Annotated in this window: 98 protein-coding genes, 2 pseudogenes and 3 riboswitches (2 of these 103 cut by a window edge); of the genes and pseudogenes, 27 read left to right on the top strand and 73 right to left on the bottom strand. The window is 66.9% G+C overall.

The genetic code is table 11. The annotated features are described in order from the left end of the window. The 8 genes and pseudogenes from BST28156_RS06455 to BST28156_RS06420 form a co-directional block, all read right to left on the bottom strand. A protein-coding gene (locus BST28156_RS06455) for a MutS-related protein (RefSeq protein WP_174901745.1) crosses the window boundary here: on the bottom strand, positions 1 to 1,184 show its 5' portion. 352 nt of this gene lie to the left of the window's left edge; only the first 1,184 of its 1,536 coding nucleotides appear in the window; it begins with the start codon at positions 1,182 to 1,184; the stop codon falls past the left edge of the window. A 148-nt stretch (positions 1,185 to 1,332) separates the two neighbouring features. Then, a riboswitch (Fluoride riboswitch) is annotated at positions 1,333 to 1,397 on the bottom strand. 37 nt (positions 1,398 to 1,434) lie between these two features. Next, the gene (locus tag BST28156_RS06450; protein ID WP_174901744.1) at positions 1,435 to 1,989 is read right to left on the bottom strand and encodes an NUDIX hydrolase; all 555 of its coding nucleotides are present in this window, start codon (positions 1,987 to 1,989) and stop codon (positions 1,435 to 1,437) included. Between the two features lie 34 nt (positions 1,990 to 2,023). Then, complete coding sequence (eno, locus tag BST28156_RS06445; protein ID WP_174901743.1) at positions 2,024 to 3,328, bottom strand: phosphopyruvate hydratase; 1,305 nt, start codon at positions 3,326 to 3,328, stop codon at positions 2,024 to 2,026. Positions 3,329 to 3,370: 42 nt separating this feature from the next. Then, entirely contained in the window at positions 3,371 to 3,928 is a 558-nt protein-coding gene (gene ppa / locus BST28156_RS06440; RefSeq protein ID WP_060175025.1) for an inorganic diphosphatase, read from the bottom strand. Positions 3,929 to 3,938: 10 nt separating this feature from the next. Continuing rightward, positions 3,939 to 4,259, bottom strand: a complete 321-nt coding sequence (locus BST28156_RS06435; protein WP_060175024.1) for a DUF190 domain-containing protein — start codon at positions 4,257 to 4,259, stop codon at positions 3,939 to 3,941. Positions 4,260 to 4,465: 206 nt separating this feature from the next. Continuing rightward, a riboswitch (Fluoride riboswitch) is annotated at positions 4,466 to 4,531 on the bottom strand. A gap of 31 nt (positions 4,532 to 4,562) precedes the next feature. Next, positions 4,563 to 4,991 carry a hypothetical protein gene (locus BST28156_RS06430; RefSeq protein WP_174901742.1) on the bottom strand — a complete coding sequence of 143 codons (429 nt, stop codon included), beginning with the start codon at positions 4,989 to 4,991 and terminating at the stop codon, positions 4,563 to 4,565. A 132-nt stretch (positions 4,992 to 5,123) separates the two neighbouring features. Continuing rightward, entirely contained in the window at positions 5,124 to 6,458 is a 1,335-nt protein-coding gene (eno, locus tag BST28156_RS06425; RefSeq protein WP_174901741.1) for a phosphopyruvate hydratase, read from the bottom strand. A 206-nt stretch (positions 6,459 to 6,664) separates the two neighbouring features. Continuing rightward, a riboswitch (Fluoride riboswitch) is annotated at positions 6,665 to 6,733 on the bottom strand. A gap of 182 nt (positions 6,734 to 6,915) precedes the next feature. Then, positions 6,916 to 7,620: pseudogene (locus BST28156_RS06420) on the bottom strand (SDR family NAD(P)-dependent oxidoreductase); the annotation flags it as partial. A 288-nt stretch (positions 7,621 to 7,908) separates the two neighbouring features. Here BST28156_RS06420 and BST28156_RS06415 point away from each other — a divergent pair. After that, entirely contained in the window at positions 7,909 to 8,046 is a 138-nt protein-coding gene (locus BST28156_RS06415) for a hypothetical protein (protein ID WP_009689013.1), read from the top strand. A 49-nt stretch (positions 8,047 to 8,095) separates the two neighbouring features. Here the strand turns inward: BST28156_RS06415 and BST28156_RS06410 are convergent, their stop codons facing one another. The 3 genes from BST28156_RS06410 to BST28156_RS06400 all read right to left on the bottom strand — a co-directional run bounded on the left by BST28156_RS06410 (position 8,096) and on the right by BST28156_RS06400 (position 9,599). After that, complete coding sequence (locus tag BST28156_RS06410; RefSeq protein WP_174901740.1) at positions 8,096 to 8,365, bottom strand: DUF2934 domain-containing protein; 270 nt, start codon at positions 8,363 to 8,365, stop codon at positions 8,096 to 8,098. Between the two features lie 26 nt (positions 8,366 to 8,391). After that, a complete protein-coding gene (locus tag BST28156_RS06405; RefSeq protein ID WP_060240505.1) occupies positions 8,392 to 8,817 on the bottom strand; it encodes a CBS domain-containing protein in 426 nt (141 codons plus the stop codon). A 71-nt stretch (positions 8,818 to 8,888) separates the two neighbouring features. Next, the gene (locus BST28156_RS06400; RefSeq protein WP_174901739.1) at positions 8,889 to 9,599 is read right to left on the bottom strand and encodes an MgtC/SapB family protein; all 711 of its coding nucleotides are present in this window, start codon (positions 9,597 to 9,599) and stop codon (positions 8,889 to 8,891) included. Positions 9,600 to 10,014: 415 nt separating this feature from the next. On the opposite strand from BST28156_RS06400, the gene hmpA reads away from it, so the two are divergent. Together hmpA and BST28156_RS06390 are read left to right on the top strand one after the other, a co-directional pair. Next, positions 10,015 to 11,226: an NO-inducible flavohemoprotein gene (gene hmpA, locus BST28156_RS06395; protein ID WP_174901738.1), complete on the top strand. Its 1,212-nt coding sequence runs from the start codon at positions 10,015 to 10,017 to the stop codon at positions 11,224 to 11,226. A gap of 139 nt (positions 11,227 to 11,365) precedes the next feature. Next, positions 11,366 to 12,304, top strand: a complete 939-nt coding sequence (locus BST28156_RS06390; protein WP_060240499.1) for a LysR family transcriptional regulator — start codon at positions 11,366 to 11,368, stop codon at positions 12,302 to 12,304. Between the two features lie 39 nt (positions 12,305 to 12,343). Here the strand turns inward: BST28156_RS06390 and BST28156_RS06385 are convergent, their stop codons facing one another. From BST28156_RS06385 to BST28156_RS06330, 12 genes are all read right to left on the bottom strand, one after another. Beyond that, positions 12,344 to 13,690 (bottom strand): MFS transporter, encoded by a 1,347-nt coding sequence (locus BST28156_RS06385; protein WP_174901737.1) that lies wholly within the window; start codon positions 13,688 to 13,690, stop codon positions 12,344 to 12,346. 49 nt (positions 13,691 to 13,739) lie between these two features. Further along, the gene (locus BST28156_RS06380; protein WP_174901736.1) at positions 13,740 to 14,138 is read right to left on the bottom strand and encodes a RidA family protein; all 399 of its coding nucleotides are present in this window, start codon (positions 14,136 to 14,138) and stop codon (positions 13,740 to 13,742) included. 107 nt (positions 14,139 to 14,245) lie between these two features. Beyond that, entirely contained in the window at positions 14,246 to 15,022 is a 777-nt protein-coding gene (benD, locus tag BST28156_RS06375; protein ID WP_174901735.1) for a benzoate diol dehydrogenase BenD, read from the bottom strand. Further along, positions 15,019 to 16,047, bottom strand: coding sequence for a benzoate 1,2-dioxygenase electron transfer component BenC (gene benC, locus BST28156_RS06370; RefSeq protein WP_060240487.1), 1,029 nt, complete (start codon positions 16,045 to 16,047; stop codon positions 15,019 to 15,021). Before benC ends, benD begins: the two co-directional genes overlap by 4 nt. 41 nt (positions 16,048 to 16,088) lie before the next feature. After that, positions 16,089 to 16,577 (bottom strand): benzoate 1,2-dioxygenase small subunit, encoded by a 489-nt coding sequence (gene benB / locus BST28156_RS06365; protein WP_009689002.1) that lies wholly within the window; start codon positions 16,575 to 16,577, stop codon positions 16,089 to 16,091. Next, positions 16,574 to 17,932: a Rieske 2Fe-2S domain-containing protein gene (locus BST28156_RS06360; RefSeq protein ID WP_174901734.1), complete on the bottom strand. Its 1,359-nt coding sequence runs from the start codon at positions 17,930 to 17,932 to the stop codon at positions 16,574 to 16,576. The genes benB and BST28156_RS06360 overlap by 4 nt, the downstream gene beginning before the upstream one ends. A gap of 113 nt (positions 17,933 to 18,045) precedes the next feature. Further along, entirely contained in the window at positions 18,046 to 18,981 is a 936-nt protein-coding gene (catA, locus tag BST28156_RS06355) for a catechol 1,2-dioxygenase (protein WP_060240480.1), read from the bottom strand. 70 nt (positions 18,982 to 19,051) lie between these two features. After that, positions 19,052 to 19,342, bottom strand: coding sequence for a muconolactone Delta-isomerase (catC, locus tag BST28156_RS06350; protein WP_174901733.1), 291 nt, complete (start codon positions 19,340 to 19,342; stop codon positions 19,052 to 19,054). A 35-nt stretch (positions 19,343 to 19,377) separates the two neighbouring features. Then, entirely contained in the window at positions 19,378 to 20,514 is a 1,137-nt protein-coding gene (locus BST28156_RS06345; protein WP_060240475.1) for a muconate/chloromuconate family cycloisomerase, read from the bottom strand. Positions 20,515 to 21,117: 603 nt separating this feature from the next. Beyond that, positions 21,118 to 22,605: an alanine/glycine:cation symporter family protein gene (locus tag BST28156_RS06340; protein WP_060240472.1), complete on the bottom strand. Its 1,488-nt coding sequence runs from the start codon at positions 22,603 to 22,605 to the stop codon at positions 21,118 to 21,120. Between the two features lie 513 nt (positions 22,606 to 23,118). Beyond that, entirely contained in the window at positions 23,119 to 23,547 is a 429-nt protein-coding gene (locus BST28156_RS06335; RefSeq protein WP_174901732.1) for a PRC-barrel domain-containing protein, read from the bottom strand. 233 nt (positions 23,548 to 23,780) lie between these two features. Further along, complete coding sequence (locus BST28156_RS06330; RefSeq protein WP_254596351.1) at positions 23,781 to 24,911, bottom strand: 3-deoxy-7-phosphoheptulonate synthase; 1,131 nt, start codon at positions 24,909 to 24,911, stop codon at positions 23,781 to 23,783. A 251-nt stretch (positions 24,912 to 25,162) separates the two neighbouring features. Between BST28156_RS06330 and BST28156_RS06325 the strand changes: the two genes are divergently transcribed. Then, entirely contained in the window at positions 25,163 to 25,717 is a 555-nt protein-coding gene (locus BST28156_RS06325; RefSeq protein ID WP_174901731.1) for a hypothetical protein, read from the top strand. A gap of 99 nt (positions 25,718 to 25,816) precedes the next feature. Here the strand turns inward: BST28156_RS06325 and BST28156_RS06320 are convergent, their stop codons facing one another. Next, entirely contained in the window at positions 25,817 to 26,527 is a 711-nt protein-coding gene (locus BST28156_RS06320) for a YceH family protein (RefSeq protein ID WP_060240463.1), read from the bottom strand. 342 nt (positions 26,528 to 26,869) lie between these two features. Here BST28156_RS06320 and BST28156_RS06315 point away from each other — a divergent pair, with 342 nt between their 5' ends. Both BST28156_RS06315 and hutC read left to right on the top strand, forming a co-directional pair. Next, on the top strand, positions 26,870 to 27,634 hold the full coding sequence (locus BST28156_RS06315) for an SDR family oxidoreductase (RefSeq protein WP_174901730.1): 765 nt from the start codon (positions 26,870 to 26,872) through the stop codon (positions 27,632 to 27,634). Between the two features lie 46 nt (positions 27,635 to 27,680). Then, the gene (gene hutC / locus BST28156_RS06310) at positions 27,681 to 28,418 is read left to right on the top strand and encodes a histidine utilization transcriptional repressor HutC (protein ID WP_060240458.1); all 738 of its coding nucleotides are present in this window, start codon (positions 27,681 to 27,683) and stop codon (positions 28,416 to 28,418) included. Between the two features lie 97 nt (positions 28,419 to 28,515). Here the strand turns inward: hutC and BST28156_RS06305 are convergent, their stop codons facing one another. Both BST28156_RS06305 and BST28156_RS06300 read right to left on the bottom strand, forming a co-directional pair. Continuing rightward, complete coding sequence (locus BST28156_RS06305; protein WP_060240456.1) at positions 28,516 to 29,367, bottom strand: phytanoyl-CoA dioxygenase family protein; 852 nt, start codon at positions 29,365 to 29,367, stop codon at positions 28,516 to 28,518. A 53-nt stretch (positions 29,368 to 29,420) separates the two neighbouring features. After that, positions 29,421 to 30,206: an ABC transporter substrate-binding protein gene (locus BST28156_RS06300; protein ID WP_060240454.1), complete on the bottom strand. Its 786-nt coding sequence runs from the start codon at positions 30,204 to 30,206 to the stop codon at positions 29,421 to 29,423. A 530-nt stretch (positions 30,207 to 30,736) separates the two neighbouring features. Here BST28156_RS06300 and BST28156_RS06295 point away from each other — a divergent pair. Beyond that, a complete protein-coding gene (locus BST28156_RS06295; protein WP_254596350.1) occupies positions 30,737 to 30,940 on the top strand; it encodes a hypothetical protein in 204 nt (67 codons plus the stop codon). A gap of 413 nt (positions 30,941 to 31,353) precedes the next feature. Further along, positions 31,354 to 32,214, top strand: coding sequence for a LysR substrate-binding domain-containing protein (locus tag BST28156_RS06290; RefSeq protein WP_060240450.1), 861 nt, complete (start codon positions 31,354 to 31,356; stop codon positions 32,212 to 32,214). A gap of 75 nt (positions 32,215 to 32,289) precedes the next feature. Here the strand turns inward: BST28156_RS06290 and BST28156_RS06285 are convergent, their stop codons facing one another. The 3 genes from BST28156_RS06285 to BST28156_RS06275 all read right to left on the bottom strand — a co-directional run bounded on the left by BST28156_RS06285 (position 32,290) and on the right by BST28156_RS06275 (position 35,290). Continuing rightward, a complete protein-coding gene (locus BST28156_RS06285) occupies positions 32,290 to 32,769 on the bottom strand; it encodes a nuclear transport factor 2 family protein (protein ID WP_174901729.1) in 480 nt (159 codons plus the stop codon). Between the two features lie 63 nt (positions 32,770 to 32,832). Then, positions 32,833 to 34,020, bottom strand: a complete 1,188-nt coding sequence (locus BST28156_RS06280; protein WP_174901728.1) for an amidohydrolase family protein — start codon at positions 34,018 to 34,020, stop codon at positions 32,833 to 32,835. 70 nt (positions 34,021 to 34,090) lie between these two features. Continuing rightward, positions 34,091 to 35,290, bottom strand: a complete 1,200-nt coding sequence (locus BST28156_RS06275) for an amidohydrolase family protein (protein WP_174901727.1) — start codon at positions 35,288 to 35,290, stop codon at positions 34,091 to 34,093. A 526-nt stretch (positions 35,291 to 35,816) separates the two neighbouring features. Between BST28156_RS06275 and BST28156_RS06270 the strand changes: the two genes are divergently transcribed. From BST28156_RS06270 to BST28156_RS06255, 4 genes are all read left to right on the top strand, one after another. Beyond that, complete coding sequence (locus BST28156_RS06270; RefSeq protein ID WP_059513019.1) at positions 35,817 to 36,464, top strand: outer membrane lipoprotein; 648 nt, start codon at positions 35,817 to 35,819, stop codon at positions 36,462 to 36,464. 330 nt (positions 36,465 to 36,794) lie between these two features. Then, complete coding sequence (locus BST28156_RS34655; protein WP_009694509.1) at positions 36,795 to 37,007, top strand: hypothetical protein; 213 nt, start codon at positions 36,795 to 36,797, stop codon at positions 37,005 to 37,007. Positions 37,008 to 37,245: 238 nt separating this feature from the next. Continuing rightward, positions 37,246 to 37,752 carry a GNAT family N-acetyltransferase gene (locus tag BST28156_RS06260; RefSeq protein WP_009694510.1) on the top strand — a complete coding sequence of 169 codons (507 nt, stop codon included), beginning with the start codon at positions 37,246 to 37,248 and terminating at the stop codon, positions 37,750 to 37,752. 338 nt (positions 37,753 to 38,090) lie between these two features. Beyond that, the gene (locus BST28156_RS06255; RefSeq protein WP_174901726.1) at positions 38,091 to 39,449 is read left to right on the top strand and encodes an aspartate aminotransferase family protein; all 1,359 of its coding nucleotides are present in this window, start codon (positions 38,091 to 38,093) and stop codon (positions 39,447 to 39,449) included. Positions 39,450 to 39,516: 67 nt separating this feature from the next. Here the strand turns inward: BST28156_RS06255 and BST28156_RS06250 are convergent, their stop codons facing one another. From BST28156_RS06250 to BST28156_RS06230, 5 genes are all read right to left on the bottom strand, one after another. Continuing rightward, positions 39,517 to 40,719 carry a serine hydrolase domain-containing protein gene (locus BST28156_RS06250; RefSeq protein ID WP_174901763.1) on the bottom strand — a complete coding sequence of 401 codons (1,203 nt, stop codon included), beginning with the start codon at positions 40,717 to 40,719 and terminating at the stop codon, positions 39,517 to 39,519. An 83-nt stretch (positions 40,720 to 40,802) separates the two neighbouring features. Further along, on the bottom strand, positions 40,803 to 42,005 hold the full coding sequence (locus BST28156_RS06245; RefSeq protein ID WP_174901725.1) for a serine hydrolase domain-containing protein: 1,203 nt from the start codon (positions 42,003 to 42,005) through the stop codon (positions 40,803 to 40,805). 50 nt (positions 42,006 to 42,055) lie between these two features. After that, positions 42,056 to 43,471 carry a dihydropyrimidinase gene (hydA, locus tag BST28156_RS06240; protein ID WP_174901724.1) on the bottom strand — a complete coding sequence of 472 codons (1,416 nt, stop codon included), beginning with the start codon at positions 43,469 to 43,471 and terminating at the stop codon, positions 42,056 to 42,058. Positions 43,472 to 43,479: 8 nt separating this feature from the next. After that, the gene (locus tag BST28156_RS06235; RefSeq protein ID WP_174901723.1) at positions 43,480 to 44,208 is read right to left on the bottom strand and encodes a maleate cis-trans isomerase family protein; all 729 of its coding nucleotides are present in this window, start codon (positions 44,206 to 44,208) and stop codon (positions 43,480 to 43,482) included. A gap of 30 nt (positions 44,209 to 44,238) precedes the next feature. Further along, positions 44,239 to 45,537: an MFS transporter gene (locus tag BST28156_RS06230; protein ID WP_060240413.1), complete on the bottom strand. Its 1,299-nt coding sequence runs from the start codon at positions 45,535 to 45,537 to the stop codon at positions 44,239 to 44,241. Positions 45,538 to 45,708: 171 nt separating this feature from the next. Here BST28156_RS06230 and BST28156_RS06225 point away from each other — a divergent pair, with 171 nt between their 5' ends. Then, entirely contained in the window at positions 45,709 to 46,425 is a 717-nt protein-coding gene (locus BST28156_RS06225; protein ID WP_060240411.1) for a GntR family transcriptional regulator, read from the top strand. A gap of 42 nt (positions 46,426 to 46,467) precedes the next feature. Here the strand turns inward: BST28156_RS06225 and BST28156_RS06220 are convergent, their stop codons facing one another. Together BST28156_RS06220 and BST28156_RS06215 are read right to left on the bottom strand one after the other, a co-directional pair. Continuing rightward, on the bottom strand, positions 46,468 to 47,667 hold the full coding sequence (locus BST28156_RS06220; RefSeq protein ID WP_254596348.1) for a M20 aminoacylase family protein: 1,200 nt from the start codon (positions 47,665 to 47,667) through the stop codon (positions 46,468 to 46,470). 14 nt (positions 47,668 to 47,681) lie between these two features. After that, positions 47,682 to 48,917: a diaminopropionate ammonia-lyase gene (locus tag BST28156_RS06215; RefSeq protein WP_174901722.1), complete on the bottom strand. Its 1,236-nt coding sequence runs from the start codon at positions 48,915 to 48,917 to the stop codon at positions 47,682 to 47,684. Between the two features lie 182 nt (positions 48,918 to 49,099). Here BST28156_RS06215 and BST28156_RS06210 point away from each other — a divergent pair, with 182 nt between their 5' ends. Continuing rightward, positions 49,100 to 49,576, top strand: coding sequence for an Lrp/AsnC family transcriptional regulator (locus BST28156_RS06210; RefSeq protein WP_174901721.1), 477 nt, complete (start codon positions 49,100 to 49,102; stop codon positions 49,574 to 49,576). Positions 49,577 to 49,643: 67 nt separating this feature from the next. Here BST28156_RS06210 and BST28156_RS06205 read toward each other — a convergent pair whose 3' ends face one another. The 16 genes from BST28156_RS06205 to BST28156_RS06130 form a co-directional block, all read right to left on the bottom strand. Beyond that, on the bottom strand, positions 49,644 to 51,365 hold the full coding sequence (locus BST28156_RS06205) for a tannase/feruloyl esterase family alpha/beta hydrolase (RefSeq protein WP_174901720.1): 1,722 nt from the start codon (positions 51,363 to 51,365) through the stop codon (positions 49,644 to 49,646). A 28-nt stretch (positions 51,366 to 51,393) separates the two neighbouring features. Beyond that, the gene (locus BST28156_RS06200) at positions 51,394 to 52,533 is read right to left on the bottom strand and encodes a porin (RefSeq protein ID WP_040130782.1); all 1,140 of its coding nucleotides are present in this window, start codon (positions 52,531 to 52,533) and stop codon (positions 51,394 to 51,396) included. 66 nt (positions 52,534 to 52,599) lie between these two features. Next, complete coding sequence (mhpT, locus tag BST28156_RS06195) at positions 52,600 to 53,805, bottom strand: 3-(3-hydroxy-phenyl)propionate transporter MhpT (protein WP_174901719.1); 1,206 nt, start codon at positions 53,803 to 53,805, stop codon at positions 52,600 to 52,602. A gap of 286 nt (positions 53,806 to 54,091) precedes the next feature. Continuing rightward, the gene (locus BST28156_RS06190; RefSeq protein WP_060240399.1) at positions 54,092 to 54,586 is read right to left on the bottom strand and encodes a MarR family winged helix-turn-helix transcriptional regulator; all 495 of its coding nucleotides are present in this window, start codon (positions 54,584 to 54,586) and stop codon (positions 54,092 to 54,094) included. 225 nt (positions 54,587 to 54,811) lie between these two features. Beyond that, positions 54,812 to 56,572: an acyl-CoA dehydrogenase family protein gene (locus BST28156_RS06185; RefSeq protein ID WP_174901718.1), complete on the bottom strand. Its 1,761-nt coding sequence runs from the start codon at positions 56,570 to 56,572 to the stop codon at positions 54,812 to 54,814. An 8-nt stretch (positions 56,573 to 56,580) separates the two neighbouring features. Further along, on the bottom strand, positions 56,581 to 58,482 hold the full coding sequence (locus tag BST28156_RS06180) for a feruloyl-CoA synthase (protein ID WP_174901717.1): 1,902 nt from the start codon (positions 58,480 to 58,482) through the stop codon (positions 56,581 to 56,583). A 98-nt stretch (positions 58,483 to 58,580) separates the two neighbouring features. Next, positions 58,581 to 60,032 (bottom strand): aldehyde dehydrogenase, encoded by a 1,452-nt coding sequence (locus tag BST28156_RS06175; protein ID WP_174901716.1) that lies wholly within the window; start codon positions 60,030 to 60,032, stop codon positions 58,581 to 58,583. A 42-nt stretch (positions 60,033 to 60,074) separates the two neighbouring features. Continuing rightward, positions 60,075 to 60,902 (bottom strand): p-hydroxycinnamoyl CoA hydratase/lyase, encoded by an 828-nt coding sequence (locus BST28156_RS06170; protein WP_060240391.1) that lies wholly within the window; start codon positions 60,900 to 60,902, stop codon positions 60,075 to 60,077. A gap of 283 nt (positions 60,903 to 61,185) precedes the next feature. Then, complete coding sequence (locus BST28156_RS06165; RefSeq protein ID WP_174901715.1) at positions 61,186 to 62,088, bottom strand: SMP-30/gluconolactonase/LRE family protein; 903 nt, start codon at positions 62,086 to 62,088, stop codon at positions 61,186 to 61,188. A 45-nt stretch (positions 62,089 to 62,133) separates the two neighbouring features. Then, positions 62,134 to 63,153: an L-arabinose ABC transporter permease AraH gene (gene araH / locus BST28156_RS06160; RefSeq protein WP_174901714.1), complete on the bottom strand. Its 1,020-nt coding sequence runs from the start codon at positions 63,151 to 63,153 to the stop codon at positions 62,134 to 62,136. Between the two features lie 30 nt (positions 63,154 to 63,183). Next, entirely contained in the window at positions 63,184 to 64,746 is a 1,563-nt protein-coding gene (araG, locus tag BST28156_RS06155) for an L-arabinose ABC transporter ATP-binding protein AraG (protein WP_174901713.1), read from the bottom strand. Positions 64,747 to 64,766: 20 nt separating this feature from the next. Continuing rightward, entirely contained in the window at positions 64,767 to 65,771 is a 1,005-nt protein-coding gene (locus tag BST28156_RS06150) for an arabinose ABC transporter substrate-binding protein (RefSeq protein ID WP_009688561.1), read from the bottom strand. 67 nt (positions 65,772 to 65,838) lie between these two features. Further along, positions 65,839 to 66,768, bottom strand: coding sequence for a Gfo/Idh/MocA family protein (locus tag BST28156_RS06145; RefSeq protein ID WP_174901712.1), 930 nt, complete (start codon positions 66,766 to 66,768; stop codon positions 65,839 to 65,841). Between the two features lie 31 nt (positions 66,769 to 66,799). Continuing rightward, entirely contained in the window at positions 66,800 to 67,729 is a 930-nt protein-coding gene (locus BST28156_RS06140) for a dihydrodipicolinate synthase family protein (RefSeq protein ID WP_174901711.1), read from the bottom strand. Between the two features lie 36 nt (positions 67,730 to 67,765). Continuing rightward, positions 67,766 to 69,124 carry an MFS transporter gene (locus BST28156_RS06135; protein WP_174901710.1) on the bottom strand — a complete coding sequence of 453 codons (1,359 nt, stop codon included), beginning with the start codon at positions 69,122 to 69,124 and terminating at the stop codon, positions 67,766 to 67,768. Between the two features lie 84 nt (positions 69,125 to 69,208). After that, on the bottom strand, positions 69,209 to 70,960 hold the full coding sequence (locus BST28156_RS06130) for an IlvD/Edd family dehydratase (protein ID WP_040130771.1): 1,752 nt from the start codon (positions 70,958 to 70,960) through the stop codon (positions 69,209 to 69,211). Positions 70,961 to 71,074: 114 nt separating this feature from the next. Here BST28156_RS06130 and BST28156_RS06125 point away from each other — a divergent pair, with 114 nt between their 5' ends. Next, positions 71,075 to 72,025, top strand: coding sequence for a LysR substrate-binding domain-containing protein (locus BST28156_RS06125; protein WP_174901709.1), 951 nt, complete (start codon positions 71,075 to 71,077; stop codon positions 72,023 to 72,025). Positions 72,026 to 72,035: 10 nt separating this feature from the next. On the opposite strand, the gene BST28156_RS06120 is transcribed toward BST28156_RS06125, so the two are convergent. Beyond that, entirely contained in the window at positions 72,036 to 72,512 is a 477-nt protein-coding gene (locus BST28156_RS06120; protein ID WP_174901708.1) for an OsmC family protein, read from the bottom strand. 94 nt (positions 72,513 to 72,606) lie between these two features. Between BST28156_RS06120 and BST28156_RS06115 the strand changes: the two genes are divergently transcribed. Then, positions 72,607 to 73,248: a GntR family transcriptional regulator gene (locus tag BST28156_RS06115; protein ID WP_174901707.1), complete on the top strand. Its 642-nt coding sequence runs from the start codon at positions 72,607 to 72,609 to the stop codon at positions 73,246 to 73,248. A 22-nt stretch (positions 73,249 to 73,270) separates the two neighbouring features. On the opposite strand, the pseudogene BST28156_RS06110 reads toward BST28156_RS06115, so the two are convergent. Continuing rightward, positions 73,271 to 73,717, bottom strand: a pseudogene (locus BST28156_RS06110) (DUF6306 domain-containing protein); the annotation flags it as partial. A gap of 304 nt (positions 73,718 to 74,021) precedes the next feature. Beyond that, on the bottom strand, positions 74,022 to 74,792 hold the full coding sequence (gene glcC, locus BST28156_RS06105; protein ID WP_060240376.1) for a transcriptional regulator GlcC: 771 nt from the start codon (positions 74,790 to 74,792) through the stop codon (positions 74,022 to 74,024). Between the two features lie 223 nt (positions 74,793 to 75,015). Between glcC and glcD the strand changes: the two genes are divergently transcribed. From glcD to BST28156_RS06065, 8 genes are all read left to right on the top strand, one after another. Further along, positions 75,016 to 76,515: a glycolate oxidase subunit GlcD gene (glcD, locus tag BST28156_RS06100; RefSeq protein ID WP_060240374.1), complete on the top strand. Its 1,500-nt coding sequence runs from the start codon at positions 75,016 to 75,018 to the stop codon at positions 76,513 to 76,515. After that, positions 76,515 to 77,591, top strand: coding sequence for a glycolate oxidase subunit GlcE (gene glcE / locus BST28156_RS06095; protein ID WP_174901705.1), 1,077 nt, complete (start codon positions 76,515 to 76,517; stop codon positions 77,589 to 77,591). Before glcD ends, glcE begins: the two co-directional genes overlap by 1 nt. A 25-nt stretch (positions 77,592 to 77,616) precedes the next feature. Continuing rightward, entirely contained in the window at positions 77,617 to 78,837 is a 1,221-nt protein-coding gene (glcF, locus tag BST28156_RS06090; protein WP_174901704.1) for a glycolate oxidase subunit GlcF, read from the top strand. 22 nt (positions 78,838 to 78,859) lie between these two features. Then, complete coding sequence (locus BST28156_RS06085; RefSeq protein ID WP_174901761.1) at positions 78,860 to 79,264, top strand: GlcG/HbpS family heme-binding protein; 405 nt, start codon at positions 78,860 to 78,862, stop codon at positions 79,262 to 79,264. Positions 79,265 to 79,301: 37 nt separating this feature from the next. After that, entirely contained in the window at positions 79,302 to 81,476 is a 2,175-nt protein-coding gene (locus BST28156_RS06080) for a malate synthase G (protein WP_174901703.1), read from the top strand. Positions 81,477 to 82,098: 622 nt separating this feature from the next. After that, positions 82,099 to 83,664 (top strand): sensor domain-containing diguanylate cyclase, encoded by a 1,566-nt coding sequence (locus BST28156_RS06075; protein ID WP_060240368.1) that lies wholly within the window; start codon positions 82,099 to 82,101, stop codon positions 83,662 to 83,664. Positions 83,665 to 83,863: 199 nt separating this feature from the next. Next, positions 83,864 to 85,246: a cache domain-containing protein gene (locus tag BST28156_RS06070; RefSeq protein ID WP_060240686.1), complete on the top strand. Its 1,383-nt coding sequence runs from the start codon at positions 83,864 to 83,866 to the stop codon at positions 85,244 to 85,246. 31 nt (positions 85,247 to 85,277) lie between these two features. Next, on the top strand, positions 85,278 to 85,922 hold the full coding sequence (locus BST28156_RS06065; protein WP_060240366.1) for a response regulator: 645 nt from the start codon (positions 85,278 to 85,280) through the stop codon (positions 85,920 to 85,922). A gap of 66 nt (positions 85,923 to 85,988) precedes the next feature. Here BST28156_RS06065 and BST28156_RS06060 read toward each other — a convergent pair whose 3' ends face one another. Continuing rightward, a complete protein-coding gene (locus tag BST28156_RS06060) occupies positions 85,989 to 87,512 on the bottom strand; it encodes an MFS transporter (protein ID WP_174901702.1) in 1,524 nt (507 codons plus the stop codon). A 143-nt stretch (positions 87,513 to 87,655) separates the two neighbouring features. Between BST28156_RS06060 and BST28156_RS06055 the strand changes: the two genes are divergently transcribed. Next, on the top strand, positions 87,656 to 88,303 hold the full coding sequence (locus tag BST28156_RS06055; protein ID WP_060240362.1) for a TetR/AcrR family transcriptional regulator: 648 nt from the start codon (positions 87,656 to 87,658) through the stop codon (positions 88,301 to 88,303). 81 nt (positions 88,304 to 88,384) lie between these two features. On the opposite strand, the gene BST28156_RS06050 is transcribed toward BST28156_RS06055, so the two are convergent. Further along, positions 88,385 to 88,981, bottom strand: coding sequence for an MlaC/ttg2D family ABC transporter substrate-binding protein (locus tag BST28156_RS06050; protein ID WP_060240360.1), 597 nt, complete (start codon positions 88,979 to 88,981; stop codon positions 88,385 to 88,387). A gap of 316 nt (positions 88,982 to 89,297) precedes the next feature. Here BST28156_RS06050 and hpnN point away from each other — a divergent pair, with 316 nt between their 5' ends. Then, a complete protein-coding gene (gene hpnN / locus BST28156_RS06045; protein WP_174901701.1) occupies positions 89,298 to 91,931 on the top strand; it encodes a hopanoid transporter HpnN in 2,634 nt (877 codons plus the stop codon). Beyond that, on the top strand, positions 91,924 to 92,925 hold the full coding sequence (locus BST28156_RS06040; protein WP_174901700.1) for an MlaA family lipoprotein: 1,002 nt from the start codon (positions 91,924 to 91,926) through the stop codon (positions 92,923 to 92,925). Before hpnN ends, BST28156_RS06040 begins: the two co-directional genes overlap by 8 nt. Before the next feature lie 29 nt (positions 92,926 to 92,954). Here the strand turns inward: BST28156_RS06040 and tssM are convergent, their stop codons facing one another. The 16 genes from tssM to hpnD all read right to left on the bottom strand — a co-directional run. Continuing rightward, positions 92,955 to 96,908 (bottom strand): type VI secretion system membrane subunit TssM, encoded by a 3,954-nt coding sequence (tssM, locus tag BST28156_RS06035; RefSeq protein WP_174901699.1) that lies wholly within the window; start codon positions 96,906 to 96,908, stop codon positions 92,955 to 92,957. A gap of 28 nt (positions 96,909 to 96,936) precedes the next feature. Continuing rightward, the gene (icmH, locus tag BST28156_RS06030; RefSeq protein ID WP_174901698.1) at positions 96,937 to 97,878 is read right to left on the bottom strand and encodes a type IVB secretion system protein IcmH/DotU; all 942 of its coding nucleotides are present in this window, start codon (positions 97,876 to 97,878) and stop codon (positions 96,937 to 96,939) included. Positions 97,879 to 97,888: 10 nt separating this feature from the next. Further along, positions 97,889 to 98,143, bottom strand: a complete 255-nt coding sequence (locus BST28156_RS06025) for a PAAR domain-containing protein (protein WP_174901697.1) — start codon at positions 98,141 to 98,143, stop codon at positions 97,889 to 97,891. Between the two features lie 546 nt (positions 98,144 to 98,689). Then, a complete protein-coding gene (locus tag BST28156_RS06020; RefSeq protein WP_155640281.1) occupies positions 98,690 to 99,247 on the bottom strand; it encodes a hypothetical protein in 558 nt (185 codons plus the stop codon). Then, on the bottom strand, positions 99,244 to 99,804 hold the full coding sequence (locus BST28156_RS06015) for a tetratricopeptide repeat protein (protein WP_174901696.1): 561 nt from the start codon (positions 99,802 to 99,804) through the stop codon (positions 99,244 to 99,246). Before BST28156_RS06015 ends, BST28156_RS06020 begins: the two co-directional genes overlap by 4 nt. Positions 99,805 to 99,867: 63 nt before the next feature. Then, positions 99,868 to 100,203 (bottom strand): Imm58 family immunity protein, encoded by a 336-nt coding sequence (locus BST28156_RS06010; RefSeq protein ID WP_174901695.1) that lies wholly within the window; start codon positions 100,201 to 100,203, stop codon positions 99,868 to 99,870. A gap of 693 nt (positions 100,204 to 100,896) precedes the next feature. Continuing rightward, positions 100,897 to 101,253 carry a DUF1493 family protein gene (locus BST28156_RS06005; protein ID WP_174901694.1) on the bottom strand — a complete coding sequence of 119 codons (357 nt, stop codon included), beginning with the start codon at positions 101,251 to 101,253 and terminating at the stop codon, positions 100,897 to 100,899. A gap of 331 nt (positions 101,254 to 101,584) precedes the next feature. Next, positions 101,585 to 101,839 (bottom strand): hypothetical protein, encoded by a 255-nt coding sequence (locus BST28156_RS06000; RefSeq protein WP_174901693.1) that lies wholly within the window; start codon positions 101,837 to 101,839, stop codon positions 101,585 to 101,587. 74 nt (positions 101,840 to 101,913) lie between these two features. Continuing rightward, on the bottom strand, positions 101,914 to 102,216 hold the full coding sequence (locus BST28156_RS05995; protein ID WP_174901692.1) for a hypothetical protein: 303 nt from the start codon (positions 102,214 to 102,216) through the stop codon (positions 101,914 to 101,916). Positions 102,217 to 102,621: 405 nt separating this feature from the next. Beyond that, positions 102,622 to 103,128: a hypothetical protein gene (locus BST28156_RS05990; RefSeq protein WP_174901691.1), complete on the bottom strand. Its 507-nt coding sequence runs from the start codon at positions 103,126 to 103,128 to the stop codon at positions 102,622 to 102,624. A 54-nt stretch (positions 103,129 to 103,182) separates the two neighbouring features. After that, positions 103,183 to 109,092, bottom strand: a complete 5,910-nt coding sequence (gene tssI, locus BST28156_RS05985) for a type VI secretion system tip protein TssI/VgrG (protein ID WP_217451807.1) — start codon at positions 109,090 to 109,092, stop codon at positions 103,183 to 103,185. Between the two features lie 70 nt (positions 109,093 to 109,162). Next, the gene (tssF, locus tag BST28156_RS05980) at positions 109,163 to 111,040 is read right to left on the bottom strand and encodes a type VI secretion system baseplate subunit TssF (RefSeq protein WP_174901690.1); all 1,878 of its coding nucleotides are present in this window, start codon (positions 111,038 to 111,040) and stop codon (positions 109,163 to 109,165) included. A gap of 345 nt (positions 111,041 to 111,385) precedes the next feature. Further along, positions 111,386 to 112,090, bottom strand: a complete 705-nt coding sequence (locus tag BST28156_RS05975; protein WP_174901689.1) for a phosphorylase — start codon at positions 112,088 to 112,090, stop codon at positions 111,386 to 111,388. A 5-nt stretch (positions 112,091 to 112,095) separates the two neighbouring features. Beyond that, on the bottom strand, positions 112,096 to 114,069 hold the full coding sequence (shc, locus tag BST28156_RS05970) for a squalene--hopene cyclase (RefSeq protein WP_174901688.1): 1,974 nt from the start codon (positions 114,067 to 114,069) through the stop codon (positions 112,096 to 112,098). 11 nt (positions 114,070 to 114,080) lie between these two features. Continuing rightward, positions 114,081 to 115,334: a hydroxysqualene dehydroxylase HpnE gene (gene hpnE, locus BST28156_RS05965; protein ID WP_174901687.1), complete on the bottom strand. Its 1,254-nt coding sequence runs from the start codon at positions 115,332 to 115,334 to the stop codon at positions 114,081 to 114,083. Between the two features lie 4 nt (positions 115,335 to 115,338). After that, positions 115,339 to 115,343, bottom strand: the 3' end of a protein-coding gene (gene hpnD, locus BST28156_RS05960) for a presqualene diphosphate synthase HpnD (RefSeq protein ID WP_174901686.1). It continues 844 nt past the right edge of the window; 5 of the gene's 849 nt are visible here — the last part of the coding sequence; its start codon lies off the right edge, out of view; its stop codon occupies positions 115,339 to 115,341.

The following is a 115,343-nucleotide window of genomic DNA, read 5'->3' as shown; positions in this document are numbered from 1 at the left end:
TCCTGAAGCTTGCCGCGCAGATCCAGCGTATTCTCCTCGCGCTCGAAATGCGTGAAGATCCTGTCGCACAGAAACAACTGAGCTTGCTTGCCGGGCACGGGAAGCCCCAGCTTCGCGAGATAGTGCAACTGCCCGAACGTCCGCGCGAACGTCGTCTTCCCGCCGTTGTTCGGCCCTGACACGACGAAGATGCGTTCCGGCCCGTCGAGCCGCAGGTCGTTGCAGACAACACCGATCTTGTCGGCACTGAGCTTGTGGGCCAGCACGATGTCATACGTGCTCTCGCAACGAATCGTCTTGCTGGTCGCGGATACCGACGGATAGCTGAATGGCAAACCCGCCTCTCGGCACGGCTGAATGTATCTGCGGAACGCGAGATAGAACTCGATCTCCCGGTCGAATGCCGCGATCGTCCCGTCGAGAAAGTGTTCGTGACATGTTCGAAATGCGGTCAAGCGTGCAAACGGATCAGGCTGCAGCTCTGCGACGCAGTCCAGTACCTGAGCCTCGACGTGGTTCATCTCGGGCCAATCGCGGAATTCGACGCCGTGATCCTTGACGGCGCCCTGCTTGAACCGATCGAAAATCTCGAGGATATAGGCGCCGTAGTCGCTTTCGCCGTCGAAGTTGAACACGGTGACGGCATTGCCATGCACACGGTAGCAGTAGCGGACCGATTCCAGCGCCGTGCGAACGGTATCGACATCCCGCTCGAGTGTCGAGAACGCATCGGATGCGACGTAGTCGGCAAGCCACGCGCCGAAGGTCGTCAACCCGCTCGAGTGCGGATGCCCGTCCAGCAGCGCCACGGAAAACACCTTCACAGCCCGGCAGTAGGCCGAGGTGGCCGCGTGAAACCACCATTGCTTCTGCCGGACGTAGTAGAGCCGCTCCGCTTCGCCGACGCACGCACGCACCTTGCGCATGGCAGCGGCGAATGCCTGAACGCTGAGCAGCAAGTCGTCGTCGTCGAGATCGCGCATGACCGCCTGACGATAAGCGACCGCGCTCTCGCGATTCAGCTCGACGTAAAAGAACGGTCCGAGATCGTACTCGTCGAATCCTGTCGTCGCGTCCTTGACGAACTGATTCAGGTTCAGGTCTTGAAAGAATTCCGGTTCGCCCGGCTGGACTGGTGGCGGTCCGTCCTCGGTGGTCTCGAAGAGGATGCTGTGAAAAACCATGGTCGTTCCTCCCGCTCATCGCTCGCGGCCGCGGAAAATCCTGCGCGATCGCATTGCAACTGGATAACGAACCGGGAAGCGCCACGAGCGTGGCCAAACACATGTAAGGCGCGCGGGATCCGTGCGCCCGCCCACAGTGCCCGTTCCCAGGCCTGTAGGCATCATTAGCCCCGAAGGGCGGTTGTCGGGAGGAATGCCATCTCCTGGGTTCAAGTCTAGGCCGGTGGCTCCTGCGTGGCAAGTCGATGCATCATTCGACGAACGACATCGACAGGCTGGTCGAATGGACCCTGAATTGGCCGGATGCGATGCAACCGGCTTCCCGATCCGCAAAGAATCGTTTCAGCGTATACGTCACTGCCGGGAAAGCAATTTCGTCCCATGGCACCTCGGATGCGGATACGATCCGCGCTTCGAGACTCTCGATACCGGGCACCAGCTGGCTCGATTGCGCAACGCCTAGATAGAACAGATATACGTGATGGACATGGACGACGTTCACGACCGAAAACAACTCACCGACCTGCACTTCCACCCCTGCTTCCTCGCGCGTCTCGCGCGCCGCGCCCTCCTCAGTCGTCTCGCCGGTCTCAAGGAAGCCGGCGGGCAGCGTCCAGTAGCCGCGCCGCGGAGCGATGGCCCGACGGCACAGGATGATGCAGTCGCCCAGTTGCGGCACGGTGCCGACGACGCTGCGTGGATTTTCGTAATGAATGAATCCGCAACCCTCGCAGACATCGCGCGCGCGACCATCGCCGTCCGGTATCCGGCGGCTCATGGGCTGCCCGCATTTCACGCAGTACATCGCATCATTTCCCCATTCCGGCACCGCCAGACGATCAGCACTGCCACTTGATCGTGCGGGAAAAGGCGTGCTTGCCCGCGAATCGCGCCTTGGATCCGAGCGCCTTCTCGATCTGCAACAGACGGTTGTATTTCGCTACGCGCTCGCCGCGCACCGGTGCGCCGGACTTGATCTGTCCGCAGCCAAGTGCCACCGCGAGATCGGCAATGCTTGTGTCGAGCGTCTCGCCCGACCGGTGCGACACCAGGCACGTATAGCCGGCGGACGAGGCCAACTTCGCAGTTGCCAGCGTCTCGCTGATCGTCCCGACCTGATTCGGCTTGATCAGGATGCTATTGCAGCATCCTTCGTCGATACCCCGCTGCAGGAACTTGACGTTGGTGACGAAGATATCGTCGCCGACGATCTGGACGTCGGCGCCCAGCTTGGCGGTCAACGATGCGAAACCCGCCCAGTCGCTGTCGGCCAGCGGGTCTTCCAGCGAGACGATCGGGTAGGCGCTCAACCAGGATTCCCAATAGGCGATCATCTCGTCGCTCGACAGGCTCAGGCCGTCGCGGGCGAGCACATAGCGGCCGTCGACGTAGAACGACGTCGCCGCCGGATCCAGCCCTATCGCGATCTGCTCGCCCGGCCGATATCCGGCGCGCTCGATCGCGGCCATGATCGCATCCATCGCGGCCGCATTGGACGGCAGGCTCGGCGCAAATCCACCCTCGTCGCCGACGTTCGTCGACGCGCTCATTTCGGAGAGCACCTCCCGCAGCGCGTGATAGGTCTCGACGCCATATCGCAGCGCCTCCCGAAACGACGGAGCCCCGAACGGCACGAGCTTGAACTCCTGGATATCGGGCCCGTCCGCCGCATGCTTTCCGCCGTTCAACACATTGAACATCGGCACCGGCAACAGGCACGCGTCCGTACCGCCTAGATACTGGAACAGCGGGACGTCCCGCGACTCAGCAGCCGCTCTCGCGCATCCAAGCGACGCACCTAATATGGCATTGGCGCCAAGGCGACTCTTGAACTCGGTCCCGTCCAGTTCGATCAGCGTGCGGTCAATGCCTTGTTGATCGAACGCGTGGTGCCCGGAGAGCGCGGACGCGATAACCGTATTAACGTGATGCACCGCACGAAGAACGCCTTTTCCGCCATACCTCTCGGAGTCGCCGTCACGCAGTTCGACCGCCTCATACTCGCCAGTCGACGCACCCGACGGCACAGCCGTCTCCCCAATACTGCCATCGGTCAACGTAACTCGGACAGCGATGGTCGGATTACCGCGTGAATCCAGGATTTCATCGGCGGCGACGGCCGCGATTCGGACAGATTCCGTCATGACGACTCCCTCGATTGATGAGCCGGTGGATGAAGGCGAACTTCACTTGCCGTTCTGGAGAGGCTCGCCATCATGACCGGCATACGCCAGAATGGCCGCTTCGATCGCGCGCTCGGCATCCTTGACGTCCCCCCATCCTTCGAACTTCACCCACTTCCCGGGTTCGAGCAGCTTGTAGTGCTCGAAAAAGAACTGAAGCTGGTTCAGCAGATACGCTCCAACATCGTCGAGGCGACGAATATGCGACGTCGCCGGGCACACACTGTCGATAGGTACCGCTATGACTTTCTCGTCGGGCCCGGCCTGGTCGGTCATGTTGAGCAGCCCAACCGGTCTGCAAGCGATCAGAGCCAGGCGTTCAAGCTCGAATGGCGCAATCACGATGATGTCGAGCGGGTCGCCGTCTCGCGCAAGCGTTTGCGGAATGAAGCCATAGTTCTGCGGATACCGAAGTCCGGCACTCATGATCCTGTCGACTCGAAGCAACCCAAGCTTCTTGTCGGCTTCATATTTCACCGGCGAGCTCTGCGCGGGAATCTCGATGATCGCATTGACTTCTTTCGGCGGTTCGGCGCCGGCCGGGATCAAATTGAAGTCCATGACATTCTCCTCACTTGTCGCCCAGCACATCGTATTCGACAGGGCACCGGGTATAGAACAAGCGAACCCCCGATCGCCGCAAGCTCTCGAGCAACGCATCGATCTTGTCGTCCTCGGCCGCGACAGTCACCGCTATCGGTTGGTCGACCAGTTCGAAGAAGCGCGCGGCGTGGTATCGACCGTGTGCATCGACGCTCTCGCTGACTTCCGTCACCGTCGCGCCGTGGATACCGGCTGTTTCGATCTCGTCAAGCAACCATTCGACGATCGTTTTGTGTTCGTACCGGTGACTCTGGTTGGCCGCATACACCGTTAGCTGACTGCCTTTCATAGATGCTCCCGTTTAGCGAGTACGACGACGGCGACAATCCGCGCAACATATCCCGGACGCGGATGGTCACCGCGACGCAAGCTGTGGCAACGCCGTTCGATCGATCTTGATGTAAGGAATGAAGCATGAAAACCGCAGATTCGAACGTATTTCAAATCCGGGCAGCAGGACGCTTGGGAGAATGAACCCACGGCTTCCCGCACCAGGAATCCGTAGGCATCATCAGCCGGAGATACCGGCGGTTTTGGAGGAATGCCATCTCCGTTCCGATCAGTCTAGCACGCACGATGTCGATTCGACCAGTCAGCCATGAGCGAGCAAGTCTCGTTGCATTTCGGCGACAAGTGCTTTGCAGTCTGCTACCAGACGGACGTAGTCGCGTCGCACCTCGCCTGCCACTACCCCATAACCGGCAAGCCGATCCGGCGTCATCTCATCCAGTGCGATATCGAAAAACTGCAGTTCCACGACCAACGCTTTCGACAGCAAGACTTCTCGCTCATGGGGGCCGAGACTCCAGCGTCTGTCGAATCTATCAAGCCGATCTCGACATCGTCGGACACCGTCGAGCGTCATTTCCAACTTCTCATGTGGAACATCTTCGCCGTAGAGCGTGTACTGCCGAGTACCGTTCGGCGTTTTGCAGAGCATAGCGATCCGCTCGAGCAGGTCATCGAGGTAAAGGACATGGGACGCGACGGCACGCGCCACACTCGCCGAAATGGAATCCATGATCGTTGCATCGTCCTATCATCAACACTGCATACCCGCAGTTAGCCGGGGTCAACATAGCGACGAATTTGCATCGGTGCTCGCCGAGTCGGCGATGACGTCGCCCCCATCGACCTCCGACCGAGTAAAAATCTAGGCAGTACCCGCTACGCCATCCTCCGCATGCCGCTCCCCGTCGCGAAGACGGGGAAATGCATCGCTACCCATGTAGCGCGCACGGGCGCCGAGTGTTCGCTCGATCTGCAGTAGACGGTTGTATTTCGCGACGCGCTCGCCACGAGCCGGTGCTCCAGCTTTGATCTGCCCACAATTCAGCGCCACCGCCAAATCGGCAATGCTCGTGTCCTCGGTTTCTCCCGAGCGATGTGATACGGGCGCTGCATAGCCGGCCATGATCGCCATTCTCGCGGTATCTAACGTCTCGGTTACCGTTCCGACCTGGTTGGGTTTGATCAACACACCATTGCAGCAATGCTCTCTCATCCCACGAACCAGAAAGGCGCGATTGCTGACGAATAGATCGTCTCCGACGATTTGGACGCGATGGCCCAATCGAGCCGTGAGGGCCTGATAGCCGTGCCAATCATCGTCCGCGAGTGGATCCTCGATCGAGACAATCGGGTAACGATCCAGCAACCGGCTGCAATAGTCGATCATTTCGGTCGCCGAGAGTACGAGACCGTCCAGCGGCAAGTAATATGCGCCATCCCGGTGAAGCGCACTGGCGGCAAAATCGAGTGCTAGGGAAATGTCGTTCCCAGGTCTGTATCCTGCCCGCTCGATAGCCATCATGATTGCGTCAAACGCGATGTCATTGGACGCAAACCGCGGCACGTATCCGCCTTCGTCACCCAGGTTTGTTGATGCATTCCAGTCGGTCAGAACCATGCGCAGTGCGTGGTAGGTCTCGACTGCTGCCCGTAGGGCTTCCTTGAATGTCGGTGCCCCGTGCGGCACGATCATGAGTTCTTGAATATCAGGCCCGCCCTGAGCGTGCATCCCACCGTTCAGGACATTCAGCATGGGTACCGGCAAGACGTGCGCACTCTCGCCTCCGAGGTAGCGAAAGAGCGGCAGGCCGCATGACTGCGCCGCCACTCTGGCGCATGCGATCGATACCCCGAGCAATGCATTTGCTCCGAGGTTGGATTTGAACTCCGTTCCGTCCAGACCTGTCAGCATGGCGTCGATGCGCCATTGATCGTCGGCGACTATCCCGCGCAATATTTTGGCAATCGGCCCGCAGATTTTGCCAACCACCCGTTGCACGCCTTTTCCGCTGTATCGCGATGTTTCGCCATCACGAAGCTCCCGCGCCTCGGACTGCCCCGTCGACGCACCGGAAGGAACGGTAGCGCTGGCGCGAGATCCGTCACTCAGAATCACGGTTGCCTCGACAGTGGGGTTGCCGCGCGAATCCAGGACTTCGTCGGCCGTCACATGAGCGATAGAGACTTGGGCTTCCATATGAGAGGTGCTCCGTCTGCCGGATCAACGGATACATAGCAATTATCGGCCGTACGAGCGTACAGTCGCGACGCCTGCATTTCGGCAGGTAGTCGGCAACGCACGTAGACGTCGATCTTAAAAGCGGATGTCATGACCCAGATCCGGAAAAGCTTCAAACCTGGGGAGCAGAACGCTCGAAGGAGCCTACGACGCCCTGAACCCAGGATCACGTAGGCATCATTAGCCGGCTTGGGCGGCGGTTTGGTGGGAGGAATGCCATCTCCTTGTGGGAGAGTCTAGCATGTAATCCTGCGTTCGACGGACGTCATCCGCTATCCGGCTCGCAGTCAAAGCAAGTCCCGGCTAATGCACATGAGTTGCCAGATCCTCTGGCATAGCTGGCGCAAACCACCTACGCCGCGCGGAGTACTCCCACGGTTCAATCTCAACCGCGTTTCCGCGCTCAGCGACGGTGGCTCGCCGACGGCTCGTACGCATTGACCGAAGTCGTGTTGACGACGGCCGAACCGGGCGGCAGGTGCGGAATGGCAGCCCGCGTGATCCAGAACATCGCGTACAGGTTGGTGCGCAGCGTCCAGTCGAACTGCTCCGTGCTGATGTCGAGGATCGAGTCGTGACTCTGCTGGCGGCCCGCGTTGTTCACGAGAATGTCGAGCCCGCCGAGCCCGGCGACAGCACGCTCGACCAGCCCGTTGCACGCGCCTTCGCTGCGAATGTCGACGGCCAGCGGCACGGCCTTGCGCCCCGCGCTGCGAATCATTTCCACGACTTCGCGCGCATCGGGTTCCTCGTCGGGCAGATAGACGATCGCGACGTCCGCGCCTTCCCTCGCAAACGCGATCGCCACCGCGCGGCCGATGCCCGAGTCGCCGCCCGTGATCAGCGCCTTGCGGCCGTCGAGCCGCCCGCTGCCGCGATAGCTGCGCTCGCCGTGATCGGGACGCGGCGTCATGCGGCCCGCGAGACCCGGCCATGGCTGCTGCTGCTGCGGAAACGGCGCATGCGGATAGAGCGGGCGCGGATCGCGCGGCGCCGTGTCGCCCGCGTCGGGCGGGCCGCCTGTCTGCGCGATCGTCGGCAGCGCGACGCTGGCGACCAGTCCGGCCGTCGTGCCTTGCATCCACTTGCGACGGGATTCGGAAACTTCGTCTGACGACATGATGGACTCCGGTACGTGTACGGGGGAATGAAAACGGGACGCGACGATGCGGCCGACGATCCCGCCGCAGCAAGCGATATGCCGCCGTCGGGATGCTCCGCCGGAACGCCGGCCGACGCATCCGCTCCACAAATTACAAGCGGCGCGTCATCCGGCACACCCGCGTCCATGCGCGTCGCAACGCCGCCGGGCGCGCCGCGCGTGGAGCGCGGAGCGCGGCACGCGCAATGCTCGACAACTGCATGCCGGCTGCGCGCCGGCGCCCTTTCGACACCGAGGAGGACGATCATGAGCGCGACTCACCCGACACCGAACGACGACGACACGACCGCCACGCCGGACCTGCCGTCGCCGGAACGCGACGACACGCGTCACGACGAGTTGCCCGACCTGCCGGATCCCGTCGAGGTGGGCGAGGACGGTTAGCCGGTCGCGCACGCGCGCATCCGTTTACCGGCTCGTCACTCGCCGCGGTTCACCGCGTGCGCCGCTTCTCGCGCGCAGCCTCGCTGGCCGGCACGGCATCGATGTCCTGCAGCGGCTCGCCCGGGATGCGGCGCTTCGCGGACTGATCGGAGGGCACTTCCGCCGCCGGTTCGGCGAGGGCGTCCGCGCCGTCGCCCTGCGCATCGAGCTGCCGTTCGGCGCGCGGCCAGTATTCGTCGGCCCTGCCGTCCGGCTCGCCGTCCGCCTGCCACAGCCGGTACGCACGCTCGCGGATCTGCGTTTCCCTGTCTTCGTTCATGGGGTTCTCCTTGTTTGCCATAACGATCAGCGATCCGGTCGCGACGGCGCGGACACCGCGCCGAGCGTCGACGACATCCCGCCGTCCGCGGCAGTGGCGAGGTCGCCCAGCGCGACGATGCCGACCAGCCGCTTCTGCCGGTCGACCACCGGGACGCGGCGAATCTGCGCGTCCTCCATCTTCTTTTGTACCGCCGAAATGTCGTCGTCCTCGTAGCACCAGTTCGCGGGTCCGCTGACGACGCCCTCGATCGCCTCGTCGGGCGGCACGCCCATCGACACCGCGCGCACGACGATGTCCCGGTCCGTCAGCATGCCGATCAGCCGCGTGCCGTCGCATACGGGCAGCGCACCGACGTTCAGCTCGCTCATCAGCCTGGCCGCCTCGCGCAGGCTCTGCGTCGGGCCGATGGTCGCGGCATCGCGCGTCATCACTTCCGATACACATGTCATGTTTCGCTCCTTGGTCAGCCGCCCATCGCGGCCTGCTGCACGAGCATCGCGCGTTCCGGCCGCCGCGCGGGTCAGTTCTCCTCGGAGCAGCGGACCGATGTCAGGCCGGCCGATTCGACGACCCGCATCAACTGCTTCAGCTTCGCGTCGGTGCGGGCCGCTTCGCGCCACTGCACGAGCAGTTCTTCCTCGCGCACCGCGCGTGCGGCCGTTTCGCAAAAGCCCCGCGTCCGGCACGTAAAACCCGCGTCGCGCAGCTTCGCGGCCAGTTGTTCGCGCGCCGCCGAGCCGAGCGGAAACTCGACCGTGACGAGCGCCGTCCTGACGCGCCGCAGGCGCTGCTCGATCCATCGCAGCGGCCAGACGACCAGCAGCGCGAGCACCAGCCCGAGCGCGCCGAGCCACAACTGGCCGCCGCCGATGCACAGTCCGATCACCGTCACGAACCACAGCGTCGCGGCCGTCGTGACGCCGGACACCAGGCCGTCGCGATGCAGGATCGCGCCGCCGCCGATGAAGCCCATCCCGGTCAGGATGCCGAGCGGCAGACGCATCAGGTCGAGCACCGAGAACGCGCCCTCCGGCTTGCCCGCCTGCAGCAGCAGCGCATTGACCTGGAGCATCGACAGGCACGCGGCGAGACAGACGAGGATCGTCGTGCGCAGTCCGGCCGTCTTGCCGGACTCGCTGCGATCGAGGCCGACCAACCCGCCCGCGACGAGCGCCAGCACGATCCTGGCGAAAACATCGTGCCACTGCAGGACGACCGGCATCAGTTCCATACGCGCCTCCCGTGCAAATCGTCGTCTGTCGGGGCGCGAGCGCCGCCCGACGACGCTTGCCCGACGCAAGGATCGGGCCTGCTGTTCTTGTACGGCGACGCGGGCGCGCGCATCGTGTAGCGGCTCGGGCGGAATTGTAGAAAGGGGGCGTTCCGAGATGCGCGCGCATGCGTCGGCGGCGTTCCGGCGTGCGCGCCGACAGTACGGGCGAATGGGGCCGGATACCGGCGCCGGGTATGGCCGATGCGCGGCGAGCGGTCGCTCGGCCGATACCCGACCACGCCATCCGACGACCATTCCGGGACGCCAGCCGGAATGCCGTGCCCGGCGCCAGCCGATCGTCATGCCGACGCCGCCGCGACGACAAGCCCGCGCTCGTCCCGCTCGATACGCCCCCTTACGAAGGAGTTCGACCATGCTCACGCAAAGAACGAAAGACATCGTCAAGGCCACGGCCCCCGTCCTCGCGCAACACGGTTACGACATCATCAAATGCTTCTACGCGCGCCTGTTCGCCGCGCATCCGGAACTGAAGAACGTGTTCAACATCGCGCATCAGGAACAGGGACAACAGCAGCAGGCGCTCGCGCGCGCCGTCTACGCGTATGCGGAAAACATCGAGGATCCGGGCAGTCTCGCGGCCGTGCTGAAGAACATCGCGAACAAGCACGCGAGCCTCGGCGTGCGTCCCGAGCACTATCCGATCGTCGGCGAACACCTGCTCGCCGCGATCAAGGAGACGCTCGGCGACGCAGCCAGCGACGACATCATCTCCGCGTGGGCGCAGGCCTACGGCAATCTCGCCGACGTGCTGATGGGCATGGAAAGCGGGCTGTACGAACGCTCGTCCGCGCAGCTCGGCGGCTGGACCGGCTGGCGCACCTTCGTCGTGCGCGAGAAGCGGCCCGAAAGCAGCGTGATCACGTCGTTCGTCCTGGCGCCGGCCGACGGCCAGCCGGTCGCGAATTTCGAACCGGGCCAGTACATCGGCGTCGCGGTTGACGTGCCGCAGCTCGGCCTGCAGCAGATTCGCCAGTACAGCTTGTCGGACATGCCGAACGGACACACGTACCGGATCTCGGTGAAGCGCGAAAGCGGCGGCGCCTATCCGCCCGGCTATGTGTCGTGCCTGCTGCACGACCACGTGAACGTCGGCGACGAGATCAAGGTGGCCGCGCCGTACGGCAGCTTCCATATCGACGTCGACGCGACAACGCCGATCGTGCTGATCAGCGGCGGCGTCGGGCTGACGCCGATGATCAGCATGCTCAAGCGCGCGATCCAGGATCCGCAGCGGCAGGTGGTGTTCGTGCACGGCGCGCGCAACAGCGGCGTGCATGCAATGCGCGACCGGCTGCGCGAGACCGCGAACACCTATGCGAATTTCAGTCTCGTCGTGTTCTACGACGATCCGCTGCCGAAGGATATCGAAGGCACGGATTACGACCTGAAGGGCCTGGTCGACGTGAACGCGATCAAGGGCGCGATTCTGTTGCCCGACGCCGATTACTACATCTGCGGCCCGGTGCCGTTCATGCGGATGCAGCACGATGCGCTGAAGCACCTCGGGATTCACGAAGCGCGGATTCACTACGAAGTGTTCGGGCCGGACCTGTTCGCGGAATGAGCGTGCGCCGCCGCGACGATCGCGCTCGCACATCGACGTCAGCCGCCGCAAAAGCTTCGCAGTACAGTAAAATACGCGCTCACTCGACGCATCGCCCCACAGCGGCTTCGCTGCAGCCCACTCTTCGACGGCAGGAAACATGGAGTTACGCCATCTGCGCTATTTCGTGGCTGTCGCCGAGGAGCGCAGCTTCACCCGCGCCGCGCAGCGGCTGCATATCGCGCAACCGCCGCTGAGCCGCCAGATCCAGCAGCTCGAGCAGATGCTCGACGTCCAGCTGTTCGAACGCAACTCGCGCCCGCTGAAGCTCACCGAAACCGGGCGCTTCTTCTATCAGCATGCGGCGCAGCTGCTCGCGCAGACGGCCGAGCTCGAATCGATGACGCGCCGCGTCGGCAAGATCGAACGCAGCCTGTCGGTCGGCTTCGTCGGCTCGACGCTGTACGGGATGCTGCCGAAGATCATTCGCCGGTATCGCCAGAAGTATGCGGAAGTCGAGCTGAGCCTGCACGAGATGTCGACGATGGATCAGATCAAGGCGCTGAAGGAAGGTCGCATCGACGTCGGCTTCGGCCGCATCCGTCTCGAAGACCCGAGCATTCGGCGCGTGGTGTTGCGCGAGGAGCAGCTGATCGCCGCGCTGCCGCTTGGCCATCCGCTGTGCGCGGCGAAAGCGGTCGTGTCGCTGCACGACCTGCTGAAGGAAACGCTGATCATCTTCCCGAAGGCGCCGCGCCCGAGCTATGCGGACCAGGTGCTGGCCGCCTTTCACGATCGTTCGCTGAAGCCGGCGCGCGTGCTGGAAACGCGCGAGCTGCAGATCGCGCTCGGCCTCGTCGCAGCGGGCGAAGGCGTGTCGATCGTGCCGAAGAGCGTGTACGGGCTGAAGCGCGACGACATCGAGTACAAGGATCTCGACGATGCGAAGCTCGTGTCGCCGATCATCATGAGCATGCGCATGCTCGACCAGTCCGAAGACCTCGAGCGCATGCTGCAACTCATCTACGACCTGTACGTGGAGCACGGCATGGAGTACCTGCCGCCGTCCGAGCCCGATAGCCAGGCCGCGAAGGACTGAGCCGACCGCCACCGGCGAGTCGGCCCAAGATGCATCGACTCAGCGATGCGCTGCCGCCACTTCCGGCCCGGCGGCGCGATGCGCGCGCAGGCTGAATGCCGCGAGCGCGGCGCCGGCCAGCGGCACCGCCAGCGCGATGAAGAAACCCGACGGCCCGCCCCACGCGAGGAACGTCCCGCCGATCGCCGACCCGGCGATCGCGCCCGCGCGCCCCATGCCGATCGCCCAGCCGGTCGCGGTCGCGCGCAACGCGGTCGGATACGCGCCGACGACCAGATAATTCAGCGCGATCTGCTGCCCGCCGATGCCGAAACCGGCCGCGCCGACCAGCACGAACGCGAGCGTCCAGTTCGTGCCGGCCTGGCCGAGGCCCACCGCAATCACAATGCCGAACGCAAACATCGCGCACAGCAGGTTCCGCGTATTCACGCGCGGCAGCACGATCGACAACGGGATTGCGCATACGATGAAGACGGCGTTGACGATCACGGTGCCGACCGGCGCCTGCTGCGCGGTCAGCCCGGCGGCCTTCAGCACGGTCGGCAGCCACGACAGCAGCATGAACCACGCAATCCAGTTGAGCAGGTAGATCGCCCAGATGCCGAGCGTCCTGCCCGCGTAGCCGTCGCGGAACAACGCGCCGACGCTCGCCTTCGCGCTCGCTTCGTCGGGCACGGTGAACAGCACATCGGCCGGCAACGGCTGCGGAACGATCCTCGACAGCGTCGCGCGCACGCGTTGCTGCGCACGCGCATCGCCGCGCGACGCCTGGTAGAACAGCGATTCCGGCAGCAGCAGCGCGACGACGGCAAGCACGACGAGCGGCACGCCGCCGCCCACCACGAAGATGCCCTGCCAGCCGAGCGCCGGCAGCATGCGTGCGGCGAGCAGGCCGCCCAGCATCGCACCGGCCGGCAGGCCGAGCAGCACGCCGGTCATCACCGCGCCGCGCAGGCGCGCCGGGCAGTATTCGGCGGCGAGCGCGAGCAGCACCGGCGTGCATCCGCCCATGCCGAGCCCGGCGACGAAGCGCAGCGCGAGAATCTGCGCCGGGTCGCTCGCCCACGACGTCGCGAGCGTCGCCGTGCCGAACAGCGCGAGGCCGATCATGATCGCGGGCCGTCGCCCGATGCGGTCGCCGACGAGACCGAGCGTCATCGCGCCGATCGTCATGCCGACGATTCCCGCGGTCAGGATCGGCGCCAGCGCACCGGCCGGCAGCCTGAACCACGCAAGAATTGCCGGGCCGGTGAAGGCGATGGCCTGCGTGTCGAAGCCATCGAGCAGCGCGATCAGCACGCACAGTGCAAGCACGCGGAACTGGAAGGCGCCCAGCAGCGCGTCGTCGATCAACGCCGGAATCGAGCGAGTGGAAGCAAGGGTCATCGGAGCGAGTCTCCAGGTCGAAACCGCAGTGCCGTTCGGAACGCGGCGGTCACGCGCGCCGCACCGCGACCGCCTTGATCTCGACGATATAGCCGGGTGCGCCGCCGAGCATGTGCGCGCCGACCGCCGTCCAGGCCGGCTTCGGATCCGTGTCGAAATAGCGGTCGCGCACCTGCATGAACAGCGGCAGGTCGCGCATGTCGGTGTGAAAGCTCGTCAGGTCGACGACGTCCGCGAGCGATGCGCCGGCCGCCTCCAGCACGTAGCGGAGGTTGTCGAACGCCTGCGCGATCTGCGCTTCGCGGCCCTCGACCAGTTGCATCGACAGGTTGCGGCCGATCTGGCCGGACACGTAGATCGTGTCGCCGACGCTGATCGCGGGCGCATACCCGATCTTCTCGTACACCGCTTCCATTCCCGGCGGGACGATGGCCTTGCGTTCATGCATGCGTGTCTCCTGGTCCGGCGTCGGGCGCCGATAGATTGTCCTGCCTCGGAACGACAGACGACGGACGAAGGCGGCGCGGCGGCCGCCCGCGTGCGCCGCCCGCGCCGTCAGCCGTTGTCGCCGCCCGCGACCGGCAGCACCGCGCCGGTGATGTAGCTCGCATCGTCCGACGCGAGGAACACGATCGGCGCGACCTGCTCGTCGAGCGTGCCGTAGCGCTTGAAGAAGGTCGATTCGGTGACCTGCCGCACCGCCTCGTTCATCCACGCCTTTTCCTGCTCGCTGTCGCCGGCCGCATTGCGCGGCACGCGTCGCGGCGGCGCGCTGGTGCCGCCCGGCGCGGCCGCGACCACGCGGATGTTGTGCTCGCCGTACTCCATCGCGAGCGCCTGCGTGAGCGCGTTGACGCCGCCCTTGGCCGCCGAATACGGCACGCGGCGAATGCCGCGCGTCGCGTTCGACGATACGTTGACGATGGTGCCGCCGCCGCGCGCGAGCAGATGCGGCAGCACCGCATGGCACGCGTACAGCGTCGGCATCAGCGAGCGGCGGATCTCCGCATCGATCTGCGCCGGCTCGAACTCGGCGAACGGCCGCATCCGGATCGCGCCGCCGACGCCGTTGATCAGCACGTCGATGCCGCCGAACCTGCGCGCGGCGAACGCCATCGCCGCGTGCGCGCCTTCGTAGGTTTCGAGGTCGGCGACGAAGCCGGCCGCCTGCTCGCTGCCCGCCTCGGCCGCCACCTCGCCGACGAACTCGGCGCGGTCGACGAACAGCACCTTGCCGCCTTCGGCGGCGATGCGCAGCGCCACGCCGCGGCCGATGCCCTGTGCCGCGCCGGTGACGACCACGACCTTGTCCGAGAATCGCGGTTTCATCATGCCGCCTTCAGCGTCGCGTTGGGCGTGAACTTCTCGTAATGGAAGCTGTTGGGCTTCACGCCGGTATCGTCGAAATGCTTGCGTACCGCGTCGACCATCGCCGGCGGCCCGCACAGATAGACATCGACGTCGCCGTCGTTCAGCGCGTCGGCCGGGATATGCTGCGTGACCCAGCCCTTGCGCGGATGGCTCGACGCATCCTCGGCCACCACCGTCGCGTAGCTGAAGTTCGGCAGCTTCGCGACGAACGCTTCGATCGCATCGACCTGCACCAGGTCGAGGTCGCGCGTCACGCCGTAGATCAGATGGATCTTCTGCTGCGAACCGGCGCGCGCGAGCACTTCAAGCATCGACAGGAACGGCGCGAGCCCCGTACCGCCCGCGAGGAACAGCAGCGGCCGCTGCACGTCGCGCAGGTAGAAGCTGCCGAGCGGGCCGTGCAGGTCGAGCGTGTCGCCCGGCTTCGCGGATTCGAGCCAGGTGCTCATCACGCCGCCCGGAATCTTCTTGATCAGGAAGCTCAGCTTCGCCTCGCCCGGCGCCGACGAGAACGAATACGAGCGGTGCTGGCCGCTGCCGGGCACGTCGATGTTCACGTACTGGCCCGGCAGGAACACGGGCGCGGCGGCGGAAGCGTCCACGTCGAGTTCGAGCACGATCGCCGCGTCGTTGTGCGGCTCGACTTTCGTCACGGTCGCCGCGAACTGGCTGTTGCCGGTCTTGCATGCGGTGGACGAGGTCGGCACCGCGATCACGCAGTCGCTGTGCGGCACCATCTGGCAGGTCAGCACGAGGCCGCCGTCCTTCTCGTCCTCGCTCAGCGCATCGTCGATGTAGTCGTCGCCGAGATCGTAACTGCCGCTTTCGGCGCGGCACTTGCAGGTGCCGCACACGCCGTCGGAACAGTCCATCGGCAGGTTGATGCGGGCCCGGAACGCCGCGTCGAGCACCTTCTCGCCGGCCTTGCAGTCGATGAAGCGGGTCACCCCGTCCTCGAAGTTCAGTGCAATCTTGTAGCTGGACATGGCAATCGCCTCCACTTCCTTTTCAATTCCGGACGCTCGACTCAGACGTGATAGACGTCGAGCACCTGCCGGATGTAGTCGTTCTTCAGCACGATCTTCTTGTACGAGATCAGCAGCTCGTCGCCGACCTTGCGCAACGTGACGAACATCGTGCCGAAGAAGTGATCCGTCACGCGGTAACGATGGTTGAGCGTGTCGAAGTTGTAGCGCACGTCCACCTCGTCGTCGCGCTCGGCCAGCACTTCCACGTTCGTCACGTTGTGGCTCGTGCGCGGCTCGGGCGTCGATGCGCCGCTGCGCTCGGTCTTGATCCGGAACACGCGATCCTCGAGACCGCCGCGGTCGGGGTAGTACATCAGCGAGATCTGGCTCTCGTGATCGTCGGTCAGACGGTCGTCGTCGTCCCAGGCCGGCATCCAGTAGGTGACGTCTTCCGTGTAGCAGGTCAGCCATTCGTCCCACTGGCGATCGTCGAGCAGGCGCGCTTCGCGGTACAGCGCCGCGCAGATGGTGCGGTAATCGAAGCTCATGACAACGCCTCCTCGCGTTCCTTCTCCAGCGCGCCGCGCATCACGCGCACCCAGTATTCGTGCTGGCACACGAACAGCCCTTCGTCTTCGCTGCGCTCGCCCGAAATGAGCGGCTTCAGCCCCATCTTCCTCGCGTTCTCGTCCGCGCCGTGTACCCACAGCGGCGCGCCGCGCGACAGGTCGTTCCACATCGCCGTAGTGCCCGCATAGCCGGACTGGCACGCGCGGAATTCTTCGAGGTCGTCCGCGGTGCCCATGCCCGACACGTTGAAGAAATCCTCGTACTGGCGAATCCGCAGCGCGCGATCCTCGGCGCTTTCGCCCTTCGGCGCGAAGCAGAAGATCGTGACCTCGGTCTTGTCGACGCCGAGCGGCCGCACCACGCGAATCTGCGTGCTGAACTGGTCCATCAGGAACACGTTCGGATACACGCACAGGTTGCGCGTCTGGTTCACGATGAAGTCCGCGCCGACTTCGCCGACGCGCGCCTTGATCTCGTCGCGATGCCGATAGACCGGACGCACTTCCGGGTTCATCGTCTTGGTCCACAGCAGGATGTGGCCGTGCTCGAAACCGTACACGCCCGCGACCGAGCGGCTCCAGCTGTTCGCGTCCACCGCCTTGGTGCCGTCTTCCTTGCGGCGGCCCATCGTCGCCGCGTAGTTCCAGTGCACGGTGCTGACGTGATAGCCGTCGCAGCCGTTTTCCATCTGCATCTTCCAGTTGCCCTCGTAGATGTACGAGGAATTGCCGCGCAGCACTTCGAGGCCGTCCGGCGCCTGGTCGACGATCTGGTCGATGATCACGCGCGCCTCGCCGAGGTAGTCCTCGAGCGGCAGCACGTCGGCGCTGAGGCTGCCGAACAGGAAGCCGCGATAGTTCTCGAAGCGCGCGACCTTCTTCAGGTCGTGCGAGCCGTTGGTGTTGAACTGCACCGGATACTCGGTGGTCTTCTCGTCCTTCACCTTCAGCAGCTTGCCGCTGTTCGAGAAGGTCCAGCCGTGGAACGGGCACGTGAAGCTGCCCTTGTTGCCGTGCTTGCGGCGGCACAGCATCGCGCCCTTGTGCGCGCACGCATTGATCACCGCGTGCAGTTCGCCGGTCTTGTCGCGCGTGATGACGATCGGCTGCCGGCCGATCCACGTCGTGTAGTAGTCGTTGTTGTTCGGAATCTGGCTCTCGTGCGCCAGATACACCCAGTTGCTCTCGAAGATGTGCTTCATCTCGAGGTCGAACAGGTCCTGGTTCGTGAAGATGTCGCGGCGGCAGCGGAACACGCCGTTTTCCTTGTCATCCTGCACGGCGGTGGACAGCAGGTGCTCGAGTTCGTTGGCTTTGTCGATAGTGGCAGACATGACTCCTCCTCCCATGCACCCTCCGCGCACTGCGGAGAAGGACTGCATCGGTATCGAATGATTCTCGCGGGAGCCCGGTCGGCGGCAGCGCGCGCCGCCGCCGAGCCGGACGGTTAGGCGGCGACCGAAGCGCGCAGGCGATTGACGATCTGGTTGTCCTCGCCTTGCACGAGCGGCGTCAGCACGATGTCGAACCGGATGTCCTGGTACGTATCGGCCTTCATGCCCAGCGCGGCGCCGCCGGTCTTTTCGACGACGTGCGGAATCAGTTCCTCGCGGGTCGCGTATGCGAAGTCGTCCCAGATCAGCGGATCGCCTTCGATGTTGAACTGCGTCGTCAGCTTGCGGTGACCATCGCCGCTCACGAAGAAGTGCACGTGCGCCGGACGGTTGCCGTGGCGACCGAGCCCGTTCAGCAGCTGCTGCGTCGCGCCTTGCGGCGGGCAGCCGTAGCCGACCGGCATCAGCGTGCGGAATTCGTACTTGCCGTCGGCGCCGGTCCGCACTGCGCCGCGCAGGTTGAAGTCGGTCTGCGCGCCGGTCGGGTCGAAGTGCGAATAGAAGCCGTTCGAGTTCGCGTGCCAGCATTCGACCACCGCGCCGGCGACCGGCTTGCCGTCCGTGCCGGTGACCGTGCCGTGAATCACGAGCGGGCCGGCGTTGGCGTCATCGTCGAGGTCGATCTTCGATACGCGGTCGCGCACCGGCGCGCCGGCGACGTACAGCGGGCCTTCGATCGTGCGCGGCGTGCCGCCGTCGAGGCCGGCTGCCTTGTCGGCGGCATCCATCCGGATGTCCAGGTACTTCTCGAGGCCGACGCCTGCCGCAAGCAGCGCCGCTTCGCCGTCCTGGCCGAGCTTGTTCAGGTAATTGACGCCGGCCCAGACTTCATCGGGCGTGATGTCGAGATCGTCGATTGCCTTGAACAGGTCGCCCAGCAGGCGGTGGACGATCTGCTGGAAGCGCGCGTTGCCGGTGTCGCCGTTCAGGTTCGAAGCCGCCTTCAGCAGGTCCTGGACTTCCTGGGTATCGAATACTTTGACGCTCATGATGTGTGTCTCCACGTGTATTTTGGGAAAAAACGACCGGCGCGCGCAGGGGAACGGGCGGTACTCCGGGTCAGGCGTCGTCGTCACGAATCGACGACGGGTGGCGACACAGCGGCGTCACCGAAATCTTCATGTACGGGAACAGCGGCAGGCCGGTCAGGATCTCGTGCAGCTCGGCGTTGCCCGCCACGTCGAAAATGCTGTAGTTCGCGTATTCGCCGGCAATGCGCCAGATATGGCGCCACTTGCCGCTGCGCTGCAGTTCCTGCGAATACGCCTTCTCGCGCGCCTTGATCTCGTCGGCAACGCCGGCGGGCAGGTCGGGCGGCAGGTTGACGTCCATGCGTACGTGGAAAAGCATCGTGATGGTCCTGTTCGGTATCGTGGGAAATCGGTTTATCGCGTGACTTTCGTCAGCCCGTCGCGCGTGAAGCGCTTGATCCTGGCCTCGTCCAGCTCGATGCCGAGGCCCGGGCCGTTCGGCACGGTCAGTTCGAAGTCGCTGTAGTCGAGCGGCGCGGTCAGGATCTCTTCGGTGATCAGCAGCGGGCCGAACAGCTCGGTGCCCCATTGCAGGTTCGCGAAGCTCGCGAACAGATGGGCGGATGCGACCGTGCTGAACGCGCCTTCGAGCATCGTGCCGCCGTACAGCTCGATGCCCGCCGCATCGGCGATCGTCGCCACGCGCTGCGCGGCGAACAGGCCGCCGTTCTGCTCGATCTTGATCGCGAACACGTCGGCGCCGTGCTGCTTCGCGATCTCGAATGCGCTGTCCGGACCCTGCAGGATTTCGTCGGCCATCAGCGCGACCGGGAAGCGGCGCATCAGACGCGCGAGCGACGCGGCGGACGCGACCGGCTGCTCGACCAGTTCGCAGCCGGCATCGGCGAGCGCCGGCAGCGCCCAGGCCGCCTGCGTCTCGCTCCACGCCATGTTGACGTCGACCCGCACTGCGCCGCGATCGCCGATCGCCTTCTTGATTTCGGCGACGTGACGGATATCGACGTCGAGCGCCTTCGCGCCGATCTTCAGCTTGAACACGTTGTGCCGGCGCAGGTCCAGCATGTGGTGCGCCTCGTCGATGTCGCGCGCCGTATCGCCGGATGCCAGCGTCCACGCGACCGGCAGGCGATCGCGCCGGCGCCCGCCGAGCAGCTCGCTGACCGGCACGCCGAGCCGCTTGCCGTGCGCGTCGAGCAGCGCGGTTTCGAGCGCGCTCTTCGCGAAGTGATTGACCTTCACCAGCTTGCCGACGTACGCCATCAGCGCCTGGATGCGCGTCGCATCCTTGCCGATCATCGCCGGCGCGAAGTACGTGTCGATCGCGAGCTTCATCGCTTCGGGGCTTTCCGGGCCGTACGCCATGCCGGCGATCGTCGTGCCTTCGCCGATGCCGGTCACGCCGTCGCTGCACGTGACCTTCACCAGCATCAGCGTCTGTCCGTGCATGGTCGCGACCGAAAGCTTGTGCGGGCGAATCGTCGGCAAGTCGACGAGCCGGGTTTCGATGCGTTCGATGGTGATCGGGGTCATTGGAATACGTCGCGGGAGTGAAGTGCTTGGACCGATTTATACGTCTCGGCCAGAGCGAGCGTCCAATACTTTTGGATACCCCTTTCCATACTTGGTGGGTATTGGATCGGCGCGAAACTCGCTGAATGACGCGCTGCACCATACTTTTTCTGATGGTCTAAGCCGACGGGAAGCCGTGCCGGTGTTGGCAGAGCGGTGACTTGGCGGATGGGATGCGGAATGCCGGCGCGAGGTGTGTCATGCGCGCGGCAACGGCGCGAAAAACGGCCTGGTTGGGGGTGGGACCTAGGGTTTTCCTGATGGAATATGGGCGTGCCCGGACAGTCTTGCCGGGCCGAGGCAAATGGCTGCGCGGCAATCGGCATCTCGCTTGAGACCGTCCATGCGAAGCTCCGGCAACGCCATGCCGCGGGAAGGGCGAACGGCCTGCCGCCGCGCGCGTGACGATCCACGTCCGTCACGCGGTATCCGTGTCCGGCAGGCCTGCGCCGCGCTGAGCGACGGCAACGGTGCGTCGGCGCGGCGAGCGACGACCGGATGCGCCTGCCCGCCTGACCGAGCCGCACACCGTGCCGGCCGATCGACGGCCGGCCCCGCACTTTGCTACGACTGCCGCTCCGACACCACGACCGGCTGCGCTGCGCCGCTGCCATTGCGCACGGCGTCCCGCTTCTCCCAGAACGTCGCGTTCGCGATGCCGAGCGCGGCCGGATCGAACGTCGGTTCGCGGCCCGCGCGCTTCTGCGCTTCGTAATCGCGCAACGCGTTGAGCGCCGGCTTCTGCAGCAGCACGATCGCGACAATGTTCAGCCACGCCATCAGGCCGACGCCGATATCGCCGAGCGCCCATGCGACGCTTGCGCTCTTCACCGCGCCGTACAGCGTCGCGAGCAGGATCACCGCGCGCAGCACGAAGGTGCCGGCGGCACTGCTGCGCGCGCGGCTCAGATATGCGACGTTGGTTTCCGCGATGTAGTAGTACGCGAGGATCGTCGTGAACGCGAAGAAGAACAGCGCCATCGCGACGAAAGCCGCGCCGAAGCCCGGCAGCACCGATTCGACCGCCATCTGCGTATAGCCGGGGCCGGCCTCGATGCCGGCCGCGCCCGAGAACAGCGCGCGGCCGCCCGGCGCGACCACGTTGTACGCGCCGGTGATCAGGATCATGAAGCCCGTCGCGGAACAGACGAACAAGGTATCGACATAGACGGAGAACGCCTGCACGAGCCCCTGCTGCGCCGGGTGCCCGACCTCGGCGGCCGCCGACGCATGCGGGCCCGTGCCCTGCCCGGCCTCGTTCGAATAGACGCCGCGCTTCACGCCCCACTGGATCGCGAGGCCGAGCACCGCGCCGAAGCCGGCCTCGAAGCCGAATGCGCTCTTGAACACGAGCGCGACGACGCCCGGCAGGCGTTCGATATCGAGCGCGATCACGACGCACGCGATCAGGATGTAGCCGAGCGCCATGAACGGCACGACGATCTCCGCGACGCGCGCGATCCGCTTCACGCCGCCGAAGATGATCAGGCCGAGCAGCAGCACGAGCGCGGCGCCCGTGACGGGCTTCGCGATGCCGAACGAGTTCTCGACCGCGACCGAGATCCCGTTCGCCTGCACGCCGGGCAGCAGCAGCCCGCACGCGAGCACCGTGGCGATCGCGAACGCCACCGCGTACCAGCGCACGCCGAGCCCCTTCTCGATGTAATACGCGGGACCGCCGCGGTACTGCCCTTCGCGCCGCTCCTTGTAGATCTGCGACAGCGTCGATTCGACGAACGCGGTGCTGGCGCCGAGAAACGCGACGACCCACATCCAGAACATCGCGCCGGGGCCGCCGAACGTGATGGCCGTCGCAACGCCCGCGATGTTGCCGGTGCCGACGCGCCCCGACAGCGACATCGCCAGCGCCTGGAACGACGACACGCCTTCCGCCGACGCCTTGCTGCCGCGCATCAGGCGCAGCATCTCGACGAAATGGCGCACTTGCGCGAAGCGCGTGCGCAGCGAGAAGTACAGCCCGGCGGCAAGGCAGAGGAAGATGAGCGCGGGGCTCCAGATGACGCCATTGATCGAATCGACGAGTTGTTCCATGAAGCGTTTCGGTTGAGAGCGGGGTAACCGGGGAGAACGATCGGATCGGTCATGTCGCGTCGTGGCGCGCACGGAACAGGACAAGTCCGAAGAACAAGTCCGAATCATTCTTTCATTGATATTACATTTCTTTCACATTCATTCGGAATTGGGGTGAGCCCCGAGCGGGATGGCGGGCGTGGTTGCCGGTGTTGCCGGCGTCTTCGACGGGCGGTCGCGCCAAGTGCTTCGCCCGGGACGAGCGGGCAACACAGCGCGGACGCAACGCACGTCGCGCGGTGGATGTCATACGGTGCGGCCGCGGGATTGTCGATTCGGAATACGGATCGACGGGATCCGCATACGAGCATCGCGCATGAAGGCGTCAGCCGGAGCGTGGCGCTTGCGAGGCGGGAGGATGGACGGGAGGGAGACGGAACAGTCCGGCATGACCGCCGTCATCGGGCGAGTATGCCATCCTGCACGAAAACGCCCGCCGCATTGCACGACGGGCGCCGACAGGTTTGCTGCAGATCAGTGCTTGTCGTCGGCCTTCTTCGGCTTCGGCGGCGCCGGCACCTTCGCGTACTGGAATGCAGGCGTGGCCTTCAGCGCGTCCTTCGTCGCGCCCGGCAGGTAGATGTTGCCGTTGCGCACGTCGAGCGACGCGATCGGCACCGCGACATCGTGCGCGGCCACGCCGAGGAAGCCGCCCGCCGACACGATCGCCGCCGACACCGAGCCGTCCGGCGCGACAATCAGGTCGCGCACGGTGCCGACCTTCTGGTTCTGGTCGTTGTAGACCGCCTTGCCGAGCACGCTTTTCTTCACGCTCCAGCCTTCGAGCAGCGCCTGCGATTGCTCGACGGTCACGCTCAGCGGCTGCGCGCCCGCGATCTGCGCGTGCGCGCCGACGCTCGATGCCAGAACGGCCACTGCGATGATGGTCTTGTAGAACGCCATGCTTGTTGCACTCCGTTGAATGATTGTCGATTCAGGCAGCGAAGCCGGACAACGCGACGGCGGCCGATTACGCGCCGCCGCAACACTGCCCGACTGCGCCGACGGATCGGCGGCACGGCCGCACCGCCCCCCATGCGCATGCCGCGGCAGTCCCTGTCGACCGGCCCGCAGCGCGTCGCATCGGGCCATCTTAGCGCCAGCGGCGCAACGCTGCATCGGACGCGATGCCGCAGTCACGCGTTGCGCGAATACACGCGCCGATGACGGACGGCTTCGGCGAGCACGTCGAGCACCGGTTCGGTCTGCGTCCAGCTCAGGCACGCATCGGTGATCGACACGCCGTACTTGAGCGGCACGCCGGGCTTCAGGTCCTGCCGGCCGGCCTCGAGATTGCTCTCGACCATCACGCCGACGATCCGGTGTTCGCCCTGCGACAACTGCCGCGCGAGATCCTGCGCGACATCGATCTGGCGTTCGTGCGACTTGTTCGAATTCGCATGCGAGCAGTCGACCATCACCTGTTCGCGCAAGCCGGCCGCGCGCAGCACCGCGCAGCTCCCCTCGACGTGCGCGGCATCGTAGTTCGGACCGTTCTTGCCGCCGCGCAGGATCACGTGCGCATCGTCGTTGCCGCGCGTCTCGAAGATCGCGGCCATCCCCATCTTCGTCATCCCCATGAACGCGTGGCTGGCGCGCGCGGCGACGATCGCGTCCGACGCGACCTGCACGCCGCCGTCCGTGCCGTTCTTGAAGCCGATCGGACAGCTCAGACCCGACGCGAGCTGCCGATGGCTCTGGCTTTCGGTCGTGCGCGCGCCGATCGCCCCCCACGCGATCAGGTCGGCGATGTACTGCGGGCTCAGCAGGTCGAGGAATTCGGTCGCGGCCGGCAGGCCGAGCGCATTGACGTCGAGCAGCAGTTGCCGCGCGGCGCGCAGCCCTTCGTTGATCCGGAAGCTGCCGTCGAGGCGCGGATCGTTGATATAGCCCTTCCAGCCGACCGTCGTGCGCGGCTTCTCGAAGTAGACGCGCATCGTGATCAGCAGGTCGTCCTTCAGCGCATAGGCGGCGACCTTCAGCCGGCGCGCGTAGTCGAGCGCCTGGTCGTGGTCGTGGATCGAGCACGGACCGACAACGATCAGCAGCCGGTCGTCGCGGCCGTGCAGGATGTCGCCGATCGCCTTGCGGGTGTCCTCGACGAGCGTTTGCGTGACGGCCGGCACGGGCAGCTCGTCCTGCAGCAGCGCCGGCGAGATCAACGGGCGCACCGCGCCGATGCGGACGTCGTCGATGCGCGTCGAGTCCTGCGTCGCGTCGGCGACGCCGACCTCGCGATCGCGTGAAGGATTGTCGAGGTTCTGCATGGTGATTCTCCGGGGGACGTCTGGAATGTTAGGCAGGCTCGATTATGGCACCCGGCCGCGACGGCAGCGATCATGCGCGGGCCGGCCGTTCGGCCGACTGTTCGCGCACGGCCGACGGTCATTACGATCGTGACTGACCCGGTATCGGAGCGGCCTCGTCTTTCGACGCGCGCCGCTCGGGTGCCGGCCCGCGCGCGGCGCTGCCAGCAATCGACCGACCGCTCCCTCCCTGCCCGAACCGATACGCCACGATGACCTTGTCCGAACTGTTCCGCGCCATCCGCCAGCCCTATATCGACCTGCTCGCGAAAGCGGCGACGCAGTTGCCGGCCCATATCGAACCGACCTACCGGCGGGCCGACGGCACGCTCGCCACCGAAGGGCCGCTCGCGCTGCCGTGCCGGGCCGACTACATCCCGACCGAAGGCGAAGCGGCCGGCCGCCCCGCGAGGGTCGACTCGGTCGAACGGCTGGAATTCGAGCCGGTCTCGTTCGAGGTCGATGCGGCGACCGTGTCGATCAGCCCGTTCGCGTGGGACCGGGCGACGATCGAGGTCGACGGTCTCGCCGAAAGCGCGGCGATCGATCTGTTCAAATCGTGGTTCTTCGCGTGGTTCGACGCCGACAACGCCAGCGCGCCGCGCGAAGACGGGCTGCACGGCGTCGCTCATTACCTGTCGGAGCCGGCGCGCATCGACCAGGGGTGGCGCGTCAACGTGGATTTCGGCTCGGCGCCGGAGACGGCCGCCGAGGCGTTGCTGTTCCGGCTCGTCGATGCGGGCGCGACGCGGATCAGCTTCGGCTGAAACGATCACGACGATGAAGCAAGCCTGCGCCGCGCTGCTGTGCTGCGTCGCGCGACGCGCATGCCTGCGCGCCGGCGACGCAATTCATCGGCCGGTCGCTCAGGACGCGTCGCCCTGCGCGTCGACGTCGATCCCGAGTTCCGCGGCCATCCGCTGAACCAGCGCGCTCAGCCGCGCGACTTCATCCGCGAGGCGCTTCTGCTCGGCCTTCAACGCTTCGAATTCGGAAGGCGGGACGGAGTCCGCTCCGCCCGCGTCCGCAGCCGCCGCGAATTCGCTCGCGTTCACTTCGCCGCACATCAGGTGCATCCAGCGGTTCTCGCGCGCACCCGGCGCGCGCGGCAGCCGGACGACGAGCGGCGGTTCGCGCGTCGCGAGTTCGTCGAGGAACGCCTCGACCGACGAGATGTCGGCGAAGCCGTGCAGGCGCGCGCTGTTCAGGCGCAGTTCGGCGGCCGTCTGCGGGCCGCGCAGCAGCAGGATCGTCAGCAGCGCGATCGCCTGGCTCGGGATGCCGAGCACGCGGTTCATGTTGTGCTCGAAACGCGGCACGCGGCTGCTGCTGCCCTCCATCACGAGACTCAGGTGCTTGAGCCCGTCGAGCGCGGTCGTCACTTCGTCCTCGGTGACGTTCATCACCGGCGAGCGTGCGGTCTTCTGGTTGCAGCCCGCGGTCAGCGCGTTCAGCGACAGCGGATAGGTGTCCGGCACCGTGTGCTGTTTCTCGACGAGCACCCCGACGATGCGGGCCTCGAGGGGCGTCAGTTCGCGAAGGGCGCGTGGCGTGGGCGTGTCCGGCGTGGTGTTCATGGTTGTCGTCGCGGCAGCGGCAAAAAAGGAAAACGGATCGCGGCCCGTCCGGCACGGCTCGACGGGCGAGCCATATGATAGCTTGCGACGCGCGGCCCGCCGCCGGTCGATACGGCGGCGGCACGGACTTCCACCGCAAGCCCGCTTCGTCCGGCGCGTCGCCGGCGTCGTGCGGCTGCCCGTTTGCGCCGCACGCAGGCCGGCGCTACGATACGCGTGCACCCGGACGCCCGCAGCGCATCGCGTGTTCACGCGCCGCGCCGCGCTTCGCCCGTTCCGCCCGCCACGCCGCCCGAGCGTGCGCACCGCCCTCCAATGCCTTTCATCCGACCGTTCACCGACATGACTTCATCCTCTTCCGTACCGAATGTGCGCGCGATCGTCACCGGCCACACGCGCGGCCTCGGTGCATCGCTTGCCGAACAGCTGCTGCTGGAAGGCCTTGCCGTGCTCGGCGTATCACGCCGCCGTCATCCGTCGCTCGGCGCGCAGGGCGGCGACCGCTTTGCCGAAGTCGAGCTCGACCTGTCGGAGCCGTCGGCCGTCGCGACATGGCTCGCCGGCGACACGCTGCGCCGCTTCGTCGACGGCGCGTCGCTCGTGCTGCTCTTCAACAACGCGGGCATCGTCGATCCGATCGGCCCGCTCGATGCGCAGGACCCGGCCACGGTCGCGCGCGCGGTCGGACTGAACGTCGCGGCGCCGCTGATGCTGTCGGCCGCGCTCGCGCAGGTCGCGTCCGATCCGACCGAATGCCGGATCGTGCACGTGTCGAGCGGCGCGGCGCGCAATGCGTATGCGGGCTGGAGCGTCTACTGCGCGACCAAGGCCGCGCTCGATCACCATGCGCGCGCGGTCGCGCTCGACCCGAACCGCGCGCTGCGGATCTGCAGCGTCGCGCCGGGCGTGGTGGATACAGGCATGCAGGCGACGATCCGCGCAACCGGCGACGACCGCTTCCCGATGCGCGAGAAGTTCGAGCAGCTGAAGGCGAGCGGCGCGCTCGCGACGCCGGAAGCGGCCGCGCGGCAGCTCGTCGGCTACGCGCTGAGCGACGCGTTCGGCTCGGTGCCGACCGCCGACGTGCGCGAACTGCCGGCGGCGTGATCCGGGATAGAATCCTTCGGTCGCCCTTCCCCCGAGGATCCTCCCGATGGTCACCAGGACCACCGCGCCGTTTCAGCAGATCAAGACGCTCGTGCGCCAGAAGACCGAATCGGGCGACTGGCGTCCCGGGGATCGCATCCCGTCCGAACTCGACCTCGCCGCGCAATTCGGCGTCGCGCGCATGACGGTCAACCGTGCGCTGCGCGAGCTGACCGAGGAAGGCGTGCTGAAGCGCATCGCGGGCGTCGGCACGTTCGTCGCCGAGGAGAAGCCGCAGTCGAACCTGCTGATGATCGCGCATATCCGCGACGAGATCCGCGCGCGCGGCCACGAATACCGCTGCCGCGTGCTCAGCCATGCGCGCGAGCCCGCGTCGTTCGACGTCGCGGCCGCGTTCGGCCTGCCGGTCAATACGCCGGTGTTCCACGTCGTCTGCGTGCACGAGGAAAACGGCCGCCCGATCCAGCTCGAGGATCGCTACGTGAACCCGGCCGCCGCGCCGGATTTCATCGACCAGGATTTCCTGACCGAGCCGCCGTCCGAATACCTGTTCAACAACGTGTCGCACTACGAACTGGAGATCGAGCACGTCGTCGACGCGTCGCTGCCGACCGTCGAGCAGGCGCGGCTGCTCGACATGCGCGCCGACGAACCGTGCCTCACGCTCACGCGCCGCACCTGGACGAACGGGCTGCCCGTCACGTTCGTGCACTTCCTGCATCCGGGCAACCGCTACCGGCTCGGCTCGCGCTTCAAGCCCGGCGCCGGACGCCACCAGACCTGAGCGCCCGGCGCGGCGCGCCGTCACATGCCGTGCCGCAAAAGACAACGGCCGCTTCGTCATGAAGCGGCCGTTGTCCGTATACCGAAGCCTGCCGACGTCAGATCGCGTGCGTCTGTCCCGCGCCCCGCGACCAGACGACCGGAAACAGCGGATGCTCGAGCGGCGCGCCGTCGGGCAGTTCGTCCGCGAGCCCCGGGAAATCGGGCGACGTCTTCCAGCGGCGCGGCGCGTGACGGATGTCGTCGCCGACGAAGCGGATCGAGAACGCGCGCCGCCGATTCTGCGTGCCGCCCGACGCATGCAGCGTGAGCATCCGGAAGCACACCATGTCGCCGGGTTCGAGCGCCCAGTGACGGATCGGGAAGGCCGCGCGATCCGCTTCGATGTCGGGCAGGTCCGCGAGGCTGCCTTCCGGAAACCATTTCGCCTCCTTGTCCATGAACGTGCGCGGCATCAGCCACGGCCCGCGATGCGAGCCCGCGATGAATTCGAGCGTCGATTCGAGCGGCACCGGATCGACGGGGATCCACATGCTGACGTTGTCGTCGCCTTCGATGTTGTAGTAGGGCTGGTCCTGATGCCACGGCGTGCGCTGCCGCGTGCCGGGTTCCTTCACGAGCAAGTGGTCGTGATGCAGCCGCACGGTCGCGGTGCCCATCAGCGCGGCCGCGACGGACGGGGCCGGCGAGCGCACGATGAAGTCGCGATACGCGTCGTTGTGCTGCCAGTTGCAGAAGTCCTCGAAGAACCAGCCCGGATCGTCGGGGCGGCTCGCGACCTTCGCGCGCGGGCTCGGCTGCGCGAGGTTCGCGTCGATGCCGGCCCTGAGCGCCGCCACTTCGTCCGGCGAAAAAATGCCCTTGATGCAGACCGCGCCTTCTTCGCGGAACGCGTGGATCAGCTCGGGCGTCACGGCTTGCGCGACACGGTCGTGGATGCTCATCGTCATGGCTTGCCTGTCGGTTGGTTGGATCGTGGAATCACGGGTTCGCGGCGCGGTGCTCACTGCTTCGCGCCGTAGATATCGAAGTCGAAGTACTTCGCGGCGATCTTCTGGTACGTGCCGTTCGCGCGGATCGCGGCGATCGCGTCGTTCAGCCGGTTCTTCATCGCGGTATCGCCCTTGCGCAGCCCCATCGCAACGCCGAAGCCGGTGATGCGCGCATCGGTAATGTCGTCGCCGGCGAACGCGAAGTGCTTGCCGCGCTCGGTCTTCAGAAACGAATAGCCGGCCTGCGTCTTGTCCTGGAACGTCGCGTCGAGGCGGCCGTTGACGAGGTCCTGGTAGACCTGATCCTGGTTCTGGTACGACACGATCGTGACGCCCTTCGGCGCCCACTCGGCCTTCGCGTACATGTCCTGCGTGGTGCCCTGGATGATGCCGACGCGCTTGCCGGCGAGCGACGCCGCGGTCGACTGCAGCTTCGAGCCGGCCGGCGCGACGAGCGCGGCCGGCGACGCGTACAGCTTGTTCGAGAAGTCGATCTGCTTGAGCCGCTCGTCGGTGGCCGTCATCGCGGACATGATCACGTCGAACTTGCGCGCGCGCAGCGCCGGGATCATCCCGTCGAAGTTCTGCTCGACCCATACGCATTTCGCGCGCAGCTGCTCGCAGATCGCGTTGCGCAGGTCGATGTCGAAGCCGGTCAGCGAGCCGTCCGGCTGCTTCGCCTCGAACGGCGGATAGGTGGGATCGATGCCCCAGCGGATCGTCGACGGATCCTGTGCGAACGACACGAGCGGCGCGCATGCGAGCGCGGTGACGAGAAGCGTTGCGATCCGTTTCATGGCAGGTCCTTGCTGGTCTCGACGCGGCGGGTCGGCGCCGGGCGTGCGGGTGGATGCGCCGCGCCGACACGTCGGCGCGGGGGAAAAATCGGCGACTTCGATGACTGTGCGATGCAGTCTAGACTGCTTGATTTTCGAGCGCAAGCAGGGGAGATGCGGATACGGAAGTGGCGGCGCCGCAGCGCTGAAGAGAATATGAAAACGGCCGACGTAGGCTATATTTAGCGATGTTTTTCGGTGAATTATGCGATCTTAGCGCGCATACCCCGTGCAATACCGGCCGTCACAGCATGCGTTTTTCCGGATTCTCGCTGCTTAACGATGTCTATACAGGAGACCGACATACGCCGTCGGCACCGCTCCGGTTCCGTCGTCGGGGCAGGCAACCTATACTGCCCCATTATTCGCCAGGCGCCGCCCCTGCCTGAAATGTAAGATATAGCTTACATTTACCGAGCCCGGTATCCGGGCCGGGGAAATCGGTCGTCAGCGCAAATGTCAGCTACGACGGTGAGCTGACCGAACGCCTGTTGGCCGACGCGCTCGCCAGCGGGGAGATTCCGGCGGGGTACGAAGCGCAACTGTCGGTGATCCTCGACGAGGTGCCGTTGCCTGTCGTGGTGAAGGCCGCCAAGGAGGCGGCCGAGCGTTCGGGTACGCCGCTTCGGGCTATCTGGAAAAACCTCGCCGCGTGGTCGCGCGATCTTCATCTCTATCGGGAAGTATGGGCATGAGCGCGCCTGTCCCTTTGCCTGCGGGCCCTTGGCAAAACCTGTTCCGCCACGCGTTGACGCTCGTCGACGAGATACGGAAGCACGGAACGTCCAACCCGTTCTGACCTTCGGCGGCGGCACGGTCCTGATGTTGCGCCACGGCCATCGCATCGCGGTGATCGTCCGACCGCACGGGACTGGTTCGTGGTGATCGAACAGGAACCGGAGCAGCTGGCGACGGCCGGCGCGTTCCTGGTTCGGCATCGCGACACCTTCCTCCGCCAGCTTCCCGCAGCCGCCCCACCGCGCATCTCCCGCACTCGCTGACCTGCTGGCGCGCGTCCGGCGAAACCGCGATTGCCCGGCGCATCCGGCCGTGCTAAAAGTCGTCGCACATTTGGAAATGAAATGACCGAATCCATAAAAGTGCGGAAATGAATAGACCCTTGTTCGACCTCGATCTGCTGCGCGCGCTCGTGATGGTCGCCGACTGCGGCAGCTTCACGACGGCATCCGCGCGCCTGCACTCGACGCAGTCGACGGTCAGCCAGAAGGTGCGGCGGCTCGAGGAGATCGCCGGGCACCGGCTGCTCGATCGCGGCACGCGCGACGTGCGGCCGACCGATGCGGGCGTCACCGTGCTGAGTTACGCGCGCCGCATGCTCGGCCTGAACGACGAGATGCTCGAAGTGCTGGCCGGCGCCACCGTCGCACTGACGATCCGGCTCGGCGTGCCCGACGACTTCGCGGCGGGCCGCACGACCCATGCGCTGGCCGCGTTCAAGCGCGCGCATCCGCAGGTAAAGCTCGAAGTGACGTGCGGGCTGAGCCGCGACATCAGCGCCGCGTACGATCGCGGCGAACTCGACCTGGTGCTGATCAAGCAGCGGCGCGACAGCCGCGAAGCCGTCGTGCGCTGGCCCGAGAAGCTGCGCTGGATCGACAGCGCGAAGCATCCGTCGATCGATCTCGACCCGGTGCCGATCGTCGTGTTTCCGCCGCGCGGGCTTTATCGCGACGACATGATCAAGGCGATCGAGGAACGCGGCCGCCGCTGGCGGATCGCGTTTACGACGTCGAGCCTGAGCGGGATCCAGGCAGCGGTCGCCGACGGGCTCGGTATCAGCGTGCTGCCCGCGCGCGTGGTCACGGACGAGCATGTCGTGCTGACCGCGAAGGAAGGGTTCGCGCCGATCGAGAACATGGATATCGCGATCCTGCACCGGCCGACGGCCGATCCGATGGTCAGCGAACTGACGAAGACGCTGGCGGCGATGCTGGAGCAGGAGCGGTAAGCGCGGCAGGCGGATCCGCCCGATCGGTCCCGCGGCTATGCCGGCCCGTTCGAAGCGCCGATCCGCCGCGCCGCGTCAGAACATCGTGTTCCCGTTCGCGGCCTGCTCGGGCACCGGCTGATTGACGTCCCAGTGCTCGACGATCTTGCCGTTCTCGAGCCGGAAGATGTCGACGATCGCGCTGCCGCGCGTGCCGGGCTCGCGCACCGCGTGCACGTGCAGGATCACGTAGTCGCCGTCGACGAACGAGCGCCTGATCTCGCTGTGCGACTGCGGATACTTGTCGCGCAGGAACGCGACGAACTTGCGGAAACCGTCGCGGCCGTCGGCCGCGTTCGGATTGTGCTGCACGTAGCGATCGCCGACATAGGCGAGCGCGGCCTCCGCGTCCTTGTCGTTCAGGCCTTTCTCGTAGAACGCGAGCACCGTCCGGCGATTCGCTTCCTGCTGCGCGTCGCCCGCGCCGCCGGCCGCTGCGGCATGCGCGGCCGTCACCGCGAACATCGCCGCGGCGATCCATCGGCATGCAGGGGCTGCTGCTGTCTTGCGTCGCATCGTCGTCGCTCCGAAAGGTCGGCTGAAAGCCGGATCTTACCGGGAACCGCGCACGCCCGTTGCTCAGACCAGCGCGCTGTTTCTCGCGACGACCTGCCCCGACGACACGACGAGCCGCCGCACCGGCCGCGCGACGACGGCCTCGGCCAGCGTCAGCGCATCGACGAGCACGACGTCCGCGCGGGCGCCGGGCCGCAGCCCGTAATCCGCGAAGCCGCAGCCGCGCGCCGCGCTCGAGGTCACGCAGTCGAGCGCGACCTCGAGCGCATCGTCGCGCCGGAAATCGTTGCGCATCCCGATCAGCATCGCGCGTTCGAGCATGTCGGGCGACCCGTACGGCGTCCACGTGTCGCGCACGCCGTCGTTGCCGCCGATCACCGTCACGCCCGCCGCTCGGCATGCAGCCACGGACGGCACCGGCACCGCGGCCGGCGCGGTCGTGACGATCGCGACGCCGAGTTCGGCCATCCGCGCGAGCAGCACGTCGCGCTCGCGCTCGGCGATATCGCCGAGGCAGAAGCCGTGGCTGATCGTGACCTTGCCCTGCATGCCGAGCGCGGCCGTGCGCTGCAGGATCAGGTCGAGCGAATACGCGCCCATCGACGCGCGCTCGTGCAGATGAATGTCGAGCCCGCGGCCGTGACGCTCGGCGATCCCGAACAGCACGTCGACCGCCTCCACCGGATCGCCTTCGATCGCGCACGGATCGAGCCCGCCGAGCAGGTCCGCGCCCGCGCCGAGCGCATCGGCGAGCAGCGCGTCGGTGCCGGGACGCTTCAGCACACCCGATTGCGGAAACGCGACGATCTGGATTTCCACCTGTCCGCGCAGCGTGTCGCGCGTCGCCAGCACGCCGTGCAGATGCCGCAGCCCGGCCTCGGTGTCGACATCGACGTGCGTGCGGATCCGCGTCGTGCCGGCCGCGAGAAATGCGCGCGCCAGCGCGAGCGACGCCGCGCCGGCGTCGTGCCCGCTCGTCGCGCGATAGTGCCGCTCGTTCTCGATGCGGTCGACGAGGCGCGGCCCGACCGCGTTGCGGTACCACGGCATTCCCCAGTGCGTCTTGTCGAGATGCGTGTGGCCTTCGACGAGGCCCGGCAGCGCGAGTGCGCCCGCGCCGTCCTCGATCGCGCAGCCGGCGGGCGCGTCGAGCGCCGCGCCGATGCGCGCGATGCGATCGCCTTCGATCAGGATATCGAGCGCGTCGGCGGCGGCGCCGGTGCGGACATTGCGGATCAGCAAGCTTGTCATGTCGATGTCGTGGGTCGGTCGGAATGAAAGACAGGGCGTCGCCAGCAACGCGCGCGCCGGTCGGAAGCGCTTATCGCGTGAAACGCAGCGCGGGCGCGATCGGCGCGGCGGTGTCGCTTTCGCCGCGGCGGAACACCCAGCGTTCGGCCGGCACGCCCGCGACGGCGGCCGCCGCATTCGGCGCGCGCACCGCGACGAACGTCGCGTCGCAGCCGACCGCGATTCCATAGCGATCCTTGCCGATTGCGCGCGCACCGGCGTGCGTCGCCATGTCGAGCGCGATGCCGAGCGCTTCGTCGGTGTAGAAGCCCGAGCGATAGCCGACCATCATCGCGCGCTGCAGCATGTCGCCGTTGCCGTACGGCCACCATGCGTCGCGGATGTTGTCGTTGCCGGCGAACACGTGCACGCCCGCGTCGCGCAGTTGCCGCACCGGCGGGAACGCACAGTCGCCCGGCGCATTGGTCAGGATCGACACGCCCGCGTCGGCCAGCGCCGCGGCCGTGCGCGCAACGTCGTCGCGGCCCACTTCGCCGAGCGCATACGCATGGCTCACGTTCACGCGCCCGCCGAGCCCCGCCGCGCGCGTGCGCGCCGCGATCCGCAGCAGTTGCGCGATGCCGGTTTCGCCCGGCTCATGCAGGTGGATGTCGATCTTCGCGCCGCGCTTCTCGGCGATGCCGAACACGATGTCGAGCTGGCCTTCCGCGTCGCCGTCGAGCGTCGTCGGATCGATCCCGCCGACCACGTCGGCACCTTCGCGCACGGCCGCGTCGAGGATGTCGGCAGTGCCCGGGCACGACACGACGCCGGCCTGCGGGAACGCGACCAGTTCGATGTCGACGATCCCGCGCCACTGCTCGCGCGCGGCCATCACGGCGTGCAGGTTCGCGAGGCCGGTCGTCGCATCGACGTCGACGTGGCTGCGCATCGCGACCGTGCCGAAGGCAGCCGCCTGCGCGATCAGCGCGTTCGCACGCTCGACGATCGGCGGCGCGGCCGCGAGCTGGCGCTTCTCGACCACGAGTCGCTCGCGCAGCGATTCGACCGGCTCGTGCGGCACCCAGCGATCGCCGACGAAGCTCTTGTCGAGATGGATATGGCCGTCGACGAAGCCGGGCAGCACGACGCGGCCGTCGAGATCGACCGTTTCCGCGCCTGGCGCGGGCGTGCAGTCGGGCCCGATCGCGACGAAGCGGCCGTCGTGAACGACGAGGTTGATGGGCTGGCCGCCGGCGTCGACGGCGTTGATGAAGAAGCGATCGGTCATGGCTCGGAATGTGGGGCGGTCGCTGCGCGACGCCGACGCGGACAGGGGAAGGAACCGCAGCCGGCGCGGCGCGACCGTTGGCAGGGAATCCGGTCACGATATCGGACGACACGGTCCGAGGCCAATTAAATGTCGCGATGCCGCGCATTCGATTTCGCGATGCGTGGCGGGACGGGCCGGCGGGTATGGAAAAAACCCGGGGTCCGATCGGAGCGGGCGGCGACAACCGCGACGAGCGAACGAGGAGGCGACACCCGATGCCGCCCCGACGTGACGATCGCATGCGGCGCGCCGACGCCCATTGCCGACCGCGGACTCACGGCGGCGATGATGTAAACGCATGCCGCGCCACGCCTCCCGCTCCTCGTTTCGACACCGCGCGCCGCCCGCGATTTACGCGGCAACAGACTTTACACGTTGTTACCCGCCTGCACCGGACTTGCCTGCGGCCATTCCTTATACTCACGCCGAGTTCGCCCTCCGCCGGCAATCCGCTGGCGGACACGTTGCCGATGCAGGAAACATCATGATGCGCATGCCCTCCACGAAGACCGTTCTGTTCGCCTCGCTCGTCGCCGTGGCGGCGCTTCCGCTGACCGCCTGCGTCGCGCCGGGCTACGCGCCGTACGGCGCGCAACCGGGCTATCCGCAGCAGCAATACGCGACGCCCGGCTATGCGCAGCCCGCGTATTCGCAACCTGGCTACGTGCAGCAGCAGCCGGCGTATCCGAACCAGGCGCCGTCGCCATACGATGCGCAGCAGCAATACGGTTCGCAACCGTACAACCAGTATGGCAATCAATACGGCGGCCAATACGGAAACGGCTACGGCACGCAGTACGGCACGATCGCGAACATCCGCCCGATCAACAGCTCGGTCGGCCCGTCGGGCGTCGCGGGCACGGTGGTCGGTGCGCTGATCGGCGGCGTGCTCGGCAACCAGGTCGGCCGCGGCCATGGCCGCGATGCGGCGACCGTGATCGGCGCGCTCGGCGGCGCGGTCGCCGGCAACCAGATCGGCCAGCAGATGGGCGCGGCCCAGCCGCCGAGCGGCTACCGGATCGACGTGCAGGTCAGCGACGGCTCGTCGCGCTCGTTCGACGTGCAGTCGCCGGGCGACCTGCGGCCGGGCGACCGCGTGCGCATCGACGGGAATCAGTTGTCGCGGTATTGATCGCCGGTTTCTGCGAGGCCGAGCGGATGACGTCGCGCACGATGCTTCGCATCGGCGCGACGCGGCTTCGATACCGCCGTTGCGCGCCGGCGTCGACATCGCGCCTCGCTGCCTCCCACGTTTCGCTCCACCCTCCACCCATACCGCTCCGACGCAACTCGATCGTCAGACGATCGGCGCGCCTGTGCGCGGTCTGCCTCTCGCGCAATTGTCCCGGTGCGACGACGTCGCGCCGACCTGCGACAACTCGCGGCGCTCACGCTCGACTTCGACACGCTGTTCTGCCGCGCTCGCCGGTGACATGACATCGGCATTCATGGCGGCCGACAGATGGCCTACGGCACACGGGACTACGCGTACGGAATGCTCGCGAGCGATCCGGCTTCGCCGATAACGTCCGGCATGGCGGCGAGCAATTCGTGTTCAGCCTGTATTTCGACAGCGGAATCGGATACGCCGCACCCGAGCCTCGGCCACATCGACGCCGACGTGCCCGCGTGCTGCTTCGACGACGACGCGCACCGGCCGCGCGATGCGATCTGAACCACGCGGCTGGCCGTATTGCGAACGACGTGCGCCGCAGGACAACTCGCGGCGCGCGTCCATACTCGCGATGTCATGCCGCGCGCCCGCTCCGCGCCCCGCGCCCGCCCCCCGCATCCCCCTCCCAGCCCCCACAGCACCCCGCCCCGTTTCCGTTTAGCATGACCCTGCCCTGCCGCGCATCGCGCCGCAGATTCCGGCCTCTGCCGCATCCTCGACACAACGACACAACAACACGATGATCACGATCCGCCTGCTCGACGCCGCCGACGCGGCCCCGTTCCAGTCCCTGCGCCTGCGCGCGGTCGACACGTCGCCGACCTCGTTCCTGCCGACCCGCGACGAAGAAGCGCTCGTGCCGATCGACGAATTCGCGGCACGGCTCACGCCGACGCACACGCAGGCCGTGTTCGGCGCATTCGACGGCGACACGCTCGTCGGCATCACCGGCGTGCGCCGCGATGCGCGCGCGAAGGTCGCGCACAAGGCGACGATCTGGGGCGTGTTCGTCGACCCCGCGTATCGCGGGCGCCGCATCGCGCAATCGCTGCTCGACAGCGCGACCGCGCATGCGGCGCAAGCCTGGGGCTGCCGCCAGCTGATGCTGTGCGTCAACGCGATCAACGGCACCGCGGAGCGGCTGTATGCATCGCAAGGGTTCGTCCGGTTCGGCACGGAGCCGCGTTCGCTGTTCGTCGATGGCCGCTTCTACGACGAACATCACATGGTGAAGACGCTCGCTTAATGCGATCGGGGCCGGCAACGAAGGTCCGATGTAGACGAGCGAGCGCCCGCTCACTCGCCATGCGAGCAACATAGGCGTCCGCCGCAAACCACGTCGAAGCCGCCGCCGCGGTACGGCACGGCAACCGGAACCACGAACCGGCCAGACTCGGCACCTCGCCAACGTGAGCGCACACCCACGTTCGATGCAACGGCCCACGCCGCCCTTCGCCGGTTTATGCGCAAAAACTTTTAAAAAAGATATCGCGCATCCCCTCCCGCGTCGGTGATTCCGCCCCTGTTCAGCCCCCCGCGCTCCGCGCTATCGTGTCCGTCATCTTCACAGCCCAGGAGCCCAACTTGCGTTCCCGTCACGGAGTCGACCTCATCCGCGCCCGCGCGCTGTTCGACCGCGAGCGCCGTGCATTCACCGAAGCCATGCCGATCTCCCGCGCCTTGTCGGCGGAAGCGGCCGAGCATCTGCTCTTCGGCGTGCCGTTGCACTGGATGCAGGACTGGTCGACGCCGTTTTCGCTGTATGTGAAGGAAGCGCGCGGCGCGACGTTTACCGATGTCGACGGTCATCGCTATGTCGACTTCTGCCTCGGCGACACCGGCGCGATGTTCGGCCATGCGCCCGAACCCGTCGCGCGCGCGCTCGTCGAGCAGGCCACGCGCGGCTATACGACGATGCTGCCGAGCGAGGACGCCGCGTGGGTGTCGCGCGAACTCGCACGCCGCTTCCGGCTGCCGGTCTGGCAGTTCGCGCTGAGCGCGAGCGACGCGAACCGCTTCGTGCTGCGCTGGGCGCGCGCGGCCACCGGCCGCAACACGATCGTCGTGTTCAACGGCTGCTATCACGGCACCGTCGACGACGTCTTCGTCGATCTCGTCGACGGCCGCCCGGTGCAGCGCGACAGCCTGCTCGGGCAATCGTACGACCTGCTCGCGAACACGCGCGTCGTCGAGTTCAACGATCTCGCGGCGCTCGAAGCGGCGCTGAAGAGCGGCGACGTCGCGTGCGTGCTCGCGGAACCCGCGATGACGAACATCGGGATGGTGCTGCCCGAACCGGGCTTCTGGGACGCCGCACGCGCGCTGACGCGCCGCTACGGCACGCTGCTGGTGATCGACGAGACGCATACGATCAGCAGCGGCCCCGGAGGCTATGCGGTCGCACACGGCCTCGAACCCGACATGCTGGTGGTCGGCAAGCCGATCGCCGGCGGCGTGCCGTGCGCGGTGTACGGATTCAGCGCCGAATTCGCGGAGCGCGCGAAGCAGGCGAAGCTGAACGCGCCGCCCGGCCATTCGGGGATAGGCACGACGCTCACCGCGAACATGCTCGCGATGCATGCGATGCGCGCGACGCTGGCCGAAGTCGCGACCGACGCGGCCTACGCGCACATGTTCGAACTCGCCGCGCGGCTCGCGGCCGGGCTCGAACAGGCGATCGCGAAACACGCGCTGCCGTGGTGCGTGACGCGCATCGGCGCGCGCACCGAGTTCCAGTTCGCGCCGACGCCGCCGATCAACGGCACGATCGCCGGCGCGCAGCTCGACAGCGAACTCGAGCACATCGTGCATCTGTATCTGCTGAATCGCGGCGTGCTGATCACGCCGTTCCACAACATGATGCTCGTGTGCCCGCAGACGACGGCTGACGACGTCGACCGCCTCGTCGCGCAGTTCGACGCGTGCCTGGGCGAACTGGCCTGAGCGTGTGCGCATCCGGCTCGCCGGTCATACGGGCCGGACGAAGGCCGGATGCGCACCGCCGCGCCGCTCACTTCGGCAGATCGGTCGGATCGACCTGCGTGCCCGGCACGCCGTCGGCGTGCGCACTCGCCGCGAGTTCCTGCCGCAACGCCGCCTGCGCGTCGTCCGACGCCTGCACGTCGGCACCGCCGTCGAGCGCCGGCAGGATGTAGCCGTTCACCATCCGGCGGAACAGCTTCACGTTCTGCGCATCGCGCAGGCCGCCGTCGATCGGCAGCACGCCCGTCATCACGACCACCGTATTGCGCTTCGGCAGCACCGTGATGAACTGCCCCTTGAAGCCCATCGCGTCGAATTCCGGCTCGCTCTCGACGATGTTGTTGATCCACCAGTAATAGCCGAAATGCGGCGACACACGCGGCGACGTCATCTGCGCGATCCACGCCTGCGGCACGACCTGCCGCCCCTGCCAGCGCCCGCCGTCGAGCACCAGCATGCCGATCTTCGCCATGTCGATCGCGCGCAGCCGCAAGCCCCAGCCGGCCGATACGAGCCCCGTGCGGTCCGCGCGTTCCCAGGCTGCGCGCTGCATGCCCAGCGGCTCGAACAGCCGCGCCTGCGCATAGCGCTCGACCGGCTCGCCGGCGGCCGCACTCAGCATCGCCGACGCGAGAATCGGGTTGACGTCGGTGTACTCGAATACGGTGCCGGGCGCGACCTTCGGCGCCGCCGACGCGGCGAGCTTCAGCCGGTCCGGCGCGGTGTAGTAGATCGGATCGTCCTTCGGGCTGAAGTCGTAATGCAGGCCGCTCGACATCGACAGCACGTGTTTCAGTTCGATGTCGCGCTTGTCCGCGAGCGCGTCGCGCAAGTCGGGACGCCATGCGGCGAGCCGCGCCGCGACCGGTTCGTCGAGCCGCACCGCGCGCTGATCGACCAGGATGCCGGCGACCAGCGACGTCACGGCCTTCGTGACCGAATACAGCTCGTAGGTCGCATCGCGCGACGCGTGCGCGCCATAGCGCTCGAAGATCAGCTTGCCGTCCTTCACGACGAGCAGGCTGTAGACGTCGAGCTTCTGTTCGCGTATCCATCGCGACAGCTCGACGAGCTTGCGCGAATCGACACCGGCCGCCTCCGGCGCGGCGACTTCGATGCCGGTTTCGTTCAGCGGCGGCGGCACGTCGGCCGGCTGCGCCGCTGCCAGCGCCGGCGCAAGCGCGCCGCTGCCGATCAGCAGCGTCGCCATTCGCGCAAGCAGCCGACGCATCATGGGCACGGCACGCGACGCACGCACACTCTCACTCGCACCCGGCACGACCATCGATCGGGCATTCATCTCTGCCATCCTCATCAAATCCCCGGCGCGTCGTTGAAAGCGGCGGCGGTGCCCGGCACGCCCTGCGTCTGCCGGCTGAGCGCCAGTTCGTCGCGCAGCGCCTGCGTCGTGGCCGCACGCTCGACCGGCGGCTGCGCGGGCGTCAGCGCGGGCAGGATGTAGTCGCCGACCATGCGCCGATACAAGTTCAGATACGTGGCATCGCGCAGGCCGCCATCGGTCGGCAGCAGGCTCGTCATCACGACGACCGCGCGCTGCGCGGGCAGCACCGTGATGAACTGCCCCTTGAAGCCCATTGCGCCAAACTCGGGCGTACCTTGCTCGACCACATGATGGATCCAGCAGTAATACCCGTAGTCGGCTGCGGCTTGCGACGGCGTCGTCATCTGCCGGATCCAGCCCGCGGGCACGACCTGCCTGCCGTTCCACTTGCCTTCGTCGAGCAGCAGCATGCCGATCTTCGCCATGTCGACCGCGCGCAGCCGCAGCCGCAGCCCCCAGCCGCCCGCCACCGCGCCCGTGCCGTCCGCGCCGGTCCAGCGGTAATGCGCGAAGCCGAGCGGTTCGAACAGCCGCTGGCGCGCGAACACGTCCTCGCGCTCGCGTGCGGCGATCGACACGGCCGCGCCGGCCAGCACCGGATTCACGTCGATATAGTCGAAACGCGCGCCCGGCGCCGTCGCCGCCCGGCTCGTCACCGCGACGCGCAAGCGGTCGGGCGCGTCGTAGTACAGCGGATCGGTGCCTTCGCGCGTCGTGTAGCGCAGCCCGCTCGACATCGACATCAGGTGCCGCAGCTCGATGTCCTGCTTGTCCGCGAGTTCTCCCGCGAGATCGGGCCGCGCGGCCGCGATCAGCGGCGCGACCTTGGTCGACGGGCCGAGCTTGCCCTCGCCGTCGAGGATCCCGGCGAGCAATGCGGTGACCGTCTTCGTCACCGAATACAGCTCGTAGTTGTTGTCGCGCGACAGGCCGTCGCCGTAGCGCTCGAACACGATCCTGCCGTCCTTCACGACGACGAGGCTGCGCACGTCCATCCGCTCGCGACGCAGCCACGCCGACAGCCGCACGAGCGGCGCCGAATCCACGCCGACCGATTCGGGCACGACGCTCGGCATGTCCTGCGGCGCGTCGCCGGCCGCCAATGCCGGGCCGGCGCACGAACCGGCGACGATCGCGGCGGCCGCGAGGCCGCGCATTGCGTGGGAAACGCTCATCGTTGCTCCTTTGAATACGGGTGCGCGCCGCCCGCGCGGCGCGCCCGCCATCAGTCGAGGCACGGCTTGCCGGCCGGCAGGAATTGCCCGCGCCCCGGCTCGGCCGCGAGCAGCCGGCCGTCCTCGACGAGCAGTTCGCCGCGCGACAGGCAATGGCGCGGCCAGCCCGTCACGTCGACGCCTTCGTACGGTGTGTAGTCGACCGCGTGATGCAGCGACGCATTCGCGATCCGCACGCGCCGGTCCGGATCCCACACGACGATGTCGGCATCGGCGCCGACCGCGATCGTCCCCTTGCGCGGATACAGCCCGTACAGCTTCGCGGGCCGCAGCGACGTCAGCTCGACGAACTGGTGCAGCGACAGGCGCCCTTTGCGCACGCCGTCGAACAGCAGCGGCAGCCGCGTTTCGAGGCCCGGAATACCGTTCGGGATATGGTCGAACGACACGCGCTGACCGCCCGGATGCTTGCCGCACGGATCGTCGTAGTTGAACGGCGCGTGATCGGACGAGAACACCGAGAACACGCCCTGCTGCAACGCCTTCCACACCGCCTGCTGGTTCGCCGGATCGCGCGGCGGCGGACTGCAGACGCACTTCGCGCCTTCGTAACCGTCATCGCCGGGGTGGCCGAGATCGGCGGCCGTCAGATACAGGTATTGCGGGCACGTTTCCGCGAGGATCGGCAGCCCGCGCGACTGTCCCCAGCGGATCTGCTCGATCGCCTCGGCGCCCGACACGTGCACGATCAGGATCGGCACGTCGACGAGCTCCGCGAACGCGATCGCGCGATGCGTCGCCTCGCGCTCGACCACCGCGGGCCGCGCGTGCGCGTGGAAGTGCGGCGCGACGTGTCCGTCGCCGAGCAGCCGCTCGGTCAGCCAGCCGATGCAGTCCGAGTTCTCCGCATGCACCATCACGAGCGCGCCGTGCGCACGCGCCACCGACAGCACGTCGAGCATCTGCCGGTCGTTCAGCTTCAGGTCGTCGTAGGTCATGTACACCTTGAACGACGTGTAGCCGTTCGCGATCAGCCGCGGCAGTTCCTCGGCCAGCACCTGCGGCGTCGGATCGGCGACGATCAGGTGAAAGCCGTAGTCGATCAATGCGCGCCCTTGCGCGCGCCGGTGATAGTCGTCGACGGCCGCCTGCAGCGACTGGCCCTTCGCCTGCGCGGCGAACGGGATCACGGTCGTCGTGCCGCCGCACAGCGCCGAGCGCGTACCGGACAGGAAGTCGTCGGCCATGCGCAGCCCGTCCGGCATCGGCTGGTCGAGGTGGCAGTGCGCATCGACGCCGCCCGGCATCACCAGCATCCCGGTCGCGTCGAGCTCGCGCGGCGCGCGCGGCAGGCCGTGGCCGAGCATCGCCACGCGCCCGGCGCGGATGCCGATGTCGCACGAGAAGCGGTCCGACGCGGTCACGACGTCCGCGCGACGGATCACGAAATCGAGATCGTTCGACATGGCGCGTCCTAGATCACTTCGCTGAACAGACGTCCCCAGCCCTTCACCTGCCGCGTGTCGTAGTCGGCAAGCTGCAGCGATTTCCACACGACGGTCGAGATCGTGTCGTAGATCGGAATGCCGGTCTCTTCCTCGAGCGCCGGCACGAGATGCGCGGCGTTCAGGTTCGTGCAGAAGATCGAGATCGCGCGCGGGCCGGCCGCCGCGACTTCGCGCACCATGTTGCCGATCTCGTCGCCGGTGACTTCGGAGAACGAGAAATTGACCTTCAGGTTCAGGTGGCGCTCGGCGATGCAGTCGAAGCCCGAACGACGGTAGTTGTCGACGATCTTCGTCTGCACGTCGTCGAGATACGGCGTGACGAGGCCGAACTCGTGCGCGTTCGACTTCTGCAGGATCTCGTTGAGCGCGAGCACGGAAGTCGTGGCCGGAATGCCGGTCGCCTCGGTGATCCGCCGGCACAGCCGCTCGTCGGCCTCGAAGCCGAGCCAGCCCGACGACGTGCCGTTCCACGCGATCACGTCGACCTTCGCATCGGCGAGCAGCATCGCGGCCTGGATGATCTTGTCGTCGTCGAACTGGCCGAGCGCCTCGCCCGTCAGCGAGATCTCGGTGACCGGAAAGCGCGCGAAATGCGCGGACACGCCCGGCAGGCCGGAGACCATCGCACTCGTCAGCGGTTCGAGCGAAGTATTCGAGGACGGCGTGAGCATGCCGAGCAGGGTACGTTTCTTCATGGGTTTTCTCTCTACCAGTGAAACGGTCGGTCAGACCGGGAGCTTGTTTTCGTAGTCGATCGCGCTGGAGCATGCGAGCAGGCCGACGCCGGCCGCCGCGAACACCATCAGCGCGAGGAAGTAGGAACCGGTGAACTGCACGATCGCGCCGACGACGATCGGCACCGTGACGCCGCCGATGTTGCCGCCGAGATTCATGAAGCCGCCGAGGAAGCCGATCTTGTCGCGCGTGCCGAGCGACGACGGAATGCACCAGTACAGCCCGCACCAGCGCAGGAAGAACAGCGTCGACGACAGCAGCGCGACGACCACGACGGGGTTCTTCACATACGCGACCGAGAAGATCGACACGGTGGCGACCAGCGCGGCGATGCCGAACAGCGTGCGCATCACGACGTTCGGGCGGCCGCCCGCGGCCTTCCACTTGTCGGCGATCCAGCCGCCGAGCAGTTCGCCGACGAAGCCGCTGAAAAAGATGATGAAGCTCGACCCGCCCATCTGCTTGATGTCGAAGCCGTGCACCTTGTGCAGGTAGTTCGGCATCCACGTGAGCAGCCCGTAGAACACGCTGTTGAAGCACATCCAGCCGAAGAACATGCACCACACCGAGCGGTACCGGAAGAAATCGCGCGAACGGCCCGACGCGTGCGCCGGCTCGGCGGCGAGGTCGCTCGCGTGCGACGCCTCGATGTACTCGGCTTCCAGGTCGTTGACGCCCGGATGTTCGCGCGGCGTATTGCGGATGTACCACCACGCGAGCAGGCCCGCGAGCACCGTGCCGACGCCGGCCACCGCGAACGCGAGGCGCCACGAGCCGAGCAGCGCGATCAACCCGGCGATCAGCACCGCGCCCAGTGCCGCGCCGAGCGGCGCGCCGCCGTCGAGCAGCGTCGCGCCGCGGCCGCGTTCCGTCTGCGTCATCCAGATCGCGTTGAGCTTGCCGCCGGCCGGATAGATCGGCGCTTCGGCCGCGCCGAGGCCGAGGCGCGTCAGCAGCAACGCCGGCGCGTTCGTGCACAGCGCGGCGATCGCCTGGAAGAAGCCCCAGAACACGGTCGCCGTCGCGATCACGATGCGCGGCTTGAAGCGGTCGGCCAGCATCCCGCCCGGGATCTGCATCACCGCGTAGGTCCAGAAGAACGAACTGAGGATCAGACCCTCCATCGCAGGCCCGATGTCGAACTCCTGCGAGATGTACGGCATGGCGACGGACAGCGACGCGCGATCGACGTAGTTGATCGCGATCAGGCTCAGCATCACGACGAATATCTTCCAGCGGACGGCGGACTTGCCGACCGTCAGGGCGGCGACACCGGAGGTTGAAGACATGGACGGACTCCAGGATTGAACGAGGATGGTCGGGACGTCGCGCAACGTTGAGCCGAGTATAGGATTAGAAATTTATAATTACACATGGTGTAAACGATTGGTTTTATTGGAATTATGTTTACGATATCGACACAGCTGGCTGCACCGTGATCGTGATAAGCTTGCACCACCATGAGCCAGACACCCCGCAATCCCCTGCTTCTGCGCACGCGCGGCATGGCCGCCGAGATCGCCGCGCGCCTGCGCGTGATGATCGACGAGGGCGAACTGCCGCCCGGCGCGCGGATCGACGAAAAGGAACTCAGCCTCGCATTCGACGTGTCGAAGACGCCGCTGCGCGAAGCGCTCAAGGTGCTCGTCGCGGAAGGGGCGGTCACGCACCGCCAGTACATCGGTTATCGCGTCGCGTCGATCGACCTCGACGATCTGGCCGCGACGTTCGAGCTGCTGCACGGCCTCGAGGCGATGGCCGGCGAACTGCTGCGGCAGCGGCTCGGCGCGGCGACGCTTGCCGCGCTGCAGGCGAAGCACCGGCGGATGGTCGAGTGCCACGAAGCCGGCAAGCGCATCGAGTATTTCCGGCTGAACCAGCAGATTCACCAGATGATCGTCGACGCGGCCGGCAATCCGGTGCTGTCGGGCATCTATGCGTCGCTGATGTCGAAGGTGCACCGTGCGCGCGGCGCGGCGAACGCGGACACGCTGCGCTGGGCCGAATCGCTGCACGAGCACGACGCGATCATGGCCGCGCTCGCCGATCCCGGCCGCGCGGCGCTGCCGCAGATCCTGCGCAGCCATTCGGAGAACACTGCGCGCGAAGTGCTGGCGATCCTGCACAAAACCACGGGCACGGCCGACGCGCCCGGCCAGCGCACGGCCGAAGCGTGACGGCCCTGCCGCGCCCGCGCGCGGCGCCCCGGAACGCGGCGCTTACGCCGCGCGCAGCGCGAGCCGCGCCACTTCCGCGAAATACCGCGCACCGACCGCCAGGATGTCGTCGTTGAAATCGTAGGTCGCGTTATGCAGCGGCACGCCGCCGCGCCCGGCCGCTTCGCCGTTGCCGATGAACACGAAATTGCCGGGCACGGCCTGCAGGAACGCGCCGAAGTCTTCCGAAATCATCATCGGCTGCACGTCGGCGTTCACCGCGTCGGCGCCGGCGACTCGCGTCGCGGCCTGCACGGCCGTGCCGACCCATTCCGGCGAATTCACCGTCGGCGCGAATTCGTGCGTGTACTCGAACGTGCACGTCGCGCCATGCGTGCGGCAGATCCCTTCGGCGATCTCGCGCATGCGCGTTTCCAGCAGCGCCTGCACGTCGCGCGAATAGCTGCGCGTGTCGCCCTTGATCGTCACCGTCGACGGGATCACGTTGCGCAGCCCGTCCGTGATGAATTCGGTGCACGAGATCACCGCCTGCGCGCCCGGGTCGAGATTGCGCGACACGATCGTCTGCAGCGCGAGCACGACCTGCGCGCCGATCACGATCGGATCGATGCCCATCTGCGGCCGCGCCGCATGCGTGCCGCGCCCGTCGATCCGGATCGTGAAGTTGTCCTCGCTCGCCATGATGCCGCCCGCGCGCGTCGAGAACGTGCCGGCGCGCATGCCCGGCATGTTGTGCGCGCCGAAGATCGCGTCCACCGGAAAACGCTCGAACAGGCCGTCGGCCATCATCGCCTTCGCGCCGCGGCCGTGTTCCTCGGCCGGCTGGAAGATGAAGCGCACCGTGCCGTCGAAGTCCCGGCGCTCGGCCAGCAGCTGCGCGGCGCCCAGCACCATCGACATGTGGCCGTCGTGCCCGCACGCGTGCATCTTGCCCGGCGTGCGCGACGCGTAGTCGCGGCCCGGCGCGTGCTCGGCGATGTTCAGCGCATCCATGTCCGCGCGGATGCCGATCGCGCGCGTGCCGGTGCCGGTCGTCAGGTTCGCGACGAGGCCCGTGCCGCCGATGCCGCGATGCACGTCGAGCCCGAGCGTCGTCAGGATGCGCGCGACGTAGTCGGACGTGTTCACTTCCTCGAAACCCGTCTCCGGATGCTGGTGCAGATGCCGCCGCCAGGTTGTCAGCCGCCCTTGCAGCGTGGTTTCTTCCGTTGCGTCCATCGTGCCTGCCTCGTCGGTCGTCATGTCGTTCGGTTCGTTCAGGCCGTCGCGGCCGCCCGGTTCAGCCAGTCGCGCTGCCGCGCCAGCACCGCATCGGCCGTGTCGCCGACGCACTGCCGGTAGACGGACGGCGCGGTCGCGCCTTCCGTGTTGATCGCGAGCACGCGCGAATGCGCGTCGAGCCCGACCTGCCGCGCGCGCGCCGGGTCCCGCATCAGCACGGCCAGCCCCGCGATGCCGGCCGCGCCCGATTCGCCGGACACGAACGGCACGTCGCGCTCGCTGCCGGCCGCGAGGTCGCGCATCGCGTGCACCGCGTCGTCGTCGTCGATCAGCATGAAGTGGTCGATGCACGGCTCGAGGAAATCCCATGCGAGCGGCGATGCCTCGCCGCACGCGAGCCCGGCCATCACCGAATCGACGCTGCCGGTCGCCTTCGACGCATGCCCCGCGAGCGCGCTCTGGTACAGGCAGTCGGCCTGGCGCGGCTCGACGACGATGAAGTGCGGCCGCCGTGCGCCGTCGCGCTCCCACAGATAGCTCGCGACGCCGGCCGCGAGTCCGCCCACGCCGCCCTGCAGGAACACGTGCGTAAACGGCCGGCCGTCGTCGTCCGCCCGCTGTTGCGCGAGCGCTTCGGCCGCGATGACCCCGTAGCCCTGCATCACGTCGCGCGGAATCGCCTCGTAGCCGTCGTACGACGTATCCGACACCACGTGCCAGCCGTTCGCGTCCGCGAGCTGCGCGGCGTGCACGACCGATTCGTCGTAATTGCCGGCGATCCGCACGATCCGCGCGCCGTAGGCGGCGATCGCGCGCTCGCGCTCCGCATCGACGTGCGCGTGCAGCACGATCACGCAGCGGCAGCCGATCGCGCGCGCGGCGGCGGCCAGCGCGCGACCGTGATTACCGTCGGTCGCGCTGATCACCGTGAGGTCGGCCAGCGACGCCGCGTAACGGCCCGTGATCAACCCTTGCGGGTCGAGATCCTCGCTGCGCCGCAGCCGCTTCACGAGCCGCATCAGCGCAATCGGTGCACCAAGCGCCTTGAAGCTGCCGAGCGGCGAGCGGCATGCCTCGTCCTTCACGCGCACACTCGCGACGCCGAGCCGCGCGGCGAGGTCGGGCAGGTCGCGCAGCGGCGTGCGCGCGGCGCCGACGAGCGGCCAGTGCGACAGCCACGCGCCGCTTTCATCGGCCGCGGCAATGTTCATGATGCGGCGCAGCGTGTCGGGATAGGCGGTGCGCGACGCGCGCGGATTGGCGATCAGCATGGCGGGATGGGGCTCCGGTAAAAGGCCGCGCGCGCGGCCCGGCGGTGGATGCGGTGCGGGCGCGTACGGGTTGCGCTCGCCGTCGGTCCGAAAAATAATATTGCGCAGGTCGGTCAATAAAATCGCCAAATCGGCGTGCCGGACGCAAAAATTTCTCATTCTTTCGAGGTCGCCGCGCCATCATGCCTACCCCACTCGATGCGTTCGATCGCAAGCTGCTGATGGAAGTCCAGCGCGACGCGCAGACGCCGCAGAACGAACTCGGCGCGCGCGTCAATCTGTCGACCGCCGCGGTGAACCGCCGCCTGCGACGGCTCGCGGAAGACGGCGTGATCGAGCGCTATACGGCCGTCGTCGCGCCGGAGAAGGTCGATCATCCGCTGACGATCGTCGTGAACGTCGAGGTCGAGAGCGAGCAGATCGACCAGCTCGACGCGATGAAGCGAACCTTCGAACGCTGCCCGCAGATCCAGCAGTGCTACTACGTGACCGGCGAATGGGACTTCGTGCTGATCCTGGCCGTGCGCAACATGGATCAGTACAACGCGCTCACGCGCGAGCTGTTCTTCGCGAACAACAACGTGAAGCGCTTCAAGACGCTGGTGAGCATGAGCCGCGTGAAGGTCGGGCTCGAGGTGCCGGTCGACTCCGGCGAATGAGCGCATGCGGCAGTGAAACGGCCGGCGCACGATCGCATGCGCCGGCCGTCTCCCATCGACGGCTACGTCAGCGGCAACTGAAGTTCGCTGCCGAATCGAGGTCGCCCGAACCGCTGTAGCGCGCGACCTGCGGATACGGGCACAGCGGCCGCGTGCGTCCCGCGCCCCACGACGCGGGCACGTCCGCGTTCGGCGCCGCACTCGTCGCATCGCGCGCGGTAGCGACGATCGCGGCGGGCGCCTGTCCCTGCTCGACCCACGCGACGAGCGGCGTCAGCAAGTCGAACTGGTCGGCCGCCGGGCCGCCCGAGCAGTGATTCATGCCGGGCACCGGATAGAAACGCGCGAAATCCGTTGCGTCGCCGCCGTTCGCCTGCGCGAGCCGGGCGTACCAGTCGCGCGTGTCGTCGAACGAGAACACCGGATCGCCGGTGCCGTGATAGACGAGCAGCTTCGCGCCGCGCGACTTCAGCGCGGACAGGTCGGTCTCGTCGGGCGGCGTCATGAACGACCACGCGGATTGCGTGTACACGCCGTTCGTCGCGAAGATCGCCGGCGCATCGTTGTCCATGTCGAAGCCGAGCGCGAAGCCGGCGAGGTTCGCGAGCGTCGCGGCGGTTTTCGGCGGCGTCATGAAGGTGAACGCCATCGCGGCCGGATCGAGCGTGACCGAATTCGACTGCTTCCATGCAGCCCAGCCGCTGCCGGCCACGCCCGGGTCGTACGGAAAGCTCGCATAGAGCGCCGTGCCCGCGCTGTTGCGCGCGCCCGCGAACACGTTGCCGAGCGCGGTTTTCTGCGCGGCGGTCAGGCACGACCCCGTGCGCGTGCCGTTCGCGCAGGTCGGGATGTCCGCGTCGATGCTGAAGTGCGCCTGGCATGCGGCGACGTCCTGCACCATGCCGTCGGCCGCGCCGTCGAGCGCATCGCACTTGTCGAGAATCCGCGCGCCGACGAACTGCCGCTCCGCATCGGTGAAGCCGCTGCGAATATCCGGCAAGCCGTTCGATCCGGTCGCCGACGCGATCTTCGCGAACTGCTGCGCGCCATACATCTCGCCGATGGCCGCCTTCGGCAAGTGAAAGCCCGGATCGCCGGCGATGATGCCGTCGTAGTCGCCCGGGTTGCGCACCGCCGTGACCATCGCGTGACGGCCGCCGTTCGAACAGCCGCCGAAATAGCTGCGATCGGGCGCCTTGCCGTACGCGAGCCGGATCACTTGCTTCGCCATCGGCGTGAGCGCATCGACTGCGTGGTAGCCATAGTCGAGCCGCGCCTGCGGATCGACGCCGAACAGCGGATTCTGCGCGGCACTGTGCCCGGAATCGGAACTGATCACCGCGAAGCCCATGTTCAGCGCGTCGGTCAGCGGGCCGCCGCCGCCGATCTCGCCGGTTGCCGTGACGACGTTGCCGTCGAGCCCGCCGTTCGCCTGGTAGAAGAAGCGGCCGTTCCACGCTTTCGGCAGGCGCATCTCGAAACCGATCGCATAGGTGTTGCCGTCCACCGGACTCACGCGCTCGTTCATCCGGCCTTCGATCACGCAGTGCTCGGCGATCGGCTTGCCGGCCACCGTCAGCGCGCCGGCGGCCGCCGTCGTCACCGTCGTGAACGACGTATCCGGATACGCGAGCTTCGCGGCGAGCGCGTCGCAGGTCTGGGTCATCGCGGCCGGCGTCGCGGCGCTCAGGTGCGTCGGCGTGGCGCCGACCGTATCGTCGCCGCCGCAGCCGGCAAGCATCGCGGCCGACAGTGGCGCGACGCAGAGGAATGCCAATTTTGCGTCCAAGATTGCTCCCGTTCGTCAGACTGCCGGATCAGAACATGTGCCGCACGCCGACCATCGCGCCGAGCTGCCCCATCCCTTCGCCGGGCGTCGTGCCGGCACCGCCGCCGCTGACCGCGTAGCGCGCATGTGCGCTGTTCCACAGATACGACGATTGCGCGTAGACGGCCGTGCGCTTGCTCAGCAGATAGGTCGCGCGCAGCGTGGCCATCGTCGCGCGCGTGTCGTGCGCGCTGTTGACGACGCGGTAGCCTTCGCCGTCGACGATGAAGTCGGGCTTGACCGCATACGACGCACCGGCGAAGAAGATGTCCGAACGCGCACCGGCCGCGGCCGGCGAACCGGTCGACACGCGCCGGCCCATCCAGCCCGCGCCGATGCGCGCGCCCGCTGCCTGCGCATACGCGCTCACGTGCACGCGCGCATCCTTGCCGCCGCTGTTCGTGAAGGCGACCGGCGCGACGCCGTCGAAGAAGTTCGCGGCCGCGCCAGTGCCGCCGCGCTGTTCCTCGTAGGACGCCGCCGCACCGAAATACGCGCTGTCGTACTTGAGCATCACCGACCAGTTGCGGCACTGCACCGCATCGCCCGGCACCTGCCCCGCGCAGGTGCCCTGCCCGGGCGAGTTGCCGGTGCCCGCGCCGTCGCGGCCGAACGAATACGCGGCGCCGAACGTCACGCCGCGATAGCTGCCGACGTAGGTCACCGCGTTGTCGGCGCGGCCGTTGGGCACATACGCATCGAACGAGCCGAGCCCGTAGATGTCGGGACCGATGATGTCGGCGCCCTGCAGCGCGAGATAGGTCATCGTGTACTGGCGGCCGAACGCGAGCGTGCCGAAGCCGCCCTTCAGCCCGACGAAGGCCTGCCGCCCGAACAGCCGGCCGCCCTGCCCGAGATCGCCGCCGCGCACGTTGAAGCCGCTCTCGAGCGTGAAGACCGCCTGATAACCGCCGCCGAGATCCTCGGCGCCGCGCAGCCCCCAGCGCGACGGCAGTTCGCCCGTCACGCCCGGCATGCGCACCACGTGGTCGCCGGCCGCGTTCGCGTGCGACACGAATTCGACGCCGGTGTCGATGATCCCGTACAGCGTCACGCTGGACTGCGCGTGCGCGCCGGTCGCGGCGAGCGCACATGCGCCGGCCGCCAGCAAGGCTTTGGTGTGCTTCATGGTAGATGTCTCCAGACCTGCGTCGATATCGCGCTCTGACGGCGCTCGGGTTGAACCGCGGGAAATTCAGTCGCGGGCCTGCGGCCGCCGGATCAGCACCAGCGCGGCGACGGCGGCGACCAGCGTCACCGGGATGCTCGCGCCGATCACGGCCGACCCGCTGCGGCCCGTCGCGAGCAGCTGCGCGGCGGCGAGCGGCCCGACCACGGAGCCGAGCCGGCCGACCGCCACCGCGGAGCCGACGCCGGTGCCGCGCATCGCGGTCGGGTAATACATCGCGGCGAGCGCATACAGCACCGACTGCCCGCCGACGACGAACATCCCGGCCGCGAACGCGGCCGCCGACAGCCACACGAGCCCCGGCGCGATCGCGAGCGCGGCGAGCGACAGCACGATCCCCGCGTACATGCCGCCGACCACGCGCGACGGCCGGATCCGGTCCATCGACATGCCGATGCCTAGCACGCCGAGCCCGCTGCCGATATTGAAAAAGATCTGCACGATGCCGGCCTGGCTGCGCGCCAGCCCCTTCGCGGCCATCAGCGACGGCAGCCAGTTCAACAGGAAATACAGCACGATCAGCGTGCAGAAGTAGCTGAGCCAGAGCGCGAGCGTGGTGCCCGTGCGCGTGCCGCCGAACAGCGTCTGCGCCACGCCCAGGCGCGCGCCGCCCGACGCGCTGACGTCGAGGAACGCGCGCGATTCCGGCAGCAGCGCGAGCAACAGCGGCGCGAGCAGCAGCGGGCCCACGCCGCCGACGTAGAAGATGTGCCGCCATTCGGCGTCGCCGGCCAGCAGCACGCCGATCACCGACGCGATCATGCCGCCGAACGGAATGCCGCAGTACATCACCGCGACCGCGCTGCCGCGCGAGCGGGCATCGACGGCTTCGGAAGACAATGCGATCAGGTTCGGCATCGCGCCGCCGAGCCCGAGGCCGGTCAGCGCGCGCACGACGACCAGCATCGCGAAGCTCGACACCTGCGCGGTCGCGATCGACAGCAGCCCGAACAGGCAGACCGATGCGATCAGCACGTGCTTGCGGCCGACCCGGTCGGCCAGCCAGCCGCCGAGCATCGCGCCCGGCAGCAGGCCGAACGTGCCTGCGCTGAACGCGAGCCCCATCTGCGATACGGTCAACCCGAATTCATGGGCCATGCGCAGCGCGGCCACGCCGACCGACTGCAGATCGAGCCCTTCGAGCAGCGCGATCGCGAAACACAGACCGAGCGTCGTCGCGACGGACGGCCTTGCGGCAACGGATGTATCCATTTCGTCTCCAGACCTTGAGTGGCGCGCCAGGCGGGAACGCATGCGCGGCATCTTTTTTCGTGATCGGATCGTGAACCGTTATTTATCAGGCTACCTGATTCATTGTCCGAAATAAAATCCGCGCGACCGGTGGAACGTGCGGACCGTCATCCCGTGCGGGACGACCGGGACGATTTAATAACAGGAAACCTGATATTTCAAGGGCGGCAAGCGCCGGTGTTAACCCGCAACGCGCGCGGCAGCCGGTCAGGCAAGGCCGTGAAGAAAGCGGAAGGCAGCGAAAGGTTCAGTCGCGCAGGTTGCGCACGAACAGTTCCAGCGTGTGCTGGACCTGCGCGACGTCGTCGGCGGCCAGGCCGTCGCCGAGCATGCGGCGCTCGAGCGGCCGCAGCACGCGTTCGCATTCCCGCAGGATCGCCGAGCCTTCGTCGGTCAGCCGCAGCAGGATCACGCGGCCATGATTCGGATCGGCCTCGCGCGTCACGAAGCCGCGGGCCGCCATCGCGACCATCACCTCGTTCGCGGATTGCGGCGTGATGAACGAGCGCACCGCGAGCTGCGCGTTGGACAGCGCCCCGCGCGCCTCGAGCACGGACAGCGCCGTGTATTGCGCGAGCGTCACGCCGAGCGGCGCGAGCGCGTCGCTCATCTGGCGGCGCAGCAGCCGTTCGAGATTGCCGATCAGGTAGGTCAGGCGCAGCGTCGCGCGCACCGGCGGCTTCGCTTCGGCGGGTCGGGCAGCGCGCTTCGCGCGGGCCGGTTTGACGGGTGTCGAACTCATGAAGGTGTCGGTAGAGATATCGCGGGCCATCTTACCTTACGCGGCGCGCACGGCGAACGCGCCCGCGCCGGCCGCGCGCCATGCCGCCGCTCTACGGCGGTATGGCGCCCTTGCCTCATGCGTTCCGACGAAAAATGCGCTCAGCCGCTCGCGTCCCGCCGCGACCGGCATCCGCGCGCGCGAACGCGCGCCGGACACCATTCCCGGCTTCGTGCGCGAACGCGCTCAAGCCGCCGCGGCCGGCAACGGGGCGCGGCACCCGGCGTCGACGAGCGTGCGCCGATGCGCAAACGCCGCGAACGGATAGTCGAAGAAATACGCGCCCGTCGCGCGCTTGTCTGCGCGAAACGGATCGTCGTCGGCGGTGGCGCCGACGATCCGCAGCGTACGCGCCCACGCGAACGCGAGCAGCAGCCATCCGAGCATCGCGAGATAGTCGTCCGCGACGCGATACGGCAGCTCCGGGTCGGCCGCGCTCGCGCGCATCACGTCGGCCGTTGCGCGCTCGACGTCCGCGCACAGCGCGGCAAGCCGCGCGCCCGCCTGCGCCACGCCCGGCGCGGCGGCGGCCGTGCAGCGCGCCGCCTCCGCGCGCAACGTATCGAGCAGCATGCGCAGCACGTCGCCGCGATCGCCCAGCACCTTGCGCACCAGCAGGTCGATCGCCTGGATCTCGTTGGTCCCTTCGTAAAGCATCGACACGCGACAATCGCGCACCGTCTGCTCGATGCCGTATTCGTGGATATAGCCGTAGCCGCCGAACACCTGCAGCGCATTCGACGCGGTCGCGAACCCGTTCGCGGTGAAAAAGGCCTTCGCGATCGGCGTGAGCAGCGAGGCCATCCTTGACGCCGCCTGCCGCGTGGACGCGTCCGGGTCGTGCGCGGCGACATCGAGCCAGTGCGCGATCCAGTAGCCGATTGCGCGCTCCCCTTCGACGATGGCGCGGGCGTCGCACAGGATGCGCCGGATCGCCGGGTGCGAAGCGATCGGCGCCGCCCCGCCGGCGGCACGCCCCTGCATGCGTTCGCGCGCATACGCCGACGCGGCCTGCCAAGCGCGCTGCGCATGCCCGATGCCCTGCATCGCGACCTGCAGGCGCGCAGCATTCATCATCACGAACATCGACGCCAGCCCGCGATGCGGTTCGCCGACGAGCCAGCCGAGCGCCGCATCGAAGCGCATCGCGCAGGTCGGGCTCGCCTTCAACCCCATCTTCTTCTCGATGCCGTCGCACCGGACGCCATTGCGCACCGGCCCCGCCGGGCCGTCGTGCCACTTCGGCACGACGAACAGCGACAGGCCGCGGGTGCCCGGAGGCGCGTCAGGCAGTCGTGCGAGCACCAGATGCACGATGTTGTCGGTCAGGTCGTGCTCGCCTCCGGTGACGAACAGCTTGCTGCCGCTGATCCGGTAGCCGCCGGCGGCCGGATCGGGCACGGCCTGCGTGCGCAGCAGCCCGAGATCGCTGCCGGCCTGCGGCTCGGTCAGGCACATCGTCGTCAGCCATTCGCCGCTCGCGATCTTCGGCAGCAGCTCGCGCCTGAGCCGCTCCGAACCGTGCTCGCGCAGGCACGCCACCGCCCCGTGCGTGAGGCCCGGCGACATCAGCCATGCATGATTCGCCGCGGCCAGCATCTCCTGCAGCGCGACGTCGAACAGGTGGGGCAGGCCCTGCCCGCCGCAGTCCGGATCGAGCGCGAGCGTCGGCCAGCCGGCGTCGACATAGTCGCGGTAGGCGTCGCGAAACCCGGTCGGCGTCGTCACGTCGCCGCCGTCGAACCGGCAGCCTTCGAGGTCGCCGTGCGCGTCGAGCGGCGCGATGCGCCCGCTCACGAAGCGCGCGGCCTCGTCGAGCACCTGACTTGCCATCGACGCATCGAGGTCGGCCCAGGCGGGCACGCGACGCCACAGCGCCGGTGCGTCGAGCCATTCGTCGATCACGAACTGCATGTCGCGCAGCGGCGCGGAATATCCGGTCGTCATGGCCCGCCTCATGCGCCGCGCGAGGCTGCGACGATCACGCCCGCATCGGCCGCATCGGCCGCATACATCGCGTCGACCAGCGCGGCACGGTGGCCCAGCACCGCGCGCTGGTTGATCGAGCCCTTGTCGGTCACCTCGCCGAGATCGAGCGACGGCGGCGTGTCGAGCAGGCACAGCCGCGTGACGAAGGTCGCGCTGCCGGTCGCTTCGCGGTTCAGCCGCGCCAGCAGGTCGGCGAAGAACGCGCGCACGGCCGGCGCCTGCAGCACGGTACGCGCGTCGGCGTCCGGCCCCGCGCCCGCGAGGCGGCGGCACTCGTCGACGCGCGGGAAGATCATCACGCCGACGTCGTCGCGGTTCATCCCCGTCACGACCGCGTCCTGCACGTAGGGCGCACCGCTCGACACGATCCGCGCGCGCATCGGCCCGACGCTGACGAAGGTCCCCGACGACAGCTTGAAATCCTCCGCGATGCGGCCGTCGAACATCAGCCCGAGCTCCGGACGCTGCGGGTCGACGAAGCGCACCGCGTCGCCGCTGCGGTAGTAGCCTTCGTCGTCGAACACGTCGCGCGCATCGTCGCCGCTCGCGCGCCAGTAGCCGGCCATCACGTTCGGCCCGCGAAAGCGCGCCTCGAGCTTGCCGTCGACCGGCACCAGCTTCGTCTCGCAGCCCGGCGCGGGCAGCCCGATATAGCCCGCGCCCGACATCGGCCCGGTCGTGAACAGGCAGGACGGCGCGGCCTCGGTCATGCCGAGGCCCGCCATGATCCGGATGCGCTCGCCGCAGTGCGCGAGCGTCACGCGGTCGAGCCGGTCCCACGCGGCCTGCGACAGCCCCGCGCCCGCGAAGAAGTACATCTTCACGCGCGAGAAGAAGGTCGCGCGCAGCGCAGCGTCGGTTTCGAGCGCGGCGGTCAGTTCCTCCCAGCCTTTCGGCACGTTGAAGTACACCGTCGGCGCGATCTCGCGCAGGTTGCGCAGCGTCTCGTCGAACCTGCCGGCGACCGGCTTGCCGTCGTCGATGTACAGCGTGCCGCCGTTGTACAGCGCGATGCCGACGTTGTGGCTGCCGCCGAACGTATGGTTCCACGGCAGCCAGTCGACCAGCACCGGCGGCTCGCTGCCGAACTGCGGAAACGTTTCGAGCAGCATCTGCTGGTTGCTGCACAGCATCCGGTGGGTGGTCGGCACCGCTTTCGGCAGCCGCGTCGACCCGGACGTGAACAGGAATTTCGCGATCGTGTCGCCGCCGATCGCGTCGTGCGCGGCGTCGACGTTGCGCGGCGCCGTGTCGAGCAGCGCCGCGAAGCGCGTGACGCCGCGCATCCCGTCCGGCGCCGACACGACCACGCGCTCGACGTCGGCCGGCACCGCCGCATCGAGCGCCGCGCGAAACGCGCCGCCGTCCGCGGCAAACACCAGCCCGGGCGTCAGCAGCGCCAGCGCGTGGCGCAGCTTGCCGTAATCGCTCGACACGAGCGAATACGCCGGCGACAGCGGCGCGTACGGGATGCCGGCCCACATCGCGCCGAACGCGAGCTGCAGATGTTCGAGGTCGTTGCCCGACAGAATCGCGACCGGCCGCTCGACCGACAGGCCGCGATCGAGCAGTGCCTGGCCGATCGCGCGCGCACGTTCGAGCATCTGCGCATAGCCGATGCCGACCCACTCGCCGTCGGCGCCTCGTCGCGCGACGAGCCAGCGGTCCGGATGCGCTTGCGCGCCGCTGACGAGCCGGTCGGTCAGCCGGCGCGGATACGCGCCGAGCGCGGTCGACGCGCGCAGGGTCCAGCAGCCGTCGCGCTGCGCGATGTCGGGCGGCGCCGCACCGATCGCGACCGGGCGGTAGCCGGCAAGGCCGGGCTGCGCGGCGGCGCGGCCGGGCAGTTGGGTCGGATCCGCATCCAAGGTATGTCTCCATTCGGTTCCGTCCGGCGCGGTCGTGCGCGCCGGCGGGCACTGCGTTATGTCGTTTTCGGGCGGGTCGCCGCGCGGCGGCGATCCGCTCAGATCGGGTAGTGGCGCGGCGCGGTCTGCACGGTAATCCAGCGCAAGTCGGTGAATTCGGCGATCGACGCCTTGCTGCCGAACCGGCCGTAGCCGCTCGCCTTCACGCCGCCGAACGGCATCTGCGCCTCGTCGTGCACGGTCGGGCCGTTGACGTGGCAGATGCCCGACTCGATCCGCTTCGCGACCTGCATCGCGCGCGCGATGTCGCGGCTGAACACCGCCGCCGACAGCCCGTATTCGCTGTCGTTCGCCGCGGCGAGCGCCGCTTCGTCGCCGTCGACGCGCTGCACGGTCACCACCGGCCCGAACGATTCGTCCGTATAGAGCTTCATCTCGCGCGTGACGCCGTCGACGATGGTCGGCTGCATCACCGCGCCGTCGACGTCGCAGCCGAGCGGCAGCGCCGCGCCGTGCGTGCGCGCATCGGCGACCAGCGCGGCGATGCGCTGCGCGGCCGCCGCGCTTTCCAGCGTGCCGAGCACGACGCCCGGCGCGGCCGGGTTGCCGGCCTTCAGCGTGCGCGCCTTTGCGACGAGCTTGTCGACGAATGCATCGGCGACCTTCCGGTCGACGATCACGCGCTCGGTCGACATGCAGATCTGCCCCTGGTTGAAGAACGCGCCGAACGCGACCGCGTCGACCGCCGCATCGAGGTCCGCATCGTCGAGCACGAGCACCGGCGCCTTGCCGCCGAGTTCGAGCAGCGCAGGCTTCAGGTGCTGCGCGGCGAGCGTCGCGACGATCCGGCCCACGCGCGTCGAGCCGGTGAAGTTCACGCGCCGCACGGCCGGGTTCGCGATCAGCCGCTCGACGATCGCGGGCGCATCCTCGGGCGCATGCGTGATCACGTTGACGACGCCGTCGCCGAGCCCCGCGTCGTGCAGCACGCTGCCGATCAGCCGGTGCACGCCCGGGCAGCCTTCGGAGGCCTTCAGCACGACCGTGTTGCCGCACGCGAGCGGCATCGCGAGCGCGCGCGTCGCGAGGATCACCGGCGCGTTCCACGGCGCGATCCCGAGCACCACGCCGCACGGCTGGCGCACCGCCATCGCGAGGCTGCCCGGCACGTCGGACGGAATCACCGCGCCGTCGATCTGGGTCGTCATCGCGGCGGCCTCGCGCAGCATGTTCGCGGCGAGCATCACGTTGAAGCCGTACCAGTTCGCCATCGCGCCGGTTTCCGCGCGGCCGGTCTCGATGAATTCGCCGGCGCGCGCGTCCATCCGGTCAGCCGCCGCCAGCAGCCGCCGCCGACGTTCGGTCGGCCCGAGCGCCGCCCACGCGGGAAACGCGCGCGCGGCCGCCGCGACCGCGGCATCCGCATCGTCTAGCGTCGCCGCCGCGGCGCGCGAGGCCACCTGCCCCGTCGCCGGATCGATCCGGTCGAAGGTCGCGCCGTTCGACGCGCCGCGCGACACGCCGTCGATCAACAAACTCACTTCATGCATTTCGCTGTCTCCGCTCCGTCCGTTCGCGTGCCGCGCCGCGCGTCAGCGCTTGTAGGCCTGCAGGCCCGGCTTGATGCTCTTCTCGTCGAGGAACTGCTTGAGCCCCTGTTCGCGTCCGCCCTCCGGATCGCGATAGTTGGCCTGATCGAGCTTCGCGTACAGGTAGTCCTCGTTCTGTTCCCACGTCAGTTCGCGGCAGCGCTTGAAGCCGTGCTTCGCATTGCGGATCACGACCGGATTCTTGTCGAGCAGCTTCGCGGCGAGCGCGCGCACTTCGTCGCGCAGCTGCGCGCGCGGCACGCTCTTGTTGACGAGCCCCATCTGCGCGGCCTGCTGGCCCGTGAAGGTGTCGCCGGTCATGATGTAGTACAGCGCCTGACGGTGCCCGACCGTGTCCGCCATCGCCTTGCTGACGAGGTTGCCCGGAGGGATGCCCCAGTTGATCTCCGACAGGCCGAACACCGCTTCGTCGGCCGCGATCGCGAGATCGCACGCGACGAGCGGCGAGAAGCCGCCGCCGAAGCACCAGCCGTTGACCATCGCGATGGTCGGCTTCGCGTACATGCGCAGCAACTGCCATTGCCAGCGGCTCGCGTCGCGGCGGATCTTTTCCTGCAGGATCTCGGGGCCCGCGTCGACTTCGCGGAAATACTCCTTCAGGTCCATCCCGGCCGTCCACGCATCGCCTTCGCCGGTCAGCACGAGCACCTGCGCCTCGGCGTCGAGCTCGACCGCCTCCAGCACGTCGATCATCTCCGCGTTCAGCGTCGGGCTCATCGCGTTGCGCTTGTCCGGGCGGTTCAGCGTGACCCATGCGATCCCGCCCTCGACTGCAACCTTCACCGTACTCCAGCGACCTTCGTAATTCATCTTCGTTCTCCAATGACAGTGCCGCCCTGCGCGACTCGCCATCAATTTACTATCAGGTAACCTGATATGTAAAGCGGAATGGAAACGTCTCGGGACAAACCCCTAAACGTGCCCGAACAGGTGCATGGCGCGGCGTGGCGCGTGTGGTTTACGTGATGAGGAGGAGCGTGCGCGGTTCGCGCACGGCAATGCGGAGATCATGATCGCGTTCGCGGGCAGCGATCCGCACAAGGGCCGCTTCGGCGCGCGGACGGCGGCCGCGCCAGCCGCCCGCATCGCCCGCTCAGCCGGCCGGCTTCCCCGCAAAGCGCGCGGTCGGCGCGCCCGCATGCCGCGTCGCCGCGACGAACACGCCGCCCGCGTGCGCGTCGTGCGCGAGCGCGTCGTCGCTCAGGCCGGCGCGCGCGCTCGTCACATACAGTCGGCCGTCGCCGTCGAGCGTCACGCAGCTCGGCTGCGCGGTCGGCACCGTCACGCGCGCGGTCTCGACACCGTCCGGCCCGTAACGCACCACGCGCCGCCCGCCCCACTGCGCGTTCCACAGGCCGCCATCGCAATCGACGGTCGAGCCGTCCGGATCGCCGTCCGCATCGGTCAGCCGTGCGAACGGTCGCACGTTCGCCACGTCGCCGCCCGCGCGGTAATCGCAGACGAAAATCTCGCGCACCAGCGAATCGCAGAAGTACATCCGCGCGCCGTCCGGCGAGAACGCGATGCTGTTCGCGATCGCGGCCGGCGGCAATGCGAGCCGCCCGAGCGTCAGGTCCGGACCGAGCCGGTAAAACCCGCCGAGCGCGCGCGGCGGCTCGCCGCCTTCGTCCTTCATGCCGAACACGAACGCGCCGAACGGATCGCAGCGGCCGTCGTTCAGGCGCGTCGGCAGGTCGGGCTCGACGTCGACGATCCGCGTGAACGCGCCGCTGCGCAGATCGAAGAACGCGAGATGCGTCGCCAGCCCCACCAGCAGCACGTCCGGCTCGTTCGTCAGCGCGAAGCACGCGAGCCGTTCGGGCATCGGCCACTGCGCGAGATCCGAGCCGTCCGCGCGGCAGCGCCACAGGCGTGCGCCTTCGATGTCCGTCCAGTACAGCGCGTGCGTCGCGTCGCACCATATCGCGCCTTCGCCGAGCGTGTTGCGGCTGTCCACCAGCAGCGCCGCCAGCGCGGCCGGATGAGTCTGTTGCATAGCGTCTCCCGATATCTGTCGCATCTTCGGGCGGCCGCGCTTGCGTCAGATCTTCATCGCGCGCCGCTGGTTGCGACGATACTGGTCGAACAGCACCGCGAGCAACAGAATTCCGCCGCGTATCAGATATTGGTAGAAGGTCGGCACGTTCAGCAGGCTCATCGCGTCCTGCACGGAGCCCATGATCAGCACACCGACCAGCACGCCGGAGATCGTCGCGACGCCGCCCGTCAGCGACACGCCGCCGAGCACGCACGCGGAGATCACGCCGAGTTCGAGGCCGACCGAGGTCTTCGGGTCGCCGAGGCTCATCCGCGATGCGAGCATCACGCCGGCGAAGCCGGTCACGAGCCCCTGCAGCACGAACACGGTGATGCGGATGCGCATCACCGGCAGCCCCGCGAGCAGCGCCGCCTCGCCATTGCCGCCGACGGCCAGCACGTTCTTGCCGAACACCGTCCGGCGCAGCAGGAAGCCGAACACGACGAAGCCGACGATATTGCTCCAGATCGGAAACGAGATGCCGAGGAACGAGCCGGAGCCGAGCTCGAAGAAGCGTTCCTCCGAAATCATCACCGCATCGCCGTTCGACGTGATGAACGCGAGCCCGCGCACGACTTCCATCATCGCGAGCGTGACGATCAGCGAATTGATGCGCCAGCGCGCGATCAGCACGCCGTTGACGAGCCCGACCGCGCCGCCCGCGAACACGCCCGCCACGGTACCGAACACGACGCTGTGCGTCGCGGTGATCAGCGTCGAGGCGACCACGCCCGAGAACGCGACGATCGACGCGACCGACAGATCGACCTCGCCGAGCGCGAGCACGAACATCATCGTCACCGCGATCGAGCCGATCAGCGTGACCGACAGCAGCAGGCCCTGGATGTTGCGCGGCGTGAGGAAGTCCGGCACGGTCAGCGACAGCACCGCGAACAGCACGACGAACACCATCACGATGCCGGAGCGGTTGATCAGCTGCCACACGCCGCCGCGCGCCCGCGCGGGCGCGGCCGTGGCATCGGGGGACGGAGAAGTGCGTTGGGGTTGCATTGCCTGGCTCATATCGATTGCATTCCGGTTGACTGCACGCCGCTAGCGCGGCAGCGCGAGCTTGATCAGCGCATCGGGCGTCGCGTGCGCCTTCGCGACTTCGCCCGCGATCCGCCCTTCCTTCATCACGACGATCCGGTCCGACACGCCGATCACCTCGGCCAGGTCGCTCGACACGAGGATCACCGTGCGGCCCGCGTCCGCGAGCTCGTAGAACAGGTTGTAGATTTCGGCGCGCGCGCCGACGTCGATGCCGCGCGTCGGCTCGTCCATCAGGAACACGTCGATGCGCTCGGCCAGCCAGCGCGCCAGCACGACCTTCTGCTGGTTGCCGCCCGACAGCGCGCCGATCGGCGTGTCGCCGTCGCGCGTCTTGATCGCGAGCCGTTCGATGTAGCGCTGCGCGAGTTTGCGCTCCTGCCGCGGGGCGAGCAGCATCCGCGCGGGACTGAAATGGCGGCGCGCGCTGATGTTCAGGTTGTCGGCCACCGACGCGATCGCGACGATGCCTTCGTGCTTGCGGTCTTCCGGGCACAGCGCGATGCCCGCGCGCACCGCGTCGCGCGGGCTCGCGAACGCGACGCGCCGCCCGTTCAGCTCGACATGCCCGGCGCTCGGCCGCGCCGCGCCGTACAGCAGCTTCATCAGCTCCGAGCGGCCCGCGCCGACCAGCCCGAAGAAGCCGACGATCTCGCCGCGCCGCGCGGCGAACGACACGGGCTCCGACAGACCGGGCCCGACCAGCCCCTTCGCCTCGATCAGCACGTCGCCGGCCGTGCGCGACCGGTAGCCGTACACGTCCTCGATCGGGCGCCCGACCATGCAGCCGATCAGCCGGTCGCGGTCGAGCTCGGCCACCGATTCGAACGTCTCGATCCTGCGGCCGTCGCGGAACACCGTCACGCGATCGCACAGCGCGTCGACTTCCTCCATCCGGTGCGTGACGTAGATGATCGCGCGGCCGTCCGCGCGCAGCGCACGGATGATGCGGAACTGCTGCGTCGTCTCGCGCGCGGACAGCGAGCTCGTCGGTTCGTCGAACGCGATCACGCGCGCGTCGCGCATCAGCGCCTTGCCGATCTCGATCATCTGGCGCTGGCCGATCGACAGGTACTTCACCGGGATGTCGGGCTCGATGTGCTCGCCGAGCCGCTCCAGCGCATCGAGCGCACGCGCGGCGAGCGCGCGCTCGTCGACCACGCCGAGCCGGCTCGGCAGCTGGCCGAGCATCAGGTTCTCCGCGACCGTCAGCTCGGGCACCAGATGCAGCTCCTGGTAGATGATCGCGATGCCGGCCTCGAGCGCGGCGCGCGTCGACGCAAAGCGCTGCACCGCGCCGTTCAGCGTCAACGTGCCGGCCTGCGGCTGGTTCACGCCGGACAGCACCTTCAGCAGCGTCGACTTGCCCGCGCCGTTCTCGCCCATCAGGCCGTGCACTTCGCCCGCGCGCACCGACAGCGACACCGCGTCGAGCGCACGCACGCCCGGGAAGGTCACCGTGATGCCGTCGAGCGCGAGCACCGGTTCGCCGGCCGGCGGCGCGCCGGCGCCCGCTTGCGCGGCATCGTGGTGGCCGGACACGGCCGTCATCGTCTGCGTCGTCATCGCGTCCTCGCTCGCGCCGCTCAGATGCCGAGCTCGGCGCGCACCGCCTGCCAGTTGCTGCGCGTCATCAGCTTGCCGCTGGTCTGCGTGTCGGCGGGCGGCATCTTGCCGTTGCGGATCCAGTCGACGAGGTTCTGCGTGCTTTCCTTGCCGTGGTTCGTCGAGCTGACCGCGATCGTGCCGTAGAAGCCGGTCGGCTCCTTCTTCTGGAATTCGGCGAAGGCCTCGCCCGCGCCGTTGATGCCGACGCCGATCACGTCGGCCGCCGGGATGTGCAGCTGCTCCGTCGCGCGCACCGCGCCGAGCACGGTTTCCTCGTTCAGCGCATAGATCACCCATTTCTTCACGTTCGGATGCCGCGCGAGCACCGGCGCCGCCGCGCTGAAGCCGCCTTCGTCGTCGGTGGTCTTCTGCGGTGCGTCGAAGATGTTCTCCTTGCGGAAGCCGTTCGCGAGCAGCGCCTGCGTCGCGCCGTCGGTGCGCAGCTTCGCGGTCGGCAGCTCGTAGTTGGTGATGCGCAGCGCGCCGACTTCCTCCGGCTTCCAGCCGCGCCGCTTCATCTCGTCGGAGATCGCCTGGCCGACCTGGTTGCCGATCTTGGTCGCCGACATCCCGAGGTGCGGCACGTTCGTCAGCGGCTTGCCGGTCGAGTCGACCAGCTGGTCGTCGACGGTCACGAACTTCATGTTGTAGCGCTTCGCGCGCGCGGCGATCGCCGGCCCGAGGCGCACGTCGGGCGCGCAGATCACGAAGCCCTGCGCGCCCTGCGAGCCAAGGTTGTCGATCGCGGCGAGCACCTTCTCGCCGTCCGGCGTGCCGATCTTCACGACCGAGAAGTTCTCCTTCTGGCCGAGCGCGGACGCCGCGTTCTGCTCGTTGATGAACCAGGCCTGCTCGGGCATTTTCACGAGGAAGCCGATCTTCAGCGGCGCATCGGCGCGGGCCATGCCCTGCATGCCGAGCGGCGCGATGCACAGCGCGGCCAGCAGCGCGCGCAACAGGGTCCTGCGATTCGTGCGAAACATGTCTTTGTCTCCTTGTATCGACTTTGTGTGGTGGTGCTCGAAGGTGGTGCGCATGCGCCCGCCGCGCTCAGCGGCCGAACGCGCCGGTGTCGACGCGCCGGCCGAACAGGAACGCGTCGGCGACGAGCCGCAGCGGCCGCACGTCGACGTCGCCTTCGCGACGTGCGATCAGCGCATGAAACTGCGCATACAGCGCCGGATACTCGCGCGCCGGCCCGAGTTCGACCGGCTCGCCCGCGATCGACAGCTTCGCGCCGCCCGCGCTGATCATCAGCATGCCGTCGGCCGTGTCGACCGCGATCTCCCATTGCTCGACCGGGCCGTGGCGCCAGTCGAATTCCGCATGCACGGGCACGCCTTCGGTATCCGCGCATTCGAGCTCGGCCGCGATCGGCGTCTGCGTGTCGCTCGGCACGACCAGCGTCGCCTCGCGCAGCACCAGCTCGCGCGGCAGGATCCGCGTGACGATCGACAGCGCATTGATCCCCGGATCGAACACGCCGAGGCCGCCCGGCTCCCAGATCCATTGCTGCCCCGGATGCCAGCGCCGCACGTCCTCCTTCCAGCGCACCTGCACCGCGCGGATCCTGCGCGTCGCGAGCCACGCACGCGCCGGCTCGACCGCGCTCGCGCAGCGCGAATGCCAGGTCGCGAACAGCGTGAGGCCGCGCGACTGCGCGAGCGCCTCGAGCGCGGCCACTTCGCCGAGCGTCGCGCCCGGCGGCTTCTCGAGCATCACGTGCTTGCCCGCGTCCAGCGCCGCGCGCGCCTGCGCGTAGCGCACCTGCGGCGGCGCGCACAGCGACACGGCGGCGAGCTCGGGCTCGCCGGCCAGCAGCGCGCCCAGATCCGGATAGTTCCGCACACCGGTGACTTCCGCATGACGGCTCGCGCATGCAGTCAGCGCGAAACCGGGTTCGGCGGCAATCGCCGGCAGATGCTGGTCGCGGGCGATCTTGCCGATCCCGACGACACCCAGCGAAACGACTTGGCTCATCGTGCGCTCCCTGATTCGTTGGATTCGTTGCTCAGCGCGCCCAGCGCAGCACGAGCGGATCGAGCCGGCGCGCGATCGCGACCAGCTCCGCGCGCGTGTCCGGATGCAGCGCCGGCATCGGATGCCGCGGCGCCTCGCACGCGATCACGCCGCCTTCGCGCATCAGCGCCTTCGCGGTCAGGATCCCGGACTGCCGGTTCTCGTGGTTGATCAGCGGCAGCCACGCCTGATAGCGCGCGAACGCATCGTCGTGGCGCCCTTCGCGATACGCTTCGAGGATCGGCCGGATGCCGTCCGGATACGCACCGCCCGTCATCGCGCCGGTCGCGCCGGCGTGCAGGTCGGCGAGCAGCGTGATCGCTTCCTCGCCGTCCCACGGCCCTTCGATCGCGTCGCCGCCGAGCCGGATCAGTTCGCGCAGCTTGTTCGCGGCGCCCGGCGTCTCGATCTTGAAGTACGCGACCTGCTCGATCTCGCGCGCCAGCTGCGCGAGAAACGGCGCGGACAGCACGGTGCCGCTCGCGGGCGCGTCCTGGATCATGATCGGGATCGACAGCGCGTCCGACAGGCGCGCGTAGAACGCGTGGATCTGCGCTTCGGGCACGCGGAACGTCGCGCCGTGATACGGCGGCATCACCATCACCATCGCCGCGCCGAGCTGCTGGGCGCGCACGCTGCGCGCGATGCAGGTGTGCGTGCTGTAGTGCGACGTCGTGACGATCACCGGCACGCGGCCGGCGACGTGTTCGAGGATCGTGCGCGTCAGCAGGTCGCGTTCGTCGTCGGCAAGCGCGAACTGCTCGGAGAAGTTCGCGAGAATGCAGAGCCCGTCCGAGCCCGCGTCGATCATGAAGTCGGCCGCGCGCTGCTGGCTCGCGAGGTCGAGCTCGCCGGTCTCGGTGAAGGTCGTCGGCACGACCGGGAAAATGCCGCGGTAGCGCGGCGTACGGCTCGATGTCATGGTTCGGTTCTGCGTCGGTCGTAATGGGGCATGCGCTCAGGATTCGCGCGCGAGCGCGCCGTCGGTGGGCTGCGGCGCGCGCAGCGCCGCGCGGACCACGAACGTGATCAGCACGGCGAACAGCAGCGTCGCCGCGAGGAAATACAGGCCGGCCGCGAGACTGCCGGTCGCCTGCTTGATCAGGCCGATCCCGTACGGTCCGAGATAGCCGCCGAGATTCGCGAGCGAGTTGATCGCGGCGATCCCGACCGCGGCGCTCGCGCCGCTCAGGAATTCGCCGGGCAGCGCCCACACGACGGCCTGGATCGAATACAGCGAAAACGCGGTCAGGCAGATGAACAGGAACTGCAGCGCCGGCTGCCGCACCCATGCGCTCGCGGCCATCGTCAGCGCGGCGGCCGCCGACACGACGACGATGTGCAGATAGCGCTCGCGCGTACGGTCCGAGTGACGCGGCACGACCAGCAGCCCGATCACCGCGAACAAGTAGGGCACCGCGGACAGCAGGCCGGTCGCGGCGTCGCCGGCGCCGAACGCCTTGATGATCGTCGGCAGCCACAGCGACAGCCCGTAGATGCACAGCGGAAACGGCAGGAACAGCGCGGCGAGCAGCAGCACGCGCCGGTCGCGCAGCGCGGCGAGCGGATTGCGGTGCGTATCGGGACGGTAGGTATCGCGATCGGCGGCGAGCTGACGCGCGATCCAACGGCGCTGCGCATCGTTCAACCAGCGTGCGCGGTCGGGCGATTCCGGCAGCAGGCGCAGCGTCGGCCACACCAGCAGCACGGCCGGCAGGCCGCTCGCGACGAACAGCGTCTGCCAGTTCGACAGGCCGAACAGCCCGTGCGTCGACAGCAGCCATCCGGCGAGCGGCCCCGTGACGATGCCGGCCACCGGCTGCGCGAGCACGAGCAGCCCGATCACGCGCGCACGGTCGCGCATCGGGAACCACTGCGTGAGGAAATAGAGGATGCCCGGATAGAGGCCGGCCTCGGCCGCGCCGAGCAGGAAGCGCAGCACGTAGAAGCTCGTCGGCCCCTGCACGCAGGCCATCGCCATCGTGATCACGCCCCACGTCGCGAGGATCCGCGCGAACCACACGCGCGCGCCGAAGCGGCCGAGCGCGAGGTTGCTCGGCACCTCGCACAGGAAGTAGCCGATGAAGAACAGCCCCGCGCCGAGCCCGTACGCCGCGTCGCTCAGGCCGACGGCCGCGTTCATGTACAGCTTCGCGAAGCCGACGACCGTGCGGTCGACGTATGCGACCACGTAGATCAGCGCGAGAAACGGCACCAGCTTGCGCGTGAGCGTGCGCATCAGGTGCCGTTCGTCGACCGCGGCCGGCGACCCGGTCGGGGTCGCGGCCGATGCTGCGGACATGTTCTGCGTGATCATCCTGTCTCCATGAGGGGCTGCGCCGGCGTCGTCGCCGGTCTGCCCTGCTTCACCTGTGTTCACCGGCGCGCTGCCGCGCCCCGCTCAATGCGAATGACTCGGCACCTCCGCGCCGCGCGTGCCGACCAGGAAGTCGAGGTCGCAGCCCTCGTCGGCCTGCAGCACGTGATCGATGTACAGCCGCGCGTAGCCGCCCTTGCCGAGCTGACCCGCGACGCCGGGCGCGGCGGACGGATCGACGTCGGACAGCCGGCGTTGCAGTTCGTCATCCGGAATGTCGAGATGCAGCGTGCCGGCGTCGCAATCGAGCTCGATCCAGTCGCCGTTGCGGACCGCCGCCAGCGGGCCGCCGGCCGCCGCCTCCGGCGCGACGTGCAGCACGACCGTGCCGTACGCGGTGCCGCTCATCCGCGCATCCGAGATGCGCACCATGTCTTTCACGCCCTGCCGCAGCAGCTTCGGCGGCAGGCCCATGTTGCCGACCTCGGCCATGCCCGGATAACCGCGCGGCCCGCAGTTCTTCAGCACGAGGATCGAGCTTGCGTCGACGTCGAGCGATTCGTCGTTGATGGTGGCCTTGTAGTGATCGAAGTTCTCGAACACGACGGCGCGGCCGCGATGCTTGAGCAGCTCCGGGCTCGCCGCCGACGGCTTGAGCACCGCGCCGCGCGGCGCGAGATTGCCGCGCAGGATCCGGATCCCGCCGTCGGCGATCAGCGGCCGGTCGAGCGGACGGATCACTTCCTCGTCGTAGTTCGGCGCGTCGCGCACGTTGTCCCACAGCGACTTGCCGTTGACCGTCAGCGCGTCGGGATGCGGCAGCAACCCGGCTTCGCCGAGCCGGCGCAGCACGGCCGGCAGGCCGCCCGCGTAATAGAACTCCTCCATCAGGAAGCGCCCCGACGGCATCAGGTCGACGATCGTCGGCGTGTCGCGGCCGATGCGCATCCAGTCTTCCAGTTCGAGCGGCACGCCGATGCGCCCCGCGATCGCCTTCAGGTGGATCACCGCGTTGGTCGAGCCGCCGATCGCCGCGTTCGCGCGGATCGCGTTCTCGAACGCCGCGCGCGTCAGCACCTTCGACAGCACGAGCCCTTCCAGCGCCATCTCGACGATGCGGATGCCCGACATGTGCGCGAGCACGTAGCGGCGCGAATCGACGGCCGGAATCGCCGCGTTGTGCGGCAGCGCGACGCCGAGCGCCTCGGCCATGCAGGCCATCGTCGACGCGGTGCCCATCGTGTTGCAGGTGCCGGCCGAGCGCGACATCCCGGCTTCGGCCGACAGGAAGTGATGAACGTCGATCTCGCCGGCCTTCAGCGCTTCGTGCAGCTGCCAGACGGCGGTGCCCGAGCCGATGTTGCGGCCTTCGAGCTTGCCGTTCAGCATCGGCCCGCCCGACACGACGATCGCCGGCACGTCGCAGCTCGCGGCCCCCATCAGCAGCGCCGGGGTCGTCTTGTCGCAGCCGGCCAGCAGCACGACCGCGTCGATCGGATTGCCGCGAATCGCTTCCTCGACGTCCATCGACGCGAGGTTGCGCGTCAGCATCGCCGACGGCCGCAGGTTCGATTCGCCGTTCGAGAACACCGGGAACTCGACCGGAAAGCCCCCCGCCTCGAAGATCCCGCGCTTCACGTGCTCCGCGAGCTTGCGGAAATGCGCGTTGCACGGCGTCAGCTCGGACCATGTATTGCAGATGCCGACGATCGGCCGGCCGTCGAACTCGTGATCGGGAATGCCCTGGTTCTTCATCCAGCTCCGGTACATGAAGCCGTTCTTGTCGTTCGTACCGAACCATTGGGCGGAGCGCAGCCTGGGTTTTGTTGCCGACATCGTCAGTCCTGTAGAGGCAAGATACCGGCGCAGTCTAGGTAGAAATTTGATAACCTACCAATGACGTTTTCGCCGTTTCCGATATCCGTTTCTATATTGATATAAACCCGTACGATGCCCGAAGCCAGTCCGTGGGGAAGCCGCGCCCGCCTGAAAACGCGCCAGCTGCTGCTGGTCGTCGCACTTGCCGACGAAGGCAGCATCCATCGCGCGGCGGCCGCGCTGAACATGACGCAGCCGGCCGCGTCGAAGCTGCTGCGCGAGCTGGAGGAATCGATCGGCGCGGTGCTGTTCGAGCGCCTGCCGCGCGGGATGCGGCCGACGCTGTACGGCGACGCGCTGATCCGTCACGCGCGCGCCGCGCTCGGCAGCCTCGACCAGGCACGCGAGGAACTGGCCGCGCTGAAGTCCGGCCATCTCGGCCGCGTCGCGGTCGGCGCGATCACGTCGCCGGGCCTGCGGCTCGTGCCGCCGGCCGTCGCCGCCGTGAAGGGCTCGCACGCGGGCATCCACGTGTCCGTCGAGATCGACACGAGCAACGCGCTGCTCGAACACCTCGCGCAGGACAAGCTCGACATCGTGCTCGGCCGCCTGTCCGCCGAGCACGACAAGCTGCACCTGCGCTACGAGCCGCTGACGGGCGAGCCGGTCGCCGCGGTGGTGCGGCCCGGTCATCCGCTGCTCGCGCACGCGCCGCTCGCGCTCGCCGACGTGCAGCGCGCCGCATGGGTCGTGCCGCCGGCCGGCAGCGTGCTGCGCCATCGCTTCGAGCTCGTGTTCCAGCGCGCGAGCCTCGCGCCGCCGGCGAACGTCGTCGAGACGGCCGCGCTGCTGTTCATCACGCAGGTGCTCGAGCAGAGCGACATGATCGCGGTGCTCGCGGAGGACGTCGCGCTGTACTACGCGCGACACGGGATCGTCACGGTGCTGCCGCTGGAGATGGATTGCCGGATGGACGATTTCGGGATCATCACGCGCACCGACCGGCTGCACTCGCCGGCTGTGACCGTGATGGCCGACGCGATTCGCGCGTCGGCGCGCGAGGTGTACGACGCCGCACCGTGACGCGCCGCCGTCATGCCGCGGCAAACTCGATCGTCGGCTCGCAGCGGATCGGGAAGTTGACCGAGTTCGCGATATAGCACTGCTCGTGCGCCGCGTGATGCAGATGTTCCGCCACGGCGGGGTCGTCGCCGGCGCGAATCGTCACGCGCGGGCGCAGCACGATTTCGGTGAAGCGGCCCGGCGCGACGCGGTCGACCATCGTCCCTTCGGCCTCGTCGACGTAGCCCAGCACGCGGATGCCGGCATCCGCGCACAGGTGCAGATACCACAGCTTGTGGCACGCCGAGACCGACGCCAGCAGCAGGTCTTCGGGGTTCCAGCGCGACGCGTCGCCGAGGAACGCCGGATCCGACGAACCGGGAATGTCCGGCTTCGCGCCCGCGCGGATCACGTGGTCCCGCCCGTACGCGCGATAGCCGGACGTGCCGGTCCCGCGATTGCCCGTCCACTGCACTTCGACACGATATGTGTGCTCGCCATGCGCCATCTCGCTCTCCTTCGCGGTAGGAATCCACGGACGCCATTTTGGCACTGGATTGTCGTTTGGTATACCATTATTCCAAAGTGAGGAACGCATGAGCATGGAAGCCAGACTCGACTCCACGGCGGACACGGTGGCCGCATCGCTGCGGGAAATGATCATCAACGGCGAACTGCAGGCCGGCGAACGGCTCGTCGAACGCGACCTGGCCGAGCGCTTCGGGATCAGCCGGATTCCGATGCGCGAGGCGATCCAGCGGCTGGAACGCGAAGGATTGCTCGATATCTTCCGGAATCGCGGCGCGGTCGTACGGATGCTGAGCGCATCGGACGTGCGGGAAATCTACGACATGCGCGTGCTGCTCGAGGGCGACGCGATCTATCGGAGCGTGAAGCGGCTCGACGACGAGACGCTCGCGCGCGCCGAACTCGTCCACCGCCTGCTCGGCGACGCGAGCGCGCCGCACCGGCAGGGCGAGCTGAACCGAGAATTCCATGCGCTGCTGTATTCGTGCTGCGGCAACGCGCGTCAGTTGAAGGCGATCGGCGAATTGCGCAGCCAGGTCGAACGCTACGAACGGCTGCAAGCCACCTTGCTCGCCGATACGCCGTCATTCCAGGTCGAGCACGAGGCGATCCTGCAAGCGTGCCGGGCGCGCAACGCGCGCGCCGCGCGCGCGATGACCGTCGCGCATCTCGATTCGGCGCGGGAGATCGTGATGCGGCTCGTCGAAGGCAGCTGAAGCCTGCGGCTGCGTTCCGCCGCTACTCCGCCTCCGCCCCGCCCCCGCCGGCCTTGATCCGCAGCAGCACATCCACCGCCCCGACGTTCTTCTCATGCGACACGAGCATCTGCGTGAGCGCATGGTGCAGGTCGGGATCGTCGAGCGTCGGCAGCAACGCCTGCAACTTGCGCACGACCCACCGCTGCCCGCGATTCAGGAACGCCAGCCGTTCCGGCAGATCGTCGATCGCCATCGCCTTCTCGTAGAACGCGCCGGTGGCATGCGTCGGCGTCGCGTCGAGCGACCGGATCGCATCGACCAGCACCGCGCACCAGTGCGCTTCGTCCTGACGGATGCCGGCGACGAGCCGATGAAGTTCGGGGTCGCCGATCGTCGCCGCCGTCTCCGACGCGACACGCGCGCCGGCGCGCTCGGCCTCCAGCAGTTCGTTCAGCAACGCAAGCAGCGCGTCGCGCTGCGCATCGGCCTGCGCCGGACTGTCGTCCGTACGCGCGGCCGAGGTTGGATCGGGACGGGCAGCGTGCCCGTCGCCGGGATTCCGGTTCGACATGCAACGTCCTCCGTATCGGAAAGGTGGCGCGCCGGCTCGTGCGCTGCCGTTCCGCGAGACGCTGCTGCGCACGCGGTCGGCACGCACCACAGGCGGGCGGCGGCAGGCCACACGAGAAATGGACCCCAGTGTGACATAGCCATGTGACGACCGCTGTCAGACGACGTGACGGGCACGACGCGCATCAAGCCGGACTGCGCCTCGCTCGCCCGCCCGCTCGTCAGGTCCAGCCTTCGAGCCTCAACGTCGACCGCACCAGCCGCTGCTCCTCCTGCTCGATCTCCCTCAGATACTCGACGCACTGGCGGATATGCTCGCTCGCGGCCTTACGCGCCTGCTCGGGCAGCCGGCCCGTGACCGCGTTGTAGAGCCGCGCGTGCTGACGATCGATCTGCTTTTTCAGCGGCTCGCGGTGATAGAGGTTGTTGACCGACGCGAACACCGAACTGAGCAGCAGATCGGTCAGCGACTGCAGCGTATTGACGAGCACCGGGTTGTGCGACGCCTCGCAGATCGCCAGATGGAACGCATGGTCGAGCTTCGCGCGCGCGGCCGGATCGAGATCCTGCGCGTCGGCCGCGGTCATCTCCTCGTAGCGGCGCGCGATCAGGATGAAGTCGGCCGGCGTGCCGCGCAGCGCGGCGAGCCGCGCGGCCTCGGCCTCGAGCATCCCGCGCACCTCGAACAGGTCGTACAGCGTGCGCGGCTGCGAGCCGAGCAGATGCATCATCGGCGTGATTTCGCGCTGCGGAGTCAGGCTCGCGACGAACGAGCCCTTGCCGTGCGTCGTGTCGATGATCCCGCGCGCGCGCAGCAGTTTCATCCCTTCGCGCACGGCCGTGCGCGACACGCCGAGCTTCTCGGTCAACCGCCGCTCGGACGGCAGCGCCTGCCCGGCCTTCAGCACGCCGTCGACGATCAGCTTCTCGATCCGCTCGGCGACGACGTCGGCCACGTGCCGCGCCGGCCCGCTATTTTCCTGCATTTCCATACTGGTATGACCACTTCGGACGGACTGCGTCGATTTTCTCACAAACGCTTGTGCCGATTCGGTTTTACGGCAATTCACACAACCGTCCCAAGGCCCATCTGGAAAAACTGGTATGACCACTCGCGCAACGTCTGGACAGGCCCACGCGAGCCGCCAAGAATGCCGTCCATCCGGCGCGCCGCGCATTGCGCGGCCGCCTGCATGGTGGAGACGGAGACACACGATGAGTTTCACCTACGACGAACGGATCGACGGCCCGCTGGCGACCGTCGACCGCGCCACGCTCGTCGCCGCGCTGCACGCGGCGGCGCCCGGCCTCGACGTGCTGCACGATCGCGAGGCGCTGAAGCCGTTCGAATGCGACGGCCTCGCCGCGTACCGCACGGTGCCGCTCGCCGTCGTGCTGCCCGACACGGTCGAGCAGGTGCGCGCGGTGCTGCGCGTCGCGGCCGCGCACGGCGTGCCGGTGGTCGCGCGCGGCGCGGGCACCGGGCTGTCGGGCGGCGCGATGCCGCTCGAAAAAGGCCTTCTGCTCGTGATGTCGAAATTCAACCGGATTCTCGACATCGACCCCGACGCCGGCACCGCGCGCGTGCAGCCCGGCGTGCGCAACCTCGCGATCTCGCAGGCGGCCGCGCCGTACGGGCTCTACTACGCGCCGGACCCGTCGTCGCAGATCGCGTGTTCGATCGGCGGCAACGTCGCGGAAAACGCCGGCGGCGTGCATTGCCTGAAATACGGGCTGACGGTGCACAACATCCTGAAGGTCGAGATCCTGACGATCGACGGCGACATGCTGACGCTCGGCGCCGACGCACTCGACGCCCCAGGCTTCGACCTGCTCGCGCTGTTCACCGGCTCGGAAGGGATGCTCGGCATCGTCACCGAAGTGACCGTGAAGCTGCTGCCGAAGCCGCCGAGCGTGAAGGTGCTGATGGCGAGCTTCGACGATGTCGGCGCGGCCGGCGGCGCGGTCGCGCGGATCATCGGCGCGGGCGTGATTCCCGGCGGCCTCGAGATGATGGACAACCTCGCGATCCGCGCGGCCGAGGATTTCATCCACGCGGGCTATCCGGTCGATGCGCAGGCGATCCTGCTGTGCGAACTCGACGGCGCGGCGACCGACGTCGACGAAGACGCGGAACGCGTCGCCGCGCTGCTGCGCGAGGCCGGCGCGTCGGAGATCCGCGTCGCGCGCGACGAAGCCGAGCGCCAGCGCTTCTGGGCCGGCCGCAAGAACGCGTTCCCGGCGGTCGGCCGCATGTCGCCCGACTACTACTGCATGGACGGCACGATCCCGCGCCGCGAACTGCCGCGCGTGCTCGAAGGCATCGCCGCGCTGTCCGCCGAATACGGACTGCCGGTCGCGAACGTGTTCCACGCGGGCGACGGCAACATGCATCCGCTGATCCTGTTCGACGCGAACCGGCCCGGCGAGCTCGATCGCGCGGAAGCGCTCGGCGGCCGGATCCTCGAGCTGTGCGTCGCGGTCGGCGGCAGCATCACCGGCGAGCACGGCGTCGGCCGCGAGAAGATCAACCAGATGTGCGTGCAGTTCGACGCCGACGAGATCGCGTTCTTCCACGCGGTCAAGGCCGCGTTCGACCCGCAGCGCCTGCTCAATCCCGGCAAGAACATCCCGACGCTGCACCGCTGCGCCGAATTCGGCGCGATGCACGTCCATCACGGCAAGCTGCCGTTTCCCGAACTGGAGCGCTTCTGATGCGACGCGAATTCGAATCGATCGACGACAGCGCGGCGCTGATCGCACAGGTCGCCGCCGCGATCCACGATCGCCAGCCGCTGCAGATCCGCGGCGGCGGCACGAAGGCGGGTCTCGGCCGCGCCGCCGAACCCGCAGGCCGCGTGCTCGACACGCGCACGCATCGCGGCATCGTCGGCTACGACCCGACCGAGCTCGTCGTCACCGCGCGCGCGGGCACGCCGCTCGTCGAGCTGGAAGCCGCGCTCGACGCGGCCGGTCAGATGCTGCCGTGCGAGCCGCCGTCGTTCGGCGGCGCGGCGACAGTCGGTGGGATGTTCGCGGCCGCGCTGTCGGGCCCGCGCCGTCCGTGGGCCGGCGCGGTGCGCGACTTCGTGCTCGGCTGCCGCGTGATCACCGGCGACGCAAAGCACCTGCGCTTCGGCGGCGAGGTGATGAAGAACGTCGCCGGCTACGACGTGTCGCGGCTGCTCGCCGGCAGCTTCGGCTGCCTCGGCGTGGTGACCGAGGTCTCGCTGAAGGTGCTGCCGAAGCCGCGCGCGACCTGCGATCTCGCGCTGGCGCTGGACGCGAGCGACGCCGTGCAGCGCGTCGCCGCGTGGCGCCGCGCGGGCCTGCCGCTCGCGGGCGCGTGCCATGTCGACCGCGTATTGCGCGTGCGCGTCGAGGGCGGCACGGGCTCGGTGCGGGCCGCGCGCGACACGATCGGCGGCGAGCGCGCGGACGACGACGCGTTCTGGTCGCGGCTGCGCGACCTCGCGCTGCCGTTCTTCGACGATCCGCGCCCGCTGTGGCGCGTGTCGGTGCCGGCCGCCGCGCCGCTCGACACGCTGCCGGGCGCGCAACTGGTCGACTGGGGCGGCGCGCAGCGCTGGCTGAAGACCGACGCCGCGCCGGCCGACGTGCAGCGGTTCGCCGCGCAGGCGGGCGGTCACGCGACCTGCTTCACCCGCGGCGTGACGGACGCGCCGTTCCAGCCGCTGCCGCCTGCGCTGCTGCGCGTGCACCGGCAGCTCAAGGCGCAGCTCGACCCGCACGCGATCTTCAATCCCGGGCGCCTGTACGCCGAATTCTGACGCCGAACGCCGAAGCGAACCGACGATGCAAACCAATCTCAGCGAAGCAAGCAAGGCCCTCGCCCGGGCCGACGAAGCGGAAGCGATCCTGCGCGCGTGCGTGCACTGCGGCTTCTGCAATGCGACCTGCCCGACCTACCAGGTGCTCGGCAACGAACTCGACGGGCCGCGCGGCCGCATCTACCTGATCAAGCAGATGCTCGAAGGCGAGGCGTGCGGCGAACGCACGCAGCAGCATCTCGACCGCTGCCTCACGTGCCGCAACTGCGAAACGACCTGCCCGTCCGGCGTGCGCTACCACACGCTGCTCGACATCGGCCGCGCGGAAGCCGAGAAACGCGCGCGGCGACCCGCGCGCGAGCGGCTGCTGCGCGCGGGGCTGCGCCATGTGGTGCCGCGCCCGGCGACCTTCGCCGCGCTGCTGAAGGCCGGCCGCGCGCTGCGCCCGCTGCTGCCCGGCACGCTGCAGGACAAGATCCCGGCCGCCGTGCCCGCGCCGGCACCGCGCCCGGCCCCGCGTCACGCACGACGCGTGCTGATGCTCGAAGGCTGCGTGCAGCCGGCGCTGTCGCCGAACACCAACGCGGCCGCCGCACGCGTGCTCGACCGGCTCGGCATCAGCGTGACGCCGGCGCGCGAGGCCGGCTGCTGCGGCGCGACCGAATATCACCTGAACGCACAGGATGCGGGCCTCGACCGCGCACGCCGCAACATCGACGCATGGTGGCCCGCGATCGAGGCCGGCGCGGAAGCGATCGTGCTGACGGCCAGCGGCTGCGGTGCCTTCGTCAAGGAATACGGCGACCTGCTGCGGTCCGACCCCGCGTATGCGGACAAGGCGCGCCGCGTCGGCGCGCTCGCGCGCGACCTCGCGGAAGTGATCGCGGCCGAACCGCTCGATGCGCTGGCCGCGCAGGCGCCGCGCCGCATCGCGGTGCACTGCCCGTGCACGCTGCAGCATGCGCAGCGCCTCGGCGGCACGGTCGAGCAGATCCTGACGCGGCTCGGCTTCGACCTGACGCCGGTTGCCGACGGCCACCTGTGCTGCGGCTCGGCCGGCACCTATTCGCTGACGCAGCCCGAACTCGCGACGAAGCTGCGCGACAACCGGCTCGACGCGCTCGAAGCCGCGCGGCCGGACCTGATTGTCACGGCCAACGTCGGCTGCCAGACTCACCTGAACGGCGCGGGCCGCACGCCCGTGCGCCACTGGATCGAGCTGGTCGACGACCGGCTCGTCGACTGACCGCGGATTGCGGAGGAACATGATGCAGACGAAACCCGAACTCGAACTCGCCGATGCCGAGCGCATGCTCGCCGCCGCCCGCGCGGAAGCCGACCGCCACGGCTGGCGCGTGTCGATCGCGATCGTCGACGACGGCGGCCACCTGCTCGCGTTCGCGCGCCTCGACGGCGCGTCGCCCGCGAGCGCGAGCATCGCGCAGGACAAGGCGCGCGCGGCGGCGCTCGGCCGTCGCGAGACGAAAGCCTATGAGGATATGATCAACGGTGGCCGCACCGCGTTTCTCAGCGCGCCGCTGACGGGCTTGCTCGAAGGCGGCGTGCCGGTCACGGTCGGCGGCCGGATTGCGGGCGCAATCGGCGTGTCTGGCGTAAAGTCCGAACAGGATGCGCAGATCGCCCGCGCCGGCACACAAAGCGTCGCGGCCTGATCCGCGCGCGCATTCTTATTCCCCGGGAGGATTGACGATGATCGACCAAGAAGGACTGCAAGTCGCACCCGCGCTGAGCCAGTTCATCGAAAACGAAGCGCTGCCGGGCACCGGCATCGACAAGGCCGCGTTCTGGCGCGGTTTCTCGGCGCTGGTGCACGACCTCGCGCCGCGCAACCGCGAACTGCTCGCCGAACGCGACCGCCTGCAGCAGGAACTCGATACGTGGCACCGCGCGCACCCCGGCCCGGTGCGCGACCTCGCCGCGTATCGCGCGTTCCTCGAAGGGATCGGCTATCTCGTGCCGACGCCGTCGAACGTCGCGGCAGCCACCGCGAACGTCGACAGCGAAATCGCGACGCAGGCCGGCCCGCAGCTCGTCGTGCCGCTGTCGAACGCGCGCTATGCGCTGAACGCCGCGAACGCGCGCTGGGGCAGCCTGTACGACGCGCTGTACGGCACCGACGCGCTGCCGGAAGACGGCGGCGCCGAACGCACCGCGACCTACAACCCGACGCGCGGCCAGCGCGTGATCGACTATGCGCGCAACGTGCTCGACAACGCGGCGCCGCTCGCCGGCGCGTCGCACCGCGACGCGCTGCGCTACCGCGTGCAGGACGGCCAGCTCGCCGTCGAGACCGGCAAGGGCGTCGTGCACCTCGCGCAGCCGGCGCAGTTCGTCGGCTACCAGGGCGCGGCCGGCGCGCCGTCCGCGATCCTGCTGAAGCACAACGGCCTGCACCTCGAGATCCAGATCGACGCGTCGACGCCGATCGGCCGTGCGGATCTCGCAAACGTGAAGGACGTCGTGCTTGAAGCGGCGGTCAGCACGATCATCGACTGCGAGGACTCGGTCGCGGCCGTCGACGCCGACGACAAGGTCCAGCTCTACCGCAACTGGCTCGGCCTGATGCAGGGCACGCTGGTCGAGGAGGTCGCGAAGGGCGGCAAGACCTTCACGCGCCGCCTGAACGCCGACCGCGAGTACACCACGCCCGCCGGCGGCACGCTGACGCTGCACGGCCGCTCGCTGCTGTTCGTGCGCAACGTCGGCCACCTGATGACCAACGGCGCGGTGCTCGACCGCGACGGCATCGAGATTCCGGAAGGGATCCTCGACGGCGTCGTCACGACGCTGTGCGCGCTGCACGACCTGAAGGCGAAGCGCAACTCGCGCACCGGCTCGATCTACATCGTGAAGCCGAAGATGCACGGCCCGGTCGAGGTCGCGTTCGCCGATACGCTGTTCGCGCGCATCGAGGATCTGTACGAGCTGCCGCGCAACACGCTGAAGATGGGCATCATGGACGAGGAGCGCCGCACCAGCGTGAACCTCGCCGCATGCATCGCCGCCGCGGCCTCGCGCGTCGCGTTCATCAACACGGGCTTCCTTGACCGCACCGGCGACGAGATGCACACCGCGATGGAAGCGGGCCCGATGATCCGCAAGGGCGACATGAAGTCGTCGGCGTGGATCGCCGCGTACGAGCGCAACAACGTGCTCGCGGGCCTGTCGGCCGGCCTGCGCGGCCGCGCGCAGATCGGCAAGGGCATGTGGGCGATGCCGGACCTGATGCATGCGATGCTCGAACAGAAGATCGCGCATCCGCGCGCCGGCGCGAACACCGCGTGGGTGCCGTCGCCGACCGCCGCGACGCTGCACGCGCTGCACTACCATCTCGTCGACGTGCAGGCCGTCCAGCAGGAACTCGAAAAGATCCCGTACGCGAACGAGCGCGACGCGCTGCTCGAAGGCCTGCTGACCGTGCCGGTCGTCGAGCGCGCCGAATGGAGCGACGCCGAGATCCTGAGCGAGGTCGAGAACAACGCACAGGGCATCCTCGGCTACGTCGTGCGCTGGGTCGAACAGGGCGTCGGCTGCTCGAAGGTGCCCGACATCCACGACGTCGGCCTGATGGAAGACCGCGCGACGCTGCGCATCTCGAGCCAGCACATCGCGAACTGGCTGCGCCACGGCGTGATCACCGAGGCGTTCGTGCTCGACGTGTTCAAGCGGATGGCGCGCGTCGTCGACCAGCAGAACGCGGGCGACCCGAACTATCGTCCGATGGCGCCCGCCTACGACCAGTCGACCGCGTTCAAGGCCGCGTGCGCGCTCGCGCTGCAGGGTACGTCGCAGCCGAGCGGCTATACCGAGCCGCTGCTGCACCGGTTCCGGCTCGCGTTCAAGGCGCAGCAGCACGGCGCGTAAGCGGGCGAAAGCCCGGACGCCGGACGCCGGATGCCGGAAGCCCGGACGCCGGCTTCATGAAAACGGGTGGCCCTGACGGCCGCCCGTTTTTTTCATTGATATTCGCGCCGGTACGGCGATTGAAAAGAATAATCGGCGCATATCGGCCGATTTCGTTTTGCGTTTCAATCCGCCCTTAAAGCGCGCGTGCAAACCGCGTCGATTCACCGTTTGCCCCGCAATCCCGCAAACCCTTGCACGACAACGCGCCGCGCATTATCCGCAAGGGCTGTATTGCCCGCAAATTGATCCACATCAACGATCCGGCGCATTTTTCGCGTGCGCCGGCATGCGCGTTATACTCGCTCCAGCGTGCGCCGCCCCGCCGATTACCGGATCACTGAATCACAACGGCGGTTGTCACCGAATGCAGGATTTGTCGGCTCGTCGCATCGGCGAATGGCGATAATCGGCGCCCGCGTGCGCCATTGACGAGGAGAACGGTGCCGAAACACGCGCGGCGTCCGCCGGGGGGCCGCTGTCGATGCATGCATGGCTGCGCGCCGGGTCGCGGTCCATACTTCATACAAACAACCGGATCGCTCCGCCACGCACGGCGGCGATGCCCCACGATCGATCGGCCATGGCAGAAACCGACTACACGATGCTCAGCGAGTCCGGCCCGGCGAGCCGCGTCGCCGCGCATCTGCGCCGGCTGCTGCTGCCCCACCTGATCTTCTATTCCGGGCTGCTGATCGGGCTGCTCCTGCTGCTGCTGTGCGCGATCGTGCTTTACGAAGGCCGCGTCGACGCGCGCGACCGCGCGCGCACCACGCAGCAGAACCTCGCGCTGATGGCGTCGTGGGACATCGAGCGCAACATCGAGATCTATTCGCTGTCGCTGCAGGCCGTGGTCGAGGGCGAGAACGACCCCGCGGTCGCCGCGCTGCCGATGCCGCTGCGCCGCCAGGTGCTGTTCGACCGCGCGACGACGGCCCGCTACCTCGGCGGCATCTACGTGCTCGACGCGAACGGCAATATTGCGGTCGACGGCAAGAGCGACGTGCCGCGCAAGGCCAATTTCGCGAACGAACCCTACTTCACCGTGCACCGCGATCACCCCGACGTCGGGCTGTACGTCAGCGATCCGTACCGGTCGAGGCTGCGCGGCGGCTCGCCGAGCATCGCACTCAGCCGGCGCATCACGCGGCCCGACGGCTCGTTCGGCGGCGTCGCCGTGATGTCGATCCGGCTCGAATACTTCCAGAACCTGTTCTCGCGACTGTCGCTCGGCGATCGCGGCTCGATGTCGCTGATCGGCACGAACGGCGTGATGTTCATGCGCCAGCCCTACGACCCGAAGATCGTCGGCCGCAACATCAGCAAGGCCAGCACGTTCCGGCAGTTCATGCGCGCGAGCGAGGGCAGCTTCTTCGACACCGCGTCGATCGACGGCGTGCGGCGCCTGTATGTATTCCGGCACCTGGCGAACCTGCCGCTGATCATCATGGTCGCCGAGGCCGAATCGAACCTCTATGCCGCGTGGTACGACCGCGCGATTCCGATCGGCTCGGCGATGGCCGTGCTCGCGCTCGGCTTCGTCGCGCTGTCGCTGCTGCTCGACGTGCAGCTGCGCAAGCGTCATCGCGCGGAAACCGAGCTGCAGGCGCTCGCGCGCACGGACGGGCTCACCGGCCTCGACAACCGCCGCATGCTCGACGTCACGCTCGCGCGCGAATGGCGCCGCGCCGCGCGCTCGCAGCACGCGCTGTCGCTGCTGTTCGTCGACGTCGATCACTTCAAGCGCTACAACGACACGCAGGGCCATCAGGCCGGCGACGACGCGCTGGCCGCGGTCGGCCACTGCATCGTCGGCTGCCTGCGCCGTCCGGCGGACTATGCGGCCCGCTACGGCGGCGAGGAGTTCGTCGTGATCCTGCCCGACATCGACACGAGCGGCGCGGTGGCGATCGCCGAGACGATCCGCACGAGCATCCTCGACCTCGGCATCCGGCACGACGCCAGCTCGTTCGGCTGCCTGACCGCGAGCATCGGCGTGACGACCTGCTACCCGGAGCGGGACGACAGCATCCAGGCCGCGCTGAAGCTCGCCGACGACGCGCTGTATCGCGCGAAGGAAGCCGGGCGCAACCGCGTCGTCGTGCAGAGCGTGCATACCTCGGTGCGGCTCGAACCGCGCCGCGCGTGACGACGACGGCTTCGCGCGACGGCCGCTTCACGACGGTTTGCCGGTGCGACGGGCATCGCGCCATGTCGCGCGCGGCCGGTTGCGAAGCGCGGCGATGCCCGCGCGCAAAATCGCCGACAATACCGGCTCGATTCGCCGGCCCGCGCCGGATGCAAGTGCTTCCGACCGGCGCCGGTTCGCGCGGCCGCGCCGCCTCATCATGAAACTCAAGGCCAAGATCTTCCTCCTCGCCATCGTGCCGTTCCTGCTCGCGATCGCCGGGATCGGCTTCGGCGTGCGCCAGCAGGCGACCTCGCTCGCCCGCACGCAGCACGCGACGATCCAGGCCGCCTATCTGTCGAGCAAGGAAGTCGAGCTGAAGCACTACGTCGAACTCGCGACCAGCGCGATCATGCCGCTCTACGACGCGAGCGGCCGCAACGCGCGCGACGACGCGATGCTGCGCACGCAGGCGCTCGCGATGCTGCAGAAGATGGATTTCGGGCCCGACGGCTATTTCTTCGTGTACGACCTGCACGGCAATGCGCTGATGCATCCGCGCGAGCCCGAGCGCGTCGGTCACAACTACTGGTCGATGCGCGACCCGCAGGGCGCGTTGACGATCCAGCAGCTGATCGGCGCGGCGACGCACGGCGGCGGCTACGTGCGCTACGTGTGGCAGCGGCCGTCGACGGGCCGGCCCGCGCCGAAGCTCGGCTATGTCGTCGCGCTCGAACGCTGGGGCTGGATGGTCGGCACCGGCATCTATCTCGACGACGTCGATACCGCGCTGCAGCGCATCGACGCGCGCGCGTCCGCGAACATCGAGCGCACGATGAGCTGGCTCACCGCGATCGCGCTCGCGGGTGCGGCGGCGATCGCCGTCTGTGCGCTGGTGCTGAACGTCAGCGAATCGCGCAGCGCCGACGCGAAGCTCAAGCAGCTCGCGCAGCGCGTCGTGGAATCGCAGGAACAGGAGCGTGCGCGGCTATCGCGCGAGCTGCACGACGGGATCAGCCAGATGATGGTGTCGGCGAAGCTGATGCTCGAATCGGCGCTCGCCCGCTTCGAGCGCGGCGCGGCGCGCATGCCCGAGGCCGAGCAGGCGCTCGCGTCGGGCGTGGTGCGGCTCGGCGACACGCTGCGCGAGGTGCGGCGCATCTCGCACGCGCTGCGTCCCGCGATGCTCGACGACCTCGGCCTCGCGGCCGCGCTCGAGCAGTTGATCCGCGAGTTCGGCGCGCAAAGCGGCATCGACATCGGCTATACGCAGGTCGCGCACAGCGGCGCACGGCCGCTGCCCGCGGCCGTCAACACCGCGCTGTTCCGGATCGCGCAGGAAGCGCTCAGCAACATCGTGCATCATGCGCAGGCGTCGCGCGCGGCCGTCACGCTCGACGTCGGCGCGCAGGCCGTCACACTGACGATCGCCGACAACGGCTGCGGCTTCGACGCCGAGCGTTCGCAGGCCGACGCGCGCGGCGGCATCGGCCTGCGCAACATGCGCGAGCGCCTCGACGCGCTCGGCGGCAGGCTGACGATCGCGTCGCAGGTCGGCCATACCATCGTGACCGCGCGCGTGCCGCTGCCGAGCGCCGCGTAACGACGCCCCCATACCAGGAGACCTTTGACCCATGAGCGCCCCCGACACCGCCCGGACCGCCGCCCGCCTGCTGCTCGTCGACGATCATCCGCTGGTCCGCGACGGGCTGCGGATGCGGCTCGAAGCAGCCGACCTGTCGGTGGTCGGCGAGGCCGGCAACGCCGACGAGGCGCTCGCGCTGGCCGCGTCGCTCGAACCCGATCTCGCGCTGATGGACGTCGGGATGAACGGGATGAACGGCATCACGCTCGCCGGCGTGTTCCACGACCGGTTTCCCGCGATCCGCGTGCTGATGCTGTCGATGCACGACAACGTCGAATATGTGACGCAGGCCGTGCGCGCCGGGGCGAGCGGCTATCTGCTGAAGGATTCGCCGGCCAGCGAGATCGTCCGCGCGATCGGCGCGGTGCTGGCCGGCCAGACGTTCTTCAGCGAAGGGCTGGCCGCGCGGATGATCCAGGCGAGCGCGGCCGCGTCGCCGCTCGAGCGCCTGACGCCGCGCGAACGCGACATCCTCGAGGCGCTGGCCGAAGGGCTGTCGAGCAAGCAGATCGCGCAGCAGACGGGGCTGTCGGTGCGCACCGTCGAGACGCACCGGCTCAACCTGAAGCGCAAGCTCGAGATCGAGGGGCAGGCCGAGCTGATCAAGTTCGCGGTCGAGCATCGGCGGCGCTAGGCGCGCCGCCCCGCCACCGCGATCGCGCGCGGCAGCGGCATGCGCCGGCCGGCGCCGCGCGCCACGTCATTCCGGCCGGGAGGAGGCCGGGCCCAGCGCCGCGCCGACGCCTGTCCGCACCGCGCTTTCCCGCTGCATCAGCAGCATCGCCGCCACCGCGATGCAAAGGATCCCCGAGCATCCCGCCGCGATCGAAAATCCGTGCGACATCGCATCCCGATACGCGCCGAGCATCTGCGGCCGGCCCGCCGGGAACAGATGCGCATGCACCGCCTGCCGCGCCAGCGTCGCGGCGTCGGTCGCGCCGGCCGCCTGCATTGCCGCCGTCATCCGCTGCACGGCGCCAACGCTCATCGCGCTGCCGAGCACCGCGATGCCGAGGCTCATCCCGGCCTGCCGCAGCGCGTTCATCGTCGCCGAGGCCATCCCCGCGCGCTCGGCAGGCGCCCGGTCCATCACGGTCATGCCGGTCGCGGGCACCGCGAGTCCCATGCCGATGCCGAGCAGCGCCAGCGCGATGCCGACCGGCAGATAATGCGTCCGTGCGCCGAATCCGGCCATCGCCGCAAGCACGACGCCGATCAGCGCGTAGCCGACCACCATCAGCCGGTGCAGCGGAATGCGCGCCGCGATACGTCCGAACAGCAGCGACGTGAGCGCCGTCATCACGAACTGCGGCATCAGCTGCCAGCCGGCCTCGGCGGGCGCTCGCCCCTGCGCCTGCTGCAGGAACAGCGACAGGAAGAACAGGCTGCTGTAGCCCGAGAAGCCGAGCGCGAACGATGCGAGATTGGCGCGCGCCAGCCGCCGGTCGCGAAACAGCCAGACCGGCAGCAGCGGCCGCGCGACGCGCGCTTCGACGCGGACGAAGGCAACGAACGCCAGTGCGGCGACCGCGAGCGTCGCCAGCACCTCGACGCGCGACGTGCCGGCTTCGCCTAGGCCGATCAACCCGTAAGTCAGCAGCCCGAGCCAGATCACGCTCAGCGCCTGCCCGATCGGATCGAACGCGGCATGCTCGGGATGGCGGCGCTCCGGAATCCCCCACGCGCCAAGCAGCACGGCCGCGAAGCCGATCGGTACGTTGACCAGGAAGATGTTCTGCCAGCCGCCATGCTCGACGAGCAGGCCGCCCAGCAACGGCCCGACGATCAACGCGAGCGCGCTGAAGGCGGACCACGCGCCGATCACGCGGGCGCGTTCACGCGCGTCGGGAAACGCATGCGTGAGGATCGGCATCGCGCCGGGAATCAGCAGTGCGCCCGCGAGCCCCTGGATCGCCCGGCCGGCCAGCAGCGGCTCGATGCTCCCCGCACACGCGCACACCACCGATCCGGCCGTAAACAGGATCACGCTGCCGAGCCATACGCGCCGGTGCCCGTAACGATCGCCGAGCGGCCCGGCCGACAGCATGAACGCCGACAGCGCCAGCGCATACGCGTTGACGACCCACTGCAGGCCCCCGATGTCGGTGTCGAGCGCCGTCTGCAAGGTCGGCAGCGCGACGTTGACGATGCTGATGTCCAGCGTGGCGAGGAAGGTCCCGAGACAGGCGGCCAGAACGAGCGCGGCGCGACGATAGCGGTGCATGACGATCGGCCCGCGAGGGACGGAAAATGAGAATGGTTCTCATCTTACATATCGACTGACCGTCGGTCAATGGAGCACATTGGCCGCGGCGGCGGGGCTGGCCTAAACTGCGGGCTCTGCATGAACAGGCATTGAGCCGCGCAATGACGGACAGGACAAGGACAGCGAAAGACGACGCACCGGCGGTCAGGACGCCGCGCACCAAGCCGGCCGAGGTCCGCCTCGACGAGTTGATGGCCGCTGCCGAAAAGCTGTTTCTGGCGCAGGGGGTGGAGGCGACCACGATCAGCGAGATCGTCGAGCATGCGCAGGTCGCGAAGGGCACCTTCTATCACTACTTCGATTCGAAGGCCGACATGCTGGCCGCGCTCGCGCAGCGCTATACGGCGTCGTTCCTCGAGCGCCTGCGGCAAGCGGTCGACGCGTGCGACGCCGACGACTGGCTGGGCCGCCTGCGCGCGTGGATCCGCGCCAGCATCGACACCTACGCGGCGACCTACCGCACGCACGACATCGTCTACACGAACCACCATCACCACGACCGCGCGAATCCCGACCGAAACGCGATCCTCGACCAGCTCGGCGCGATTCTCGAAGGCGGCGCGCAGGCGGGTGCGTGGCGGCTCGCGCATCCGCAGGTCACGGCGCTGCTGATCTACGCCGGCGTGCATGGCGCGACCGATCACCTCATCGCGGCGCCCCAAACCGATCGCCACGCGTTCGTCGAGGCCGTCGTCGGCGACTGCCTGCGGATGCTCGGCATCGAGGCCCCGGCGCGCCGCCGCGCGTAACGCGCTTGTCCGGCTCCCCAAAAAGAAAAAGACGCCGTCGGGCGTCTTCTCCTTCTCGGCATCGGTAAAACCGCCCGGCGCTCAGTTCGTCCGCGCGTTGTGCTTCTGCAGGTAGGCGATCAGCCCGTCGATCCCGCCCGATGCGAGCTGGCTCTTGAACTGGCCCTGATAGACCTGGATCAGCCACGCGCCCGACATGTCGATGTCGTAGATCTTCCAGTCGCTGCCGACCTTGCCCAGACGATAGCCGACCGACTGGCTGTCGCCCGGCGTCGTCACCGTCGACTGCACGAGCGCGTCCGCGCCCGACGCGCCGCCGGCCTTGAACGAGAACTTCGCGTCCTGGTTGCCGAGCTGCGCGAGCGACGCCGCGTAGGTGCGCGTCATCAGCAGCCGGAACTGCTTGTACAGCTCCTGCTGCTGTTGCGGGGTCGCCTGCTTCCACGCGTCGCCGACCGCGATGCGGGTCGTGCGCTCGAAGTTCGTCGCGGGCAGGAAGCGCTGCTCGACGACCTGCGTGACCTTCGCCATGTCGCCGCCGCGCGCGGCCGGATCGGCCTTCATCGCATTGACGGTGCCCTCGACCGCATTGCGGACGATGTCGACCGGCGCGCTCTGCGCGAAAGCGGAAACCGACACGGCGGCCGCCGCGACGAAAGCAAACAGATGACGTTTCATACGGATATCGCACTCGATGAGAAAAAACGGCCGACTCATTGCGCCGGCTGATGCAGCAAAGTATACCGGGCCTGACGGCGGGCTGGCGCGCGGTGACCGACTGTTACCTTTGCACCCCTTTTGTCACAGCGGTCGCCGTGCGGCAATTCCGACGATTATGTAAATATCCCCATACAAAAACGGCCGCTACCGCATCGATTCCATCGCCGCGGCGCAATTCTCATTCCGGCCCCCGAATACCCGAACGTCGCGACTCTCGCCACGCTGCGCCGGTATACTTGGCTACTTTGCCCTTGCAGCCCCTCCCCACCGCCACATGGTGACATCTCTCATCGTCCGACTCGTCGCGTGGTCGGTGCGACGCCCCGTCTGGGTCGTCGTGCTGTCGCTCGTGATCGCCGCGTTCAGCGGCGTCTACGTTGCGCGTCACTTCCAGATCAACACCGACATCAGCAAGCTCGTCGACGCGGAGCCGCAGTGGGCCGCGCTCGGCCAGGCGGTCGACCGCGCGTTCCCGCAACGCAACGGCACGATCCTCGCGGTCGTCGAGGCGCCCGCGCCCGAATTTGCGAACGCCGCCGCGCAGGCGCTGACCGAGTCCCTGCAGAAACAGACCGACGCCGGCCGCATCGGCCAGGTCGCCGAGCCCGGCGGCGGCCCGTTCTTCGAGCACAACGGCTTGCTGTTCCTGTCGCCGCAGGAAGTCGCCGACACCACGTCGCAACTCGCCAGCGCGCGTCCGCTCGTCAACGAGCTCGCGAAGAACCCGAGCCTCACGGGGCTCGCGACGACGCTGTCGACGACGCTCGGCCAGCCGCTGCTGACCGGCCAGGTGAAACTGCCCGCGATGGCCAAGCTGCTCGCACGCAGCGCCGCAACCGTCGACGACGTGCTGGCCGGCCGGCCCGCCGCATTCTCGTGGCGCGCGCTGGTCGACAACGATGCCGCGCGACAGCCCGCGCGCGCGTTCGTCACCGTGCAGCCGGTCGTCAACTACGGCGCGCTGAAGGCCGGTGCGGAAACGAGCCAGGTGATCCGCGACGCGGCCCGCGCGCTCGACCTCGAGAAACGCTACGGCGCGGTCGTGCGCCTGACCGGCGAACAGCCGCTCGCCGACGACGAATTCGCGTCGGTCGAGGACGGCGCGGCGCTCAACGGCGTGCTCACGCTGCTCGTCGTGCTGGGCATCCTGTGGCTCGCGCTGCGCTCGAAGCGGATGATCGGCTCGGTGCTCGTCACGCTGTTCGTCGGCCTCGTCGTCACCGCGGCGCTGGGCCTCGCGATGGTCGGCTCGCTGAACATGATTTCGGTCGCGTTCATGGTGCTGTTCGTCGGCCTCGGCGTCGACTTCTCGATCCAGTACGGCGTCAAGTATCGCGAGGAACGCTTTCGCGACGCGCGCATCGATCACGCGCTGATCGGCGCCGCGCACTCGATGGGCATGCCGCTCGCGCTCGCGACCACCGCCGTCGCGGCGAGCTTCTTCTCGTTCATCCCGACCGCGTATCGCGGCGTGTCCGAGCTCGGCCTGATCGCCGGCGTCGGCATGTTCGTCGCGCTGCTGACCACGCTCACGCTGCTGCCGGCGCTGCTGCGCCTGTTCGCGCCGCCGGGCGAATCGAAGACGCCGGGCTTCCCGTGGCTCGCGCCGGTCGACGATTTCCTCGACCGTCATCGCAAGCCGATCCTGATCGGCACGCTCGCGGTCGTGATCGGCGCGTTGCCGCTGCTCACGTTCCTGCGCTTCGACTTCAACCCGCTGCACCTGAAGGACCCGCACAGCGAATCGATGGCGACGCTGCTCGCGCTGAAGGATTCGCCCGAGGCGGCCGTCAACGACGTCACGCTGCTCGCGCCGTCGCTCGCAGCAGCCGACGCGGCCGCGAAACGCCTCGACGCGCTGCCCGAAGTCGGCCGCACGACGACGCTGTCGACCTTCATTCCCGCCGACCAGCCGCAAAAGCGCGCGGCGATCGCCGCGGCCGCGAGCGAGTTGCTGCCTGCGCTGACGCAACCGGCCGCGCCGCCGGCCACCGACGCGCAACGGGTGGCCGCGCTCAAGCGCGTGTCGGACCTGCTCGGCTACGCGGCCGAGGACCATCCCGGCCCGGGCGCGGCCGCCGCGCAGCACCTGTCGCAATCGCTCGCGAAGCTCGCCGCCGCCGACAGCGCGACGCGCGACCGCGCGGAGCGCGCGTTCTCCGACACGCTGCGCATCGCGCTGAACCAGCTTGCGGCGCTGCTGCAGCCGCAGGACATCACGCGCGATTCGCTGCCGCCGCAGCTCGTGCGCGACTGGATCGCACCGGACGGCCATGCGCTCGTGCAGATTTCGCCGAAAGTGCCGAAGGGCGTCGACCCGAACGACGACACGATGCTGCGCCGTTTCGCGACGGCCGTGAAAACCGCCGAGCCGGGCGCGATCGGCGGGCCGATCTCGATCCTGCACTCGGCCGACACGATCATCAACGCGTTCCTGCATGCGGCGCTGTGGTCGATCCTCTCGATCACGATCCTGCTGTGGATCACGCTGCGCCGCTTCGGCGACGTGCTGCGCACGCTGGTGCCGCTGCTCGTGTCGGGCATCGTGACGCTCGAGATGTGCGTGGTGCTCGGCATGTCGCTGAACTTCGCGAACATCATCGCGCTGCCGCTGATGCTCGGCGTCGGCGTCGCGTTCAAGGTCTATTTCGTGATGGCGTGGCGCGCGGGACAAACCGGCCTGCTGCATTCGAGCCTCACGCACGCGGTGCTGTTCAGCGCCGCGACGACGGCGACCGCATTCGGCAGCCTGTGGCTGTCGCATCATCCGGGCACCTCCAGCATGGGCAAGCTGCTGGCGCTCGCGCTGACCTGCACGCTGATCGGCGCCGTGGTATTCCAGCCCGTTCTGATGGGCAAACCGCGCGTGAAGCGCGCGAAGAACCAATCGCAAGGAATCAATGAATAAGGTGCGAATCATCGCGGCGACGGTCGCCGCAAGCGCAATGCTGGCCGGTTGCGCGACGGGCCCCAACCGCAACCCGAACGACCCGCTCGAGCCGATGAACCGGACGATGTACAAGTTCAACGACGCCGTCGACTCCAACATCGCGGTGCCGATCGCGAAGGGTTACCAGAAGATCACGCCGACGCCCGTGCGCACCGCGATCAGCAACTTCTTCTCGAACCTCGGCGATCTCGGCAACATGGCGAACAACCTGTTGCAGCTGCGCATCACCGATGCGACGCAGGATCTGATGCGCGTCGCGATGAACTCGGTGTTCGGCGTCGGCGGCCTGATCGACATCGCGACGCCGGCCGGGCTGCCGAAGCATCACCAGGACTTCGGGCTGACGCTCGCGCGCTGGGGCGTGCCGTCGGGTCCGTACCTCGTGCTGCCGGTGTTCGGGCCGAGCACGTTCCGCGACGGCGTCGGCCGCGCGGTCGACGTGCGCTTCAACCTGCTCAACTACATCGAGCCGGCCGTGCGCAACCCGATGTACATCGCGCAGTTCATCAGCGCGCGTTCGGACCTGCTCGGCGCGACCGACCTGCTGAAGCAGGCTGCGCTCGATCCGTACTCGTTCGTCCGCGACGCGTACCTGCAGCAGCGCAAGTCGCTCACGTATCACGGCCAGTCGTCGGCCGGGCTGCCGAGCTACAGCGAGCCGGGCGAAGCGGGCGCGGTGCCGGGGGCGACGCCGGCCGCGCCGGGGCTGCCGAACTACGAGGATCCGGGCGAATCGGGCGGCGGAACGGGCGCCGCGCCCGGCAATGCGCCGGCTGCGCCGGGCCTGCCGCAGTACAACGATCCGGGTGCGGACACGGCGACGCCGGCCAGCGCACCCGCTGCTGCGTCGGCCACCGCACCGGCCGGCTCGACGACGGCGCCGGCCGCCAGCGGCGCCCCGATCGCGCCGGCCGTGCCGACCGTGCCGGCGAGCGGTCCGGCAGCGCAGTAAGGTCGGCGGCCTCGACGCTCGCTACTCTCTCAAAGCCCGCTGTCAGGCATTGCCGTCAACCTGCCGTGCGGCAATCCCGGCGGCGGGCCGCTATCCGGCAGGTTGAACATCGCCATCGTGCCAGGACAGCGGAACGTCGCCAGCACATCGGTCGTCAACGGGTTGGCAACACTTCCTGCGCTTGCGACGTCGAGCGCCGCTTCGCGACCGTCGAAGCTAAACACCACGCGCGTGCGGCCCGGTGTGGCCGTCTCGATTACGCGCCCCTTCCGAAGCAAGCGCATCAGCGCCCATGGTCCGTCCGCTGCGATTGTCGATGTGTCCGGCCGGATGCTCGGGCTCGCGACGAGCCGGGCGTAGACGCCACCACGCGGTCCCGGCCAGGTCACCGTAAAAGGCGCGACCGGGCCATGTCGATAACGCGTCGTCTGTCCGTCGATGTCGAGCGACAGGCTCATGATCGTCGGATCGAGTTCAGGGATGCGGATGTCGACCTTCCAGCTCGGCCGCTTGCGGTCAACATCGTTGAAGAAAATGTCGCGGATTGCCTTGGCATGCTCGAATGGCGCGAGGTCCGGCCCTTGAACGGGTTCGGTCGCGCCGGGCAGGGTCCGGTAGCGCCACGGTTTCGCGGCGGTATCGACGAACGGGGCTAGCGTTCTCGTGAAGAAGTCGTCGATCACGCCTCCGTGCGCAAACATCCGCGTGAAATCGTCGATGCCGACGTCGCGGCTGCTATCGGGCGAGAACGGGTAGTTGCCTTCGATCGTCGTTCGACAGGTATCCCCGACTGCGGCCTGCATCTGGCGCGACAGCAACTGGCCGATGCCCTGATTGATCCCGCGCGAGCCGTCGACGGCGAGTTGATGCAGCACTGCCCGCAACGGCGCGGGCATCGTATCGGCCATCATCTTGAGCTTCGCGGCGTGCTCGCTTTCCGGCGGCATGCTGTTGTTCAGCAGCGCATTGTCGGCAATCGCGAGCGCCGAGTAGTAGTCGTTCAACAGATCGGCGATTCCGTCCAGGGCCGTTCTTCCCGCCGGCGTTTCGACCGGCTGCGTATCCGAGCGTGTATCGGCATGGCCCGTCACGACTTCGCGCAACGCCGCGAAATGACGATCGACCCACTCGCGTTCAAGCTGTTCCGATGCACGAGGCCCCAGTATCGTCTCGGCTTTCTGGTTGATCGTGTCGGTTGCTTTTGCGAGGAAGGGGCCGTCCGGCTTCGCCATTGGCTGTGTCAGCGTCGTTTCGTTTACCGCCGCCCGGACCAGACGAGTCAGCGGTGAATCTGGCGCGGCGAGGGTTCGCAGTATCTTGAGGTTGAAGGCGAAACTCGTTCCGCTCACGACACGGATGTCGCTGAGGAACGCATCCCATTGTTGCGCATACTCGAGCAGGTACCGGCGCGTAACGGCTGCCAACAGGGCGTCGTCGTGCCGGTTCGGGACGCTCAATGTGCCAGCGGAATTTTTGCCAGAGTCGCCCGACGTTCGACGTCCCATTACCCAGGCGTCATCGTCGCTTGCCGCCCGAAGGAATTCAGGCAAGCGTTTGCTGAACACCGCCTGATAGCCTTCTCGCGTAAAGATTCCCGGCACGCCGCCGGATAAGGGCGCTCCGCTGAGGCGCGTAAACACCATGCCGGCCTGCGTTCCAACCATCCGCAGCAGCGAAAATTCGTCCGGCGCGTCGTTCCACATGGCCGCCTTGGCGCGCCGGTAAAGACGTTCAACCGGGTCGCTGCGGTCGAGAAAGACACGTGCCTGCCGAATCAAGGCATCGTTACGGGACAGTGGCGAGCGCACGACATGTCCCTCGGTAAACAGCCGCTGGACGTGGCCGATCATAGCGGCGCGTCCGCCGAATGCCGCCGCGCTGTCGTGCCGCGCCCAGTCGTCCAGCACCCACATCCTGATGTCGTTCGCGTTGAACCGCCCTCGGTCGTGGAGCATCAGGTACACGCGCAACGCGTCGTAAGCGGCTTGGGCATCGCCGATCGCCACGGCGCTAACGATCGCGTCCTCTATGCGGCGGACGATGTGCGGCAACACGGCCTGTTCCGACAGTGCCGCGTACACATGGCGGCTGCCGGACGCGATCGTCTCGAGGCGGGCGGTTGCAAAACGAAACGTACCGTCAGCATCGGTGGCGAGATGCGTCGCGTCATGCAGCAAATCTTTCGCATGGTCCAATATCATCGGCACACGTTCCGGATCGTCGGAAAAGTCGTTTCGTGCGAGTAACGCGGCGAGTGACCGTGCCTTTTGTCCCAGCGTTGCAAGAGATGTTCGCTCCGCAACGAAGCCGTTCCAAAGATTCGCGCATAATCCGGCGGCAATCAGCCACACGAGCGAGTGTCCCAGCCACCGCTGCAGTCGTGCCCGATGCTCACGATTCCGGTTCGGGATCGCGAGATGCCCTTCGCGAAACACGATCCCGGACCACAAATCACGCAGGAAGTAGCTGGTTTCGCCATGCGCCGGCCGAGGGTTCCTTCGTGTTGTGCCGGATGCGTCGATCATGCGTCGCAATAGCGTTCGACGTTCCGCAGCGACCGGATGATCACCCTGGGATGCACTCGTCAGGTAAACGCCTCGGAACATCGCACGTGGTTCGGTCGGGCCACCGTTGTGGTCCCTGGCGAACACGTGCTCGATCAGGTCGGCCAACGGGTTCACCAGTGCCGCAACCGATTCGGGCAACGCCGAAAGACGGCGCCGGCGGTCCATATCGGTTTCGTTGCGAAGCAGACCGGTGACACTATCGGCCAGACGCGTGGCAAGCAGATTCAGTTCCGTTCTGATCGCGTCGTTCATCCGCACCTGCAGGTCGGACCCGAGCGCCACGCCCAAAATCTGCGCACGCTGCGTTTCCCCGAGCGAAGCGAAATAGTCGACGAAACCCGGAAGCCGATCCATTTTCGTGACAACCAGCCAGACGGGAAACCCGGTGCCGAATTCGGCTTGCATCTCCTCGACGCGAGCCCGCAATGCGCGGCTCTCGGTCGTATGTGCGGCGGGATTCGCATGCGCCAACGCAGCGACGTCGATCGTCAACAGCACGCCATTCAGCGGCAGGCGGGGCCGGATACGGCGAAGCAGCCGAAGAAATCCCTGCCACTCCGCGGCATCGGACTGTCTGCGAACGGCGGCCATGTCGGGTGGTTGATTTTTCCGCTTGCCGCCGTTCGGCCCATCCGACGACGCCACCGGCAGCGAGTAGTGCGACGTGCCGTGTTGCACGTAGTGGCCCGCCGTATCGATCAGCACCGCCTCATTGGTCAGCCACCATCCCGGCAAGGCGCGCGCGTCATTGGGTGCAAGTGAATGCTGAAGACGTGCGTCGAGCGGAAAGGGCAAGCCCGAGTTGAGCAGCATCGCGGTCTTGCCCGAACCCCTCGGGCCCAGCACGACATACCAAGGCACATCGTAGAGATGTGCTGCGCCTCGAAACAGCCGAGCCAGCCCTCCGCCGGCCCCGCGGCCGGCTTTCAACTGCGCGATCGTTGCGCGGGCCATGTCTTCGATTTCCGCCAAGCGCGACGCAGCCAGCGGCCGTGCGCCGCGCTTGCCGAGTCGAAGCAATCGTCTGAGCCGGCCCGGATGCCGGCGCATTCGCCTCCACCATCGGATCGACATGACGGCGGCATAAACGGACACAACGGCGGTCATTGCCAGAATGCGGAACGTTACCGAAGCAAACAGTGGTTCGCCAGTCAGCGTCACCAGCGGAAACGCATGCCAGATCGCGAGACAGAGCAGCACGACGATCACGATGCTCGTCGTCCAGTCGATCAGCCACAGGACCCATGCGGCCAGTACCAAGGCGATCAACGTCAGCCGAATGTCGATCGACGCGAGCGGATTCAGTCCACCGAAACTCAGCAGTGGCCCTGCAAACCAGATCACGACGACGGCAGCGATCACCATCACGACCGCCCACAGATGACGCGAACTTGGAAACGAGAGAATCTTCTTCATGTGGACGGTGGATCGAATCCGGCTTGCACTACCGCGCCGGATCGCCCTGCGGCGGGTCGATCGCGCTGTATGGCGCGGTGCGCGCGATGTTGGAAAGTTGGCGCTGCACGTCGTCGGCTTGCGCGCCCGACTCGATGCGGCAATAGACATACAGCGCGCAGAGCGCCGCTGACAGCAAGGCCGCCGACAGCCACACCGGCATTTCGAAACAGGATCTCGGTCGCGCTGGTTCGATCGTCGTGGCGTGGGGCGACAGCGCGTTCGGGACGGTGGGCAGATGCGCCACAATCGCGTTATAGATTCGCTCTCGTACGCGGTCGTGCGCGCTGAACGTCCGGCCATTCGGATACCGGCCTTCAAACCCCAGGCTGAAAATCCGGTAGATCAGTTCGAGCAACGGCCAATGGTCGGCGGCGTCATCCAACAAACGCAGCGTAAGCGCGTAGACCTTCGAGCCGCCCTGGTTATCCTCGCCGATCCGTTGGGTCAGCGCGTCTGACGCCCATGCAACGCTTCCCGACGCGTCGCCGCGCGCCGCCAGTACGCGCATCGCAGCTTCGTCCAGTGCAGTGCACAGGCAATATCGGGCGCCAATCCTGTGATCCTCGCGGATGTTGGCCCGTACGCACAGGCGCTCGAATACGCGAACTTCTTCCAGCAGCAGGTCGCGCAGGCGTGCGTCGTGGCCGGTGTCGATCAGCGCGGGCATGTCCACCAATGCTCGAAGCAGCACCCTGCCCGCTTCCAGCAAGGCGTTACGGTGCCCAAGTACCGCTGCCAGTCTCGTCGGTTCGTCCTCGGGCGGCGCAAGTGGCCCGAATGGACGATTACGGCGCGACCCAGGTTGCTGTCGTGGATCCCTGTTGGAGAGGAACGTGCCGTTTGGCCGTCGCGGTGGTGCGGACGCGCTTCTCGCCGACACGATTTTGGGCGCGCTACCGGATTGCGTCGCGCTCGAAATTCGGCTCATCGCAGCAAGGTCAGACCGTCGGACCGTCGTCGGACACGACAAGCGTCGCGCCGCAGCTCGTGCCGCTGCCGTGGTGGGCAATTTGGCGGCCGTTGATCGTACCGACGCCGCCGTTGGTGATGACGCCCGCGCCATGTAGCGGGCATGACACCGCATCGCCTACGCATGCCGCGGGACGTCCGTTGATCGCGACGCCTGCGCTCGCTGATGTGACCGAGCCACCGTGGGTGGTCAATGTGCCAAGGGTTGCAACGCGGGCTGGCATGTCTCATCACCTCCAAAAAGTAGTTGTCCTATTTCATATCCGGACACCGGATCATCAAAAGCATGAGGCCATCGTGATCGGTACGTCTATACGCGGTCGGGCCCGCTATCGACTTCGCTTCACGCTGTTCGTTGTACGGTTCCTGTGGCGTCGGCAGGTGATCTGCTACGTAACGTCGGCCACTCGGACAGCCACGTTAAAACCCTTCATAGACCCGAGAAAAGCGAAACAAAAAAACCAATCTCAACCACTCCCCTTCGATCACAACGGACAACAACAGCGATGCCACATAAACCGGTCAATAGCATTTGCATTCGTAATCTTCGATTGTCTGCCTCGGAGAATATGGCTTGTCAGGTCGCACCAACTTGCCGAACATACCGCGCTCACTACAGCTATTAACGCATTTATCCAGCATCTCGGGATACGACCGACTTCCACCAAGCATGTATGCGGAAAGCAGCCCCACCACCACAACAATCGAAAAAGCCGCCATAAGCTGAATTTTAATACTCAATTTCATAAACCAAAACCACCCCACAAATTCTACGAAGATTTATTTCTCGAAATTAGCAGATCCACAGTTTCGATCGCACGATAAAAACTATTTTTATCTATAGACGAATTTTCAAATGACGAGAGCCAAATCAGCCATCCCCTCAATACATTACATTCTTTAATTGTTAGCAACGGCCACCTCTCAACAAAGAAGTCGTCCCACCAGTCCGGATTTGGAGTTCTATCCAACATACCAACCAAATTACTTACAACAATTAAATTTGGCTCGCTGTCGTTAATGCTACTCACCATCACTCCCGGAATGTAATAACAAAAAGCTTCCGGAGAGAGCCAACTCAAGACATCGTTATATTTTTCCCATAAATCGCCTGTCGTCTCGCTCCATTCGCATGCACCAATAGCACGCACGCCCTCGACTTCATCGCAAGTCAGCTCATTTGAACCAGTAAGAATATTCGGCTTTTTTCTCCACTTAAATGATTCAAAAATCTTAAAAACCAACTGACTCATAACTTCATCCTCGCCAATCCCCATCAGTTGAAATCCGTCGTCATGCAGTTGACTGTTCCGCCTGGCGCCCTTCATGTCCGCGTTCCTTTTAACCTATGCCACTCGACCTCGGCTCCCTCAACGTTATCGTCCATCGCCAGCCTTATGAATTTCAAACCGAGCGCACGGGACTTTTTAATACCACCTGATCCGTGGTACAAATCCAATCCGTGGCTCAATTTCCCCTTCGGGTACCCTAGCTCCGCCGCCTTTTTATATAGTGCAGCAGCAATATTTTTATCCACTTCAACCAGATCACCTGTTTCATAACATACGCCCAATTCATAAATACCGGGCGCGTACCCGAGGTCATTCAGCACATGAAGTATCCCGATTCGACGCTCGTCAAACTCCGAATCGGTCTCAGAAGTTGAAATGCAGAAATGGGAATACAGAAATAACGCCGCCGGAACGCCCTTCTCAATCAACGGCCGCAACAGCGCCATAGTCTTGCGGGTATTGCCAGAGTTGAGCGCATCCTCAGCCCTAACGATAATTTCAGAATATGAGGCGTCCATATTTCCCCTCGCAGGAATTTTCTGAGTCCCCATCGCACGCCCGACGCAGACGCAGGCCGGAAGGGTTGATTTCACACAAACACCCGGGCGATCCCATCCGTCTGCGACGTATGACGCCGATGCTGTGCAAGCCAACCGTCAATTGACTCTTCGGCGACCTATGCTCTTTAGGCTCCCTTTATCGATATAAAATGGAATCTCGTCGAGCCAAATAACGCCCCCCTCTTTCTCGACAATTGGTCGCGCCGTCGGGCTTGATGGAAAGGCGGCCTGCAATCGCCGAAGCACCTCGGCCTCAGGCAAGCCGCGCCACTCTTGCTCTAATACATGCGCTAACCCGCGCAGTGCATTGTTCGCTGCGTCTTCACTTTGCCTCGAATAATCCAACGATATACTTCTATCAATCCAAAAGTATGTAATAATCAGACACAATCCTATAAGCATCAATATAATTGATGTCGCAGCTTTACTCACGATCGCCTATCCTCATGCGACGCGCGAAATCCGACTCTTCGCAAATCTTATAATTAGATCCAGATCTTTGGAATCGTATAATTTCGCATTTAACACCACATCGCCGACATCAACAACAAACACCAATCTAAACGTCGGCCCGAATCTGTCAGTATATTTTCTCATCCCACCCTCCAGTCTCACACCAACCAGCCCAGAGATCGGAATGCGCTTAGTGAAAAACAATGACCTCACCACAATCACGTCATCTCTCAAAACAATAAAATTTCGCCATATATAAGCAAACAAACAAGTTCGATCGAGATTGACAGAATCAAGAATTTATATGCCTGCCACCCACCAACGAACAAGACACACAAGGTGGCAATTATTAATGGCCACCCGCCGACCCACATCATTAACAAAATATATGCCGACCTATCCGGCACAATTTTTAGAAAAGGATCATCAGTAGCATTTCTTTGAACATGCCGATGCATCACCACTCCCGATTCCGAGCCTAGCGGCCCCAAAGCCTGCCACGGCGCCGGGAAACATCGCGGTATCAACAGCGCGGCCAGAAAACATCTTCATTGCCGTGGTGTTCATAGCCATCATCCTCCGCCAAAGAATTCAACCGGATACTAATTGATATACCACGGCACCTAAGTATCGGCGCGCCGGAAGATGCGTAGCACGACCAAGTCATAAAGTTCATACCTCGCGCCAGCGCCCGGTTCTAATTGCGTTGTCGATCATACTCATTGTTAATGCGGCATATTCCCCGCGTCGCCTTACCGCCCAGCCCAAAAATGGCACCGCCCAAAGCAATGTGCGAATGAATGGGCTTTCACCAACAAATTCGGGAGGAAAATATTCATCGAACTCAAACCCACTTATGTCGACATGATATTGTTCACAAAGAACCGTAATACACCCCTCTGCAACATCGCCATAGACATCGAGATCGTGATAAAGACGTGTACCCAGCGTACATTTCGTTATCACTCTTTTTGAAAAACCACAGCGCTTTAAATATTCACGCAATTCTGGTGATAGATCGTTTTCCATGAGCATCACTCACAAGAAACAGCATCGTGAATTTCATAGGCGGCTACGGCCATTCCAGCATACGGCAACTTGCGAAGCACACTAGTGATCCCGTTTCGGGTCGAGATGGAGTACAAACCCCGCCTTGCTGCAGCGTGGTTCATTTGACGGAACGCGATGTCGTCGAACCGGCCGCCCCCCGGCCCGCGATGGCGCCCACCCGCTCGCCAGCATGGTCATTAGCGCATTGATGCTAATAAGCGAAAAAACTCAACTGCCAATATCATTACCGTTTATAGAAGATTTACAATTCGACGCCGTTTGGGTAGCCTGCGCGTTCCACGTCACACCCTTATTGCTTCGATTTCACGAAAACAATCGACTCGTCCTCAAATTCATAATAAATCAACCCATACTTGACGGTTGACACCATGATTCCTTTCTCAGGTATACCACTCGCAACAGCACTAGATCCAGTCGCCCAGTCTTCATATCCGAGCTCATACTCCCTGCCCTCAAAATCACAAACAACAACGCCATCTACGCCATTTTCTACGAGGACAGAATCGCCAACCCGAACATTTCGATTTCCATCGCAATATTTCACACCATCTCCTACCAGAAACCAATGGCCATATAAATATTGCGGTGCGCCCCATATGCTTACCCCATAACTCAACATCACACATATGGATCAAAGTCAAACGAAGCGCCAGCCGCACCTAATTTACTAATTGTTCGTGCATCAAGATGAAATGCAGGCCGAAATCCCTCTTCATCCGAAGAGATCGACACCGACAGTTCGACATGCAAACCTCTCAACCTGTCGAGACGGCCCCCGTATTTCGCCCCCCCTTCGTCTAGAGCCACGTTAATTTTGTGCAACAAAAAATCATGACTATATTCGCTTGACTCAAATTTGAACAAACAAATATCTTCGCCTGTTTTTGGATCGACGCCGTTCAATTCAACGATCAGTCTCATATATGTTACTTCCACTTATATGCGGTTCCCGCAAAAATAGGGCCCCTTTCACTCCTACACCTTAATCTCAACTCATCCATCATTGCACCCACACAAATCACATCTTGATATTTTCGCCTTCTTGCCCATCCAGTCTTGCTTTGCTTCATGTTCTCGTCCAGCAACGCCCGCGGATTTTAGTAGCGACTTGCCAAGTTTCTTATCGCATGGATCGCAATCGTCATTCCGAGGACATTCTTTTGTCGCGCCATCCGTCCGGGAATCGGTATCAATATCATCAGTTTTTAGAATCCCCATTCCCAGAAAAATTGCGAAAGATGCACCAGAAATCACCATCGTCCACCTGAGCGCGATGCTTCGCCACTCGCCGACCGAGCGCGTCGTATCATTTGCAAATCGCCATAACTATTTATGCATTAAGCTATCTTTTAGCGTCGCAGCCTTCTCTCTCATCTTAATGTCACGAACGCGGGATCCAGCCAGCAATATGCCAAGGCCAAAGTGCGCCATTTCTCGAGAAACATCATCGGCCGCAGCGGCCCATCTCTTGAGAACGTCAAATGACTCCGTCACGTCACCATTTCTTGCCACAAAGTCTGCGGCAGCCATTCGTAAAATCTGAGATTTGTAATAAACCCGATTCTCGTCAATCGTTGCAATTATCTTAGATATCTGCCTGCCGGAGTATTTTTGAATATCACCAGTGAAATTCACGAAGACCTTATCAATACCGGGTGCAGATATAGCATTAGGGTCTGACAGCAACCACAAATAAATGTCAAAAATCTGTGGTTCAATATTATCCTCGAGAAGTTGAGAATCATCCAAAGCTATTAAAGCCGCCCGCAAGGACTTTCTGTTTCTAGACTTTACCGACCGTTTGACCTCATCAATCAACATTTGCAGCTCCATGGCCATCTCCGTTATCGCTGGCAACCAAGTTTCCCCAATGCCAACAAAACTTAGTTAAGGGGCCGCGAGATTGGCAGGGATTGTCCACCATGCCGCCGGCAATAATGACGGCAGCAAGCGGATTACCCGATACGCAGCATACGCTGCCCCAGCACCTATTCCGACTTTACATGCATTCTCCGCCACCGCAACAGAAGCCGGTGGAGTTGGCGGCTCATCTTCGCATTCGCTCATATAGCGTCGTTCCAATTGCCTGAGCCGACTATCTCTATCATTGATCAGAGTCATGTGCCCGCGCCGCGTCATGCTTAGGAGTTCGCCTGGCCCGATTCGCTGAGGAAGTTTTTGATGATCCACGGCAAAGTCGGCCCATCTCTTATCGAGATCAGTTCGAAAATTCTGCATTTTTCTTCGCAGTGCAACACAGTGCGCACTATTGGCTGAGAATTTTTTCAGACCGGCAAAGTCCGTGTACGTAGCGGGATCGCTGTCGACATAAGCGTATTGGTTTATGCTTCCGTTCAACCCAATCGGATCCTGATTGATATACCGCCCCACCATCGGATCGTAGTACCTGAACCGGTTGTAATGCAGCCCTGACTCCTCATCGCGGTACTGCCCCGGAAAACGTATCGGATTGTCAACAACACGCGTCAGCCACCTCGCCGTACGTCCATACGCGCTCAAATCCGCCGCCCACACCACTTCTCGCTGTTCGTCATACAACTCCTGCGGCGTCCCCAGGTGATCCGTCACGTAATGCCACGCCTGCCCATCCGCCAGCCGCGTCAACGGTCCTTCATGATCCGGGTGCGGCACATACGTCACAGCCCTGTCCTCATGCGACGTGCGCCCCGTGCGCACCTCCTGCATCATCCAGTCGCCGTCCCACATGAACAGCGTCGTCTGCTGCACGCCGCCCGCCGGCGTGTGATGCTTCGCCACCCGCCGGCCGAGCGCGTCGTATTCGTACTCGCTTCTCGCGCCGTCCGCATGTTCGATCGCGATCAACTGGTGGCTGCCGTCGTACCGATACCGCGTCACTTCCGGCACTTCCGACGGCTCCTCGTACTTCGGCGTCCCCGTCAGCACTTCCATCACGCGCAGCAGGTTGTCCGTCCCGCGCTGGCTGCGCTTCTCCGCTTCCGTCAGCGCCGGCTTCGGCGGCAACGGCACCGTCCGCGCAATGCGATTGCCATGCCCGTCGTACGTAAAATCCACCGGACGATCCGGGCGCGTCTGCGGCGCAAACCGCAGCAAGCGATCGCCGCTCGCCTTCCACGCCTGCATGCTTTCCACGTTCGGCGCAGCAGCCAGCAGGTTTCCCGCCGGATCGTAGTGAAACGCTTCCGGTCCGCTCGCCGTCATCACCTGCGTCAGCCGCGATAGCGCGTCGTACCGATACGCCTTCTGATCGCGCCACGCATCGTCCAGCGTCGTCAGCTGACCGGCGTCGTCGTATGCCCACGCCCGCCATGGCCGCGGACGCTCCAGCGAGCGCCCGCGTTCATCGAGGTTCTGCCAGCGATGCACCGCGAGCAGGCCATTCGCGCCATATTCGAGGTGATGCGACGCCGGACCTTGCGTACGCCGGATTTCCCGATGCAGCGCGTCGCGCTCGAAACTCGCCAGCGGATGCTCGTCGAGCAGGATGCCGTGCACATGCCCCGAGCCGTAGCGCTGCCAGACCAGCGAACCGATGTCCGGCACGTGTGTCCAGTCGCGATTCCCGATCGCGTCCACGCCGTGCGTGAGGCGCCAGACACGCCCGTGGTGTGCCTGCACCTCCGCCGTGCGGCGCCCCGCTGCGTCGTATTCGTAAGTCACCTGCACCGGCGCACGCCCGGGCGAGATCGCCTGCGCCTGCGTGAGCAGCCCGCGCTCGTCGTAGCGATAGCTCGCTTGACTCCCGTCGCTCGAGCGTCGCTCCACCGGACGGCCGAGCACATCGTAGGTCACGTGCGTCGTGATCTGTCCGTCCTGGCCGTGATCGATACGCTCGACCAGTTCGCCCGCCGCGTTGTACCGGTAGCTCTGCCGACGGCCGTCGAAGCCAGTCTGTTCGATCAACCGGTCGCGGCTGTCATAGCGGAACGTCGTCGTCTCCCGGTTCGCATTGGTCAGCTTCGTCAAACGGCCGATCGCGTCGTACCGGAACTGTTGCGTCCCGCCCGCCGGATCGACGATCTGCGTTCGCTGCCCGTATCCGTCCCAGTCCACGCGCGTCACGCGCTTGAGCGGATCCGTATGCGCAACCGCGCGGCCCGCTTCGTCGTATTCGACCTTCCACCAGCCCATGCCGGCCGGCTGCACCGCCGTCACGCGCGCAGACACGCTGCCGCTGTGGTGGCTCACCTGCCCCAGCGCGTCGGTAGTCTCGGTCAACTGGCCGAATCGGTCGTAGCGATAGGTCGTCGTGTGTCCCGAGCAATCGGTGCGCGCCACGAGCTGGCCCGCGTCGTCCCATTGCATCTTCGTCACGTTCCCCAATGCATCCGTGCGCGCGACGGGCAAGCCGTTTTCGTAGACGTAACGCGTCACGTTGCCGAGCGGATCGGTTTCGCTCCTCAGGTGACCGTGCGCGTCGTAGCCGCGCTGCCAGATCTGCCCTGCCGGGTCGGTAATCTGTTCCGGGAGGTCGTGCTCGCCATAGCTGATGCGCGTGACGTTGCCCGCCGGATCGATGATCGACGTCGGATTGCCGCGCGCATCGTTCACGATCCGCGTCGTGCGACCGAGTGCATCCGTGTAGCCGGCCACGCTTCCCGTCTCGTCGAAATGCGTCTGCTCGACGCTGCCGTCGGGATGCACGACCTTCTCGACCGCCCACAAGCCGTTGTAGTGGTATTCGGTCGTGTGCCCGAGGCCGTCCGTCACCCGCGTCGCGCGCAGCGACGGCAGGTAATCGAAGCGCGTCTCCCGCGTGACGACCCGCTGCCCGCCGGCGCTTTCGGTATAGGCGTAGGTCCGCAGGCAATATGCATTCGGCGTGTCGTCGCTCCACTCCGATACGTGCGTCGCGCCGGCCGGCGTGCGGTAGGTCGTCAGCAGATGGTTGTCGTAGCCGTAGCGCCACGTCAGGTTCTCGCGATCGGTGGCCTCGACCAGATCGCCGTGCTCGTCGTACACATAGCTCGTCAGGTGCAGCGGCTGGTTCCCGACACCCTGGTCGAGCAACACGCTCGTGATCCGGCCGGTATCGTCGAGCGCGCAGCGCACGGTATGCACATTGTTGCGAACTGTTTCCAACCAGCCCTGTGCCGTATAGCCGAGCGTCAGACACTGGCCTTCGCGCGTCGTGATGCGTTGCAACTGCCAGCGCGTCTCGTCGACCGGGTGACGGCCGTAATGCTCTTCGACGCCATTGCCGAAACGCAGCGCATAGGTGGCGCCCGACGCGTTGTCGTCACCGCGCATCAGCGTGAACTTCTCGATCGGATGGAAATGCGCTTCGCCCGCGTTCAAGGCCGGAAACTGCAACTGCCGCCCATCCGCGTCGAAGTAGATCAAGCCTGTCGCGCTCGTGCGCACTTCCGTCGCATACGGCAGCTTCCACGCCACGCCCAGACTGCCGCGGCGCTGATCCGCGCTGCGGTAGCTCCGGCTCCAGTCGATCGATACGCGGCCCGGCAACGTAAAGTCCGTATGCGACAGCACCTTCTGCCCCGTCGCCAGATCCACCGGGTTCGCACTGACGCTCTTCTTCGCGCATTCCGCGCAGTCGGCTTCGGTCACTGGCGCCAGGCCGCCTGCATTGCCGTTCGTCATGCTGATCGTCGGCGCCTGCAGGTAAATCGCCGTGCCTTTCAGATGAATGCCGGACTCGTCGATCGTCACCGTGCCGCCCGGCCCGATCAGCTGCGTCTGTTTCGCGCCCGACAGGCTGCTCTCGCCCGTATCCGCGATGCGCAGCTGGTTGGCGTTCGAGCTCGATACCGGTGCGGGCAGCTGCGGCGCGAAGTCGGGCGACGGCTCGATCGGATTCGCCTGATCGGCGGCCACGGCGTCGCCCACCGCCTTGCCGCGCACGGTCAGCGTATAGGTGTGCCCGACATCGGCCGTCCAGTCCTGCACGACGCGGTCGGTGCGGCTGCGGCCCACCGTGCTTGCCATCTGCAGCCCGACGTTGCGCAGGTACAGTCCGCCAACGTTGACGTTGTAGGCCATCCCGACGTTGAACATCGCGCCCATGCCCACGCTCTTCACCGACGCGAGCGTCACGGTCTCGAACTTGTAGCCGCCCGTCGACAGCGTCCAGTGTCGCCCGATCTGATCCGTTTCATCGTGGCCGATCCGCTTCGTGCGGTCATGCCCGACCGTGTGCGTTTCGTCGGCCTCGATCACCGCATCGAGATTGCGCTCCGCCTGGATCCAGACCTGCTCGGCTCCTTTCTTGTCCTCGAAGCGGATCGCATTGGCGTTGCCGTATCCGCCGCCCTTGGTCGAGCGCGTCAGGATCCCGCTTTGCGTCGCATGGGCCGGCAGCGTCCACGGCGGCATCGTCATCGCGTTGTAGACGCGCCCCGTCACGATCGGCCGGTCCGGATCGCCGTTTTCGAAATCGACGATGACTTCGGTGCCGACCCGCGGAATATGAATGCCGCCGAAGTTGCTGCCGGCCCACGGATAGGACACGCGCACCCAGCAGGACGAGTTCTGATCCTTCACTTCGGATCGGTCCCAATGGAACTTGAGCGTCACCTCGCCGTTCTTGTTGGTCCAGATCTCCGCGCCCGCCGGACCGGTCACGATCGCCGTTTGCGGGCCGCGCGTGCGCGGTTTCCTGATCGTGCGCGGCGGACGAAATACAACGTCGGATGGCTGCACCGTGAACCTGCTGCGAATCGCGTAGGCGGAGACGCCCGTCGTCTCCCCGGTTTCCTTCACGTCCAGTTCCGACGCGATCACCAGATACTCGCGGTTGGCGCTCGCCATCGGATGGCCGGCCAGCACGAACGTCGTGCCGCACACCACGTTGCGCAGGTTGCCCTCGCCTTGCGCTCGCGCGCCCTGCGCGTGAATCTCCTCCATACGCACTTGCGCGAATGCCTCGCCGTCCTCCGTTTCCGTATAGTCGCCGGGCCATTCGTAGCGTTCGAGCCGGTTGTGCGCCGTCTCGCGCGGCAAGCTGTTCTGCGCAGTCAGCGTCGCGCCCGGCTTCTCGAAATCGAAATCGTCGGTGGTCCAGACGCCCGACCGCAGGCGCTCCGTCGCCTCGAAGCGATCGACGTGCTCGCGGTCGATCTTCTGACCGGGCGGGTAGTACTCGAGCGTCCGATACGCGACGCTTTCCACGCTCCGGTAAGCGCCCGGACCGTCGACCAGCACCAGGCGGTGCACGCCTTGCGAATGTTCGAAGAACCACGCGATGCCGTGTTCCTCCATCAAGCGCTGGGCAAACGCGAAGTCCGATTCGCCGTACTGGACCTGATAGCGCAGCGGCCTGTAGGTGCGGCCGACGCGCATCTCGAACGAATACCAATACGAACCGAACACCTCGCGCAGGATGTCGAGCACGCTCTTGCGCTGGAAGATGCGATAGTCGGTCCGCTCGCGCGCCAGTGCCAGCCAGGGCTCCAGCACGACGCGGTAACGGCACTGGCGATTCAGCTGATCCACGTAGCTGGCCGCCGTCACGATGCCGCTGATTTCTCGCGTGCCGGCGCCCCGGTTCGCAGCGCCTGCTTGACCTGCCATCCCCGCGACAAAGCTGCCCATCCCGTCCAGCTGGATCGTGACGGTCAGTTCCTTGCCGAGCATCGCCTTGAGATCGAGGTTGGCGAGCATGTCGGCCGGCAGTCGCGGATCGGCGGGTGTCGTCAGCCACAGTTCGTACGTGTACGGCGTGGAGAGCTGTTCCGTGCCCCGCATCGCGCTCAGGTGCAGCATCGCGCCGATGCCTTCCAGGTCCGGCAGCGCCGGACCGCCGACCGAGAACGTCCGGTTCGTCTTGAAATTCACCATGCGGGCTGGCCCTCGTACGCTTGATCGTTGTTATCCGTTACCGACTGCATGAACCGCTTTCCTCCCCGAGTCAGGCTGCGCTGCGCGTCCCCATTCGAACCGGCCAGCGCATCAGCTCGCCGCGCTGCCGCGAGCGCAGTACGGACTGAGTAAAAGAATGTGTCGAAACGTGACGAGCGACGTAGTGCTCGAGGATCACGCCAAATAGAAAAGGGCTCGCGCCATCGAAGCCGGCCTCGTCCACCGTCAGCACGCATTCGATGCCTCGACCGAACCGCAACTGGCTCTGGCCTGGCAGTGTCTTCGTCACTGGACGCGTCTCGACACGGATCAGGCTGTCGATCTGTCGACGGAACCGCACGTCGTCGGCAGCGGCGAACAAAATCAGAATGTCGCGTAGCGCGCTTCCGTCCTGAGTCTCCAGCCTGCCGTAGTCGAGGTTCAGCTGACCGATCAGCCGCCATGCAGCCTCTCCCTGTGCAAGCGGCGCACGTGCAGGACTCGGCGCACGAACGAGTTCCGTCCGCCTGACGGGCGCGCTGATTTCGACAGTCAGATCGATCGCGCCCTCGGGCTCCAGCAAGTTCGGCAGATCGCCGTTCGTCAACCACGCATCTACCGACAGGTATTTCATGGCCTGTGGATAGGATTGCTCATTTTCATCGACCAGCGAAACGAACACATCGGTTCTCACGTATGGCGTACGAGCGCCGTAGCGACGGTATGACGTCTTCGCCGTTCCGTGCTCGCGGCGGATCGTGAAATAACGCCCGTGATCGGTTTCATTGTTCAGCAGCGCCCGGTGCAGCGGCCGAAATTCGAGCGATGCCGCTCCTTTGCTCACGAAGCCATGCAGTGCCTCCACCGCGAACACCTCGTAATCCGAGCCGTTCTGCCGGTCGGGCTGCAACAGAATTTCACCGCCCGTGCCCGGCACCTCGGCGGGATCAGTTTTGCGACGAAACAGGTTGATGACCGGTGTACAGAAGAGGGCGAAGCGGGAAGCATCGACGTGCTCGACCAGCGAACCGTCGAATCGATCCAGCAACACGACGACTTCGGCTTCGCGATCGGTCACATATCGCAATCCCGCATTCAGACCGGTCAGCGTGAAGAACCAGAAGCGGGCGGGACACGTCGCATATTCGTGCAGCAGGTTATGACCATGAAACTCCGGCCCGATCAGCGGCAGCAAACTTTCGTCGGCAGCGAGCCCGGTTTGTTCGACGGCTCGATCGGAGACAATGCCGAATGACCGATTCGAATCGGCGAAACGATTCGTCGTCCCGATCACGGACGCCACAGCGCCAGCGTGGATCAACTCGAACAGCCGCGATGCCACGCGCTCGTCGCCTGCCAGATAGACGGGCAATCGCTCCAGCCCGCGCAGTTCCTCGAAGCGCGCTTCGCCCGTGGTGCGAAGCCTGAGACGCAGCGCGCCGCGAATCGGCCTGTCGACTGCGCCATAGCGCTCTACCGATGGAATGTCCGGAGGCACCCCGGTCAAGCGCGCCGAAACAATCTCCAACGGATACAACGTCACATCGAGACCGCTGCGAAACGTGCAGGGCGTGCGTTCGCCATCCGGCACGCGGCTCGTGAACGCCGTGCCGCGAGGGACACGAAACCCCTCGAGCAAATTGCCTTCCTGTTCGTCGGGATAGAGGCGAGCTACCGCGATCGAAGGCGTTGGGGCGACGTAGTTTGGATAGACCGTTTCGAGCAGCCGACTGCTGAGCAGGGGGAACGCGGCATCCAGTTTCAATTGCAGCCGGGCAGTCGTGAAACTCGCCGCTTGCACCAGGCGCTCGACAAAGGGATCGGCAATCTCGCCGGCATGCAGGCCCAGCCGACGCGCGATTTTCGGATGCGCGTGGGCGAATTCCTCCACCAGCTCCTTGAAATAGAGCAGTTCTCGATTGTAGGCATCAAGGAGATGAGGGTTCATGGCAAGCGCAATCCGGGTTCCACGCCAAGCGTTCGACGGCATCGCTGTCAGCAATGAGTCGAATGCTAGCCGCAAAGACCATCTCAAAAAATCCCTGACGGAACCGAGAAACCGGATTTACGTGCCGTATCTGCGATCATGTTTTTGAGATATAGAACGTTGTCCTGATCATTTCATTGGCAACGTGATCCGCGGATACGGTGCTGCGCCCGTGCTCGTCGCCCCGGGATCTCGCGAATTTCGTTCTCTATCCCATCGTGCTGATGCACGGGTATCGAACGGTCGGCAGCGTTGCATCACGCAACGCTCGCTTTGTATGGAAGGGGGAGAAGCGGCGCCCGCCGCTCAGACGATCCGCAGCGCGCCCGCGCGCCCGAACGCATGCCGCGCCTGGATCAGCGTCGTACGCGCCGCGCGCGCATCGCCCGCGACCTGCAGCAGCGGGCCCAGCTGCGACGGCTGCTTCAGCAGCTCGCGCAGGATCGGCAGGATCGCCGTGCTGCCGTCGTCGCGCAGCCCGGCCGTCGCCGCGCGCGGCAGCGTGCGCCACGCGGGATCGACGATCGCGCGGCACACCGCGAACGGCACGCCGCGCGCCGCGGCGAATGCGGCCGCGATATGCGACTCCATGTCGACGGCCAGCGCGCCCTTCGCGCGATGCAGCGAGGTCTTGTCCTGCTCGCTGACGACCGGCGCGCCGACGGCCGCCATCGCGCCGCGCGTGACGCGCGCCCACACCGGCGTGTCGTGCAGCGCGGCGACGAGCCGCGCGCTCCAGCCGACATCGGTCGGCACGCGCCCGAACGGCCCGTCGACCGCATCGGCGATCACCAGCGCGCCGGGCTGCAGGTCGGGCGCGAGCCCGCCCGCCGTGCCGAAGCTGACGATGCCCGCGCAACCGCGCGCGGTCGCCTCGGTCAGCGCACGTTCGAGCCGGTCGGCCCGCGCGGCGAACACGGCCTCGACGCCGTCGCCGCGCGCGACGCGCGCCTCGAACGCCATGCCCGTCACCGCGATGACGGGCAGGGTGCCGGTGTGCTGCGACGTCATCCGCGTCACATCCCGACCGTCACGCGCGTCGCATTGGCGCGCTTCAGGTTGCGGTAGCGCGCGAGCGCCCACAGCGGGAAGAACTTGCGGTAGCCGTGGTAGCGCAGGTAGAACACGCGCGGGAAGCCCGTCGCCGTGAAGCGCGTCTCGTCCCACAGGCCGTGTTCCTTCTGCTCGGCAATCAGGTAGTCGATCCCGCGCTTGACCGCCGGGTTGTTCACCTCGCCGGCCGCCATCAGGCCGAGCAGCGCCCATGCGGTTTGCGACGCGGTGCTCGGCGCCTGCTCGTAGCCGCGGTAGTTGAGCTTGTAGCTGTCGCCGTCCTCGCCCCAGCCGCCGTCCTTGTTCTGGATCGACAGCAGCCACTGCGCGCCGCGCTTCACGCGCGCATCGTCCGGCCCGAGGCCGGCCGCGTTCAGCGAGCACAGCGCGGTCCACGTGCCGTACACGTAGTTCATCCCCCAGCGGCCGTACCAGCTGCCGTCCGGCTCCTGCTCCTTCAGCATGTAGTCGAGCGCGCGGCGCGCGGGCTCGCTGTTCAGCGCCGTCTCGCCGAGCTGCGACAGCATCGACAGACAGCGGCCCGACACGTCGGCCGTCGGCGGATCGAGCAGCGCGCCGTGATCGGAGAACGGGATGTTGTTCAGGTAGTACTGCGTGTTTTCCGGTTCGAACGCGCCCCAGCCGCCATCGCTGCTCTGCATGCCGACGACCCATTCGCGCGCACGCGCGATCGACTCGCGATACGCATCGTTTTGCTTGAGCTGCTGCGCGCGCTCCATCGCCATCGCAACCACGGCCGTATCGTCGACGTCCGGGTAATGCGCGTTCGCGTACTGGAAGGCCCAGCCGCCGGGCCGTACGTGCGGCCGGCGCGAGATCCAGTCGCCGCGCACGTCGAGGATCTGCAGCGGGCGCAGCCATTCGAGGCCGCGCAGCGCGGCGTCCTCGGCGCGCGTGTCGCCCGTCTCGAGCAGCGCATGCGCGGCGAGCGACGTGTCCCACACGGGCGACAGACACGGCTGGCAATACGCTTCGTCGTCGTGCACGACGAGCAGCTTCTCGATCGACTTGCGGGCGATCGCGCGATTCGGATGATCTTCCGCGTAGCCGAGCACGTCGTACATCATCACCGCGTTGGCCATCGCCGGATAGATCGCGCCGAGGCCGTCCTCGCCGTTCAGGCGTTCGTCGACAAACGCCACGGCCTGACGGATCGCGCGCTCGCGCGTGTACTTCGGGAACAGGCCGTCGACCGCGCGCAGCGCATGGTCGACCACGCGGAAGAACGCGAACCAGCCCGCGCTCTGGTGGCCCTGGCGCGGCAGCAGCCCCGCGTTGACGGGCGGATCGATGAACAGCTCGTCGATGCGCACGCCGCGCGGGTTCTTCGCGAGCGGGCGCTTCGCGTTCAGCACGAGCAGCGGCACGATCACCGTGCGCGCCCAGTACGACACCTTCGACAGGTGGAACGGGAACCACTGCGGCAGCAGCATGATCTCGACCGGCATCATCGGCACCGCGCGCCACGGAATCGCGCCGTACAGCGCGAGCTGGATGCGCGTGAACACGTTCGACATCTCGGCGCCGCCCATCGCGTGGATCGCGCGGCGCGCACGCTGCATGTGCTCGGCGTTCTCGTCGTCGCCGATCACCTTCAGCGCGAAGTACGCCTTCACGCTCGCGCTGATGTTCGGCGCGCCGTCGGTAAACAGCGGCCAGCCGCCGTCGGCCTGCTGGATGCGGCGCAGATAGCGGCCGATCTTCCGTTCGAGCTCGAGGTTCGGCGTCTCGCCGAGATAGTGGACGAGCAGCACGTATTCGGCGGGAATCGTCGAATCGGCTTCGAGTTCGAAGACCCAGTGTCCGTCGGCGTTCTGCGCGGACAGCAGCGCATCGGTCGCACGCGCGACGGCGGCTTCGAGGTCGGCCGGCGCGGTGCCGGCGGACAGGGTAGCCATATCGGTGAGATCGTTCATCGGTCCCTCTCTTATTGTGTCTGGAGCGCGTCGGCGGCCAGCTGGCCGGAACGGATCGCGCCCTCGATCGTGGCGGGCAAGCCGGTGGCAATCCAGTCGCCCGCCAACACGAGATTGGTCCAGCGCGTACGCACGGCCGGACGTTTCATTTCCTGCGACGGCACCGCCGCAAAACCCGCTCGCGGCTCGACCACGAGATGCCATGCGGGGATGGTTGCCGGGTTCGCGCCGGTCACGCGCGCGACGTCGTCCCAGATGCGCCGCGCGAGCGTGTCGTGCGGCATGTCGAGCCAGCGGGCGGCGTCGTGGATCGTCGCCGCCAGTTGGCCGTCGCCGGCCCGGACCGCATCGACGATGCCGTTGACGACGGTCGTGTCGAGCGGGCTGCCGGCCGGTGGCTCGACCGCGAAATACGCGGTCACGACCGCGCTGAAGGTGTCCGGCGCGGTCAGGTCGGGCACCAGCGGCTGCGCGACCTCGGGCGGCACGGCCAGCACGACCGCGTCGCCGGGCGCGAGTTCGATGCGCTCCGCGCCGATCGCGACCGCATCGACCGCGTTGCCGTGCGCGCCGAACTCGAACGCGTCGAGCCGCGACCGCAGCCGGATCTGCGCGCCGCCGTGCTGCAGCATGCGCAGCGCCGGATCGACGAATGCACTGCCGAGCCCGTGCCGCGCGACGAGCGGACGGCAGCCGGGGCCGCCCGCGGCGAACATTCCGCGCAACACCGCGCGCGCCAGTTCGGCGGTCGCGTGGCGCGGCTCGACGTTCAGGATCCCAAGCAAATACGGCCGCAGCCAACGATCCCACAGCACGCCGTCGCACCGCATCGTCTGTGCGAGTGAGCGGCCGGTGCGCGCGAACGCGAGCGGCGCGAGCGCGACGTAATCCAGCGGCGTCGTGCCCGGCGCGCGCGATGCGGCGTCGAACAGCCACGACGGCCAGTGTCCGGTGCCGAAGCGCAGCGTCCAGCGCTGCTGCGCGGCGACGTCGACGACCGGGAATTCAGGCAATGCAGGCCCGGCAAGCTGATCGGCCGCGCCGATCGCGCGCAGGTAGCGCTGCGTGGCGGGCTGCCCTGCGAAGATCCGGTGCAGCCCGCTGTCGACGGTCGCGCCCAGCGTCTCGTCGAACCATGAGCGGCAGCGACCGCCCGCCTGTGCGTGCGCGTCGTGCAGCACGATGCGCCGCCCGCGACGTTGCAACTCGACCGCGGCCGACAGGCCCGCGAGTCCCGCACCGATCACGTGGACGGTTCTGGGCATCGGCTCAGA

This window comes from Burkholderia pseudomultivorans, from assembly GCF_902499075.1.
GTDB lineage: Bacteria > Pseudomonadota > Gammaproteobacteria > Burkholderiales > Burkholderiaceae > Burkholderia > Burkholderia pseudomultivorans.
The sequence above is the reverse complement of the archived record's forward strand: the minus strand, read 5'-3'. Positions and strand labels throughout refer to the sequence as shown.

Excerpts from the sequence above, each read along its gene's own strand:
- hpnE (WP_174901687.1), bottom strand. The coding sequence starts at position 115,334 with ATGCCCAGAACCGTCCACGTGATCGGTGCGGGACTCGCGGGCCTGTCG.
- BST28156_RS06060 (WP_174901702.1), bottom strand. The coding sequence starts at position 87,512 with ATGCACCGCTATCGTCGCGCCGCGCTCGTTCTGGCCGCCTGTCTCGGG.
- BST28156_RS06340 (WP_060240472.1), bottom strand. The coding sequence starts at position 22,605 with ATGGAACAACTCGTCGATTCGATCAATGGCGTCATCTGGAGCCCCGCG.
- araH (WP_174901714.1), bottom strand. The coding sequence starts at position 63,153 with ATGAGCCAGGCAATGCAACCCCAACGCACTTCTCCGTCCCCCGATGCC.
- BST28156_RS06430 (WP_174901742.1), bottom strand. The coding sequence starts at position 4,991 with ATGGATTCCATTTCGGCGAGTGTGGCGCGTGCCGTCGCGTCCCATGTC.
- hydA (WP_174901724.1), bottom strand. The coding sequence starts at position 43,471 with ATGTCGAACGATCTCGATTTCGTGATCCGTCGCGCGGACGTCGTGACC.
- BST28156_RS06400 (WP_174901739.1), bottom strand. The coding sequence starts at position 9,599 with ATGGAACTGATGCCGGTCGTCCTGCAGTGGCACGATGTTTTCGCCAGG.
- BST28156_RS06250 (WP_174901763.1), bottom strand. The coding sequence starts at position 40,719 with ATGCGTCGGCTGCTTGCGCGAATGGCGACGCTGCTGATCGGCAGCGGC.
- BST28156_RS06300 (WP_060240454.1), bottom strand. The coding sequence starts at position 30,206 with ATGAAACGGATCGCAACGCTTCTCGTCACCGCGCTCGCATGCGCGCCG.
- BST28156_RS06390 (WP_060240499.1), top strand. The coding sequence starts at position 11,366 with ATGGAGTTACGCCATCTGCGCTATTTCGTGGCTGTCGCCGAGGAGCGC.
- BST28156_RS06200 (WP_040130782.1), bottom strand. The coding sequence starts at position 52,533 with ATGAAGCACACCAAAGCCTTGCTGGCGGCCGGCGCATGTGCGCTCGCC.
- BST28156_RS06140 (WP_174901711.1), bottom strand. The coding sequence starts at position 67,729 with ATGACATCGAGCCGTACGCCGCGCTACCGCGGCATTTTCCCGGTCGTG.
- BST28156_RS06245 (WP_174901725.1), bottom strand. The coding sequence starts at position 42,005 with ATGAGCGTTTCCCACGCAATGCGCGGCCTCGCGGCCGCCGCGATCGTC.
- BST28156_RS06020 (WP_155640281.1), bottom strand. The coding sequence starts at position 99,247 with ATGAAGGGCGCCAGGCGGAACAGTCAACTGCATGACGACGGATTTCAA.
- BST28156_RS06220 (WP_254596348.1), bottom strand. The coding sequence starts at position 47,667 with ATGACGACCGACGAGGCAGGCACGATGGACGCAACGGAAGAAACCACG.
- BST28156_RS06315 (WP_174901730.1), top strand. The coding sequence starts at position 26,870 with ATGACTTCATCCTCTTCCGTACCGAATGTGCGCGCGATCGTCACCGGC.
- BST28156_RS06275 (WP_174901727.1), bottom strand. The coding sequence starts at position 35,290 with ATGACCGATCGCTTCTTCATCAACGCCGTCGACGCCGGCGGCCAGCCC.
- BST28156_RS06190 (WP_060240399.1), bottom strand. The coding sequence starts at position 54,586 with ATGAGTTCGACACCCGTCAAACCGGCCCGCGCGAAGCGCGCTGCCCGA.
- icmH (WP_174901698.1), bottom strand. The coding sequence starts at position 97,878 with ATGAGCCGAATTTCGAGCGCGACGCAATCCGGTAGCGCGCCCAAAATC.
- tssI (WP_217451807.1), bottom strand. The coding sequence starts at position 109,092 with ATGGTGAATTTCAAGACGAACCGGACGTTCTCGGTCGGCGGTCCGGCG.
- BST28156_RS06055 (WP_060240362.1), top strand. The coding sequence starts at position 87,656 with ATGACGGACAGGACAAGGACAGCGAAAGACGACGCACCGGCGGTCAGG.
- araG (WP_174901713.1), bottom strand. The coding sequence starts at position 64,746 with ATGACGACGCAGACGATGACGGCCGTGTCCGGCCACCACGATGCCGCG.
- glcC (WP_060240376.1), bottom strand. The coding sequence starts at position 74,792 with ATGGAAATGCAGGAAAATAGCGGGCCGGCGCGGCACGTGGCCGACGTC.
- BST28156_RS06145 (WP_174901712.1), bottom strand. The coding sequence starts at position 66,768 with ATGAGCCAAGTCGTTTCGCTGGGTGTCGTCGGGATCGGCAAGATCGCC.
- BST28156_RS06165 (WP_174901715.1), bottom strand. The coding sequence starts at position 62,088 with ATGCAACAGACTCATCCGGCCGCGCTGGCGGCGCTGCTGGTGGACAGC.
- BST28156_RS06025 (WP_174901697.1), bottom strand. The coding sequence starts at position 98,143 with ATGCCAGCCCGCGTTGCAACCCTTGGCACATTGACCACCCACGGTGGC.
- catC (WP_174901733.1), bottom strand. The coding sequence starts at position 19,342 with ATGCTTTTCCACGTACGCATGGACGTCAACCTGCCGCCCGACCTGCCC.
- BST28156_RS06150 (WP_009688561.1), bottom strand. The coding sequence starts at position 65,771 with ATGTTTCGCACGAATCGCAGGACCCTGTTGCGCGCGCTGCTGGCCGCG.
- tssM (WP_174901699.1), bottom strand. The coding sequence starts at position 96,908 with ATGAAGAAGATTCTCTCGTTTCCAAGTTCGCGTCATCTGTGGGCGGTC.
- BST28156_RS06185 (WP_174901718.1), bottom strand. The coding sequence starts at position 56,572 with ATGACGACCGGATATTCCGCGCCGCTGCGCGACATGCAGTTCGTGATC.
- BST28156_RS06070 (WP_060240686.1), top strand. The coding sequence starts at position 83,864 with ATGAAACTCAAGGCCAAGATCTTCCTCCTCGCCATCGTGCCGTTCCTG.
- BST28156_RS06305 (WP_060240456.1), bottom strand. The coding sequence starts at position 29,367 with ATGACGATGAGCATCCACGACCGTGTCGCGCAAGCCGTGACGCCCGAG.
- glcD (WP_060240374.1), top strand. The coding sequence starts at position 75,016 with ATGAGTTTCACCTACGACGAACGGATCGACGGCCCGCTGGCGACCGTC.
- BST28156_RS06120 (WP_174901708.1), bottom strand. The coding sequence starts at position 72,512 with ATGGCGCATGGCGAGCACACATATCGTGTCGAAGTGCAGTGGACGGGC.
- BST28156_RS06135 (WP_174901710.1), bottom strand. The coding sequence starts at position 69,124 with ATGATCACGCAGAACATGTCCGCAGCATCGGCCGCGACCCCGACCGGG.
- BST28156_RS06285 (WP_174901729.1), bottom strand. The coding sequence starts at position 32,769 with ATGCGACGCAAGACAGCAGCAGCCCCTGCATGCCGATGGATCGCCGCG.
- BST28156_RS06170 (WP_060240391.1), bottom strand. The coding sequence starts at position 60,902 with ATGAATTACGAAGGTCGCTGGAGTACGGTGAAGGTTGCAGTCGAGGGC.
- BST28156_RS06450 (WP_174901744.1), bottom strand. The coding sequence starts at position 1,989 with ATGTACTGCGTGAAATGCGGGCAGCCCATGAGCCGCCGGATACCGGAC.
- catA (WP_060240480.1), bottom strand. The coding sequence starts at position 18,981 with ATGAGCGTCAAAGTATTCGATACCCAGGAAGTCCAGGACCTGCTGAAG.
- BST28156_RS06065 (WP_060240366.1), top strand. The coding sequence starts at position 85,278 with ATGAGCGCCCCCGACACCGCCCGGACCGCCGCCCGCCTGCTGCTCGTC.
- hmpA (WP_174901738.1), top strand. The coding sequence starts at position 10,015 with ATGCTCACGCAAAGAACGAAAGACATCGTCAAGGCCACGGCCCCCGTC.
- BST28156_RS06280 (WP_174901728.1), bottom strand. The coding sequence starts at position 34,020 with ATGACAAGCTTGCTGATCCGCAATGTCCGCACCGGCGCCGCCGCCGAC.
- glcE (WP_174901705.1), top strand. The coding sequence starts at position 76,515 with ATGCGACGCGAATTCGAATCGATCGACGACAGCGCGGCGCTGATCGCA.
- benB (WP_009689002.1), bottom strand. The coding sequence starts at position 16,577 with ATGAGCTTCGATTACCGCACCATCTGCGCGGCGCTGTACCGCGAAGCG.
- BST28156_RS06080 (WP_174901703.1), top strand. The coding sequence starts at position 79,302 with ATGATCGACCAAGAAGGACTGCAAGTCGCACCCGCGCTGAGCCAGTTC.
- shc (WP_174901688.1), bottom strand. The coding sequence starts at position 114,069 with ATGAACGATCTCACCGATATGGCTACCCTGTCCGCCGGCACCGCGCCG.
- ppa (WP_060175025.1), bottom strand. The coding sequence starts at position 3,928 with ATGGACTTCAATTTGATCCCGGCCGGCGCCGAACCGCCGAAAGAAGTC.
- benD (WP_174901735.1), bottom strand. The coding sequence starts at position 15,022 with ATGATGAAACCGCGATTCTCGGACAAGGTCGTGGTCGTCACCGGCGCG.
- mhpT (WP_174901719.1), bottom strand. The coding sequence starts at position 53,805 with ATGGATACATCCGTTGCCGCAAGGCCGTCCGTCGCGACGACGCTCGGT.
- BST28156_RS05975 (WP_174901689.1), bottom strand. The coding sequence starts at position 112,090 with ATGACGTCGCAGCACACCGGCACCCTGCCCGTCATCGCGGTGACGGGC.
- BST28156_RS05995 (WP_174901692.1), bottom strand. The coding sequence starts at position 102,216 with ATGAGACTGATCGTTGAATTGAACGGCGTCGATCCAAAAACAGGCGAA.
- BST28156_RS06385 (WP_174901737.1), bottom strand. The coding sequence starts at position 13,690 with ATGACCCTTGCTTCCACTCGCTCGATTCCGGCGTTGATCGACGACGCG.
- BST28156_RS06410 (WP_174901740.1), bottom strand. The coding sequence starts at position 8,365 with ATGAACGAAGACAGGGAAACGCAGATCCGCGAGCGTGCGTACCGGCTG.
- BST28156_RS06005 (WP_174901694.1), bottom strand. The coding sequence starts at position 101,253 with ATGGAAAACGATCTATCACCAGAATTGCGTGAATATTTAAAGCGCTGT.
- glcF (WP_174901704.1), top strand. The coding sequence starts at position 77,617 with ATGCAAACCAATCTCAGCGAAGCAAGCAAGGCCCTCGCCCGGGCCGAC.
- BST28156_RS06115 (WP_174901707.1), top strand. The coding sequence starts at position 72,607 with ATGGAAGCCAGACTCGACTCCACGGCGGACACGGTGGCCGCATCGCTG.
- BST28156_RS06415 (WP_009689013.1), top strand. The coding sequence starts at position 7,909 with ATGAGCGCGACTCACCCGACACCGAACGACGACGACACGACCGCCACG.
- BST28156_RS06360 (WP_174901734.1), bottom strand. The coding sequence starts at position 17,932 with ATGTCTGCCACTATCGACAAAGCCAACGAACTCGAGCACCTGCTGTCC.
- BST28156_RS06125 (WP_174901709.1), top strand. The coding sequence starts at position 71,075 with ATGCCCGAAGCCAGTCCGTGGGGAAGCCGCGCCCGCCTGAAAACGCGC.
- BST28156_RS06215 (WP_174901722.1), bottom strand. The coding sequence starts at position 48,917 with ATGCTGATCGCCAATCCGCGCGCGTCGCGCACCGCCTATCCCGACACG.
- BST28156_RS06040 (WP_174901700.1), top strand. The coding sequence starts at position 91,924 with ATGAATAAGGTGCGAATCATCGCGGCGACGGTCGCCGCAAGCGCAATG.
- BST28156_RS06270 (WP_059513019.1), top strand. The coding sequence starts at position 35,817 with ATGATGCGCATGCCCTCCACGAAGACCGTTCTGTTCGCCTCGCTCGTC.
- eno (WP_174901741.1), bottom strand. The coding sequence starts at position 6,458 with ATGGAAGCCCAAGTCTCTATCGCTCATGTGACGGCCGACGAAGTCCTG.
- BST28156_RS06405 (WP_060240505.1), bottom strand. The coding sequence starts at position 8,817 with ATGACATGTGTATCGGAAGTGATGACGCGCGATGCCGCGACCATCGGC.
- benC (WP_060240487.1), bottom strand. The coding sequence starts at position 16,047 with ATGTCCAGCTACAAGATTGCACTGAACTTCGAGGACGGGGTGACCCGC.
- BST28156_RS06320 (WP_060240463.1), bottom strand. The coding sequence starts at position 26,527 with ATGAACACCACGCCGGACACGCCCACGCCACGCGCCCTTCGCGAACTG.
- BST28156_RS06380 (WP_174901736.1), bottom strand. The coding sequence starts at position 14,138 with ATGCATGAACGCAAGGCCATCGTCCCGCCGGGAATGGAAGCGGTGTAC.
- BST28156_RS06230 (WP_060240413.1), bottom strand. The coding sequence starts at position 45,537 with ATGTCTTCAACCTCCGGTGTCGCCGCCCTGACGGTCGGCAAGTCCGCC.
- BST28156_RS06050 (WP_060240360.1), bottom strand. The coding sequence starts at position 88,981 with ATGAAACGTCATCTGTTTGCTTTCGTCGCGGCGGCCGCCGTGTCGGTT.
- BST28156_RS34655 (WP_009694509.1), top strand. The coding sequence starts at position 36,795 with ATGGCCTACGGCACACGGGACTACGCGTACGGAATGCTCGCGAGCGAT.
- BST28156_RS06210 (WP_174901721.1), top strand. The coding sequence starts at position 49,100 with ATGCCTACCCCACTCGATGCGTTCGATCGCAAGCTGCTGATGGAAGTC.
- BST28156_RS06235 (WP_174901723.1), bottom strand. The coding sequence starts at position 44,208 with ATGAAGAAACGTACCCTGCTCGGCATGCTCACGCCGTCCTCGAATACT.
- BST28156_RS06335 (WP_174901732.1), bottom strand. The coding sequence starts at position 23,547 with ATGGCGTTCTACAAGACCATCATCGCAGTGGCCGTTCTGGCATCGAGC.
- tssF (WP_174901690.1), bottom strand. The coding sequence starts at position 111,040 with ATGAACCCTCATCTCCTTGATGCCTACAATCGAGAACTGCTCTATTTC.
- BST28156_RS06130 (WP_040130771.1), bottom strand. The coding sequence starts at position 70,960 with ATGTCGGCAACAAAACCCAGGCTGCGCTCCGCCCAATGGTTCGGTACG.
- hpnN (WP_174901701.1), top strand. The coding sequence starts at position 89,298 with ATGGTGACATCTCTCATCGTCCGACTCGTCGCGTGGTCGGTGCGACGC.
- BST28156_RS06225 (WP_060240411.1), top strand. The coding sequence starts at position 45,709 with ATGAGCCAGACACCCCGCAATCCCCTGCTTCTGCGCACGCGCGGCATG.
- BST28156_RS06435 (WP_060175024.1), bottom strand. The coding sequence starts at position 4,259 with ATGAAAGGCAGTCAGCTAACGGTGTATGCGGCCAACCAGAGTCACCGG.
- BST28156_RS05990 (WP_174901691.1), bottom strand. The coding sequence starts at position 103,128 with ATGGAGCTGCAAATGTTGATTGATGAGGTCAAACGGTCGGTAAAGTCT.
- eno (WP_174901743.1), bottom strand. The coding sequence starts at position 3,328 with ATGACGGAATCTGTCCGAATCGCGGCCGTCGCCGCCGATGAAATCCTG.
- BST28156_RS06175 (WP_174901716.1), bottom strand. The coding sequence starts at position 60,032 with ATGCATGAAGTGAGTTTGTTGATCGACGGCGTGTCGCGCGGCGCGTCG.
- hutC (WP_060240458.1), top strand. The coding sequence starts at position 27,681 with ATGGTCACCAGGACCACCGCGCCGTTTCAGCAGATCAAGACGCTCGTG.
- BST28156_RS06260 (WP_009694510.1), top strand. The coding sequence starts at position 37,246 with ATGATCACGATCCGCCTGCTCGACGCCGCCGACGCGGCCCCGTTCCAG.
- BST28156_RS06330 (WP_254596351.1), bottom strand. The coding sequence starts at position 24,911 with ATGCAGAACCTCGACAATCCTTCACGCGATCGCGAGGTCGGCGTCGCC.
- BST28156_RS06325 (WP_174901731.1), top strand. The coding sequence starts at position 25,163 with ATGACCTTGTCCGAACTGTTCCGCGCCATCCGCCAGCCCTATATCGAC.
- BST28156_RS06290 (WP_060240450.1), top strand. The coding sequence starts at position 31,354 with ATGAATAGACCCTTGTTCGACCTCGATCTGCTGCGCGCGCTCGTGATG.
- BST28156_RS06075 (WP_060240368.1), top strand. The coding sequence starts at position 82,099 with ATGGCAGAAACCGACTACACGATGCTCAGCGAGTCCGGCCCGGCGAGC.
- BST28156_RS06085 (WP_174901761.1), top strand. The coding sequence starts at position 78,860 with ATGCAGACGAAACCCGAACTCGAACTCGCCGATGCCGAGCGCATGCTC.
- BST28156_RS06345 (WP_060240475.1), bottom strand. The coding sequence starts at position 20,514 with ATGACCCCGATCACCATCGAACGCATCGAAACCCGGCTCGTCGACTTG.